Origin of the sequence: Ruegeria sp. HKCCD6119 (genome assembly GCF_013110585.1) — a bacterium.
GTDB lineage: Bacteria > Pseudomonadota > Alphaproteobacteria > Rhodobacterales > Rhodobacteraceae > Ruegeria.
Window position 1 is genome coordinate 57,672 of record NZ_WVQV01000003.1, and the last position, 112,327, is coordinate 169,998.

111 protein-coding genes, 1 tRNA gene, 1 pseudogene and 1 riboswitch (2 of these 114 only partly in view) are annotated in these 112,327 nt (G+C 58.3%); of the genes and pseudogenes, 67 read left to right on the forward strand and 46 right to left on the reverse strand.

Annotation, left to right across the window (positions count from 1 at the left end; translation table 11 throughout):
- The 4 genes from addA to GS611_RS10245 form a co-directional block, all read left to right on the forward strand.
- On the forward strand, positions 1 to 2,248 hold the 3' portion of the coding sequence (addA, locus tag GS611_RS10230) for a double-strand break repair helicase AddA (RefSeq protein WP_171635328.1). It extends 1,109 nt beyond the left edge of the window; only the last 2,248 of its 3,357 coding nucleotides appear in the window; its start codon lies off the left edge, out of view; the stop codon is at positions 2,246 to 2,248.
- Positions 2,249 to 2,257: 9 nt separating this feature from the next.
- Entirely contained in the window at positions 2,258 to 2,629 is a 372-nt protein-coding gene (gene trxA, locus GS611_RS10235) for a thioredoxin (RefSeq protein WP_371732244.1), read from the forward strand.
- 74 nt (positions 2,630 to 2,703) lie between these two features.
- Entirely contained in the window at positions 2,704 to 3,054 is a 351-nt protein-coding gene (locus tag GS611_RS10240; protein WP_171635330.1) for a Lin0512 family protein, read from the forward strand.
- Positions 3,051 to 3,413, forward strand: a complete 363-nt coding sequence (locus GS611_RS10245) for a Lin0512 family protein (RefSeq protein WP_171635333.1) — start codon at positions 3,051 to 3,053, stop codon at positions 3,411 to 3,413. Before GS611_RS10240 ends, GS611_RS10245 begins: the two co-directional genes overlap by 4 nt.
- 61 nt (positions 3,414 to 3,474) lie before the next feature.
- Here GS611_RS10245 and GS611_RS10250 read toward each other — a convergent pair whose 3' ends face one another.
- A complete protein-coding gene (locus GS611_RS10250) occupies positions 3,475 to 3,669 on the reverse strand; it encodes a DUF1127 domain-containing protein (RefSeq protein ID WP_171635335.1) in 195 nt (64 codons plus the stop codon).
- Between the two features lie 197 nt (positions 3,670 to 3,866).
- Here GS611_RS10250 and hslV point away from each other — a divergent pair, with 197 nt between their 5' ends.
- On the forward strand, positions 3,867 to 4,424 hold the full coding sequence (gene hslV, locus GS611_RS10255) for an ATP-dependent protease subunit HslV (RefSeq protein ID WP_171635337.1): 558 nt from the start codon (positions 3,867 to 3,869) through the stop codon (positions 4,422 to 4,424).
- On the opposite strand, the gene GS611_RS10260 is transcribed toward hslV, so the two are convergent.
- Positions 4,416 to 5,657: an MFS transporter gene (locus tag GS611_RS10260; protein WP_171635340.1), complete on the reverse strand. Its 1,242-nt coding sequence runs from the start codon at positions 5,655 to 5,657 to the stop codon at positions 4,416 to 4,418. The two genes, hslV and GS611_RS10260, sit on opposite strands and share 9 nt — an antisense overlap.
- A gap of 106 nt (positions 5,658 to 5,763) precedes the next feature.
- A complete protein-coding gene (locus GS611_RS10265) occupies positions 5,764 to 6,165 on the reverse strand; it encodes a DM13 domain-containing protein (protein ID WP_171635342.1) in 402 nt (133 codons plus the stop codon).
- A 199-nt stretch (positions 6,166 to 6,364) separates the two neighbouring features.
- Between GS611_RS10265 and hslU the strand changes: the two genes are divergently transcribed.
- From hslU to GS611_RS10280, 3 genes are all read left to right on the forward strand, one after another.
- Positions 6,365 to 7,672: an ATP-dependent protease ATPase subunit HslU gene (hslU, locus tag GS611_RS10270; protein ID WP_171635345.1), complete on the forward strand. Its 1,308-nt coding sequence runs from the start codon at positions 6,365 to 6,367 to the stop codon at positions 7,670 to 7,672.
- A 98-nt stretch (positions 7,673 to 7,770) separates the two neighbouring features.
- Positions 7,771 to 8,871: an alpha/beta fold hydrolase gene (locus tag GS611_RS10275; protein ID WP_171635347.1), complete on the forward strand. Its 1,101-nt coding sequence runs from the start codon at positions 7,771 to 7,773 to the stop codon at positions 8,869 to 8,871.
- Positions 8,868 to 10,088 (forward strand): MFS transporter, encoded by a 1,221-nt coding sequence (locus GS611_RS10280; protein WP_171635349.1) that lies wholly within the window; start codon positions 8,868 to 8,870, stop codon positions 10,086 to 10,088. The genes GS611_RS10275 and GS611_RS10280 overlap by 4 nt, the downstream gene beginning before the upstream one ends.
- Here the strand turns inward: GS611_RS10280 and GS611_RS10285 are convergent.
- The 3 genes from GS611_RS10285 to GS611_RS10295 are packed head-to-tail and all read right to left on the reverse strand — an operon-like array spanning position 10,085 to position 12,368.
- Positions 10,085 to 10,672, reverse strand: a complete 588-nt coding sequence (locus GS611_RS10285; protein ID WP_171635352.1) for a Smr/MutS family protein — start codon at positions 10,670 to 10,672, stop codon at positions 10,085 to 10,087. The two genes, GS611_RS10280 and GS611_RS10285, sit on opposite strands and share 4 nt — an antisense overlap.
- A complete protein-coding gene (locus GS611_RS10290) occupies positions 10,672 to 11,712 on the reverse strand; it encodes a murein transglycosylase A (protein WP_170345863.1) in 1,041 nt (346 codons plus the stop codon). The genes GS611_RS10285 and GS611_RS10290 overlap by 1 nt, the downstream gene beginning before the upstream one ends.
- Entirely contained in the window at positions 11,709 to 12,368 is a 660-nt protein-coding gene (locus tag GS611_RS10295; RefSeq protein ID WP_170345861.1) for a Tim44/TimA family putative adaptor protein, read from the reverse strand. The genes GS611_RS10290 and GS611_RS10295 overlap by 4 nt, the downstream gene beginning before the upstream one ends.
- Positions 12,369 to 12,476: 108 nt before the next feature.
- On the opposite strand from GS611_RS10295, the gene GS611_RS10300 reads away from it, so the two are divergent.
- Together GS611_RS10300 and secB are read left to right on the forward strand one after the other, a co-directional pair.
- Positions 12,477 to 12,977, forward strand: a complete 501-nt coding sequence (locus GS611_RS10300) for an FxsA family protein (RefSeq protein ID WP_170345859.1) — start codon at positions 12,477 to 12,479, stop codon at positions 12,975 to 12,977.
- A 54-nt stretch (positions 12,978 to 13,031) separates the two neighbouring features.
- A complete protein-coding gene (secB, locus tag GS611_RS10305; RefSeq protein ID WP_171230153.1) occupies positions 13,032 to 13,532 on the forward strand; it encodes a protein-export chaperone SecB in 501 nt (166 codons plus the stop codon).
- Between the two features lie 24 nt (positions 13,533 to 13,556).
- Here secB and dnaQ read toward each other — a convergent pair whose 3' ends face one another.
- Genes dnaQ through GS611_RS10325 form a run of 4 tightly spaced genes read right to left on the reverse strand, consistent with a single transcriptional unit; the run spans position 13,557 to position 16,291 of the window.
- The gene (gene dnaQ, locus GS611_RS10310) at positions 13,557 to 14,279 is read right to left on the reverse strand and encodes a DNA polymerase III subunit epsilon (RefSeq protein ID WP_171635354.1); all 723 of its coding nucleotides are present in this window, start codon (positions 14,277 to 14,279) and stop codon (positions 13,557 to 13,559) included.
- A complete protein-coding gene (gene coaE / locus GS611_RS10315; protein WP_171635357.1) occupies positions 14,272 to 14,865 on the reverse strand; it encodes a dephospho-CoA kinase in 594 nt (197 codons plus the stop codon). The genes dnaQ and coaE overlap by 8 nt, the downstream gene beginning before the upstream one ends.
- Complete coding sequence (locus GS611_RS10320) at positions 14,862 to 15,695, reverse strand: shikimate dehydrogenase (RefSeq protein WP_171635358.1); 834 nt, start codon at positions 15,693 to 15,695, stop codon at positions 14,862 to 14,864. The genes coaE and GS611_RS10320 overlap by 4 nt, the downstream gene beginning before the upstream one ends.
- Positions 15,692 to 16,291, reverse strand: coding sequence for a nucleoside triphosphate pyrophosphatase (locus tag GS611_RS10325; RefSeq protein WP_152459616.1), 600 nt, complete (start codon positions 16,289 to 16,291; stop codon positions 15,692 to 15,694). The genes GS611_RS10320 and GS611_RS10325 overlap by 4 nt, the downstream gene beginning before the upstream one ends.
- Positions 16,292 to 16,695: 404 nt before the next feature.
- On the opposite strand from GS611_RS10325, the gene GS611_RS10330 reads away from it, so the two are divergent.
- The 7 genes from GS611_RS10330 (at position 16,696) to GS611_RS10360 (ending at position 24,068) form a co-directional block, all read left to right on the forward strand.
- Positions 16,696 to 17,145: a CopD family protein gene (locus tag GS611_RS10330; RefSeq protein ID WP_171171524.1), complete on the forward strand. Its 450-nt coding sequence runs from the start codon at positions 16,696 to 16,698 to the stop codon at positions 17,143 to 17,145.
- A gap of 122 nt (positions 17,146 to 17,267) precedes the next feature.
- Positions 17,268 to 18,539 (forward strand): transcription termination factor Rho, encoded by a 1,272-nt coding sequence (gene rho, locus GS611_RS10335; protein WP_171635359.1) that lies wholly within the window; start codon positions 17,268 to 17,270, stop codon positions 18,537 to 18,539.
- A gap of 31 nt (positions 18,540 to 18,570) precedes the next feature.
- Positions 18,571 to 19,857: a tRNA uridine-5-carboxymethylaminomethyl(34) synthesis GTPase MnmE gene (gene mnmE / locus GS611_RS10340; RefSeq protein WP_171635360.1), complete on the forward strand. Its 1,287-nt coding sequence runs from the start codon at positions 18,571 to 18,573 to the stop codon at positions 19,855 to 19,857.
- Between the two features lie 12 nt (positions 19,858 to 19,869).
- Entirely contained in the window at positions 19,870 to 21,738 is a 1,869-nt protein-coding gene (gene mnmG / locus GS611_RS10345; protein WP_171635361.1) for a tRNA uridine-5-carboxymethylaminomethyl(34) synthesis enzyme MnmG, read from the forward strand.
- The gene (gene rsmG / locus GS611_RS10350) at positions 21,738 to 22,355 is read left to right on the forward strand and encodes a 16S rRNA (guanine(527)-N(7))-methyltransferase RsmG (RefSeq protein ID WP_371732249.1); all 618 of its coding nucleotides are present in this window, start codon (positions 21,738 to 21,740) and stop codon (positions 22,353 to 22,355) included. Before mnmG ends, rsmG begins: the two co-directional genes overlap by 1 nt.
- Entirely contained in the window at positions 22,348 to 23,151 is an 804-nt protein-coding gene (locus GS611_RS10355) for a ParA family protein (protein ID WP_152459610.1), read from the forward strand. Before rsmG ends, GS611_RS10355 begins: the two co-directional genes overlap by 8 nt.
- 20 nt (positions 23,152 to 23,171) lie before the next feature.
- Positions 23,172 to 24,068: a ParB/RepB/Spo0J family partition protein gene (locus GS611_RS10360; protein ID WP_171635364.1), complete on the forward strand. Its 897-nt coding sequence runs from the start codon at positions 23,172 to 23,174 to the stop codon at positions 24,066 to 24,068.
- Here GS611_RS10360 and GS611_RS10365 read toward each other — a convergent pair.
- The 4 genes from GS611_RS10365 to rph are packed head-to-tail and all read right to left on the reverse strand — an operon-like array spanning position 24,058 to position 26,882.
- On the reverse strand, positions 24,058 to 24,411 hold the full coding sequence (locus GS611_RS10365; protein ID WP_152459608.1) for a YbaN family protein: 354 nt from the start codon (positions 24,409 to 24,411) through the stop codon (positions 24,058 to 24,060). The genes GS611_RS10360 and GS611_RS10365 overlap by 11 nt on opposite strands.
- A gap of 2 nt (positions 24,412 to 24,413) precedes the next feature.
- Positions 24,414 to 25,568: a radical SAM family heme chaperone HemW gene (gene hemW, locus GS611_RS10370; RefSeq protein ID WP_171635365.1), complete on the reverse strand. Its 1,155-nt coding sequence runs from the start codon at positions 25,566 to 25,568 to the stop codon at positions 24,414 to 24,416.
- Positions 25,558 to 26,172: an RdgB/HAM1 family non-canonical purine NTP pyrophosphatase gene (gene rdgB, locus GS611_RS10375; RefSeq protein ID WP_171635366.1), complete on the reverse strand. Its 615-nt coding sequence runs from the start codon at positions 26,170 to 26,172 to the stop codon at positions 25,558 to 25,560. The genes hemW and rdgB overlap by 11 nt, the downstream gene beginning before the upstream one ends.
- Positions 26,169 to 26,882: a ribonuclease PH gene (gene rph / locus GS611_RS10380; RefSeq protein WP_171635367.1), complete on the reverse strand. Its 714-nt coding sequence runs from the start codon at positions 26,880 to 26,882 to the stop codon at positions 26,169 to 26,171. The genes rdgB and rph overlap by 4 nt, the downstream gene beginning before the upstream one ends.
- A gap of 112 nt (positions 26,883 to 26,994) precedes the next feature.
- Here rph and hrcA point away from each other — a divergent pair, with 112 nt between their 5' ends.
- Together hrcA and GS611_RS10390 are read left to right on the forward strand one after the other, a co-directional pair.
- On the forward strand, positions 26,995 to 28,059 hold the full coding sequence (gene hrcA, locus GS611_RS10385) for a heat-inducible transcriptional repressor HrcA (RefSeq protein WP_152459604.1): 1,065 nt from the start codon (positions 26,995 to 26,997) through the stop codon (positions 28,057 to 28,059).
- A 10-nt stretch (positions 28,060 to 28,069) separates the two neighbouring features.
- A complete protein-coding gene (locus tag GS611_RS10390; RefSeq protein ID WP_171116719.1) occupies positions 28,070 to 28,633 on the forward strand; it encodes a nucleotide exchange factor GrpE in 564 nt (187 codons plus the stop codon).
- Between the two features lie 58 nt (positions 28,634 to 28,691).
- Here GS611_RS10390 and mutS read toward each other — a convergent pair whose 3' ends face one another.
- The gene (gene mutS / locus GS611_RS10395; RefSeq protein WP_171635780.1) at positions 28,692 to 31,307 is read right to left on the reverse strand and encodes a DNA mismatch repair protein MutS; all 2,616 of its coding nucleotides are present in this window, start codon (positions 31,305 to 31,307) and stop codon (positions 28,692 to 28,694) included.
- Positions 31,308 to 31,468: 161 nt separating this feature from the next.
- On the opposite strand from mutS, the gene GS611_RS10400 reads away from it, so the two are divergent.
- Positions 31,469 to 33,724: an NADP-dependent malic enzyme gene (locus GS611_RS10400; RefSeq protein WP_171635369.1), complete on the forward strand. Its 2,256-nt coding sequence runs from the start codon at positions 31,469 to 31,471 to the stop codon at positions 33,722 to 33,724.
- A 3-nt stretch (positions 33,725 to 33,727) separates the two neighbouring features.
- On the forward strand, positions 33,728 to 34,600 hold the full coding sequence (locus GS611_RS10405) for a ribokinase (protein ID WP_171635370.1): 873 nt from the start codon (positions 33,728 to 33,730) through the stop codon (positions 34,598 to 34,600).
- Here GS611_RS10405 and msrA read toward each other — a convergent pair.
- The 4 genes from msrA to GS611_RS10425 form a co-directional block, all read right to left on the reverse strand.
- The gene (gene msrA, locus GS611_RS10410) at positions 34,597 to 35,199 is read right to left on the reverse strand and encodes a peptide-methionine (S)-S-oxide reductase MsrA (RefSeq protein WP_371732250.1); all 603 of its coding nucleotides are present in this window, start codon (positions 35,197 to 35,199) and stop codon (positions 34,597 to 34,599) included. The genes GS611_RS10405 and msrA overlap by 4 nt on opposite strands.
- Before the next feature lie 259 nt (positions 35,200 to 35,458).
- Positions 35,459 to 35,740: an SCP2 sterol-binding domain-containing protein gene (locus GS611_RS10415; protein ID WP_171635375.1), complete on the reverse strand. Its 282-nt coding sequence runs from the start codon at positions 35,738 to 35,740 to the stop codon at positions 35,459 to 35,461.
- A 79-nt stretch (positions 35,741 to 35,819) separates the two neighbouring features.
- The gene (locus GS611_RS10420) at positions 35,820 to 36,224 is read right to left on the reverse strand and encodes a DUF1810 domain-containing protein (protein WP_171635781.1); all 405 of its coding nucleotides are present in this window, start codon (positions 36,222 to 36,224) and stop codon (positions 35,820 to 35,822) included.
- 32 nt (positions 36,225 to 36,256) lie between these two features.
- On the reverse strand, positions 36,257 to 37,483 hold the full coding sequence (locus GS611_RS10425; protein WP_152459598.1) for an argininosuccinate synthase: 1,227 nt from the start codon (positions 37,481 to 37,483) through the stop codon (positions 36,257 to 36,259).
- A 141-nt stretch (positions 37,484 to 37,624) separates the two neighbouring features.
- Between GS611_RS10425 and GS611_RS10430 the strand changes: the two genes are divergently transcribed.
- Entirely contained in the window at positions 37,625 to 38,392 is a 768-nt protein-coding gene (locus GS611_RS10430) for a hypothetical protein (RefSeq protein ID WP_171635377.1), read from the forward strand.
- 58 nt (positions 38,393 to 38,450) lie between these two features.
- The gene (gene ilvA, locus GS611_RS10435; RefSeq protein ID WP_171635380.1) at positions 38,451 to 39,677 is read left to right on the forward strand and encodes a threonine ammonia-lyase IlvA; all 1,227 of its coding nucleotides are present in this window, start codon (positions 38,451 to 38,453) and stop codon (positions 39,675 to 39,677) included.
- On the opposite strand, the gene GS611_RS10440 is transcribed toward ilvA, so the two are convergent.
- Positions 39,674 to 40,003: an Hpt domain-containing protein gene (locus GS611_RS10440; RefSeq protein WP_170345824.1), complete on the reverse strand. Its 330-nt coding sequence runs from the start codon at positions 40,001 to 40,003 to the stop codon at positions 39,674 to 39,676. The genes ilvA and GS611_RS10440 overlap by 4 nt on opposite strands.
- A gap of 163 nt (positions 40,004 to 40,166) precedes the next feature.
- On the opposite strand from GS611_RS10440, the gene GS611_RS10445 reads away from it, so the two are divergent.
- Positions 40,167 to 41,441, forward strand: a complete 1,275-nt coding sequence (locus GS611_RS10445) for a PP2C family protein-serine/threonine phosphatase (protein ID WP_171635382.1) — start codon at positions 40,167 to 40,169, stop codon at positions 41,439 to 41,441.
- Here the strand turns inward: GS611_RS10445 and GS611_RS10450 are convergent.
- Positions 41,438 to 41,881 carry an NUDIX hydrolase gene (locus tag GS611_RS10450; protein ID WP_171635384.1) on the reverse strand — a complete coding sequence of 148 codons (444 nt, stop codon included), beginning with the start codon at positions 41,879 to 41,881 and terminating at the stop codon, positions 41,438 to 41,440. The genes GS611_RS10445 and GS611_RS10450 overlap by 4 nt on opposite strands.
- 76 nt (positions 41,882 to 41,957) lie before the next feature.
- Between GS611_RS10450 and GS611_RS10455 the strand changes: the two genes are divergently transcribed.
- From GS611_RS10455 to GS611_RS10490, 8 genes are all read left to right on the forward strand, one after another.
- Entirely contained in the window at positions 41,958 to 42,944 is a 987-nt protein-coding gene (locus tag GS611_RS10455; RefSeq protein ID WP_171635385.1) for an Hsp33 family molecular chaperone HslO, read from the forward strand.
- Positions 42,919 to 43,533: a CoA pyrophosphatase gene (locus GS611_RS10460; protein ID WP_171635386.1), complete on the forward strand. Its 615-nt coding sequence runs from the start codon at positions 42,919 to 42,921 to the stop codon at positions 43,531 to 43,533. The genes GS611_RS10455 and GS611_RS10460 overlap by 26 nt, the downstream gene beginning before the upstream one ends.
- Complete coding sequence (locus GS611_RS10465) at positions 43,530 to 44,684, forward strand: CCA tRNA nucleotidyltransferase (protein WP_171635387.1); 1,155 nt, start codon at positions 43,530 to 43,532, stop codon at positions 44,682 to 44,684. Before GS611_RS10460 ends, GS611_RS10465 begins: the two co-directional genes overlap by 4 nt.
- 191 nt (positions 44,685 to 44,875) lie before the next feature.
- On the forward strand, positions 44,876 to 46,714 hold the full coding sequence (locus GS611_RS10470) for an ABC transporter ATP-binding protein (protein ID WP_171635388.1): 1,839 nt from the start codon (positions 44,876 to 44,878) through the stop codon (positions 46,712 to 46,714).
- Positions 46,711 to 48,543: an ABC transporter ATP-binding protein gene (locus tag GS611_RS10475; RefSeq protein ID WP_171635389.1), complete on the forward strand. Its 1,833-nt coding sequence runs from the start codon at positions 46,711 to 46,713 to the stop codon at positions 48,541 to 48,543. The genes GS611_RS10470 and GS611_RS10475 overlap by 4 nt, the downstream gene beginning before the upstream one ends.
- 39 nt (positions 48,544 to 48,582) lie before the next feature.
- Complete coding sequence (locus tag GS611_RS10480; protein ID WP_171635391.1) at positions 48,583 to 49,812, forward strand: class I SAM-dependent RNA methyltransferase; 1,230 nt, start codon at positions 48,583 to 48,585, stop codon at positions 49,810 to 49,812.
- Between the two features lie 21 nt (positions 49,813 to 49,833).
- Positions 49,834 to 50,619, forward strand: coding sequence for an ion transporter (locus GS611_RS10485; protein ID WP_171635393.1), 786 nt, complete (start codon positions 49,834 to 49,836; stop codon positions 50,617 to 50,619).
- A 59-nt stretch (positions 50,620 to 50,678) separates the two neighbouring features.
- Positions 50,679 to 51,197 (forward strand): murein L,D-transpeptidase family protein, encoded by a 519-nt coding sequence (locus tag GS611_RS10490; RefSeq protein ID WP_171230125.1) that lies wholly within the window; start codon positions 50,679 to 50,681, stop codon positions 51,195 to 51,197.
- On the opposite strand, the gene GS611_RS10495 is transcribed toward GS611_RS10490, so the two are convergent.
- The 7 genes from GS611_RS10495 to cysQ form a co-directional block, all read right to left on the reverse strand.
- Positions 51,194 to 52,633: a nodulation protein NodH gene (locus GS611_RS10495; RefSeq protein ID WP_171635402.1), complete on the reverse strand. Its 1,440-nt coding sequence runs from the start codon at positions 52,631 to 52,633 to the stop codon at positions 51,194 to 51,196. The two genes, GS611_RS10490 and GS611_RS10495, sit on opposite strands and share 4 nt — an antisense overlap.
- A 6-nt stretch (positions 52,634 to 52,639) precedes the next feature.
- Positions 52,640 to 54,340: a beta-1,6-N-acetylglucosaminyltransferase gene (locus tag GS611_RS10500; RefSeq protein WP_171635405.1), complete on the reverse strand. Its 1,701-nt coding sequence runs from the start codon at positions 54,338 to 54,340 to the stop codon at positions 52,640 to 52,642.
- Positions 54,337 to 55,323 carry a glycosyltransferase family 2 protein gene (locus GS611_RS10505; RefSeq protein ID WP_171635782.1) on the reverse strand — a complete coding sequence of 329 codons (987 nt, stop codon included), beginning with the start codon at positions 55,321 to 55,323 and terminating at the stop codon, positions 54,337 to 54,339. The genes GS611_RS10500 and GS611_RS10505 overlap by 4 nt, the downstream gene beginning before the upstream one ends.
- Before the next feature lie 184 nt (positions 55,324 to 55,507).
- Positions 55,508 to 56,551, reverse strand: coding sequence for a glycosyltransferase family 2 protein (locus GS611_RS10510; RefSeq protein WP_171635408.1), 1,044 nt, complete (start codon positions 56,549 to 56,551; stop codon positions 55,508 to 55,510).
- 7 nt (positions 56,552 to 56,558) lie between these two features.
- On the reverse strand, positions 56,559 to 57,542 hold the full coding sequence (galE, locus tag GS611_RS10515) for a UDP-glucose 4-epimerase GalE (protein ID WP_171635411.1): 984 nt from the start codon (positions 57,540 to 57,542) through the stop codon (positions 56,559 to 56,561).
- A gap of 70 nt (positions 57,543 to 57,612) precedes the next feature.
- Positions 57,613 to 58,413, reverse strand: coding sequence for a manno-octulosonate cytidylyltransferase (locus GS611_RS10520; RefSeq protein ID WP_171635413.1), 801 nt, complete (start codon positions 58,411 to 58,413; stop codon positions 57,613 to 57,615).
- Positions 58,413 to 59,210, reverse strand: coding sequence for a 3'(2'),5'-bisphosphate nucleotidase CysQ (gene cysQ / locus GS611_RS10525; RefSeq protein WP_171635414.1), 798 nt, complete (start codon positions 59,208 to 59,210; stop codon positions 58,413 to 58,415). The genes GS611_RS10520 and cysQ overlap by 1 nt, the downstream gene beginning before the upstream one ends.
- Positions 59,211 to 59,332: 122 nt before the next feature.
- On the opposite strand from cysQ, the gene GS611_RS10530 reads away from it, so the two are divergent.
- Entirely contained in the window at positions 59,333 to 60,157 is an 825-nt protein-coding gene (locus GS611_RS10530) for an ABC transporter permease (protein ID WP_171616598.1), read from the forward strand.
- Here GS611_RS10530 and GS611_RS10535 read toward each other — a convergent pair.
- Positions 60,154 to 60,756, reverse strand: coding sequence for an alpha-ketoglutarate-dependent dioxygenase AlkB (locus GS611_RS10535; protein WP_171635415.1), 603 nt, complete (start codon positions 60,754 to 60,756; stop codon positions 60,154 to 60,156). The two genes, GS611_RS10530 and GS611_RS10535, sit on opposite strands and share 4 nt — an antisense overlap.
- A 212-nt stretch (positions 60,757 to 60,968) precedes the next feature.
- On the opposite strand from GS611_RS10535, the gene dnaK reads away from it, so the two are divergent.
- From dnaK to radC, 13 genes are all read left to right on the forward strand, one after another.
- Complete coding sequence (dnaK, locus tag GS611_RS10540; protein WP_171635416.1) at positions 60,969 to 62,876, forward strand: molecular chaperone DnaK; 1,908 nt, start codon at positions 60,969 to 60,971, stop codon at positions 62,874 to 62,876.
- 74 nt (positions 62,877 to 62,950) lie between these two features.
- Positions 62,951 to 64,099, forward strand: a complete 1,149-nt coding sequence (gene dnaJ / locus GS611_RS10545; protein ID WP_171635418.1) for a molecular chaperone DnaJ — start codon at positions 62,951 to 62,953, stop codon at positions 64,097 to 64,099.
- Positions 64,100 to 64,337: 238 nt separating this feature from the next.
- A riboswitch (TPP riboswitch) is annotated at positions 64,338 to 64,443 on the forward strand.
- Positions 64,444 to 64,487: 44 nt separating this feature from the next.
- Positions 64,488 to 65,291: a bifunctional hydroxymethylpyrimidine kinase/phosphomethylpyrimidine kinase gene (thiD, locus tag GS611_RS10550; RefSeq protein WP_171635419.1), complete on the forward strand. Its 804-nt coding sequence runs from the start codon at positions 64,488 to 64,490 to the stop codon at positions 65,289 to 65,291.
- Positions 65,288 to 66,265 (forward strand): glycine oxidase ThiO, encoded by a 978-nt coding sequence (gene thiO, locus GS611_RS10555; protein WP_171635422.1) that lies wholly within the window; start codon positions 65,288 to 65,290, stop codon positions 66,263 to 66,265. The genes thiD and thiO overlap by 4 nt, the downstream gene beginning before the upstream one ends.
- Positions 66,249 to 66,443 (forward strand): sulfur carrier protein ThiS, encoded by a 195-nt coding sequence (gene thiS, locus GS611_RS10560; RefSeq protein WP_171635425.1) that lies wholly within the window; start codon positions 66,249 to 66,251, stop codon positions 66,441 to 66,443. Before thiO ends, thiS begins: the two co-directional genes overlap by 17 nt.
- Before the next feature lie 2 nt (positions 66,444 to 66,445).
- Positions 66,446 to 67,210, forward strand: a complete 765-nt coding sequence (locus GS611_RS10565) for a thiazole synthase (RefSeq protein ID WP_171635428.1) — start codon at positions 66,446 to 66,448, stop codon at positions 67,208 to 67,210.
- Entirely contained in the window at positions 67,207 to 67,803 is a 597-nt protein-coding gene (locus tag GS611_RS10570; protein ID WP_171635430.1) for a thiamine phosphate synthase, read from the forward strand. The genes GS611_RS10565 and GS611_RS10570 overlap by 4 nt, the downstream gene beginning before the upstream one ends.
- Entirely contained in the window at positions 67,800 to 68,765 is a 966-nt protein-coding gene (locus GS611_RS10575; protein ID WP_171635432.1) for a HesA/MoeB/ThiF family protein, read from the forward strand. Before GS611_RS10570 ends, GS611_RS10575 begins: the two co-directional genes overlap by 4 nt.
- 20 nt (positions 68,766 to 68,785) lie before the next feature.
- The gene (locus GS611_RS10580) at positions 68,786 to 69,721 is read left to right on the forward strand and encodes an ABC transporter substrate-binding protein (RefSeq protein ID WP_171635434.1); all 936 of its coding nucleotides are present in this window, start codon (positions 68,786 to 68,788) and stop codon (positions 69,719 to 69,721) included.
- Positions 69,718 to 70,392: a thiaminase II gene (gene tenA / locus GS611_RS10585; protein ID WP_171635437.1), complete on the forward strand. Its 675-nt coding sequence runs from the start codon at positions 69,718 to 69,720 to the stop codon at positions 70,390 to 70,392. Before GS611_RS10580 ends, tenA begins: the two co-directional genes overlap by 4 nt.
- Positions 70,389 to 71,117, forward strand: a complete 729-nt coding sequence (locus GS611_RS10590) for an ABC transporter ATP-binding protein (RefSeq protein WP_171635439.1) — start codon at positions 70,389 to 70,391, stop codon at positions 71,115 to 71,117. The genes tenA and GS611_RS10590 overlap by 4 nt, the downstream gene beginning before the upstream one ends.
- A complete protein-coding gene (locus tag GS611_RS10595) occupies positions 71,114 to 71,848 on the forward strand; it encodes an ABC transporter permease (RefSeq protein ID WP_171635442.1) in 735 nt (244 codons plus the stop codon). The genes GS611_RS10590 and GS611_RS10595 overlap by 4 nt, the downstream gene beginning before the upstream one ends.
- A 35-nt stretch (positions 71,849 to 71,883) precedes the next feature.
- Complete coding sequence (gene radC / locus GS611_RS10600) at positions 71,884 to 72,639, forward strand: DNA repair protein RadC (RefSeq protein ID WP_171635444.1); 756 nt, start codon at positions 71,884 to 71,886, stop codon at positions 72,637 to 72,639.
- A gap of 3 nt (positions 72,640 to 72,642) precedes the next feature.
- Here the strand turns inward: radC and GS611_RS10605 are convergent, their stop codons facing one another.
- The 3 genes from GS611_RS10605 to secA all read right to left on the reverse strand — a co-directional run bounded on the left by GS611_RS10605 (position 72,643) and on the right by secA (position 77,958).
- A complete protein-coding gene (locus GS611_RS10605; RefSeq protein WP_171635446.1) occupies positions 72,643 to 74,199 on the reverse strand; it encodes a phosphate ABC transporter substrate-binding/OmpA family protein in 1,557 nt (518 codons plus the stop codon).
- Positions 74,200 to 74,223: 24 nt separating this feature from the next.
- Positions 74,224 to 75,141, reverse strand: a complete 918-nt coding sequence (locus tag GS611_RS10610) for a hypothetical protein (RefSeq protein ID WP_171635448.1) — start codon at positions 75,139 to 75,141, stop codon at positions 74,224 to 74,226.
- A 99-nt stretch (positions 75,142 to 75,240) separates the two neighbouring features.
- Entirely contained in the window at positions 75,241 to 77,958 is a 2,718-nt protein-coding gene (secA, locus tag GS611_RS10615) for a preprotein translocase subunit SecA (protein WP_171635451.1), read from the reverse strand.
- Positions 77,959 to 78,134: 176 nt separating this feature from the next.
- Between secA and GS611_RS10620 the strand changes: the two genes are divergently transcribed.
- From GS611_RS10620 to GS611_RS10680, 13 genes are all read left to right on the forward strand, one after another.
- Positions 78,135 to 78,983: a peptidylprolyl isomerase gene (locus tag GS611_RS10620; RefSeq protein WP_171635453.1), complete on the forward strand. Its 849-nt coding sequence runs from the start codon at positions 78,135 to 78,137 to the stop codon at positions 78,981 to 78,983.
- Positions 78,984 to 78,989: 6 nt separating this feature from the next.
- A complete protein-coding gene (gene argJ / locus GS611_RS10625) occupies positions 78,990 to 80,216 on the forward strand; it encodes a bifunctional glutamate N-acetyltransferase/amino-acid acetyltransferase ArgJ (RefSeq protein WP_171635454.1) in 1,227 nt (408 codons plus the stop codon).
- Positions 80,213 to 80,611, forward strand: a complete 399-nt coding sequence (locus tag GS611_RS10630) for a (deoxy)nucleoside triphosphate pyrophosphohydrolase (protein WP_171635455.1) — start codon at positions 80,213 to 80,215, stop codon at positions 80,609 to 80,611. The genes argJ and GS611_RS10630 overlap by 4 nt, the downstream gene beginning before the upstream one ends.
- A gap of 173 nt (positions 80,612 to 80,784) precedes the next feature.
- A complete protein-coding gene (locus GS611_RS10635) occupies positions 80,785 to 82,728 on the forward strand; it encodes an AMP-binding protein (protein WP_171635784.1) in 1,944 nt (647 codons plus the stop codon).
- Between the two features lie 78 nt (positions 82,729 to 82,806).
- Positions 82,807 to 83,625, forward strand: a complete 819-nt coding sequence (locus GS611_RS10640; protein WP_171635456.1) for an ABC transporter ATP-binding protein — start codon at positions 82,807 to 82,809, stop codon at positions 83,623 to 83,625.
- A gap of 29 nt (positions 83,626 to 83,654) precedes the next feature.
- Positions 83,655 to 84,641, forward strand: a complete 987-nt coding sequence (locus GS611_RS10645) for a branched-chain amino acid ABC transporter permease (RefSeq protein ID WP_171635458.1) — start codon at positions 83,655 to 83,657, stop codon at positions 84,639 to 84,641.
- A gap of 3 nt (positions 84,642 to 84,644) precedes the next feature.
- Positions 84,645 to 84,902 (forward strand): hypothetical protein, encoded by a 258-nt coding sequence (locus GS611_RS10650; RefSeq protein WP_171635461.1) that lies wholly within the window; start codon positions 84,645 to 84,647, stop codon positions 84,900 to 84,902.
- Positions 84,903 to 84,905: 3 nt separating this feature from the next.
- Entirely contained in the window at positions 84,906 to 85,982 is a 1,077-nt protein-coding gene (locus GS611_RS10655; RefSeq protein ID WP_171635463.1) for a branched-chain amino acid ABC transporter permease, read from the forward strand.
- A 74-nt stretch (positions 85,983 to 86,056) separates the two neighbouring features.
- Positions 86,057 to 87,340 carry an ABC transporter substrate-binding protein gene (locus GS611_RS10660; protein ID WP_171635465.1) on the forward strand — a complete coding sequence of 428 codons (1,284 nt, stop codon included), beginning with the start codon at positions 86,057 to 86,059 and terminating at the stop codon, positions 87,338 to 87,340.
- A gap of 107 nt (positions 87,341 to 87,447) precedes the next feature.
- On the forward strand, positions 87,448 to 88,281 hold the full coding sequence (locus tag GS611_RS10665; protein ID WP_171635467.1) for an ABC transporter ATP-binding protein: 834 nt from the start codon (positions 87,448 to 87,450) through the stop codon (positions 88,279 to 88,281).
- A 19-nt stretch (positions 88,282 to 88,300) separates the two neighbouring features.
- On the forward strand, positions 88,301 to 89,518 hold the full coding sequence (locus GS611_RS10670; RefSeq protein WP_171635786.1) for a phenylacetate--CoA ligase family protein: 1,218 nt from the start codon (positions 88,301 to 88,303) through the stop codon (positions 89,516 to 89,518).
- 122 nt (positions 89,519 to 89,640) lie between these two features.
- Positions 89,641 to 91,305 carry an iron ABC transporter permease gene (locus GS611_RS10675; protein ID WP_171635788.1) on the forward strand — a complete coding sequence of 555 codons (1,665 nt, stop codon included), beginning with the start codon at positions 89,641 to 89,643 and terminating at the stop codon, positions 91,303 to 91,305.
- A 73-nt stretch (positions 91,306 to 91,378) separates the two neighbouring features.
- Entirely contained in the window at positions 91,379 to 91,729 is a 351-nt protein-coding gene (locus GS611_RS10680) for a DUF2794 domain-containing protein (protein WP_117871396.1), read from the forward strand.
- Here GS611_RS10680 and GS611_RS10685 read toward each other — a convergent pair.
- The 3 genes from GS611_RS10685 to GS611_RS10695 all read right to left on the reverse strand — a co-directional run bounded on the left by GS611_RS10685 (position 91,726) and on the right by GS611_RS10695 (position 94,295).
- Positions 91,726 to 92,463 (reverse strand): NlpC/P60 family protein, encoded by a 738-nt coding sequence (locus tag GS611_RS10685; RefSeq protein WP_171635469.1) that lies wholly within the window; start codon positions 92,461 to 92,463, stop codon positions 91,726 to 91,728. The genes GS611_RS10680 and GS611_RS10685 overlap by 4 nt on opposite strands.
- Positions 92,460 to 93,842, reverse strand: coding sequence for a M17 family metallopeptidase (locus GS611_RS10690; RefSeq protein WP_171635471.1), 1,383 nt, complete (start codon positions 93,840 to 93,842; stop codon positions 92,460 to 92,462). Before GS611_RS10690 ends, GS611_RS10685 begins: the two co-directional genes overlap by 4 nt.
- A gap of 63 nt (positions 93,843 to 93,905) precedes the next feature.
- Positions 93,906 to 94,295, reverse strand: a complete 390-nt coding sequence (locus tag GS611_RS10695) for a hypothetical protein (RefSeq protein WP_170345768.1) — start codon at positions 94,293 to 94,295, stop codon at positions 93,906 to 93,908.
- A gap of 144 nt (positions 94,296 to 94,439) precedes the next feature.
- Between GS611_RS10695 and GS611_RS10700 the strand changes: the two genes are divergently transcribed.
- On the forward strand, positions 94,440 to 95,090 hold the full coding sequence (locus GS611_RS10700; protein WP_152459543.1) for a carbonic anhydrase: 651 nt from the start codon (positions 94,440 to 94,442) through the stop codon (positions 95,088 to 95,090).
- 98 nt (positions 95,091 to 95,188) lie between these two features.
- Positions 95,189 to 95,725 (forward strand): SRPBCC family protein, encoded by a 537-nt coding sequence (locus GS611_RS10705; RefSeq protein ID WP_171635473.1) that lies wholly within the window; start codon positions 95,189 to 95,191, stop codon positions 95,723 to 95,725.
- Between the two features lie 47 nt (positions 95,726 to 95,772).
- On the opposite strand, the gene GS611_RS10710 is transcribed toward GS611_RS10705, so the two are convergent.
- From GS611_RS10710 to GS611_RS10730, 5 genes are all read right to left on the reverse strand, one after another.
- Positions 95,773 to 96,690 (reverse strand): endonuclease/exonuclease/phosphatase family protein, encoded by a 918-nt coding sequence (locus GS611_RS10710; protein ID WP_171635475.1) that lies wholly within the window; start codon positions 96,688 to 96,690, stop codon positions 95,773 to 95,775.
- 265 nt (positions 96,691 to 96,955) lie between these two features.
- The gene (locus GS611_RS10715) at positions 96,956 to 97,882 is read right to left on the reverse strand and encodes a DMT family transporter (protein ID WP_171635477.1); all 927 of its coding nucleotides are present in this window, start codon (positions 97,880 to 97,882) and stop codon (positions 96,956 to 96,958) included.
- Between the two features lie 150 nt (positions 97,883 to 98,032).
- The gene (locus GS611_RS10720; protein WP_171635479.1) at positions 98,033 to 99,055 is read right to left on the reverse strand and encodes an aspartate-semialdehyde dehydrogenase; all 1,023 of its coding nucleotides are present in this window, start codon (positions 99,053 to 99,055) and stop codon (positions 98,033 to 98,035) included.
- 95 nt (positions 99,056 to 99,150) lie between these two features.
- The gene (locus GS611_RS10725) at positions 99,151 to 100,236 is read right to left on the reverse strand and encodes a glycosyltransferase family 4 protein (protein ID WP_216598246.1); all 1,086 of its coding nucleotides are present in this window, start codon (positions 100,234 to 100,236) and stop codon (positions 99,151 to 99,153) included.
- The gene (locus GS611_RS10730) at positions 100,226 to 101,398 is read right to left on the reverse strand and encodes an MFS transporter (RefSeq protein ID WP_171635481.1); all 1,173 of its coding nucleotides are present in this window, start codon (positions 101,396 to 101,398) and stop codon (positions 100,226 to 100,228) included. Before GS611_RS10730 ends, GS611_RS10725 begins: the two co-directional genes overlap by 11 nt.
- Positions 101,399 to 101,539: 141 nt before the next feature.
- Here GS611_RS10730 and GS611_RS10735 point away from each other — a divergent pair, with 141 nt between their 5' ends.
- The gene (locus tag GS611_RS10735) at positions 101,540 to 102,682 is read left to right on the forward strand and encodes a DUF3095 domain-containing protein (protein WP_171635484.1); all 1,143 of its coding nucleotides are present in this window, start codon (positions 101,540 to 101,542) and stop codon (positions 102,680 to 102,682) included.
- A 4-nt stretch (positions 102,683 to 102,686) separates the two neighbouring features.
- On the opposite strand, the gene GS611_RS10740 is transcribed toward GS611_RS10735, so the two are convergent.
- Positions 102,687 to 103,457, reverse strand: a complete 771-nt coding sequence (locus GS611_RS10740; protein ID WP_171635486.1) for an aldolase/citrate lyase family protein — start codon at positions 103,455 to 103,457, stop codon at positions 102,687 to 102,689.
- 232 nt (positions 103,458 to 103,689) lie between these two features.
- Between GS611_RS10740 and hpaR the strand changes: the two genes are divergently transcribed.
- Both hpaR and GS611_RS10750 read left to right on the forward strand, forming a co-directional pair.
- Positions 103,690 to 104,124, forward strand: coding sequence for a homoprotocatechuate degradation operon regulator HpaR (hpaR, locus tag GS611_RS10745; RefSeq protein ID WP_171206457.1), 435 nt, complete (start codon positions 103,690 to 103,692; stop codon positions 104,122 to 104,124).
- Between the two features lie 607 nt (positions 104,125 to 104,731).
- The gene (locus GS611_RS10750) at positions 104,732 to 105,430 is read left to right on the forward strand and encodes a fumarylacetoacetate hydrolase family protein (protein ID WP_171635793.1); all 699 of its coding nucleotides are present in this window, start codon (positions 104,732 to 104,734) and stop codon (positions 105,428 to 105,430) included.
- A 3-nt stretch (positions 105,431 to 105,433) separates the two neighbouring features.
- On the opposite strand, the gene GS611_RS10755 is transcribed toward GS611_RS10750, so the two are convergent.
- Positions 105,434 to 106,654 carry a winged helix-turn-helix domain-containing protein gene (locus GS611_RS10755; protein ID WP_171635489.1) on the reverse strand — a complete coding sequence of 407 codons (1,221 nt, stop codon included), beginning with the start codon at positions 106,652 to 106,654 and terminating at the stop codon, positions 105,434 to 105,436.
- The gene (locus GS611_RS10760) at positions 106,651 to 107,676 is read right to left on the reverse strand and encodes a LacI family DNA-binding transcriptional regulator (RefSeq protein ID WP_171635491.1); all 1,026 of its coding nucleotides are present in this window, start codon (positions 107,674 to 107,676) and stop codon (positions 106,651 to 106,653) included. Before GS611_RS10760 ends, GS611_RS10755 begins: the two co-directional genes overlap by 4 nt.
- Positions 107,677 to 107,791: 115 nt before the next feature.
- On the opposite strand from GS611_RS10760, the gene GS611_RS10765 reads away from it, so the two are divergent.
- The 3 genes and pseudogenes from GS611_RS10765 to GS611_RS10775 form a co-directional block, all read left to right on the forward strand.
- Positions 107,792 to 107,868, forward strand: a tRNA-Arg gene (locus GS611_RS10765).
- Positions 107,869 to 108,175: 307 nt separating this feature from the next.
- Positions 108,176 to 109,246 carry an AAA family ATPase gene (locus GS611_RS10770; protein ID WP_171635493.1) on the forward strand — a complete coding sequence of 357 codons (1,071 nt, stop codon included), beginning with the start codon at positions 108,176 to 108,178 and terminating at the stop codon, positions 109,244 to 109,246.
- Positions 109,191 to 109,719 (forward strand): annotated as a pseudogene (locus tag GS611_RS10775) (integrase core domain-containing protein); the annotation flags it as partial. The gene GS611_RS10770 and the pseudogene GS611_RS10775, both read left to right, overlap by 56 nt.
- A 44-nt stretch (positions 109,720 to 109,763) precedes the next feature.
- Here the strand turns inward: GS611_RS10775 and GS611_RS10780 are convergent.
- The 3 genes from GS611_RS10780 to GS611_RS10790 all read right to left on the reverse strand — a co-directional run.
- A complete protein-coding gene (locus GS611_RS10780) occupies positions 109,764 to 110,138 on the reverse strand; it encodes a YidH family protein (RefSeq protein WP_171635494.1) in 375 nt (124 codons plus the stop codon).
- 124 nt (positions 110,139 to 110,262) lie between these two features.
- Positions 110,263 to 110,763, reverse strand: coding sequence for a Dps family protein (locus GS611_RS10785; RefSeq protein ID WP_171635495.1), 501 nt, complete (start codon positions 110,761 to 110,763; stop codon positions 110,263 to 110,265).
- 70 nt (positions 110,764 to 110,833) lie between these two features.
- Positions 110,834 to 112,327 carry the 3' portion of an acetolactate synthase large subunit gene (locus GS611_RS10790; protein ID WP_171635496.1) on the reverse strand. The gene runs 132 nt beyond the window's last position, so only the last 1,494 of its 1,626 coding nucleotides appear in the window; the start codon falls outside the window, past its right edge; the stop codon is at positions 110,834 to 110,836.

Below are 112,327 nucleotides of genomic sequence, written 5' to 3' on the forward strand. Positions count from 1 at the left end.
CGATCCGGCAGTGGCCGAATGGGTGCTGTACCGACTGGACGGTGGCATCGATCATATTCTTGTGGACGAAGCGCAGGACACCAGCCCCGATCAATGGGACGTGATCGAGAAACTGGCACAGGAATTCACCAGCGGGGAAGGGGCCCGATCCGGGGTCGAGCGCACGATCTTCGTCGTCGGCGACAAGAAACAATCGATCTATTCCTTTCAGGGCGCCGATCCACAGGCCTTTGACAGAATGCAGGAAGAGTTTGGCCGGAAACTGGCTGAATCAGGCTCTAAACTGTGGGATTCGACGTTGGAATACTCGTTCCGATCCTCCAGCGCGATCCTGACCGTGGTCGATATCCTGTTTGATAACCGCTCTGATGCGGGGTTTCACAAGGACAGTCAGCACCGTGCTTTCAAGGCCGATCTGCCGGGTCGTGTTGATCTTTGGCCCGTTGTCGAAAAAGTTGCGGATGCCGAAGACGGGGATTGGACCGATCCGGTCGATCGTCCGGGCGCACGGCATCACACCGTCATTCTGGCCGAGAAAGTTGCACAGTCGATCAAAGACATGATCGAACGGGGCGAGACGATCCCGGAAGATGGCAAATCCGGCCAATTCGTTCGTCGAAAAGTGCAGCCGGGGGATTTTCTGATCCTCGTGCAACGCCGCTCGGACCTGTTTGCTGAGATCATCCGTGCCTGCAAGGCGCTGCACCTGCCCATCGCCGGAGCAGATCGACTGAAAGTGGGCGCTGAACTGGCGGTCAAGGATCTTGCGGCCCTGCTCAGCTTTCTGGCCACGCCCGAAGACAGCCTGTCTCTGGCGACGGTTCTCAAGTCCCCCTTGTTCGGATGGTCCGAACAGCAGCTTTTCGATCTGGCGCACCGTCGGAAGGAACAGTTCCTTTGGGCCGCACTGCGCAACCGCGCGGAAGAGTTTCCGGAAACACTGTCTGTGCTGAATGATCTGCGCAGCCAGATCGACTTTCTGCGCCCCTATGATCTGATCGAACGTATCCTGACCCGCCATGACGGACGGCGCAAGCTGTTGGGGCGGTTGGGGGCGGAAGCCGAAGACGGTATCAACGCGCTGTTGTCGCAGGCGCTGGCCTATGAGCGAACGGATATCCCCAGCCTAACGGGATTTCTGGTCTGGATGCAGACCGACGATCTGGAGATCAAACGACAGATGAGCGGCGTCGGCAACAGAATCCGGGTGATGACCGTTCATGGTTCAAAAGGGTTGGAGGCGCCGATCGTCATCCTGCCGGATACCGGCAAGCGCCAGCCTCCGCGTGACGCAGAGATCATGCTGGCCGGCGGAACACCCTTGTGGAAAGTGTCGGCGGACGCATCACCAAACCTGATCTCGCAGGCGCGGGAAGAGGCGCGCAGCCGTGAGGAAAACGAACGGCTTCGGCTGCTATATGTGGCTCTGACACGGGCGGAAAAGTGGCTGATCGTGGCGGCGGCAGGTGATTTGGGGAAAGACGGAAACAGCTGGTATCAGATGGTCGAGGCGGCGATGGATCGGGCCGGGGCCGCTCAGGTGCCGGGTACCGATATCCGCCGCCTCTCCCACGGGGATTGGGACGCGCTGCCCTTGATCGATCAACCGAACACTGTCGTTCAGCAGGTCGAATTGCCGGACATGTTCCAACATCCGGCACCGGATCCGGTTGCGCCTGCCGGCACGCTCAGCCCTTCGGATCTGGGCGGCCCAAAGGCGTTGCCCGGCGATGCCGGCCTGGATGAAGATGCGGCCAAACTGCGCGGAACCCGCCTGCACCTGTTGCTGGAACACCTTCCCGTCGCCGAGAAAGACCTTTGGCCAGAGCTTTGCGCGCGGTTGCTGCCCGATATGCACGAAACGGACCGGCAAGAGATATTGAGCGAAGCCGTAACTGTGCTGATAGCGGAAGGTTTGCAGCCCGTCTTCGCGCCTGACACGTTGGCCGAAGTGCCCATTACAGCCGCTCTGAACGGGCAGCGGATGCATGGGGTTGTTGACCGTCTAATCCTATCGGAATCGGAAGTGCATGTGATTGATTTCAAATCAAATGCCACCGTTCCAGACCGCGCGGAAGACTGCCCCGAAGGCCTGTTGCGACAGATGGGGGCATACGCGCAGGCGCTGGCGCAGATCTATCCGGATCGCAGCATTCGTACCGCCATTCTGTGGACCCGCACGGCGCGGCTGATGTGGTTGCCACACGATCTTGTGACAGATGCTTTGGCCCGCACCCGGATATCTTGACCTTACCCGATGCGGCACATACGTTCTTTTCCCAAGTTTACCCCATTCAGGAGACAGAATATGTCGACCGTAGCCGTAACCGACGACACCTTTGACGCCGAAGTCAAGAATTCGACCGTTCCCGTGGTCGTGGATTTCTGGGCCGAATGGTGCGGCCCCTGCAAGCAAATCGGCCCTGCGCTGGAAGAGCTGGCGGCCGAGTATGGCGACAAGGTCAAAATCGCCAAGGTCGATGTGGACAGCAACCCGAACTCTGCCGCCGCCATGGGCGTGCGTGGCATCCCCGCGCTGTTCATCTTCAAGGACGGTCAGGTCGTTTCCAACCGCGCGGGCGCGGCGCCCAAAGCCGCCCTGCAAAGCTGGATCGACGAATCCATCTGATCTGGTCCTAACAGATTATCTCGAAGGCGCCTCTGATCGGGGCGCCTTTTCTATTGAAGACATCGGAGACACCAATGGCAAAAACGCGCGTCCTTGTGGAATTCGGGATGGGCACATCCCTGCGCCGGATGGACTATACCCAGGCGTCACTGCGGGCGATCAAGGATGCGCTTTGGCACAACTCGGTCAACATGGCGGAACTGTTCGGGTTTCCGAAAGAGGCGATGATCATTGATGCCGAAATTGGGGTTCAGCAGCCGGATCAGGTGGACACCGAAGCGTTGAAAGCTGTCTTTCCCTATGGTCATCCGAATATCACTGTCTCCCAAGGCGGGCTGGACATCGCAAAGCCCCACAGTGACGGGCACACGGTCATCGCCAACGCTGCCCTGATCGTTTCCTTCGACATAGAGCCCACACAATGAGTGAAAAACGCATCATTCTGGAGATGGGAACAGGTAACGACCTGTATGGCCGGGACTATACCAAGGCAGCCCGCCGCGCGGTGCAGGACGCTTTGCACCATTCATCTATCACGTTGTTTTCAAAACTGGGGATCGACCATTCCGAAATGCGCGTCAGCGTCACGATCGGCGTGCAGGATCCTGAACAGGTGGATTGCGATCTGGTTGCCTCGGATCTGCCGCGGGGCAGGGCCGAGGTTCGCGCAGTCAAAGGTGGGCTTGACGTTGTCGACGAAGAAGCGGGAACGCGGCACGTGGTAGCAACTGCGGCGATCGAGGCTTTTCTGCCTGATTTTTCCGGAAAATACGTTCAGGGCTAAAAAAAGAAAAAGCCGCTCGGAAATCCGTGCGGCTGTCATGAATTGGCGATCTGCGGGAACATCAGAAATCGGCGATGTCTGCGCGGCTCAGGCCGATATCGTCAAGCTGGGCGTCGCTGAGTTCCGACAGGAGTTTGCGGGTTTTACGGGATTCTTTCCATTCGACAACGGTGTTGACGACATTGGTGAACGCGTCCACTACGTGCAGGATGGTAGCTGCTCCGAGCGGCGCATGAATGTTAGCTGTGGTTGCCATGTGCGCGGTCCTTAGTGAAGAAACAGCCGACCCGTTGTCGGTTGTGAGCCTCATGTAGTCCTGCATGCCCGGACTCACAATTGCTGGTCCGGTAACCCCGGAATGCGTTTTTTGCATATCTTTTAAGCAACTGAAGAACGGGTTGCGCCAACCTGCGACCCAGCCCATATATACCGCCAGCGAAAACGGAGACGATCATGGCAGACAACGACTTTCCCGGTTGGCACGGCACAACGATCATTGGCGTCAAGAAAGACGGTCAGATCGTCATAGCCGGTGATGGGCAGGTCAGCCTTGGTCAAACCGTGATCAAGGGCACGGCCCGCAAGGTGCGTCGCCTGTCTCCCGGAGGGTCCGAAGTTGTCGCCGGCTTTGCCGGGTCGACGGCCGACGCCTTCACGTTGCTGGAACGGCTGGAGGCCAAGCTCGAGGCGACACCGGGCCAACTTGCCCGTGCTTCTGTGGAATTGGCCAAAGACTGGCGCACCGACAAATACCTGCAAAAGCTCGAAGCGATGCTGATCGTCACGGACGGCAAGGACATGTTCGTGATCACCGGGGCGGGTGACGTACTGGAACCTGAACACAACGTGGCTGCCATCGGATCCGGGGGCAATTTTGCCCTGGCCGCTGCCCGCGCGATGATGGACAGTGACAAGTCGGCGGAAGAGGTCGCGCGTCAGGCAATGGCCATCGCGGCCGATATCTGTGTCTATACCAATGGCAAGCTGACGGTTGAGACGATCTCAGGCTAACAGCGCCGAGATCTCCTTGCCTTTCCAGCGGCGATGCATGCCGATCAGGCCAATGATCGCTGCGATGATGACGATGTAATAGGGCACGCGGATATCGATGCTCATCAATCCGCCCCCGATCAGCGACATGATCCCGCCCGCAAGGCAGAACACGGCAGTGGTCACACCCATGACCCAGCCCTGATCCGCTTCGCTGACGCTGGAAGAGAACAGCCCAAGCATGGTGGGGTAGGCGATTCCGAACAGGAAATAGAAGAAAAAGACCGGCACATAACTGAACACGCCGCTTGGGCTGAAGGCGAACGCGAAGCCGCAAATCACCATGACGATGAGCGATGTGCGGATTATCGCATGTTTGCTGAATTTCTCCTGCGCGGGTTTCACCAAAAACGTGCTGGAGAAGGCCAGCGCCACACCGATGACGACCATCGCCACGCTGCCGCCGATGACTCCGTATCCGAAGGCGCTGGTCAGGAAATTGTCGACAAAGACGTAGAAGGTGACATTGGCGATCATGAAGAACGAATAGACCGGCAGGATCTTCAACACCATCGGATGACCACGCACCGCCATCAGGCTGTCTGTTATGTCACGGGGACGGAAAACAAAGGGCGCGCGATCCGTTCGGGTATCCTGGAAGAAAAACAGGACCAGAAAAATTGCAATCAGCACAAGGACAAATGCGCCGTAAAAGGGCGTTCTCAGCGTGGCGAAGCCGCCCAGCAGGGCGGCGTCAGACAAGACCGCGCCGATGATCGGCCCGCCCACAAGACCAAAGCTGACGCCCGTCACGATATAGCCCATGTTCCGGTCCCGGTCTGTCGCGTCGGTACTGCCGTCGATCATCGCCGCTTGCGCAATGGGTTGGTTGCCCGCAGTGAATCCGGTGATCGAACGCCCGACGATCAGCAGAAGAAGGTTGTTGAGATAAAGCGCGGCAATGGTCAGGGCATAGCCGGCCAGAGCACCGCCCAGGCACACCAGCAAAGCGTTCTTGCGCCCGATCGAATCCGATACTTTCGAGACATAGACAACGCCCAAAAACCACGACAGGAAAAAGCACCCGATCACGAGGCCGTAATAGAAATGCCTGCGCCCCTCGGGCGTGTTTTCGGGCAGAAACCCGGATTTCGTTTCCATGATCAGCGAGTTGATGATGGGAAAGACCAGCCCCTGTCCGATCAGATCCACAAACACCACAAACAGAAGGGTAATCTTGGCAATTTTCGTCATTAAATTCGTCCCCGGCTCCAATGCCTTGGGACAAGTGTAACAGACGACGACTTTGTTACCTAACGGTGCGTCAGCAACCGGAGGAGCCGGCCGCTGACCGAAAGAATTACTTCAGCGACGCAACACCCAGCGGCACACCCGCGACCTCGCACCAGATGTACACCTCATTGTAGCCAGAAACATCCATGGTCGGCGGAACGGCATAGGATTGGCTGCCGGTCAAGTTCAACAGCGCGCCCAGCTTGGTGTCGGGCGCATAGGTCCCATCTTTCCCAAAGGCCACCCGTGGGTCAGGGCCGCCGTCCAGCGAGAAATCATCGCCCAACTCGACGATGTAACGCCCGCCGTCCTTGACCAGCTTCACCGATCCGCTGGTGATGTGGTTCGACCTGCCTTCAAACGTGCCTTTCTTTTTGGCACCTCCGGCCAAAGCAGCCCGGGTGCCAACCAAAGCAAGAGCAGCGCCCGTGGCGGCAGCTTTCGCAAAAAGCGAACGACGAGTCATCATGATAAGGTATCTCCATATGAATGTCGCGGGCGACCTGCCCGTCACGCAAGACTATGGGGCACACACCGTCCCGTGACGATTCACATCGCCGCCAATTTCCGTGTGCTACGTGTGAGTTGGCGTGAGTTTTCCGTGATCAGCTTGTGTTTTCGTGTCTTATGATTAGGTTCCGTTGCGAAACAAACGGATAGAATTAAACATGACCGACCTGACCCCGCGCGAGATTGTCTCGGAACTGGATCGCTTCATCATCGGGCAGAAGGACGCCAAGCGTGCCGTGGCCGTCGCCCTGCGCAATCGCTGGCGCCGCAAGCAATTGCCGGACGACATCCGGGAGGAAGTCTATCCCAAGAACATCCTGATGATCGGCCCCACCGGCGTCGGCAAGACCGAAATCAGCCGCCGTCTGGCCAAACTGGCCCGCGCGCCGTTTATCAAGGTCGAGGCCACCAAGTTCACCGAAGTCGGATATGTCGGCCGAGACGTGGAACAGATCGTGCGCGATCTGGCGGATGCGGCCATCCTGCAAACCCGCGAGTTCATGCGCGAAGACGTCAAGGCCAAAGCGCATCAGGCCGCCGAAGACCGCGTGATCGAAGCCATTGCTGGCGCGGATGCGCGCGAAGGCACGCGCGAGATGTTCCGCAAAAAGCTGAAAGCCGGCGAACTGGACGACACGGTGATCGAGCTGGAACTGTCCGACACCTCGAACCCGATGCCGATGTTCGACATTCCGGGGCAGCCGGGTGGTCAGATGGGCATGATGAATCTGGGCGACATCTTCGGCAAGGCCTTTGGCGGTCGGACCGTCAAGAAACGCATGACCGTCGCCGAAAGCTATGATGCGCTGATCGGGGAAGAGGCCGACAAGCTGCTGGATGATGAAACCGTCACCCGCACCGCGCTGGACTCCGTCGAGCAGAACGGCATCGTATTTCTGGATGAGATCGACAAAGTCTGTGCCCGCTCTGACGCACGCGGCGGCGATGTCAGCCGCGAAGGCGTGCAGCGCGACCTTCTGCCCTTGATCGAGGGAACCACCGTCAGCACCAAACATGGCCCGGTCAAAACCGACCATATCCTGTTCATTGCCTCGGGTGCGTTTCACATCGCCAAACCGTCAGATCTGTTGCCGGAATTGCAGGGGCGCCTGCCGATCCGCGTCGAACTGCGCGCCCTGACCGAAGAAGACTTTGTGCGCATCCTGACCGAAACCGACAATGCCCTGACCTTGCAATACACGGCGTTGATGGGCACCGAAGACGTGACCGTCAGCTTTACCGAGGACGGCATCGCGGCATTGGCGAAGATTGCGGCTGACGTGAATCAGAGCATCGAAAACATCGGCGCGCGGCGGCTCTACACCGTCATGGAGCGGGTTTTCGAAGAACTGTCCTTCGTTGCACCGGACAAAGCCGGTTCGCAGATCACCGTTGATGCACAATTCGTCAGCGACAATCTTGGTGAATTGACCAAGTCCTCTGATCTGAGCCGTTACGTTTTGTAACACGTCCAGCCGGTTTCTGCCGTTGTTTAAATCTTGCCATGCTGGACGTCGGGCAAGAATAGGATAGCGTGTGCACGAGTCACCCCGAGGTCTGGCCCGTGCTGCGATATTTCGTCATTCTGTTCATATCCCTTTCGATCGGCGCCTGTGTCGACCGGACGGTGTCCGAGGTCGTGCCCGGTGCCGTGAACATCGGAACACCTGAAACCATCTTCGCAAGCACGACCCGCGCGCGTGAGGCTGATGGATCTTATGGATTCCAACGCGGTGAAACGCTCAGGTTCCTGGAAACGACGGTTTCGATTCCACCGACGCATACTCCGGGTACGCTCCGCTTCTCCTACGCGAACCCGAATCCGCGGAAAGAATTCGTTTTGGCGGACGTGACCGAGCTGGATGGACCGCAGGGGCTGCGCAAACACCTGCGAGGACAGGATGACGTCACGATCTTTGTGCACGGCTACAATTCGACCCAGACCGAAACGATCTTCCGCGCGGCGCAGCTGACACATGACATTGGCCTCCCCGGATCGACGCTGGTGTATTCGTGGCCAAGCCGTGCAACGGGCTATGGATACGCCTATGATCTGGACAGTATGCTGTTTGCCCGCGACGGGTTGGAACAGACCATCCGCGAACTGAAAGCCATGGGTGTCAAACGCGTTGTTCTGGTCGCGCATTCCATGGGCGGTGCGTTGACGATGGAGATGATGCGGCAAACCGAACTGCAAGAACCCGGCTGGGCCAAGCGAAACATCGAAGGGGTCGTGCTGATTTCGCCTGATCTTGATCTTGATCTGTTTCGCTCGCAGATGAAACGTATCGACAACCCACCCGACCCGTTCATCGTAATGGTGTCCCAAAAGGACAAGATCCTGAACATCTCGGGCCGCTTGCGTGGCACGGATGAGGGCCAGCGGTTGGGGAACATCAGTTCGGTTGACTCGCTCGAGGAATTCCCGATCAGCGTGATCGACACGACCGCTTTCAACAGTGACGCGGCATCCTCGCATTTCGTTGCCGCGACCTCTCCGGCTTTGTTGTCGATCCTCAGCTCGTTGCGGCGTGTCAACAATACCTTCGGGCGGGAAGACCGACCGGCCATTGATATTCTGGTGCCACCCGGCGCGCGCAATCCAGACGGGGCCACTGGAATTGTTCTGACGGAAACCGGGCAGGCACAGGTCAGCTCTCCGTGACGCGGTTCAAGCTGCGCCGGTATCTTCTGGACAATGCCACCTGGCTTGGCGCAGGCGTTCTTCTGACGTTTTTATCCAGCTTCGGGCAAACATTCTTCATCTCAATCTTTGCCGGTGAAATCCGCGCGGAATTCGGCCTCGGCCATGGTGCGTGGGGTGGGCTGTACACATTGGGCACAACCCTGTCGGCCATCGTGATGATCTGGGCCGGAGGGCTGACGGACATCTTTCGCGTCCGGATGCTGGGTCCGGTGGTTCTGACCGGGTTGTCCCTGGCCGCCCTTGCCATGGCGCTGAATACCTGGCTGCTACTGTTGCCAGTGGTGATTTTTCTGCTGCGCCTGCTCGGTCAGGGGATGAGCACGCATCTGGCCGCGGTCGCCATGGCGCGGTGGTTCACGGTCACGCGGGGCAAGGCGCTTTCCATTGCATCCATCGGCTATGCCATCGGTGAGGCCTTGCTGCCCCTGATCTTTGTTGCGGCCATGGTTTACATGGACTGGCGTTGGCTGTGGGTCGTCGCGGCGGGGATGACCGCCTTGGGAATTCCCGTGTTGATGCGACTGTTGCGCGAGGAACGAACACCGCAAAGCCTTGCCAGCAAATCCTCTGCCATTGGGATGCAGGGTCGCCACTGGAGCCGTCGCGACGCGCTGTTTGACCCCTTGTTCTGGTTCATGGTGCCCGCCGTGCTTGCGCCATCGGCATTCATTACAGCGTTTTTCTTCCATCAGGTCTATTTCGCTGAGGTCAAAGGCTGGCAGCATATTCAACTGGTCGCTCTGTTCCCGATCTTTACCGGAGTATCGCTGCTGTCGATGTTTGCTGCGGGCTGGGCATTGGACAAATGGGGCACTGCGCGCATCATGCCATACTATCAACTTCCGATGGCGGTTGGGTTCGTGGTTTTGGGCATGACTGAATCAATCAGCGGCGCGACGGTTGGGTTGGTGTTTCTTGGCCTGACGGTCGGAGCAAACAGCACTTTGCCCAGCGCGTTCTGGGCAGAATTCTATGGGACCCGGCATATCGGCGCCATAAAGGCGTTGGCTGCGGCTGTCATGGTACTGGGGTCAGCCATCGGCCCTGGTTTGACCGGCGTTCTGATTGACCTTGGTTTCTCGCTGAGCATTCAGTTTTTCTGGATAGGCCTGTTTTTCGTGCTGGTATGCGCCTTGGTTTGGGTCGGTGTTTCCCGCGCCCGCCGCGACCTTTAGCGCGCGCGCCTGAGATATACGTAATACGCCCCGTCTCCGCCGTGGCTTATATGAGCCGGCGTGACCTGCAACACCGCCTGCGCCAGCGGTGGGATCGACAACCAGTGAGGAACCTGATTTCGCAGAACACCGCGCGGCGTCGGAATCGGACCGGGCTCGTCCCGATCCTTGCCTTTGCCGGTCACGACCAAAACCAGACGCTTTCCCTGTGCCTGCGCGCTCAGGATAAATCGGATCAGCGCCGGATGGGCCGAAGCGACCCGCATACCGTGCAGATCCAGCTTGCCTTCGGGTTTCAGCTTGCCGCGCTTCATCCGGCCAAAGGCCTTGTTGTCCATCTGAACCGGTGCATTGCGCAGCGCATCCGTAACCGAAGGTTTCAGATCATTCGGTTTCGGATTCGACTGAAAGGTCTGTCCAAGTTCGAATGCCTGAAAACGCGGTTTCGGGGTTTTCTTGGGCTTGGGTTTCGGCAAAGAGGTCGGATGGACCGTCTGCGGGATTTCCGGGTGCAGCCTCTCGGCCTGTTTGGCGACCTTGCGCCACAGCTCGATCTCTTCGTTTGTCAGTTTGCGCCGGGTCATCAGAATTCATCCGGCAGCAGGGCATAGGCACGCTGGATGGGCAGCAACAGCACCATCCGGCCCGGATCCTTCAGCTTGCCCGCGGCCTGACCGGCTTCGTCCCCCGTTCCGAAAAAGATATCAGCCCGTTGCGCGCCTTTGATGGCCGCACCTGTATCCTGCGCGATCATCAGGCGGCGGATCGATTCCTTGCCGTCCTTTTCCACCCAAACCGGCGCACCCAGCGGGGTATAGGCCGGATCGACCGCGATGCTGCGCATGGTCGTTATGGATCGGTTCATGGCACCCAGCGGTCCAAGCTCGGGCGCGACACGCGAAACTTCGCGGAAAAACACGTATGATGGGTTGTGGAGAAGCAATTCCGCACCGGCCTCGGGGTTCTTGCGCACCCAGGCGCGGATCATCTGCGCGCTGACCTCATGCGCGCCAAGAATACCGCGCCGCACCAGTTCCACGCCAATTGACCTGTAGGGATGCCCGTTCGCACCACCATACCCGACGCGCAAAGCCCCCCCATCCGGCAATCGAACACGACCCGAACCCTGGATTTGCAAGAAAAACAACTCTACGGGGTCATCGACCCAGGCAATCTCAAGCCCGCGGCCCTGCATGACATCACTGGTCAGGATTTCTCGCCGGCTCAGCCAGGCCCCCTCAGCGCGGGCCTCGGGCGGCATTTTGTAGATGGGGTACCTGAAACGATCCGTCCGGGTACGCGCACCATCAAGTTCGGGTTCGAAATACCCCGTGAACAGGGCATCCTCACCATCCTCGACCAGAACAGGGCGAAAAAAGAGCTCAAAGAACGACCGTGCCGCTTCGGCATCGTAGGTTCTTGCCACACCGCACAGGGCCCGCCAATCGGGATCTTTCAGATCACCGCAGGTGTTCAGAAAAACCGAAAGGGCTGCACCGTGGTCATCCTCGGCCCAGCCATGCAGATCATCGAACGACAGAATGGATCGCGTTGCCTCGGCTCCGGCAGCGCTGGCAGCGGTCATTGCACCCACCAGTAAAAGCGACCGGAGCGTGGCAATCATGCGTCCGTGGCAACAAGCAGCCAGTTCGGATCGTCCTTGCCCATCACACGGGCAAAGGTCCAGCTGTCCTTTTGGCGTTTCACGGTATTGGGGCTGCCTTCGACGATATCGCCACCGCGATCCCGCACGACCGATGTCAGTTCACCCACGAATTTCATGGTGATTTCGGCCTGATTGGTATCCTTGTCGAACTTCACATCCGTCAGGGTCGTCTCTCGGACACCGATAAACTCGGCCTCGATCGTCAGGCCCTGATCTTCTCGTGCGGCGACGCCCGCAACGAAGGATTCAAAAACTTCTTCCGACAGGAACGGTTGGATCTCGTCCAGGTTTCCCTTTTCATACCCCATCAGGATCATTTCATAGGCACCGCGCGCACCCTGAACAAACTCGGTGACGGAAAAACTGGGTTCAACCCGTTTCATCGCCGCCAGCGTCTGTGCCAGCTCGCTGTCTTCCGGGACATGGTCTGTGATGTCATGATCCGGGCCGCCTTCGATCACTTCGAAATCGCGGCGCGACTTATGCGCTTCGGGCTGCTGCTGCACAGGCGGTTTTTCAAAACCTTCACGCGTGCCCAACACGCTCTTGAGGCGCAGGATCAGGAAAACGGCAATTCCGGCCAGGACCAGCAACTGGATCATGGGTTCGTTCATTTCATCCTCTTTTCAGAACCGCGGCTTTGTATACGCGGCCTCATGCCACTATGTAGGTGACCGTAGGTGGCAAGTCCACAGCCCGGCCTAAGGGAAAGGATAACGCAAATGTATCTGTTCTTGGCATTTTTGTTGGTGCCCATCATCGAGATTGCGCTGTTTATTCAGGTTGGCGGGTTGATCGGCTTGTGGCCAACCCTTGCCATCGTAGTACTGACGGCGGTTTTGGGCACTGTTTTGGTGCGGACACAAGGTCGCATGGCGTTGGGAAACCTGCAACGGTCGTTTGCCGAACTGGACGACCCGACCGAGCCGCTGGCGCATGGTGCGATGATCCTGTTGTCGGGTGCTTTGTTGCTTACACCGGGATTTTTCACTGATGCCATTGGATTTGCGTTGCTTGTTCCGGGCGTACGGGTTGCGGTTTTCAGATACCTCAGATCGAAAGTCACCGTTACCCAGTTTCAGATGGGTCAGGGCCCCGGTTTTCGGTCACGGGAAAATCCGTTCGATCAGGGTGACATCATAGACGGCGACTTTACCGAGGTCCGCCCGAAAAATGATCCGTCAAAGCCGTCTAAATGGGTGGAAGGCCCCCACCGGCATTGAGGTGCCGCGCCCAACTTGATAAGCAGTGGCGAATTTCATTTTTGGAGTAGATCCATGGCCGAAGAAAAAGCTGCAGAAAACACTGCGGCCAAAGCCGCCCCGCAAGTTCAGATGCGTGTTCTGGGGCAGTTCATCCGCGACATGTCCTTTGAAAACGTGATGGCCCAGAAGGGTGTTTCCGGTGACGTACAGCCCGAAATCGCGGTTCAGGTGAATCTGGACGCCAAGAAACGCCCGACAGACCACCAGTTCGAAGTGTCGATCAAGCTGAACCTGACATCCAAAGCCAAAGGTTTGGAAGACGTTCTGTTCCTGTGTGAGCTGGACTATTGCGGCCTGTTCCATGTGGAAGGTGTGCCGGAAGACCAGCTGCACCCGTTCCTGATGATCGAATGCCCGCGGATGCTGTTCCCGTTCCTGCGCCGCATCGTCAGCGACATCACCCGTGACGGCGGTTTCCCACCGGTGAATCTGGACAATATCGATTTCGTCGCCCTGTATCGCAACGAATTGATGCGTCGTCAGGCCGAACAGTCCCAAAAGACAGACGCCTGAGGTTTTGGCCCGTACCTGACGGGATCAGGTGCGGGTCCACAGGGCATTGTCGCCAAGTTTTTCGATGAACGCGTCATGTGCCGCGCGTTCATCCTCGGTAATACGAGACGGCAGCGGCGTGGCTCGTGGTGCCGGTCGCCAATCATCGCCGCCGCCTGCCACGGATGATGCAGATGTTGACAGTCCAAAATCGGGCTGTCGTCCTCCGATCAGCTCAAGATAAACTTCGGCCAGGATTTCAGAGTCGAGCAACGCGCCGTGCAGTACACGGTTCGAGTTGTCGATATTGAAGCGACGGCAAAGCGCATCCAGCGAGGCCGGAGAGCCGGGAAACCGTTTGCGCGCAATTGCCAGCGTATCCAGCGCCTGTTCCATCGGGATGAGCGGGGCACCCACCCATTTCAGTTCGGCATTCAGGAACTTCATGTCGAAAGATGCATTGTGGATCACCAGCCGCGCATCGCCGACGAATTCGCGAAAAGCGTGACCGATCTTGGCAAAAACCGGTTTGTCTTTCAGCGTCACTTCACCCTTTTCGGGCGGGCGTGGGTTTTCCAACAGGTCCGGGCCGATGCCATGCACGCCAAATGCCTCTTCCGGCATCGAACGTTCGGGGTTGATGTAGACGTGATACGTCTCACCCGTTGCGACGTGGTTCCACAGTTCAACGGCGCCGATTTCCACGATCCGATCACCGCTTTCGGGATCGAAACCCGTGGTTTCGGTGTCGAGTACAATTTCACGCATCTGCCATCCCCGCCCGTATCTGCCTGACCACATCCTGCACCTGCGCGCGGGCGTGGTCCAGCGTGTCGGTCACGATGACGTAATCCGACCGCGCGCATTTTTCTTCATTCGGCATCTGCTTGGCGCGGATTTGCTCGAACTGCGCCTCGGTCATTGTGCCCCGTTCCATGACACGCCGTTTTTGCTCGTCGGCCGGGATCGAAACACAAGCCACCGCGTCCATCGCCGCGTCACCGCCCGTTTCAAACAAAAGCGGAATGTCGAACACCAAGATGTCGTTTGTCGCGGCTTCACGAAATGCTGCGCGGTCAGCAGCGACCAGAGGGTGGACGATGGCTTCGATGGCCTTCAGCGCAGCAGGATCGGCGGCAATTATCTGTTTCAGAGCCTCCCGGTTGACCGCACCGTCCTGAATGGCCGACGGAAACAATCGTTCCATGGGGCCAACGGCCGCGCCCCCCCTGGAATACAGGCGATGCACCGCCGCATCCGCATCCCACAAGGCACAACCTTCTTCGACGAACATCTGCGCCGTTGTGCTTTTCCCCATGCCAATGGAACCGGTCAGGCCAAGCGCGAAACTCATGCCAAGGCCGCCGCACGCGCATCAGCATCAACTTCGGGGCGCACGCCGAACCAGCGTTCGAAACCGGGCACTGCCTGATGCAGCAACATGCCCAGCCCATCGACTGCGGTGCATCCTGCCTGTTCAGCGGTTTGCAACAGGCGGGTTTTCAATGGCGCATAAACCAGATCCGTCACCACGGCACCGGGCTGCAACCCATCAAGCGGAACCCGCAATTCCGGTTGGCCCTGCATGCCCAACGAGGTGGTGTTCACCACGAGTTCTGCGTTTTCGATGACATTTCCGGCCTGAACCCAATCCACCACGCGGATACGTTGACCGAATTCCTCTTTCAGATGATCCGCACGGGCGCGGGTTCGGTTGGTCAGCAGGATTTCCGGAACACCCGCGTCAGATAATGCCTGCAACACGGCGCGCGCGGCCCCTCCGGCCCCGAAGACAACAGCCGGTCCGTCCTTTGCATTCCAGTCCGGAGCACCAGTGCGAAGATTCTCCATGAACCCGTACCCGTCAGTGTTATCCGCGTGGATCGAGCCATCTTCACGAAACACCAGAGTGTTCGCCGCACCTATCACTGTTGCGCGGTCAGACGCATGATCCGCGATCTTCAAGGCGGCTTCCTTGTGGGGAACGGTCACATTGGCGCCGACAAAACCCGCCCTGGGCAGGGTGCGCAGCACAGTTTCCAGGTCGGCGGGTGCCACATCCATCGGGATGTAATGACCGGCAAGACCGTATGTCTTAAGCCAATGACCATGCAGTTTGGGGGATCGTGAGTGACCAATGGGATGTCCAATCACACCGGCCAAAGGAACCCGATAGTCCGTCATTGATCGATTACCCCTTTGACAGCCAGAAAGTTGAGCAGCTCCAACAGGGGCATACCCAAAACGTTAAAATAGTCGCCGTCAATGGTGGCGAACAGGCGGACACCTTCTTCCTCCAGCTTGTAAGCTCCGACGGCGTGGCGGATACTGTCCCAGTTTCGCGCGACGTAATCTTTCAGATAGGCGTCGGAACTGGCCCGCATCCGCAATCGTACCTGCCCCACATGCCGCCAGACCGGCTGAGCATTCTGATAGATCACCGCTGCGGACAAAAGCATGTGACGCTTGCCTCGCATGGCTTTCAGCTGGGCCAACGCCTGTTCGGGGGTTTCCGGCTTTGACATCAGTTGACCGTCAAAATCCAGAACCTGATCACATCCCAGAACCATGGCACCGGGATTTTTGTCACTGACCTTCCGCGCCTTCATTTCTGCGAGTGTATCGGCAATGTCCCGTGGTGATGCGTTTTCAGCCAGCAGGGCGCGTTTGGCCGTCTCTTCATCCACGCGCGCGGTTTGAACCACAAACGGTACGCCTGCATTTTCAAGCAGCTGCGCGCGAATGGCGGACCCGGAAGCAAGAAGAATGGGGACAGACATGTGGAAAACCCCGTGCGCAAATCATTGAGAGTTCAGGGGTGCTTTGTATGGTTTTCCGGTTGACACGCAACCCCGGGGATTTCACGCCAGAGATCCCAGAGTCGCTCAAATCTCATCCCGTCCGGACAAGGATAAGTCGGTTTCTCTGGAAAACCCCGATATCCCAAATTCTCCTACCAGTTATCCCCAAGCGGAACGAGGAATACTGTTATTAAACTATTGATTTTAAATGATAGAAATATCCACCAACAGAATCACCTGAAAAATTCCGTGCTCTGTCCACCTGGGGAAAACACTTGTGTAAAAAAGTAATCCACGGATTTTACTCACCCTACAAAACCATCATCCTTTTTCTTTTCTTATTTTTTTATTAGGGAGGGTCCCGAACAACGCCCGGAGCCGAAATGACCGATCTTCTGTTCACTTTGTACCCATGGGTGAAGTCACTCCATATCATGGCGGTGATTTCGTGGATGGCCGGCCTGTTCTACCTGCCCAGGTTGTTCGTCTATCACGTCGAAAAGGCTCAGGCCGTCGAAGGCGCACAGGACATTTTCTTTGAAATGGAAGAAAAGCTGCTGCGTGTGATCATGAGACCCGCGATGATCGTTGCGTGGGTTTGTGGTTTGATCATGGTGTTCACGCCGGGCATCGTGGGATGGGACTGGAGCTGGCCTTGGGTCAAGGGCGCTGCCGTGATCGGCATGACCTGGTTTCATCACTGGCTGATGGCGCGACGCAAGGATTTTCTGGAAGGGCGAAACACGCTCAGTGGGCGGCAGTTTCGCATGATGAACGAGGTCCCGACCGTTTTGATGGTTGCCATCGTTCTGGCGGTTGTTCTGAAGTTCTGAGGGCATGTTTGACTCCGCCCCGCACTGCGCTTATGTAGGGGTCAACACGCCCGTCCGGGCGGCGTATCTTCCATACTGAAATTCCACTTCGTGCCGCGCTGTCAGCGGTGAAGGTATATATCATGACAACCGAATCCCTGAATCTTGCTGACTTGAAAGCCAAAAGCCCCAAAGACCTTCTGGCGATGGCCGAAGAGCTGGAGATTGAAAACGCCTCGACCATGCGCAAGGGCGAGATGATGTTCCAGATCCTGCGTGAACGCGCCGATGAAGGCTGGACCGTTGGTGGCGATGGCGTGCTTGAAGTGCTTCAGGACGGTTTCGGCTTCCTGCGCTCGCCCGAGGCGAACTATCTGCCCGGCCCGGATGACATCTACGTCTCACCCGAGATGATCCGCCAGCACTCATTGCGGACAGGGGATACCGTGGAAGGCGAGATCAAAGCCCCGGATGAGAATGAGCGCTATTTCGCGCTGACAAAGGTGACCAAGATCAACTTCGAAGACCCGGAAAAGGCCAGGCACAAGATCCTGTTCGACAACCTGACGCCGCTTTATCCGGATGAGCGGCTGAAGATGGAGATCGAGGATCCGACCATCAAGGACAAGTCTGCACGAGTGATCGACCTGGTCGCGCCGATCGGCAAGGGCCAGCGGTCGTTGATCGTGGCGCCGCCGCGCACCGGTAAGACGGTGATCCTGCAAAACATCGCGCACTCGATCGAGCGCAACCACCCGGAATGCTACCTGATCGTCCTGCTGATCGACGAACGCCCCGAAGAAGTCACCGACATGCAGCGTTCAGTGAAGGGCGAGGTGGTATCCTCGACCTTTGATGAACCCGCGACGCGCCACGTGGCTGTGTCGGAAATGGTCATCGAAAAAGCCAAGCGTTTGGTCGAACATAAACGAGATGTTGTTATTCTTCTTGATTCGATCACAAGACTTGGTAGGGCCTTTAACACGGTGGTCCCATCCTCGGGTAAAGTTCTGACCGGTGGTGTGGATGCAAACGCCCTGCAACGGCCCAAGCGTTTTTTTGGCGCGGCGCGGAACATTGAAGAGGGTGGTTCGCTGACCATCATCGCAACTGCACTGATTGATACCGGCAGCCGGATGGACGAGGTCATCTTTGAAGAATTCAAAGGTACTGGTAACTCGGAAATCGTTCTGGATCGCAAGATCGCGGACAAGCGAGTGTTCCCGGCCATCGACATCCTCAAATCCGGCACGCGGAAAGAGGATCTTTTGGTCGACAAGGGCGATCTGGCCAAGACCTTCGTTCTGCGGCGTATCCTCAACCCGATGGGCACGACCGACGCAATCGAGTTCTTGTTGTCCAAGTTAAAGCAGACAAAGACAAACAGCGAATTCTTCGATTCCATGAACACCTGACACTGGTCTTTAACTCTAGCGAGGCCTTCGAATGGATACGATATTCGCCTTGGCCAGCGCGCAGGGCAAAGCCGGGGTGGCGGTCATCCGCCTCTCGGGTCCGGACTCTCATTCAGCTGCGGCGCGCCTGACGGGTGGTGCGCTGCCAAAGCGTGGCATGGTCCTGCGCACTCTGACCGATCATGGCGGAGCACGTTTGGACGACGGATTGGTCTTGACCTTCCAGGCCCCGGCCAGTTTTACCGGTGAGGACGTGGCCGAGCTTCAGATTCATGGAAGCACCGCCTCTGTTAACGCCGTTCTGCGTTGCCTGTCGGATACGGACGGATTGCGCATCGCTGAACCGGGTGAGTTCACACGACGGGCGCTGGAAAACGGCAAGATGGACCTGACTCAGGTCGAAGGCCTGGCCGATCTAATCGATGCAGAAACGGAAGCACAACGTAAGCAGGCTCAGACCATTCTGGCGGGCGAGCTGGGCACGTTGGCTGAACGGTGGCGTCGGGATTTGATACGGGCTGCGTCCCTGTTGGAGGCTGTCATCGATTTTGCTGATGAAGAAGTTCCAACCGATGTGACGCCGGAAGTGCGCGAGCTGATCCAAGGCGTCATGTCGGACCTTCATCGCGAAGCAGATGGCGTCAAGATTGCCGAGCGAATTCGTACAGGGTTCGAGGTTGCGATCGTCGGCCTTCCAAATGCGGGAAAATCCACTCTTTTGAATGCTTTGGCAGGCCGTGAGGCGGCCATTACTTCGGAATATGCCGGGACCACGCGCGATGTGATCGAAGTTCGAATGGATCTGGCTGGTTTACCGGTGACCTTGCTGGATACGGCAGGCCTGCGAGAGACCGAAGATCATGTCGAAAACCTGGGTATCGAGCTTGCGCGCAGCAGAGCAGAGGCCGCCGACCTTCGCGTTTTCCTGTCTGAAACACCGAAGGACCTGGGGGTGGAGATGCGGGAAGATGATATACATGTTTTGCCCAAAGCAGATCTTAGAGGGATCGGGGAAAAGGGTGTTTCAGGGAAATCTGGCCAGGGAATAGATGCGTTAGTAGACCAGATATCGTGTGTTTTGCGCCAGCGAACCACTACCCATGGTATTGCAACTCGGGAACGTCACCGCATTGCAATCACCAGAGCATTGGACTCACTCACATCTGCAATCTCGGTTCTGGAATCAGGCCCAGACCTGTATGATATAGTGGCAGAGGAGCTGAGAACCGCCATACGCGCCCTTGAATCCTTGGTGGGCAGAATTGACGTGGAAACTCTGCTGGATGAAATCTTCTCCAGCTTCTGTTTGGGAAAATAAGGAGTGTTTCACGTGAAACATTCGAAGTTTGATGTCATCGTCATCGGCGCAGGTCACGCCGGAACCGAAGCCGCTCATGCATCAGCCAGAATGGGTGCTACAACTGCGCTGGTGACGCTGTCCGCAACGGACATTGGCGTCATGTCCTGCAATCCAGCGATTGGCGGTTTGGGGAAAGGCCATCTTGTGCGTGAGATTGACGCTTTGGATGGCGTCATGGGTCGGGTGGCGGATCAGGCGGGCATTCAGTTTCGATTATTGAACCGTCGAAAGGGGCCCGCCGTTCAGGGGCCGAGAGCGCAGGCGGATCGCGCCCTTTATCGTCTTGCCATGCAACAGGTAACGGAGAAGCAGGATAACCTGTCCGTCGTTGTCGGCGAGGTTGTCGATTTCCTGATGAACGGCGAAAAGGTTGCAGGTGTTGTTCTTTCCGATGGATCAGAACTTTCCGCGCGCGCCGTTATTTTGACGTCCGGTACGTTTCTAAGGGGCGTCATCCATATCGGTGACGTGTCTCGCCCAGGCGGGAGAATGGGGGATCGGCCTTCCATCAAACTGGCTGAGCGGTTGGATAGATACGATCTTCCCATGGGGCGATTGAAAACCGGAACACCACCGCGTCTGGACGGGCGGAGCATTGATTGGTCCGATCTTGAAAGGCAGGACGGCGACGATGAACCAACCCTGTTTTCTTTCATGTCGAAATCCGTTGTCGCGCCCCAGATTTCTTGTGGAATTACGCATACAAATGCGCGAACTCATGAGATCATTGCGTCGAATCTTTCGAAATCTGCCATGTATGGCGGTCACATCGATGGGGTAGGCCCGCGTTACTGCCCTTCGATCGAAGACAAGATCGTACGCTTCGCCGACAAGGAATCGCATCAAATCTTCCTTGAACCCGAAGGGGTCAACGACCACACAATCTATCCGAACGGCATATCGACATCTCTGCCCCAGGATGTTCAGCTGGACTATGTGCGGTCGATCAAAGGCTTGGAAAATGCAGAGATTCTGCAACCGGGATATGCAATCGAATACGACTATGTTGATCCGCGCGTCCTGAGTGCTTCTTTATCCTTGCCGGCTGTTCCCGGACTATATCTAGCGGGCCAGATAAATGGGACCACAGGATATGAGGAAGCTGCGGCTCAGGGCATGGTGGCCGGACTCAACGCGGCGTTAGAGACCCAAGGGCGGGAGCCTATCCATTTTACACGATCCGACAGTTATATTGGCGTAATGATTGACGATTTAACAACTCGAGGAGTTGCCGAACCTTACCGCATGTTCACGTCACGCGCGGAGTTCCGGCTATCTCTGCGTGCCGACAATGCTGATCAACGGCTGACTCCGCTTGGTTTGGAATTGGGGTGCGTCGGAGAAGGGCGCAAGGTTCAGTTCGAAGATAAAATGGACCAACTTGAGAGTGTGAAGTCAAAGCTGACGGAACGCACTTATACGCCCAAGGAAGTTCTCGCTGCCGGTATAAACGTTAATCAGGACGGAAACCGAAGGGATGGGATGGCAATTCTGGCGTTTCCCGATACCTCATTTGAAGATTTGTTGCCTCTCGTTCCTGATCTGCAGGACGTTGACCCAAAGATCAGGCTTCAGATCGAGAGGGACGCCTTGTATGCCAACTACATTGCCAGACAAAAGCGGGATGTCGAAGCAATGAAGCGGGATGAATCCTATGTTATCCCGAATGAGTTCGACTATTTTGCCTTGGACGGCCTGTCTTCGGAGATGAAACAGAAGCTGTCGCAGGCGAAACCCGCCAATATCGCTCAGGCAAGCCGTGTCGAGGGCGTTACTCCGGCAGCGCTGACGCTCGTTCTGGCAAAACTGCGCCGGGATCAAAGGGCTCGTCAGGCATGATGGTTGATTATTCGAAGTTTGAAGACCTGAATGTTTCACGTGAAACATTCGATCGCCTCGTGACCTATGTTGATCTGGTGAAGCGTTGGAATCCTAAGATCAACCTCGTGTCTAAGAACAGTTTGGAGCATATCTGGGATCGGCATATACTTGATTCGGTGCAAGTCTATCGGTGCGCTGACAGGTTTGACACTTGGGCAGACCTGGGAACCGGAGGCGGATTCCCTGGTATGGTCTGCGCCATCATCGCTGCGGAAGAAAACCCAGGCGCTGCATTCAATATGATCGAGAGCGACCAGCGGAAATCAGCTTTCTTGCGCAGTGTTGCCCGGGAATGCGGCATAAAATGCACGGTGATCTCAAAAAGGATTGAATCGGTTGATCCTTTGGCTGCAAGCATAATTTCTGCTCGAGCACTGGCTGACTTGCGCACCCTGTTGTCCTTTTGTGACAGGCATTTACACACCAACGGGACAGCGTTGTTGCCCAAAGGCGCAAATTGGAAAAAAGAGCTGGAAGACGCACGTGAGGAATGGAATTTCGAGGCTGAGGCGATTACAAGTTTAACTGAACCTCAAGCCGTTATCCTTAAGATAAATGGAGTATCACGTGGTTGATTTGTCTCGACCTTCAGGGCCTCGGATAATTGCTGTTGCCAATCAGAAGGGCGGGGTCGGAAAAACAACCACAGCGATCAACCTTGCAGCAGGATTGGCCGAATCCGGGTGTCGGGTGCTGGTGGTTGACCTTGACCCGCAGGGGAACGCTTCGACAGGTTTGGGTGTCGAAGATCGAGACTGGACAACTTATGATTTGATCCTCGACGACGCGCCATTGGAAGCCGTCGTTCAGGAGACTGAAATCGAAGGTCTTTTCGTTGTTCCGGCGACCGTTGATCTGAGTTCCGCCGATATTGAACTGATCTCCAACGAAAAACGCAGCTATCTTTTGCATGATGCTTTGAGGCAGCCAGCCATAGATGCGTTTGAACTGGATTTCGTGCTTATTGACTGCCCGCCATCCTTAAACTTGTTGACCGTGAATGCAATGGTTGCTTCGCATTCGGTGCTTGTTCCGCTGCAGAGCGAGTTCTTTGCTCTTGAAGGGCTTTCACAGCTGATGCTGACGATTCGAGAGGTCCGCCAAACGGCGAATCCAGATCTGAGAATCGAAGGTATTGTGTTGACCATGTATGACAACCGCAACAACTTGTCCCGTCAGGTTGAAAAGGACGCGCGTGACAATCTGGGTGAGATGGTCTTTAAAACGAAGATACCCAGAAATGTGCGGGTCAGCGAAGCGCCGTCATATGCGCTGCCTGTTTTGCAATATGACTCGGGATCGCTTGGGGCCATGGCCTATCGGCATCTTGCTCGTGAGATCTTGCACAAGAACAATAAGACCGCTGCCTGAGCGGGAACGAGGAGGGCGACATGAGCGCCAAGAAAGCAAAGTCCAGAGGTTTGGGGCGGGGGTTGTCTGCCCTTATGGCGGATGTGAATCCTGAATCAGAAGGCCGGATTTCAACGGATGCACGCAGACCGGATCTGAAAGTCCCGATTGAAAAGCTGAAAGCCAACCCCAACCAGCCGCGCCGGACATTCATGCCCGAGCAGTTGGACGAGCTGGCAGCGTCGGTTAAGGAAAAAGGTATTATTCAGCCGTTGATCGTTCGCTCGACGGGGTCCGATGAATACGAAATCGTCGCGGGGGAACGCCGTTGGCGCGCGGCACAGATGGCGCAGCTGCATGATATCCCGGTGATTGTGCGTGAATTCGATGATACGGAAGTGTTGGAAGTTGCGATTATCGAAAACATCCAACGCGCGGATCTGAACGCGGTGGAAGAGGCCGCCGGCTACAAGCAGTTGATGGACCGGTTTGGTCACACACAGGAAAAGCTCGCCGAGGCCCTGGGTAAAAGCCGCAGCCACATCGCAAATCTTTTGCGGCTTCTGTCCTTGCCGTTGGATGTTCAAACCCTTGTTATTGAAGGAAAATTATCTGCGGGCCACGCCAGGGCGCTGATTACGGCGGAAAATCCGTCGGAACTTGCGAAACAGATCGTCAAGGATGGCTTGTCGGTGCGCGCAACCGAGGCTCTGGTCAAAAAACAGCAGCAAGGCACTGCCGAGCGTTCTGCGCCGCGCTCCAGAAATCTGGATGCTGGAAAGGATGCAGACACACGTGCGTTGGAAAAAGACCTGTCCGCGATCCTGGCGATGAAAGTTTCAATCAATCACAAGGCCGGAACGGAAACGGGACAAGTTGTTCTGACCTACGAAAACCTGGATCAGCTGGACGACTTGTGCGCCAAGCTCAGCCGTTAGGCCGTGACCAGATAAAGATCATGACACCGCCCAGCACAACCGCCTGAATGATCAACACGAAAAGCGGTGCTGACAACAAAACAGAGAGTCCAAAAACGGCGGCGATCGAGACGGTTGCCGCCTTTTTTGCGGCTGGTCGAATGGCACCGGAACTTTGCCAATCAAGAATCAGTGGCCCAAAAAGGTTATGGGTCACAAGCCAATTGTGCAGCCGCGAGGATGAGCGGGCGAAGAAAAACGCGGCAAGCAGAAGAAAAGGCACCGTTGGAAGAAGGGGCAGAACAACCCCAACAGCCGCCATGGCAACACATAGCAATCCCAGTCCGGCCCAAAGATACTGCATGCTCAGTCCAACAGCTCCCGGATGACTGCGTTCAATACGGCGCGACCGTCTGATGTGGCGATGAGGCGCCCGTTGCTGCGCTGTACCATGTTGATGTCGGTCAGATGATCTATGGCTTCAGAAGGAAGAGAGCGGCCAGACAAGGCTTGCCACCTGTCCATATCTAGTCCCTCAGAAATTCTCATACCCATCATAAGGTATTCATTTGCCTGATCTTCAAGGGGCAATGCGCTGCGGTTCTTTTCACCATTGCCTTGATTCGCGGCATCAAGCCAACGCTGGGGGTTCAGATAGGTTTCGGTCGCGTATTTCCGACCATTCAGGGTAATCCTCCCATGGGCGCCGGGGCCGATTCCCACATAGTCGCCATACCGCCAGTAAATCAGGTTGTGCTGCGATTCTGCGCCCGGTCGGGCATGGTTCGAAACTTCATAGGCCGGCAAGCCATGTGCTTCGCAGATTTCCTGTGTGGCCAGATACATGTCGGCGGCACTGTCATCTTCGGGCAAGCCGCGTAACTTACCGACGGCGTATCGATCGCCAAAGGCCGTCCCGTCTTCGATCGTCAATTGATAGAGCGACAGGTGGTCGATGGCCATCGATAGCGCTTGGGTCAGTTCCTCTTGCCAGGCGTCCAGTGTCTGGTGTTGGCGCGCATAGATCAGGTCAAAGCTGACCCGGTTGAAACAGTTGCGGGCGATGTCAAAGGCGGCGCGGGCCTCTGCCGCGGTGTGGATGCGACCCAGCCGCCTCAGGTCTTCGTCATTCATTGCCTGAATGCCCATCGAAACCCGGTTCACGCCCGCATCGCGATAGGCGGCGAACCGCCCGGCCTCGACCGAACCGGGATTGGCCTCGAGCGTGATTTCCATGTCATTGGCGGGCCGCCACAGGGCGCGGGCGGTGTCGATCACGGCGGCCACGGTCTCGGGCGCCATCAGTGACGGGGTGCCGCCGCCAAAGAAGATCGTGTTCAGAACCCGGTCGGGCGTTTCGGCAGCAGATCGCTTGAGTTCGGACAGGTATGCTCTAAGCCATTGTTTTTGGTCGATATTTTTTGAAACGTGGCTATTGAAGTCGCAATAGGGGCATTTGGCCTCGCAAAAGGGCCAATGCACATACAGGCCAAAGCCCCCGTTGCGCCAATCATCCGCCAAAGCAGCCTTTCACGAACATTTCCACCGCGCGACCGCGATGGCTGATCTTGTTCTTTTCCCAGCGATCCATCTCAGCAAAGGTAATGTCGTAGCCGTCGGGGACAAACATCGGGTCATAGCCGAACCCATCCTTGCCGCGGATCGGCCAGACCAGATGACCGGGCGCGACGCCTTCGAACACTTCGTCGTGCCCGTCGGGCCAGGCCAGAACCAGAGTGCAGCGGAATTGGGCCGTGCGAGGGTGCGGCGCGTTTTTTGCTTCGAGCTCATCATGGGCGCGAGTCATGGCCATCAGAAAATCGCGGCCATTTCCGGTTTCGGCCCAGTCGGCCGTGTATACACCCGGCGCGCCGTTCAGCGCGTCGATCGTGATACCGGAATCGTCCGACAGGGCGGGAAGTCCGGTGGCCTGTGCGGCGGCGTGGGCCTTGATCCGGGCGTTGCCGACAAATGTGTCTTCAGTCTCTTCCGGCTCAGGCAGGTCCATCTCGGCGGCGCCCACGACCGTCACGCCAAAGGGCTCGAGCAGATGGGTCATCTCCTCAAGCTTGCCTTTGTTGTGGGTGGCGACCAGCAATCTGTCGCCGTCGAACTTGCGGGTCATGCGGTGGCGGCCTTTTGCGCGGCCGCCAGTTCGGAAACGCCTTTTTCCGCCAGATCCATCAGTTGATCCATTTGGGTGCGGCTGAAGACCGAGCCTTCGGCGCTCATCTGCACTTCGATCAGTTTGCCGGATCCGGTCATGATGAAGTTGCCGTCGACGCCGGCTTCGCTGTCTTCCGGGTAATCCAGATCCAGAACCGGTTGACCGGCGTAAATTCCGCAGGACACAGCTGCTACAGGGTCCACTAGGGGGTCCGAGATTACATCGCCCGCTTTCATCAGCTTGTTCACCGCCAGACGCAGCGCAACCCAACCGCCGGTGATCGAGGCGCAGCGAGTGCCGCCATCGGCCTGAATCACATCGCAGTCCACGGTGATCTGACGTTCGCCCAATGCAACTCGATCCACACCGGCGCGCAGGGCGCGGCCGATCAGGCGTTGGATTTCGACCGTGCGGCCCCCTTGTTTGCCCGCGGCCGCCTCGCGCCGCATCCGCGTATTGGTGGCACGGGGTAGCATGCCGTATTCGGCTGTGACCCATCCCAGGCCCGAGCCCTTGATAAACGGCGGCACGCGATCTTCGATCGTAGCGGTGCACAGAACATGGGTGTCGCCCATTTTGATCAGGCAGGAACCTTCGGCATGTTTCGTGACTCCCGTCTCGATTGAAACGGCGCGCATTTCACTTAAATCTCTTCCAGAGGGTCGCATCGGAATTCCTTTGTTTGCTGGGTTGGGGATAACGCCCCGCAGCGTTACGATGCAACCCCGATTGACCTTTCATTTGCCTGCTATTTAATGACGAACGAGCAGGGGAACACGGATGAGCGAAGCGAGCAAGATTCTGGACGAGATGAACGACCGGTCACGCGAAGTGTTCCGGCTGATTGTCGAGAGCTATCTGGAAAGCGGAGAGCCCGTCGGCAGCCGTACTTTGACGCGTACGTTGTCAGAAAAAGTCAGCGCTGCAACTGTCCGCAATGTGATGCAGGATCTGGAGTTTCTGGGCCTTCTGGATAGCCCCCATGTCAGCGCGGGCCGAATCCCGACGCAGCAAGGCCTGCGAATGTTTGTAGACGGATTGCTTGAGGTTGGCGACCTGGGTGCCGATGACCGGCAGAAACTGGAGCAGACATTAGGCTCTAACACGGGTGATGTTGGTGGAATGCTGGACCGTGTCGGCTCTGCCTTGTCAAACGTGACACAAGGGGCCTCGCTGGTTCTGACGCCCAAGCATGAATCGGAAATCAAACATATCGAATTTGTTTCTCTGGGCCATGATCGGGCTTTGGTGGTTTTGGTTTTCTCGGACGGACATGTGGAAAACCGGCTGTTCACGCCGCCGCCTGGGCAAACACCCAGTTCCATGCGCGAGGCCGCGAACTTCCTGAACGCACTTATCGAGGGACGGACACTCAGCGAAGTGCGGCGGCAAATGCAGACGCAGATCGATGCGCGCAAGCAGGAAATCGACACTCTGGCCCGTGAGATGGTCGAAAGCGGAATGGCCGTTTGGGACGGAGACGGAAGCGACTCGGCCCGTTTGATCGTGCGCGGGCGCGCGAATCTTTTGAACGAACCCGGTCAGGCCGAGGAACTTGACCGCATCCGCACCCTGTTCGATGACCTTGAGCGCAAGCGAGACATCGCCGAATTCCTTGAATTGACCGAGGAAGGCGAGGGTGTGCGCATTTTTATCGGGTCTGAGAACAAACTTTTCTCACTTTCGGGTTCCTCTTTGGTGGTGTCTCCTTATATGAACGCTGATCGAAAGATAATCGGTGCGGTGGGGGTCATCGGACCCACACGTCTGAATTATGGGCGGATCGTACCGATCGTGGATTATACGGCGCAACTGGTCGGCAAGCTGATATCCGACCGGAGCTAGAGGGTAAAAGATGGCAGAGCCGAAGAATGAAGATTTTCTGGACGATATCGCAACCGCCGAGGCCGAAGAGCTGGCCGAAGAGCTGATGGATATCAGCGAAGAAGAACTGGAACTGGACGCGCTGCGGGCCGAACGGGATGACTATAAAGACAAGTTCATGCGCGCGCTGGCGGATGCCGAAAACATGCGCAAGCGCAGCGACAAGGCGCGCCGAGATGCGGAACAGTATGGCGGATCCAAGCTGGCCCGCGATATGCTGCCCGTCTATGACAACATGAAGCGCGCCCTGGAAGCTGCGACGGATGAGCAGAAAGAAGTGGCTGCTGGTCTGCTGGAAGGCGTCGAATTGACCATGCGCGCTTTGAAGGACGTGTTCCAGAAGCACGGAATCGAAGTGATCACACCCGAAGTGGGCGACCGGTTTGATCCGAACGTGCATGAGGCCATGTTCGAGGCGCCTGTCCCCGGAACCAAGGCAGGAGACATCATTCAGGTGTCCGCCGAAGGGTTCATGTTGCACGATCGTCTGCTGCGCCCGGCACAGGTGGGCGTGTCGTCAACCCCGGCAAGCTGAAACGCGCCCAAGGGCGCGTGCCTTCGGCGAGAGTATTTGGGAAAAGATGAAGGGGCGGTCAGGATCTGGCCGCCTCTTTCAGTTTGTAGATCAGATCGAGGGCTTCGCGCGGGGTCAGTTCGTCCGGCAGGATCTGGTCCAGCATATCGGTGACTGGCGACGCTTTCGGGACCGGCTGCGGCGGGGGCGGTGCGGCGGAAAACAGCGGCAGATCGTCGATCAGCGCCTTCTGCTTGCCGCCCTCGCGTTCCGTTTTCTCCAACTGGTCCAGAACCACGCGGGCGCGTTCGACCACGGATGCGGGAAGCCCGGCCAATTGCGCGACCTGCACGCCATAGGAGCGGTCGGCGGCGCCCTTGTGGACCTCGTGCAGGAATATCACCTCGCCGTCCCATTCCTTGACCGCGACGGTGGCGTTTTCGACGCCTTCCAGTTTACCGGCCAGCGCGGTCAGCTCGTGGTAATGCGTGGCGAAAAGCGCGCGGCAGCGGTTGGCAGCGTGCAGATGTTCCAGCGTGGCCCAGGCGATGGACAGGCCGTCATAGGTGGCGGTGCCACGCCCGATTTCGTCCAGGATCACCAGCGCCCGGTCATCAGCCTGGTTGAGGATGGCGGCGGTTTCCACCATCTCGACCATGAAGGTCGACCGGCCCCGCGCCAGATCGTCGGACGCGCCCACGCGGCTGAAAAGCTGGCTGACCACGCCGATATGCGCCTGCTCGGCCGGGACGTAGCTGCCCATCTGGGCCAACAGGGCGATCAGCGCATTCTGGCGCAGAAAGGTCGACTTACCGGCCATGTTCGGACCGGTAAGTAACCAGATGGCGGCGCCGTCCTCGGCGCTGAGGTCGCAGTCATTGGCGATGAAGGCATCGCCCGATTGCTGGCGCAGCGCGTGCTCGACCACAGGGTGGCGGCCCGCGACGATGTCGAAGGCGCGCGATCCGTCCACCTGCGGGCGGCACCAGTTCTCGCCCCGCGCCAGATCGGCCAGCGCGGTGGTTAGGTCCAGCTCGGCCAGCCCGCGCGCGGCCTGATTGACGCGGGCAGCCTGCGCCAAAATCTTGTCAGAAAGCCTTTGATAGAGCCGCTTTTCGATCTCCAATGCCAAATTGCCGGCGTTCAGGATGCGGGTTTCGATCTCGCTGAGTTCAACCGTGGTGAACCGCACCTGGTTGGCGGTGGTCTGACGATGGATATAGGTCTCGGAAAATGGCGGGTTCAGCATCTTCTCGGCATGGGTGGCCGTGGTTTCGATGAAATAGCCCAGCACGTTGTTGTGCTTGATCTTCAACGAGGCGATGCCGGTATGTTCGGCATATTTCCGCTGAAACCCGGCAATGACCGAGCGGCCTTCGTCCCGCAGGGTGCGGGCCTCGTCCAGTTCGGGGTCGAAACCCGGCGCGATGAAGCCGCCATCGCGCGCCAGCAGCGGCGGGTCGGCGACCAGCGCCTGATCCAGCAGGTCGAGCAGATCGTCAAAGCCCACAAGGTTCTGCACCGCAGTCGCCAGCAGCACCGGCAGGTCCTGACCTTCGCAGATTTCGGAAATTGCCTGCGCCTGCGCCAGCCCGTTGCGGATGGCGGCCAAGTCGCGCGGGCCGCCTCGGTCCAGCGACAGGCGCGACAGGGCGCGGTCCAGATCGGGAGTTTTGCGCAGAGCCTCGCGCAGGTCCGATGCGATCAGGCTGTCTTCAGCGGCAAAACTGACCGCGTCCAACCGTCCGTGAATAACATCGAGGGTACGCGAAGGGCTGGACAGGCGCTGCTCCAGCAACCGTGCGCCGCCGGGCGTGACCGTACGATCCACCACGGATAACAGCGATCCGGCGCGCCCGCCGGACAGGGATCGAGTCAGTTCCAGATTGCGACGCGTGGCGGCGTCGATTTGAACAACACGGTCCTCGGATTCCTTGAGTGGTGTTTGCAGCAGGGGCAGTTTGCCTTTTTGAGTAATCTCCAAATAGTCAATCAAGGCACCCATCGCCGATACTTCTGCGCGCCCGAAGGACCCGAACGCGTCCAGAGCATTCACATGAAACAATCCGCAGATGCGTTTTTCCGCCGCAGTGCTGTCGAAGCTGGCTCGTCCAATTGGTGTCAGCGAAATTCCCAGATCTCGTACCGTTTCCTGCAAAGGCTGTTCCATTCCGTCGGCCACGATCAGCTCGGATGGGGCCAGCCGGGCCAGCTCGGGGCTCAGCCGGACCGAGGTCAATGGCATCACGTGAAACGCCCCGGTTGAGATATCTGCCCAAGCCAGCGCGGCCTCGTCGCGCACCTCGGAATAGGTAGCCAGAAAATTGTGACGGCGGGCTTCCAGCAGGGCATCCTCGGTCAGCGTACCGGGTGTCACCAGTCGCACGACATCGCGCTTTACGACTGATTTAGAGCCTCTTTTCTTCGCTTCAGCGGGGCTTTCCATCTGTTCGCAGACAGCGACGCGGAACCCTTTGCGTATCAGTGTCAGCAAATACCCTTCGGCGGCGTGAACCGGCACGCCACACATTGGAATGTCAGTTCCGTTGTGTTTGCCGCGTTTGGTCAGGGCGATGTCCAGCGCCTCGGCGGCGTTCACGGCATCCTCAAAGAACATCTCGTAGAAATCGCCCATGCGATAGAACAGCAGGGCATCCGCGTGGGCCTCTTTGATTTCCAGGTATTGCGCCATCATCGGCGTGACGTTGGACAAGGCTGCTCCCCTCTGGCGTATTCCGGCGCGACCTTACAAACCCGGCCCCTGCGACGAAAGGTGAAAACGTATTGTCGTTGAGACGCGCCTTTGCCTGCGCTATGAGGCAAAAGCCCAACAGATGTAAAGAAACGACATATCCGATGCCCAAAGCGAAGATCACCAAAGAAGAGGCGCTGGCCTTTCACCTCGACCCGACCCCCGGCAAGTGGGAGGTGCAGGCCACCGTCCCGATGACCACGCAGCGGGATCTGTCATTGGCCTACAGCCCCGGTGTGGCTGTCCCATGTGAAGCCATCGCCGAGGCGCCGGAAACCGCGTATGACTATACCAACAAGGGCAATCTGGTCGCTGTGATCTCGAACGGGACGGCGGTGCTGGGTCTTGGCAACCTTGGTGCACTGGGCTCGAAACCGGTGATGGAGGGGAAATCCGTTTTGTTCAAACGGTTCGCCGACGTGAACTCGATCGATATCGAGCTGGACACCGAAGACCCGGATGAGTTCTGCCGCGCGGTTCGACTGATGGGGCCGACCTTCGGCGGCATCAACCTGGAAGACATCAAGGCGCCCGAATGTTTTATCATCGAACAGCGCCTGAAGGAAGAGATGGACATCCCGGTCTTCCATGATGACCAGCATGGAACAGCGGTGATCTGCGCGGCGGGTCTGCTGAACGCTCTGCATATCTCGGGCAAGAAGATCGAGGATGTGAAGATCGTTTTGAACGGGGCCGGGGCGGCAGGAATCGCCTGTATCGAATTGCTCAAGGCGATGGGCGCCCGCCATGAAAACTGCATCGTCTGCGACACCAAGGGCGTGATCTATCAGGGCCGGACTGAGGGCATGAACCAGTGGAAGTCGGCGCATGCGATCACAACCGACCTGCGCACATTGGAAGACGCGATGAAGGGCGCGGATGTGTTCCTGGGCGTATCGGTCAAGGGCGCGGTCACGCAGGAGATGGTCGCAAGCATGGCTGACAATCCTGTCATCTTTGCGATGGCCAATCCCGATCCGGAAATCACCCCGGAAGAAGCGCACGAGGTCCGTGTGGACGCCATCGTGGCGACCGGGCGCAGCGACTATCCAAACCAGGTGAATAATGTTCTGGGCTTCCCCTACCTGTTCCGCGGTGCGTTGGACATTCATGCCCGCGCCATCAATGATGAGATGAAGATCGCCTGTGCCCACGCACTTGCAAATCTGGCGCGCGAGGATGTGCCGGATGAGGTCGCCATGGCCTATGGCAAGTCGCTGACCTTTGGGCGGGACTATATCATCCCCACGCCGTTTGACCCGCGCCTGATCCACCGTATCCCGCCCGCTGTTGCCAGGGCGGGGATGGACACCGGTGCCGCGCGCCGTCCGATCATCGACATGGACGCGTATGAGCTGAGTCTGAAATCCCGGATGGACCCGACCGCCAGCATCCTGCGCGGGCTGAACGCCCGGGCGCGACAGGCGCAAAGCCGCATGATTTTTGCTGAGGGCGATGATCCCCGCGTGCTGCGTGCAGCGGTCATGTATCAGCGGTCTGGTTTCGGCAAGGCGCTTGTGGTTGGTCGGCCAGAGGATGTTAAGACCAAACTGGAAGCCACGGGCCTGGGCGACGCTGTGCGTGAAATCGAGGTCGTGAATGCGGCCAACACCGCGCATCTCGAGACCTATTCGAATTTCCTTTATGAGCGTTTGCAGCGTAAGGGCTTCGACCGTAAAGATATTCACCGTCTGGCCGCACGGGACCGGCACGTGTTTTCCTCGCTGATGCTGGCCCATGGGCATGGTGATGGTCTGGTCACCGGCGCAACCCGCAAGTCCGCGCATGTGCTCGACCGGATCAACCATGTGTTTGATGCCGATGCCGCCAACGGTGCCGCCGGTGTGACAGCTTTGCTGCATAAAGGTCGGATTGTCCTGATTGGCGACACTTTGGTACATGAATGGCCCGACGAAAACGATCTGGCGAATATTGCCGAACGTTCGGCCGCAGTTGCCCGGCATATGGGGCTGGAGCCGCGCGTGGCTTTTGTCAGCTTCTCAACCTTTGGCTATCCGGTGTCAGAACGTGCTGAAAAGATGCACCGCGCCCCGGCTGTTCTGGATCAGCGCGGCGTCGACTTTGAATACGAGGGTGAAATGACGGTGGATGTCGCCCTGAACGTCGAACAGCAAGCGGCCTATCCGTTCTCGCGTCTGACCGGTCCGGCGAATATCCTGATCGTTCCCGCACGGCACTCGGCCAGCATCTCGACCAAGCTGATGCAGGAAATGGGCGGTGCCACCGTGATCGGGCCGATCCTGTCGGGCGTCGACAAGCCGATTCAGATTTGCTCGACCGTCTCGACCGCGAACGATATTCTGAACATGGCCATTCTGGCCTCGTGCGACATCGGGTAACCCATGACAATCTGGAACCTCGGCTCGATCAACGCGGATATGGTCTATGACTTGCCGCATCTGCCTGCGCCAGGGGAAACTCTGGCCGCCCACGGGCTGGACCGGTTTCTTGGCGGGAAAGGTGCCAATATGTCAGTGGCGGCTGCGCGGGCCGGATCACGCGTCAGCCATATCGGTGCCGTCGGGCATGATGGGCGCTGGGCGAAGGATCGACTGACGGAATATGGTGTGGACACACGCTATATCTCTGAGGTGGATCTGCCGACCGGGCACGCGATCATTGCGGTGGACGCCGAGGGTGAGAACCTGATCATCCTCTATCCGGGGGCCAACCATGCTTTGGATATCAGCCATCTGGGGCAGGCGCTGTCATCGGCAAGCACCGGTGATCTGCTGATCTTGCAGAATGAAACCAACGCACAGGTCGAAGCTGCGCAATTCGGGCGCAAACTTGGATTGACCGTGTGTTATGCCGCTGCACCGTTTCAGGCACAGGCGGTTCAGGCGGTTCTGCCCTATCTGGATTTCCTGATCCTGAACGAGATCGAGGCCGAACAATTGCGGCAGGAAACCGGGATGGGTGCGGCTGACCTGCCCGTGCGGCATGTCATTGTCACGCTGGGCTCAAAAGGTGCCCGGTATTTGCAGCAGGGCAATGACCCGGTGGAATTTTCGGCCCACAAGGTGCAGGCCGTGGATACCACCGGGGCAGGTGATACTTTTACCGGCTACGTGCTGGCTGGAATGGATCGGGGAATGCCGATGGAACAGGCCATTCTGCAAGCGAACCGCGCCGCTGCCCTGATGGTCACGCGGCACGGGACTGCGGATGTCATTCCCGATCTGAAAGAAGTGCGCGACGCGTCCTTCGATTAAGAGCCGGCGAAAGGCGCATCTGAACCCCAAAGCTGTTTGACACGCGCGTCACGGCCACAGGCTTTGCGATATGCTTTATAGGCGTTTTGCTGACGTTTCGGCCCAAAGCGGGTAAAGATCAGCTTGTTCCCTTTGTAGTAATCCTGATGATAGGCCTCGGCAGGGTAAAACGTGCCCGCGTTCAGGATCGGGGTGACCACCTTTTGGCCCAATGCCCGCTCTGCGTCTTTCTTCGCCTGTTCCGCCAACGCCTTTTCGCCCGGGTTAGAGACGAAAATTGCGGTTCGATAGCTGTCGCCCCGGTCGCAGAACTGACCACCGGCATCCGTTGGGTCAACCGAGCGGAAGAACATGTTCAGCAGCGTTTCACGTGACACCCGGGCCGGATCGAAAGTGATCTGAACCGCTTCATAATGGCCAGTGCCACCTTTGGAGACCTGATCATAGGTGGGGTTGGCCGAATTGCCGCCGGTATAGCCCGACACAGCCCCGACAACGCCCGGTACCGATTCAAAATCGGACTCAACACACCAGAAACAGCCCCCTGCAACTGTCAGCGTTTCGGCCCCTGCCGCGGGGGCGGGCAGAGCGCGCAACATTGCAGCCAACGTGATCAGGGTGAAAAGAATGGCCGGTTTGAAGGCTTCCAGAAAAGCAGTTCGTGACATGTCGGGTCTCCTTTCGGCACCAAGGTGACCCGAACCCGAATGACATTCAATTGCCTGACATCTGATGTCACGGTCTGGTGAGGCAAGTTTATCGGCGGCGGATGTCAGTGGAACAGCTTGCGCAGGCCGTCTTGGCGGAGGGACAGGGCGCCCCGGCGAGGTGGAATTCCGCGGTGAACCTGCCTTCGGCTTAACCCAGCAGCTGCCCCAGTTTCATCGCAACGCCCATATTGCCCGAGATTTTGAGCTTGCCCAAAGCGACACCTGTCATCGGGTTCAGTTTTCCGGTCAGAAGCTTGATCAGGTTGTCCTGCGAGATGCGGATCGTGCAATCCGTTTCCTGGTCTCGTGTCGATGCCTGACTGTCGGCCAGAACAATCACGCCGTCCTCGCCACAATCGAATTTCAATGAGCCGTCAAAGGTTTTGCCGTTCAGGCCTTTTTGAATTTCGTCGGCGATATGCTGAAGCATCCGGGTTCCTTTCGCAGTTTCCGAATGCGTAAAACGTCAGGTATCGAACAGGCAAGGCTGACCCGACTGGAACTTCCGATCACGATGCGCCAAGGCTCTGAACGGTTCGCGCGCACGGCTCGCCATCGTAGAAAGCGTCAAGAACGGCCTGGAACTCGGCCGGAGCATCTACCACCGAGGAAAACAATGTCATCGAAGAGCGAAGCTTTTTCGCGTCAACCCCGCCCAGAATGTCGCTGGCGTCGCGCCCCTGATGCAGCAACATCAACGAGGCCGCTTGCGTCAGACGGTGGCGCAGTACCGGGTGGTTCAGATAGCGCTTGGCTTCATCCAGATCTTCGATGCCGTAAAGCTGCGCCATATGCGATTGGCCCAGCTCGGCCAGTTGCGGAAAAACGAACCACATCCAATGGCTGGTCTTCTGCCCCCGTTCCAGTTCGCGCAGGACATCGGCCCAGACCGTATCCTGCGCTTCGATGAACATTTCCAGTTCGTCGTTCAGACCGTCATCTTCGGTCACTTGGACAACCGCTTGTCGCGCGCGGCCAGCAGTTTCAACCGCAGCGCGTTCAGTTGGATGAAGCCCGCGGCGTCTTTCTGATCATAGGCACCCGCGTCTTCTTCGAAGGTCACATGCGCCTCGGAATACAGCGAGTGATCCGACCAGCGGCCCACGGTCGAGGCCAGACCCTTGTACAGCTTCACGCGGACGGTGCCGGTGACGTGTTCCTGGCTCTTGTCGATGGCGGCTTGCAGCATTTCACGTTCAGGCGAGTACCAGAAGCCGTTGTAGATCAGTTCCGCATATTGCGGCATCAACTGATCCTTCAGATGCATCGCGCCCCGGTCCATGGTGATGGATTCGATGCCGCGATGCGCCTCAAGCAGGATGGTGCCGCCGGGTGTTTCATAGATGCCGCGCGACTTCATGCCAACAAAGCGACCTTCAACAAGGTCCAGTCGGCCAATGCCGTGCTTGCCGCCATATTCGTTCAGCTTGGTCAGGATGGTCGCGGGGCTCATCGCCTCGCCATTGATACTGACCGCGTCGCCTTTTTCAAAGCCGATCTCGATGAATTCCGGCTGATCGGGCGCGTCCTCGGGGTGGACGGTGCGCTGATAGACATAGTCGGGCGCCATATCGGCTGGGTCTTCCAGAACCTTTCCTTCGGACGAGGTGTGCAGCAGGTTGGCATCGACCGAGAAGGGGGCCTCGCCGCGCTTGTCCTTGGCGATCGGGATCTGGTTCTGTTCCGCAAATTCCAGCAACTTGGTGCGGCTGGTCAGGTCCCACTCGCGCCACGGCGCGATCACTTTGATATCGGGGTTCAGCGCATAGGCCGCCAGTTCGAACCGTACCTGGTCATTGCCCTTGCCGGTGGCACCGTGGGCGACCGCATCGGCACCCGTCGCTTCGGCGATCTCAACCAGACGCTTCGAGATCAGCGGCCGCGCGATGGACGTGCCCAGCAGGTACAGACCTTCGTACTGCGCATTGGCGCGGAACATCGGGAAGACGAAGTCGCGCACGAATTCCTCGCGGATATCCTCGATATAGATGTTCTCGGGCTTGATCCCGAGCAGCTCGGCCTTTTTGCGAGCGGGCTCCAGCTCTTCGCCCTGACCCAGATCGGCGGTGAAGGTGACGACCTCACAGCCATATTCGGTCTGCAACCATTTCAGGATGATCGAGGTATCAAGGCCACCGGAATAGGCCAGAACAACTTTCTTGGGCGCGGACATCTGACTTCCCCTTATGCGTAAGACGATTGGCCCCTAGCGGGTTTTCGACGTGGGGGCAAGTTGTGAGGATTGACGCAGTACCTGAATTGAGGTGAAACGGGTGCAGAGAATAACAAGCATTGGTTGAAGGGGCGGTTTCAAATGTTGGGATGGCAAATATTTGTGCATTCGGTGCGGATGGTATTTGGAAACATCAAGCAGGTGCTGCAGATTACGGTTGGCCCTGCCCTGATTGCGACAATCATCATCGTGGGCGTGTTCATGGCGCTTGGTATTCCGCTTGAGGCGCTGGATGAAAACGCAGTCGATCTGCCACCGGGTGTAACCGCAGGTTCAGCCTTTGTTTTTGTGGTCGTTTTGCTGGCGGTAATGTTCGTCACCATGTTCTGGATCGCGGTGTCATGGCACCGCTTCATCCTGATGGAAGAGTACCCCACGGGAATACTTCCGACATTCCGTTTCGACAGGATTCTTGCCTATTTCGGTCGCTTCCTGATGTTGGGGATTTTGATGGTGATCGCTTATATCCCCATGGGTCTGGTCGCTGTTGCATTAGGCGAAGGTTTTGCAGGGCTTTCGATCATTCTGATGATTGCATACTCCGTTTTTCTGGTCGTATGCTTCTATCGCCTGTCAATTATTCTGCCCGCGGCGGCGATAGGAAATCCCATATCGCTCGGTGAGGCATGGAACAACACATCCGGGGTCAGTGGTGCAATCTTGTTGCTGCTCCTCGTTGCATTCCTGTTCCAGGTGTTGGTGCAGCTGGCTTTCGCCGCCTTGGCAATAATACCGGTGCTGGGCGTTTTACTGACCGTGTTCTTCGGCACGCTCATCCTTCCGATGATCAACGTCAGTATCTTTACCACAATGTACGGCGTCTTCATCGAAAAGCGCGAACTGTCCTGAGCGGCGTACACATATGTATTCCTTGCCCTTATCGCGATGATGGGGCAGGGAAACGGGCATGACTGATTTCATGACCCGCGCCCGCGCAGCCGAACAGGCGATGCGCTCTGTGTTTCCGGCGACGCCATTGCAGCGGAATGCCCATCTGTCTGACCGCTACGGCGCCGATATCTGGCTCAAGCGTGAGGACCTCAGCCCGGTGCGGTCTTACAAGATCCGTGGTGCGTTCAATGCCATGCGCAAGCAGCAGGGGCAGGACCTGTTTGTCTGTGCCAGTGCTGGCAACCACGCGCAGGGCGTGGCGTTCATGTGTAAGCATCTGGACGTGCGCGGCGTGATCTTCATGCCGGTAACGACGCCGCAGCAGAAAATTCAAAAGACCCGCATTTTCGGCGGCGACAATATCGAGATCCATCTGACCGGCGACTATTTCGATGATACTCTGGCGGCCGCTCAAGCCTGGTGCACGCAACAGGGCGGATATTTCCTGTCTCCTTTTGACGACGCTGATGTCATCGAAGGCCAGGCCTCACTGGCGGTCGAGATCGAAGAGCAATTGGGCGGTGTGCCGGATCATATCGTTCTGCCGGTTGGCGGCGGTGGCATGTCCTCTGGCGTGGCCACATGGTTCGGGGATCGCAGCCATTGTCTGTTTGTCGAACCGGCCGGAGGTGCCTGTTTGCGCGCTGCTTTGGCTGCAGGGCACCCTGTTTCGCTGGATCATGTGGATACCTTTGTCGATGGCGCTGCGGTCGGCCGAATTGGCGAGAAACCGTTCGAATTGTTGAAATCACGCCATCTGTCGGATGTGCTGGTTCTGTCCGAGGACCGAATCTGCACCACCATGATCGAGATGCTGAATGTCGAAGGCATTGTTCTGGAGCCCGCCGGCGCGCTGGCGATCGAAGCGGTGGGCGATATTCAAAGCTTTGTACGGGGCAAGACCGTGGTCTGCGTGACATCCGGAGGCAATTTCGATTTCGAACGCCTGCCCGAGGTCAAAGAACGCGCCCAACGCTATTCCGGGGTGAAGAAGTATTTCATCCTGCGCCTGCCGCAGCGCCCCGGCGCGTTGAAGGAGTTTCTGGGTATTCTCGGCCCCGAGGACGATATCGCCCGCTTTGAATACATGAAAAAATCGGCGCGCAATTTCGGTTCGGTTTTGATCGGGATTGAAACCCGCAGGCCTGAAAACTTCATGCGTCTGTTCGCGCATCTGGATGAGGCAGGGTTCACCTACACGGATATAACCGAAGACGAAACGCTGGCGCAGTTCGTGATTTAATCCAGATTCTGGCGCAGCTCAGCCTCGAATTTCTGTTTCGAGCTGTCAAATACGGCCAGAATAGCGGGCAGATCGACATCCTCGCCCTGACCCGCGGCCGCCTGCCGTTCGCCGTCCTGACAGAGTTTCGAGAACTGGTCGAATCCAAGACTGAGCGCGCTGCCCTTCAGGAAATGCAGGTTCTGTTCCAGCTCGGACCGGCTTGTATCCTGATGCAGGCGGGCGATGACCTCCTGCACTTCCTCCAGAAAGATGTCGACCACCTCATCAAACTCATCCGGGCCAACCTCGTCCCGCAATTGTCGGACTCTGCCCCAGTGGATCATACTGCGTCACCTGCCGTTGAACATGCGGTTTCAGGAATAGGCAACACCAGTAAAAACCGGGTTAACAGCCAAGCGGGATTGCGGCCTTCGGTCTTCACCGGATGTTAAAACCGTCGCCACTAGGATCGCCCTGTGTGAATGAACGCATCAGGTCAGAGGGTAAATGGTGCCAAGGGCGAGTCTTGAGGAAACCAGATCAGATCTGGATTTCGGCGCGATCCGTAAGGTGCTGGTTGTTGATGACAGCCGTTTGCAGCGGCGCATCCTGGTCGCATCGCTCAGAAAGTGGGGCTTTGAGGTGGTCGAGGCCGATACGGGCGATGCGGCCCTGGCGCATTGTCTGGACGATCCGCCTGATCTTGTTCTCAGCGATTGGGTCATGCCGGGGATGAGCGGGCTTGAGTTCTGCAATGCGTTTCGCGCCCTGGATACCGATCAATATTGTTATTTCATCCTTCTGACTTCCAAAAGTGAAAAGCAGGAGGTTGCGCGCGGACTGGATGCCGGGGCAGACGATTTTCTGATCAAACCCCTGGAGGCGGATGAGTTGCGGGCGCGCATATCCGCAGGCGCGCGCATTCTGGACATGCAGCGCGAGCTTTCACAGAAAAACCGCCTGATCGAATCCGCGCTGGAAGAACTCAGGCTGGCGCATGACGCGATCGACAAGGACCTCATGCAGGCCCGAAAAATCCAGGAATCGCTGGTTCCGGAATTTACGCGGAGCTTTGGAAAATCCCGGGTCAGCCTGTTGTTGAAACCCTGCGGCCATATCGGAGGAGACCTTGTTGGCATGTTCTCGCCCGGGGTCAATCGGCTGGGGTTCTACAGCATAGATGTATCCGGGCATGGCATCACCTCGGCCATGATGACGGCGCGTCTGGGCGGTTATCTTTCCAGCAAGCATTTCGATCAAAATGTCGCAATGGAAAAGAGGTTCAACAAATTCTATGCACTGCTGCCTCCGGAAGACGTCGCAAGCATGCTCAATTCCCGATTGATGGCGGATGAGGGGATCGAGGAATATTTTACTATGGTCTACGCCATTGTGGATCTTCGAAACGGGCATCTCAAGATGGTGCAGGCCGGGCATCCGCATCCGCTTCTGCTGCGGCAGGATGGCAGCACTGAATTTCTGGGTGATGGCGGGTTGCCGATCGGGCTGATCGAAGATGCGAGTTTTCAGCAAATCGAGATTCACATGAAACCCGGCGACAAACTGTTGGTGTATTCAGACGGGTTTACCGAATGTCAGCTTGCCGAAGGCGGTTTGCTAGAGGAAGACGGTTTGCGACAGATGGCCCAGCAGTGCATTTCTGAAAAGGGCGGGTCGGAGTTTCTGGACGACATGTTCTGGCGATTGACCCAGGAGATTTCGCCCAAAGATGGCATTGGGGATGACGTATCCGCCGTTTTCTTTGAATATAACGGGCCTTAAAGCGAACTGAGATGCATTTCCGCAAAGTGCCGGTCACCGTCATTGCCCAGCAATTCAATGGCATCGGCGGCTTCCATCCACAGTGCTTCGTGGAATGCCTCGCTCGGCGGGCCCTTGCGGCGTACGGGACGGGCGCGGTAGATCAGGCAGACCTTTTCGGCCCACAGATCGTATTCGGGCATATAGGTGAACCGACGAAAAGCGCCGATGCGACGCGGGTTGGCAACGTGCCACCCGGTTTCTTCATAGACTTCGCGATGCAAGGCCGAAATCGGTGATTCGCCCGGATCGATGCCTCCACCCGGCAATTGCAGATCCGGGCCCGGTTCGGTCTGACAGGTCAACAGCAATTGGCCGCCACGTGGCAAAAGGGCATATACGCCAACCCTTCGGGTGTATTTCCGCCCCGTCTCGGGGGTTTCACCGAACCGCCTGATCATGTATGGCCCCTTTCAACCCGATCTGTACGACCTATATGGTGCCGGTATGCCAACCCGTGGCGTGTAAGGAAACCCCATGTCTCTTGGAACAAAAATCGCGTGGGACGATACTGTCCTGCCCTTTCAACTTGATGCATCCGACATGCGCGGCCGCGTGGCCCGTCTGGATGGCGTGCTGGAAGGTATCCTGAAACAGCATGACTATCCCGAGCAGGTCGAGGCGCTTGTGGCCGAGATGGCCTTGCTGACCGCGTTGATCGGCCAAACGGTTGCGTTGCGCTGGAAACTGTCGTTGCAGGTACAGTCCAAAGGGGCGGTGCGCATGATCGCAACCGACTATTATGCGCCGCAGAAAGAGGGCCAGCCCGCCCAGATTCGGGCTTATGCCAGTTTTGACCGGGACCGGCTTTCCAATTCCGCACCGTTCGATCAGGTGGGCGAAGGGTATTTTGCCATCATGATCGATCAGGGTGAGGGCACGCAGCCGTATCAGGGCATTACCCCGCTGGCCGGTGGATCACTGAGTGCGTGCGCCGAGGCGTATTTTGCACAATCCGAACAGCTGCCGACGCGGTTTTCGCTGAGCTTCGGCAAATCGACCGAGCCGGGCGTGGGCGAGCATTGGCGTGCAGGCGGCATCATGCTGCAACACATGCCCAAAGCGTCGCCCTTTGCCGCGTCGGGCGAAGGAACCGGTGACATTCTGACCGCTGCCGATCTGGTCGACGGCGAAGAAGGTGAAAACTGGGGTCGCGTCAATATCCTGCTGGATACCGTCGAGGAATTGGAGATGATCGGCCCCTCTGTTGCGCCGACCGACCTTCTGGTTCGCCTGTTTCACGAGGAACAGCCGCGTGTCTATGATGCGCAGTCCGTGCAATTTGGCTGCACCTGTTCCGAGGATCGTGTGCGACAGAGCCTGTCGATCTATTCGGCCAAGGATATCGAAAAGATGACCACGCCCGAGGGCGAAGTCACCGCGGATTGTCAGTTCTGCGGGGCTCATTACGTGTTGGACCCGGCAACTGTCGGGTTCGATGCCGAAGACCCCAAAGGTGCATGACCCGGTTGAAAAGATCCGGGCGGCCCTGCGCCGCCCCGGTCACGGGTCCAGCGACTTTGACCTGAACCCGGATACCGTTCTGCCGCCCGGACGACGGTTGCGACCCGCCGGTGTTCTGGTGGCCATTTCGCTGGCTGATGACACACCGCAGGTCATCCTGACCAAACGCTCATCCGCGTTGAAGCATCACCCGGGCCAGATCGCCTTTCCCGGTGGCAAACAGGACGAAACCGATGCTGATGTTACGGCTGCGGCGCTGCGGGAAGCTGAGGAAGAGATCGGCCTGCCCCCGGAAATGCCCGAGATCCTGGGATTTCTGTCGACGCATGAGACCGTGACCTCGTTCACTGTGACACCGGTTGTCGCAGTTTTGCGGGACAGGTTCCAACCCGTGCCTGAACCCGGAGAAGTGGACGAAGTTTTCTCGACCCCCCTTGCCCATCTTTTGAATCCTGAGAATTATCTGGTCGAGTCGCGCCGATGGCGCGGCCAAAGACGCAGATACTACGCAGTTCCGTACGGCCCCTATTACATCTGGGGCGCGACCGCCCGCATATTGCGCGGGCTTGCTGCACGGGTGAATGAATGATGCTGATTGACGAAGCCTGGATCAGTGAACCAGCGACCCAAAAGGTCTGTTCGGCGCTGACCTCATCCGGGGCTCAGGCGCTTTTCGTGGGTGGATGCGTGCGCAACGCGCTGCTTGGCGCACCAGTGTCGGATATCGACATTGCCACCGATGCAAAGCCCGGGCAGATCGTCGAACTGGCGCAGGCTGCCGGGCTCAGGGCCATTCCGACCGGCATCGAGCATGGTACGATCACAGTGGTCAGCGCGGGTATCCCGCACGAGGTCACCACCTTCCGCCGTGACGTGGAAACCGATGGCCGCCGCGCGGTCGTGGCTTTTTCCGATCATGTCGAAGAAGACGCGGCGCGACGGGATTTCACTATGAACGCGCTCTACGCCCAACCTGATGGCACCGTGCTGGACCCTCTAGGTGGTCTTCCCGACCTCGAGGCCCGGTTGGTGCGGTTCATTGGAACCGCCGAGAACCGCATTCGCGAAGACTATCTCCGCTCGCTTCGCTACTTCCGTTTTCACGCCTGGTACGGGGATCCGGATGGCGGTTTCGACCCCGGTGCCCTGGCCGCCATCGGCGCCAATCTTGACGGGCTGGAGTCATTGTCGCGCGAGCGGATCGGGGCAGAGCTGCTGAAATTGCTGGCGTCGCCTGATCCGGCCCCCGCCGTTGCAACCATGCGCAGTACCGGTGTTTTAGCCCGTGTGCTGCCGGGGGCGGACGATCGGTCTTTGGCCCCTTTGATCGCGCTGGAACAGGCGGCTGGTGCCGATCCCGATCCGGTGCGTCGTCTGGCAGCCATTGCCTCGCCCGATGATGCCGCGACATTGCGGTTGAGCCGTTCGCAGTTGCAACGCCTGATCAGGATGCGTGAAGAGGCACAGTCCACAACCAGTATTGCTGAACTGGGATACCGCTATGGCGATGAAGGGGGATTGCACGAGACGCTTTTGCGCTGCGCCTTTCTGGAACAACCCTGGTCCGAAGATTTGCGTCGCGATCTGCATGCAGGCGCAGCAGCGCGTTTTCCTGTTCAGGCCAGGGATCTGATCCCCAACTTCACCGGCCCGGCGCTGGGCAAGAAGCTGGCCGAGCTGGAAAAACGCTGGATCGCATCCGGTTTTGCGCTGTCACGCGAAGAGTTGCTGGCACATTAGCGCGAAGTCTCAAAAGGGGATGACATCTCGGATCCTTTGTGCTTAGGTGCGCCTGTCACATGGATGGAGGAATGCGAATGTATTACGGGATCTGGTTCGGCTAAAGCCGGGACACCTGCCCCGTAAAGGGTGGTGTTCAGGCGCCATCTTTCTTCGCACGTCTATTTTCCTGCTCAATCGGAGCACTATCCATGTTTCGCTATTTCGAAAACCTCGTTGACCCTTTTGTTGCCTACCGTGAGGCTGACACTCCGCCGACGCGGTTGTGGCCCTTCATGCTGGATTATTCGCGGCCCTTTATTCGGGTATTTTTCTGGGCGGCGCTGGTTTCCATAATCGTCGCGGGTGTTGAAATCGGGCTGATCTACTACATGGGTCGCGTCGTGGATCTGTTGGGCGGCACGCCGGCAGAGGTCTGGCAAAATCACGGAACGGAATTGCTGCTGATGGCAGCCTTTGTGTTGCTGTTGCGTCCGCTTCTGCATTTGGTCGACGTACTTCTGCTGAACAATACGATTTTGCCGAACTTCGGTACGCTGATCCGTTGGCGTGCGCACAAACACGTGTTGCGTCAGTCGGTTGGCTGGTTCGAAAACGACTTTGCCGGGCGGATTGCAAACCGGATCATGCAGACACCTCCGGCGGCGGGTGAAGTGGTCTTTCAGGTTTTTGACGCGATTTCCTTTTCGCTGGCCTATTTGATCGGTGCGGCGATCCTGCTGTATGCGGCGGATCCGCGTTTGTTGATCCCGCTGCTGATCTGGCTCGGATTCTACGCCATGCTGGTGCGCTGGACCGTTCAGCGTGTTGGTCCGGCGTCAAAAGCGGCCTCGGATGCGCGTTCGACGGTCACGGGGCGGGTGGTGGACAGCTATACCAACATCCATTCGGTCAAAATGTTTGCCCATGGCCCGCAAGAGCTGGACTATGCCCGCGAGGCGATCGAGGAAACCCGTCGGACATTTCAGATTGAAATGCGGATTTTCACTATTATGGATGCCGTTCTGGTCACTTTGAACGGTATGCTGATCGTGGGTGTTGTGGGCTGGGCGATTGCCTTGTGGATGCAAGGCAGCGCTTCGGTCGGTGTTGTTGCGGCGGCTACGGCCTTGACCCTGCGCCTGAATGCCATGACCGGATGGATCATGTGGGCCCTGACCAGCTTTTTCCGCCAACTTGGTATCGTGTCCGAGGGGATGGAGACCATTGCCCAGCCCATCGATTTGCTTGATGCACCGACTGCGAAGCCACTGCAACTCAGCAAGGGTGAGATCCAGATCCGCGACCTCTCGCATCACTATGGTCGCGAGGCCGGCGGTTTGGACCATATCGACCTGACTGTCCGGCCCGGCGAAAAGATTGGTTTGATCGGGCGGTCTGGCGCGGGAAAATCGACCCTAGTAAAGCTGCTTTTGCGATTCTACGACGTTGAGCGTGGCGCAATTCTGATTGACGATCAAAACATTGCGGATGTCACGCAGGACAGTCTGCGGAGCCATATCGGCATGGTTCAGCAAGATAGCGCGTTGCTGCACCGGTCGGTGCGCGACAACATCCTCTATGGCCGTCCGGATGCGTCCGAGGCACAGATGATCGCCGCCGCCAAACAGGCCGAAGCACATGAGTTCATCCTCGATTTGCAGGATCCGCAGGGTCGCACCGGGTACGACGCGCATGTCGGTGAACGGGGGGTGAAGCTGTCAGGTGGCCAGCGGCAGCGTGTGACGCTGGCGCGGGTGATCCTGAAGGATGCACCGATCTTGTTGTTGGATGAGGCGACATCCGCCCTAGATTCCGAGGTCGAAGCGTCAATTCAGGAAACTCTCTACGGCATGATGCAAGGAAAAACCGTGATCGCCATTGCCCACAGGCTTAGTACCATCGCGCAGATGGATCGCATTCTGGTGATGGATGCAGGCCGTATCGTCGAGGAAGGCACGCATTCTGATCTTCTGGCGCAAGGTGGCCTTTACGCCCAATTCTGGGCGCGGCAATCTGGTGGCTTCATGAACCCGGAGGCCGCTGAATGAGGATTGCCGACCTCATCTATCCGTTCAGGAACACCGAAACGCCCCCACCGCAGACGTTGGGGGCGTTCATCCGCTGGAGCCTTTCCGGGGCGTGGCCGATGCTGTTTGTTGCGGCGTTCTTCTCGGCCATTGCAGGCGCGATGGAGGCGGTCACGGCATGGATACTGGGCCGCGTGATTGATGTGGCGACCGCCAGCGGACCCGAGAATTTTCTGACCGCTGCTAATATGTGGATGATCCTCGGTGCGGTCGCCTTCTTCATGTTGCTTCGCCCGATCCTGTTTGGCCTGTCATCCTTGTCGAACAATTATATTGTCATGCCAAACATCACACCTTTGGTTCTGGCCAAGTTGAACCGTTGGACCTTGGGTCAGTCGGTGACCTATTTCGACGATGATTTTGCCGGTCGGATCGCGCAAAAGCAGATGCAGACATCGAACGCCATGGCTTCGGTCGTGTCGGAAACGATCAGCGCGATTGTGTTTGCCCTGGCGTCTCTGGTGGGGTCTTTGCTTTTGTTAGGGTCTATTCATCCTTTGGTGATGCTGCCCTTCGCGGCATGGCTGGCTGTGTATTTCATGCTGGTGCGCTGGTATCTGCCGCGCATCCGCAAACGTTCCGCCGCGCGGGCCGGGGCGCGGGCGATGGTGTCCGGGCAGGTGGTCGATACGATCACCAACATCAAAACCGTGAAGCTGTTCGCCCACTCGGAATTCGAAGATCAGGCGGCGCGTGAATCGATGGTGGATCTGCGTGAAAAATCGCTGGATTTCGGCAAGTTGTCGGCGAGTTTCCGGTTCATCCTCATGACACTGGCCGGTGTCCTGCCTGTCTTGCTGCTGGGCGCGACCTTGTGGCTGTGGCAGGGCGGTATGGCGACCGCCGGGGATATCGTGGCTGCCGGGGCGGTTTCGATCCGTATTGCTCAGATGACCGGTTGGGTCAGTTTCACCTTGATGGGGCTGTATGCCAATGTCGGTGAAATCGAAAACGGGATGAAAACGCTGGCCAAGCGTGACCGGGTCGAAGATATGTGCGGGGCGAAGGACCTAGACGTGACCGAAGGGTCGATTTCCTTCGAAGGCGTCAGCTTTGCTTACGGGCGCGATATCGGTGGCGTCACGGATTTGAGCCTGACCGTCAACCCGAGCGAAAAGCTGGGCATTGTCGGTGCATCGGGGGCGGGGAAATCCACGCTCGTCTCACTGTTGCTCAGGCTCTATGACAGGGAAAGTGGCGCCATTCGTATCGACGGCCAGGACGTGTCACAGGTGACGCAGGACAGCCTGCGCCGACAGATAGGTATGGTCACGCAGGAAACGGCGATGTTCAACCGGTCTGCTCGTGAGAACATTCTGTATGGTCGGCCGGACGCCTCAGAGGCCGAGATGATTGAGGCCGCAAAAAAGGCCGAAGCGCATGATTTCATCCTGAGTCTTGAAGATGCTCATGGTCGAAAAGGCTATGATGCTCATCTGGGTGAACGGGGCGTGAAACTCAGCGGCGGGCAGCGACAACGGATCGCTCTGGCGCGCGCCATTCTGAAAGATGCTCCAATTCTGGTTCTCGACGAGGCGACATCGGCGCTGGATTCCGAGGTTGAAGCTTCGATTCAGACCGCGCTGCATCGGGTGATGCAGGGTAAAACGGTGCTGGCCATTGCGCACCGGCTGTCGACACTCAGCGAAATGGACCGGATTGTTGTTTTGGACGAGGGCAGGATCGCCGAAACCGGAACGCATGAGGCGCTGCTGGACCTGGGTGGGCTGTATGCGCGGTTCTGGCACCGCCAGTCGGGCGGGTTCATTCAGGCAGAAGCTGCGGAATAAGGGTTTTTTTGCTGCGAAAGCCCGGCTATCAGGCCTCTTATGACGCAGCAATTCATAATCACACGGCTTGGACATCAGGGCGACGGTATTGCCGATGGCCCTGTTTACGCCCCTCGTACCCTTCCCGGCGAGATCGTCAGCGGCACCCTTGTTGGCCAGCAATTGACCGATATCCGGGTCGAGACACCGTCCGAACACCGTGTCAAAGCCCCTTGCCGCCACTACAAAGCGTGTGGTGGCTGCCAGTTGCAGCACGCATCCGATGCATTTGTGGCCGACTGGAAACTGCAAGTCGTCCGCAAGGCGCTGACGGCGCAGGATCTCGAAGCACCCCTGCGCCCGATACACACATCGCCCGAACGGTCACGTCGGCGGGCTACGATTGCCGTAAGGCGCACGAAAAAGGGCACATTGGCGGGGTTTAACGGTCGTGCATCCGGCACGATCACCGAGATACCCGATTGCCGCTTGCTTGACCCGGCCTTGATCGTGGCCATTCCCGTGGCCGAGGCGCTGGCCACCCTGGGCGCAAGCCGCAAGGGCGTTCTGGCTGTCACGCTCACACTGTCCGAAGCTGGTCTGGATGTGGCCGTAACAGGTGGCAAGCCGCTGGACGGCCCCTTGGAACTGGCGTTGGCGCAGGCGACCGAGAAACATGGGCTGGCCCGGCTCAGTTGGGATGATGAGGTTATTGCCATGCGGCATGCGCCGGTTCAGCGCTTTGGAGCAGCCGGAGTCACGCCACCCCCCGGAGCTTTCTTGCAAGCAACAAAGGACGGAGAAAAGGCTCTGTCAAAGGCAGTTTCCGAGGCTACACGGGGTGCGAAACGTATCGCTGACCTGTTTGCAGGCAGCGGAACGTTCTCTTTGCCGTTGGCGGAAAGCGCCGAAGTTCACGCGGTTGAAGGCGAGGCCGCCATGATCGAGGCGTTGGATCAGGGCTGGCGCAGGGCACAGGGGCTGAAACGCGTCACGACCGAGGCCCGCGACCTGTTTCGCCGCCCGCTGATGCCGGACGAGCTGAAATCTTTCGACGCCATTGTTCTGGACCCGCCTCGCGCCGGTGCCGAAGCGCAGGTAAACGAGATAGCACAGGCGCAACGCCCGGTGATCGCTTATGTCTCGTGCAATCCCGTCACCTTTGCGCGCGATGCAAAAACGCTGGTTAACGCGGGTTACACCCTTGAATGGGTACAGGTCGTTGACCAATTTCGGTGGTCGTCACATACGGAACTCGCTGCGCGGTTTGTTCTGAACGCCGCATCTTGATCTTACTGGGGAAGCTGACACATGGGGTCCAAACAGCGTTTGCTGAATATTATCGAAGCGCCCGTTTTCGGGCGGTTCATAACGGCCGTGATCATTTTCAATGCCATTCTTTTGGGGATGGAGACATCGCCGACCCTGATGGAACTGGCAGGTCCTTTGATCGTGGCGCTGGACAGGCTTTGCCTGGCGATCTTTGTGGCTGAAATTTCCATGAAGCTGATTGCCACCGGGCGCAGGTTCTTCACAAATGGCTGGAACATATTCGATTTCCTGATCGTTGGAATTGCCCTGGTTCCCAGCGCCGGGGGGCTGTCGGTGCTGCGCGCCCTGCGAATTCTGCGGGTGTTGCGCGTGATTTCCGTGGCGCCTCGTCTGCGTCGCGTGGTCGAAGGGTTCATCTCGGCCCTTCCGGGCATGGCCAGCGTGTTTCTGCTGATGGCAATTCTGTTTTATATCGGTTCGGTAATCTCGACCAAGCTGTTTTCGGAATCGTTCCCGGATTGGTTCGGCGATCTGGGCCTGTCTGCTTATACGCTGTTCCAGATCATGACGTTGGAAAGCTGGTCGATGGGCATCGTGCGCCCGGTGATGGAGGTCTATCCCTATGCCTGGGTCTTCTTTGTTCCCTTCATCATGGTCACGACCTTTGCGGTGGTGAACCTGTTGGTGGGTCTGATCGTCAATTCGATGCAGGATGCCCATCATGCCGAGGATGAGGTTAAAACCGATGCCTATCGCGACGAGGTTCTGGAACGGCTGGAAAGCATTGAACGTAGACTGGCCGAGCAGTCGAACATCAAAATGTGATTTCAGTTTTTCCAATTTTTGGCATAATGATCGAAAAAAAGCAGAGCAGGCAGTGAAACATGGATCGTCGAGTATTCGGTTTAGGCGCGTTGGCAACGCTGAGCCTTTCGGCTTGTGCCTCTAGCGGCCCAAGATTTCTGACTTACAACGGACCCGAGGTGACCTCTTTGGTGGTCAACAAGGGCACGCGCAAACTTTACTTGTTGCACAACGAAAAGATCCTTAAGGAATATGACGTCGATTTGGGGTTTGCCCCGAATGGAACGAAGAACCAGCGCGGTGACGGTAGAACGCCCGAGGGCACCTATCTGATCGACCGTCGCAACCCCAGAAGCCGGTACCACCTATCGCTGGGCATTTCTTATCCAAACTCGCAGGATGTCGCCAAAGCCAAGGCTGCGGGCGTTGATCCGGGTGGGGATATCTTCATCCACGGTGAACCCAATCTGCGTTCTGAGCGGAGACGCGCAAAAAAGAAGCGGGATTGGACAGCTGGATGCATCGCGGTCAAGAATGACGAAATCGAAGAGATTTACGCGATGGTTAACAAAGGTACGCTGATAACCCTGCGCCCTTAGGCCGTTTTTGGCGCCCAGTCACTGAACCCGAATGCCTCATAGTCGCGCTGATAGGCGTCAACCGCCAGCGCTTCGAGGTTTTCGTCGTAGATCTGGTTCAAAGCGTACGGTTCATCCGGTGCGCAGGAGCCAGGCTGAGGCGGGTATGAATGCCCCATGCTGCGCGCCAGATTCGGCAGATCGGTCATCAGATCCTCCTCTCTCAGAATCAGATCCGGCAGGGTGAAGGATGCGATTCCTTCCAACGTCCTGGACTGGCTGCACCACGTGCCGTCCACACGGACCGGTGTCTGCCCGTTGAGGTTGAGGCGCAGAAAGTCCAGAAAGCCCGAAAACGCTTCGCGGTGCTGTTCGACAGAATAATTGTTGTCCCTCACTTGCCCCGGGATCGGCAGCTTGAGCCGGTTGCGAAGATAATTCCGCACCATCTTATAGCTGCCCGGCCCCGTGTTCAGAATATGACTGCAAAACGCCGTATGTGCCCGGGCCAGAGGGTGACGCAGGACGGTAAATTGCCGATGACCGGGATGGCCCTGCTTCCATGACCGGACCTGTTTGCGATTTCGATCCGTGATCAGCTTGTCGGTCTGACATCCGTCCAGATCAGCCAGCCATTGCACGATAAGAGGCTCTATCCCGCCCCGAATGGGCAAATACATCAAAGGAGACCTTGCAGCGGCAACATAAAGCGGTACAGCCGCGCCGCGCTGCGGCTCAAAGCTTGTTGACCGATGCAATCCGAACCGATCCTGATCGCACAGGGCTTGTTTCATTTCATCAGGATTGGTGACCTTCGACAAAGCCGGCGCCGGGTTTTGCGGTTTCAGGGTATCATCCAGTCGGGTCAGCCGCCCCTCAACCCCCAGCCATGCAGCCAGCCCGTTTATGACCTCCAGCTCGGTCAGGTCGTCATAGTGAATGAAGAACCCGGTTTGGCCTGTCTTTTGCAGGTGCCGTTGCACCATAAGCTGATGGTCTTGCAGCTGGTTCAGGTAATCTGAAAATTCGTCGGCGTCGAAGTCAACCTGCGCGTCGACGCGGCGTTTCACATTCTTCAGCAGCCACTGCTGCGTTTTCTGTGCTATTTTCAGCGACAGGTAGCTGTCCAATGGGTTGCGGGTCAGAATGATCTTGGCACAGCGCGGATCGTTCAGCATGGGTTTCAGGATACGTGGGTCATGGTCTTCGAAATATCGAAAGCCATTGATGTCACCCGGTGCTGATTTGATCGCCTTGAGCATTCGTACGGGGTCCGCATCCCGGTCTTCCAGCGAAAGGCCAAGCAGACGATCGGATTTCAGGCTGCCCGCAAAATGCGGATTGAACGCCTCTCCGTGACAGGTGACCCCTTCCAGCGCGTTCAGGTTGGCCTCAAGCAGGTTCGAACCTGTGCGCATGGCGGCCAGAATCACGAAGTATTCAAAATGGGCTGACATGGGCAATCACTGCACCAGATACGGTTTTCGGTATGGCTTTTCCTGGCGACCGAACACATCGTCCGCCGGGAAATCACCCATCAGATATGGGTGCATTCCCTGATTCTTGAGGTTTTGCAGGAACTTCCCGAATCCGGACAGTTCGACCATGGTTGGCACTTCGGTCAGATGGCTGGTCTGCTGCATGCCGATTTCTTCTAGAATGCCCTGCAAGGCATCCATCGGAGATTCAATGAAGTCGGCCAGCGTCCAACTGCGCATCCGCGCCTTGGTCCAGACCGATGTCAGCACCTCCAGCTGCTTGGTTTCAATTTGTTGCAGGCGCGCCGCCTCACTTCGGATTTCCGAGAAATTCATATTGGACCGGAACAATGGGATCGCCCAAGCGCCGGTGATGACCGAAATCTGAGCGTTCTTGTCCCGTGCCAGAAACCAGTTGATTTCCTGTGTGTCCCGCGGGCTGAACTGGAAACACTGGCGTTCACCGCGCGTATTCCAGATCAGGTTCGACAAAAAGGCGGTCGGGTTATAGTCCCGCAGCGCCGCACTGTCGCTGAGGGCGCCATTTGTTATGGCTTCTCCTTGCGAAAATTCGGCGCGTTCCGGCCCGAATAGATGCCCGTGGACTCTGGCCCCGGTGGTTGCGGCCAACCAAGGTTCGAAATCCTCAAACAGTTCCGAAAAGCCTTGGAATACGGAATATTGTGACGATGTCAGACCGTTTTCACTGCCATGGCGGGGAAACCGGCTTTGCATATACAGCCCGTCGCGCCCACGGGTTCGCCGTTCCACCGCTTTGGAAAACACGCGATCGATCTTGCCCGGATTGGGCTCTGCCGGTTTCATCGCCCCGGCCTGATCTGTCAGGAATGCCTGGTACAATCGCTCTGCGCGGGGCCAGATTTTACGGGCGACAAAACAATCCGATCGGCGCAGCAATTGCAGATGATCGTCATAGAAGATGTGCGGGCGGCCCTGGTAATCGAATTTGGACAGCGTCAGGGACCTGCTTTCAATATGCGTGGAATACAAGCGCGCCAGCGTCTGGAAATAGCTTTCATCCGGAATCCAGACATGACGGAAATACTTGTCATACAGCTTGCGCCTGGGGTCTTGAAGGATTGCCGACAGCGTTTGGCGAGTCAGGCACCACCACTGGCTTCCCATATGCGGAACCAGTCCGTCGGGGATTTTCCTGCGAAAGCCCGTCAGACGCTGAAGTTTTACATGTGCGTCGAATAGTTTGCGATGCTTGCGCCACGAAAACGGAAACCGCAGGGTGAACCGTTCATGATCCAGCCCGCCGATGGTCCAGCTGACATCGGATGTCGTCGCGCTTTCGATGAAATCGACACGCGGCCGGTCTGACAGGTAATCGATCAGTTCCTGAACCGGTCGCAAGGGCAGGCAGGCCCCCGAGGCAAGAAATACATGCCGAACTTCGGGGAAACGCTCCAGCATCAACTCGGACGCGCTTTGCGAGGCGGCAACGATACCCCAGCCACCCCAATCGCAGCGATGTCGGTCAGAAAACACGATCGATGGATTGTTCGAACAGGACGCAACAAACCGGGAAAAAACAGTGTCTGGCACCTTGCGATCCAAATGGATGACCACCGGGCACCCTGCTGCTGTCCAGTGGCGTGCGACCTGCTCGGCGCGGTCCAGCGAAGTATGAACCAACATGACAATACCCAGACCGCTCATGCCCAGTTTCCTTTCGACATGAGGCCCAGGATCTCAAGCTGTCGCCAGTTGATGTAGGCCTCGGACCATTCGCACCAGAAAACAGGCTTGTCCTCAAGCCGGGTTGCATATGCCTTGTATTCGCCCGAGCCCCGGTAATGCTGGCCACGCTGCAATTCTTCGCGGGCTTTTTCCCCAAGAGTATTGATCAACTTGGCATGAAGCAGTGACCCGCTGGCCTTTTCGCCGCCCCATTCGTCGTAAACCTGGTTGAGCCCGCGCGGCAAAAGCGAATGGGTCGAGCTGACATAAACATAGCGCCGGTTCCATTTTACCAGCGGAATCTTGTTCAGCGCCGGTGCTTTGGAGGGGTTGTCCTGAAAGAACACGCGCGCCCGTGGACCCCCTTGAATCCAAAGGTTCTTGTATTCGGGGTTCTTGGTGATCATGTAATTCCCGGGATCGAACCAGCGCGCGATTTCGAACGGGTTCTGACCTTCGGCATAGGGGTCGGCGTCCACCGGACCTTCGGGGTACATGTCGATCAGCATCGTGCCAAAACTGCGCACGGCACTGCCATCCAGCCAGTCCGTCAAGGCTCGGATTGGACGGGTGTCGCAGAACGGATAGATGAAGAATTCGTCCGGATCGACGCTCAGCACCCAGTGATCGTGCGCGTATTTGCGCAGCAGATAGTTCGACCAGTCCAGACCATAGCTTGCCCGTTTGTAGCTGGTCGTCGTCCGCCAGACCGAAACGTCAGCCTGTTCTTTCAAAAATTCAAAACTGCCATCATCGCTGTTGTTGTCGACAAACAGAAAATGGTTGATGCCCAATTTGCGATAATATTCAAGAAAGAAGGGCAGGCGAATTTTCTCGTTCCGCACAACGCTCATCAGCAGGATATCATCACGCCGTATGGCCTGTGTGTTGTTGCTGACTGGCTTGAGCTCGCGGCGTCGTTTGAGGCAGCGCAGAATACGGCGCTTGCGCCGCAATCTCATTTTGTAGGACTCAAACAGGCTCACGTGACTGCCCAACCTTTTTATAACGCGAGCTTTCCCCGAACCAGCCGTGACAGTTGGCACGACATGGCATTACCGGTTTATGCCATCTTTGCATCTTCTGACGCAACGTCTTTAAAACCCGCAAACTGTAAACGTGCGGTTGATGCCCTTGTTTTCGTTTTCAATCCCAGCCTCCGCCGTTCATCAGACCCAACTGTTCCAGCTGGCTCCACCCGGTGTAGCGCACCGATTGTGGGGTCCACATGTCCGGCTGGTTGATTATCCCATCGTAGTATGGCCCGAATTGGTCCGGATCATGAAAATGTTGCCGTCGCTGCTTTTCGGTATTGGATTTCTCGATAACGTCCGGCAGGAACTTCGTGTGCAGCAACAAGCCCGACGGGGTATCGCCGCCCGGGCCATCATAGGTTTCGTTCAGGCGGCGCGGCAGGGCAGAATGGCATGAGTTCACATAGGCATAGCGCCGGGACCAGCGCATCAGCGGGATCTTGTTCAGCGTGGGTGATCTTTGCCGGGTTTGCGAAAAGAAAATACGTTCCCGCGCGCCACCCTGCACCCACAGATTGCCCATCGGACTTTGCCGCTGCGCGCGATACGGTCCTGCATCGAACCAGCACAGCAGATTTGTGGGGTCGGTGTCCGGGTCATAAGCCGCATCACCCAAGGGGCCCTTGGGATAGAGGTCCAGCATCAGCGTCCCGAACCCGATCTTCCCGTGCAGGTCCAGCCAGGTTGTCAGGTCATGCAGGGACCGGGTGTCGCAGTGGGCATAGACCAGCAGTTCATCCGCATCCACCATCAGGCACCAGTGGCGGTGGCCATAGCGCATCTGCAACCAGGTCAGCCAGTCCAGGCCAAACCGCGATCCACGATAGCTGGAATAGGTTCTCCACACCGAGACATCCGGTTGATCTTGCAGATACTCGGATGATCCATCGTCGCTGCCGTTGTCGACGATCAGAAAATGATCGACGCCCAAGGCGCGATAGTGACGAAAGAACCAGGGCAGGCGGATGATTTCATTGCGCAAGGTGACAAAGGCCAATATGTCACCCCGCTGGATTCGGGATGTCTGATCCTTCTGGCGGGTCAACTGATGTCGGCTGCGCAGCGACCTCCAGAGCAGCCGCCGGCGTTTCCAGCGCAACCTGTACTTCCGTGCCCATCCGATCCGGGGAAGTGTCAAAGCAAAGCTGGATGTCACCGGGTCCTCATTTTTCGTAGTGGCCGATCTGGTGCCAGCGCCAGGCGTCTGCGATCATCGTCTCTAACGTAGATCTTTTTGGCTTCCATCCCAGTTCATTTTCAGCCCGCACAGAACCAGATACCAGCTTGGTGCAATCTCCTGCCCGACGAGGGCCCACTGTATACGGCACGGGACGGTTGGTGACGGACCTGGATTGCTCGATCACCTCAAGAACGGAAAACCCGGACCCGGTGCCCAGATTGAAGACACGGCTGCCTTTGCCCTGTTCCAGCCAGCCCAGCCCCAGAATATGCGCATCTACCAGATCGCAAACATGTACATAATCGCGGATACAGGTGCCGTCGGGCGTATCATAATCTGTGCCAAAGACGGTCAGACCGTCCCGCTTGCCGTCAATCGCGTCCAACATCAGCGGGATCAGATGGGTTTCGGGGCGGTGAAACTCGCCCACGTCTCCTTCGGGGTCTGCACCTGCAACGTTGAAATACCGGAAGATGACATGGCGCAGCCCATGAGCCGCCTCGAAATCCTTGAGGATATCTTCGATCGCGCGTTTTGATGCCCCGTAGGCGTTCAGAGGATACTGCGCCGTGGATTCATCAAGAACCACATTGTCGTGCTCGCCATACGTTGCACATGTGGACGAAAATACGAAATCCAGACAGCCGGCCTCGACGGCTGCTTCAATCAGAGTCAGCGAGCCCGTGACATTGTTCGACCAATACACGCCGGGCTGGCGCATGGCATCGCCAACCTGGCTGAGCGCCGCGAAATGCATCACCGCATCTGGCTTGTGTTTCGCGAACACCTCATCCAGGCGGTCCCGGTCCAAAAGGTCGCCCTGTTCAAAAGGGCCAAATTGCACCGCATCCTGCCAACCCGTGATCAGGTTGTCGTAGGTCACAGGAAGGTAACCTGCCTGCGCAAGCGCCTTGCAGGCATGTGAGCCGATATACCCGGCACCACCGGTGACAAGAATTGTCTTCATGGCATATCCATTGGGGCTGGTTGAGGCACAGTTTCTACAGGGGCGCCGTCAGAGTCATGGGGAAAAGACGTCACTCCAGCCCCATGGCTGCCATCATCTCTTCGATCTTGGGCACGTCCTGCGGGTTGTTCAGCTCCCAGAACTGACGGCCCCTTGCCTCGACCTCGACGCACAGAACCTTGCGCCCGTTTTCCATGAACCTGAGCTGTTCCAGGCCTTCCAGCTGTTCCAGAGGCCCGGCTGGCCAGCCCGGATACGCCGCAAGAGCGTCGGGCCGATAGGCGTAAACGCCGACATGGTGAAACACGGGTGTCGCTTCATCGCCGGCGTATGTCTGCGACGTGAAGGGAACAACCTCTTTCGAGAAGTACATCGCACTGTGATCGCGTCCGAACACTGCCGTCGTGCCACCTACACGGCCATGCTTGCGGTCGTTCAGCAGACTGTTCAACGCACTGCCGTCACAGCGCAGGACAGGGGTCGCAACACCGGCATTCGGGGCGGCGCGCAGGCCGGAAACCAGATCTTCGACAAACCAATGCGGGGTCAGCGGAGCGTCGCCTTGCAGGTTGACGATGATTTCATACCCGCCACCCAGAACCTCATGCGCCTCGGCGCATCGTTCGGTGCCGTTCTGACAGTTTTCCGAGGTCATCACGACCTCGGCCCCAAAGCCCTCGGACACGTCGCGAATGCGCTCATCATCCGTCGCAACAACAACGCGATCGACACCCGAGACTGACATGGCTGCACGCCAGGACCGTTCGATCAGTGTCATGGATGCGCCTTTTGCGCCGGTCAGGGGAACCAGTGGCTTGCCGGGATAGCGGGTCGAGGCGTAACGGGCGGGAATGGCAATCAGAACGGACATCAGGCTTCCTTCAGTTCAACACCCGGAGCGTAAGCAATAAAGAACGGATTTGCATAGCCATCCTTGCCATAAACCAACGGAGTATGGTCGTCAAAACGCACAACCTGGCCACCGGCTCCGGCCAGTACCGCGTGGCCTGCCGCCGTATCCCATTCCATCGTGCGCCCGACGCGCGGATAGATATCCGCTTCGCCCGTGGCAACCAGACAGAACTTGAGCGACGAACCCGCGCTTTTGCTGTCCTTCACATGATATTTGTTGATGTAGTCCTCGGTGGCCTGATCCCTGTGGGACTTCGACGCCACGACCAAAAGCCCGGAATTATCCGGTTCAGAGACTGATATGGGCGTCAAAGGACCGGTCTCGCTTTTGTCGAAAGCGCCCGTTTCCTCGACCGCGCGGCCATCAGCCAGCGTGAAGAACATACGACCCCGCGCCGGGGCATAGACCACTCCCCGGGTTGGCACTCCGTTTTCGACAAGCGCGATGTTGACGGTAAAGTCGCCGCGACGGTTGATGAATTCCTTGGTGCCGTCCAGCGGATCAACAATGAGGAAAGTATCGCCTTTTTCCGAATGCGAAGCGGCCTGTTCTTCGGTGATCAGAAGAATATCCGGGAATGCCGCACGCAAGCCTGCCGAAATCAATGCGTCAGCGGCTTCGTCTGCCTCGGTCACAGGGCTGGAGTCGGATTTGACTTTGACATCGAAATCATCCGCCTCGTAGATTTCCATGATCTTGTCGCCTGCCTCCAGAGCCAGTCGCCGGATGACGGGAATAAGCGCATCGTAGGTCACAAAAAAGCTCCGTTCCTGTGGTTTGTTGATCCAAAATCGCGATCGACTTATGATGCGGCGGTTACGGAACGGCAAGATATTCATGCCAGTTTAGAGGCGACGAAGCAGAAAAGACCCTTTGAATGTTCTATTTCAAGCGCAACCAAACGCTGCTGGGCGGCGCTTTCACGACGGCTGAGCTGGTATTCCATGCCACCGTGCGAAAGGTGCGCTCGCAACATCCGAATGCAATAGTCGCCATCCTGATCAATGTTTTGCAGCTTGTGGTGATGGGAACCACTTTCTACCTGCTCATGTCACTGATGGGCCGAGGCGGAATTCCAAAGATCAGGGGCGAGTTTCTGCTGTATGTTCTGTCCGGCGTGTTCCCCTTCATGCTGCACATCCAGTCAATAGGCGCGATTTCAGGGGTTGGGTCCGCGAACAATCCGATGATGCTCCATTCGCCGATGAATGTGATGGTGACGATCCTGTCTGCGGCGCTCGGTATTCTTTACAAGCAACTGCTGGCTATGTTCGTGATCCTGTTCATCTACAGCGTCGCGGTCGCCCCGATCGAGGTGCAGGATCCCGGCGGTGCTTTCGCGATGCTGATATTGGCCTGGTTTACCGGATGCGCCGTGGGTTTGGTGTTCATGGCGATGAAACCCTGGTTTCCGACGACTGTGGGAATGCTCACCAATATCTACCGTCGCCTGAACATGGTGTTTTCGGGAAAGATGTTCGTCGCAAACACGCTGGGCGGCGGATTGCTGATGATGTTCGCCTGGAACCCGCTGTTTCATATTATCGACCAGTGCCGGGGCTTCATCTTCCGAAACTACTTTCCGCGAAACACAAGTTGGGAATACGCGCTATGGGTCGGGATAGCTTTGTTGATGATCGGTTTGATGGCTGAGTTTTTCACGCGCCAGCATGTTTCACAAAGCTGGAACGCGCGCCGCTAACATGCGACCCGCAGCGTCAAGTTGATCCGTCCGCCTTTTGGCAACAGCCGGGATGATCCGTATCTGATCCGGTCGACTCCGTGATAGGCCAATCGTGCCGGGCCGCCCATCACTACCACGTCGCCCGAGCCGAGCCAGATCGACTCGGTCTTGCCGCCACGGGTCGTGTTCCCAATCCGGAACAGGGCGTCATCGCCCAGGGAAACCGACAGAACGGGCCAGGAAAAATCTGCCTCGTCCTTGTCCTGATGCAGGCCCATTTTGGCGCCTTCCCCGTAGTAGTTGATCAAACAGCAATCCGGTGCGCGCTCGGTGCTGACCAGATCGTGCCAGATATCAAGAATGTTCGTGGGGATTTCAGGCCAGACCCCGCCTTTCGGGTGCTTGTCCTGATAGCGATAGCCTGCCTTGTCGGTCACCCATCCCAGATCCCCGGCCGAGGTCATTCTTACCGACATCTCTTTGCCCGAAGGCGTGACGGGTCGAAATAAGGGTGCCGCTTTCAGAATCGGTCGAAGAGCCGCGATCAGCCGTGCCTGGGCAGCAGGGTCAATATAGCCTTTCCTGATTTCGAACCCTCGCAAGACAACTCGCGTCATTCCGGAAACCCCAAACCTTTCCAATTTCTTGCCAAAAAAGACCTCAAATTCCCGAAAACCTGCACTCTACGGTGCTTGCAGGCCTCTTGCCTCGCCCTTATATACGCCGGGACGCGCGATGGTAGTGCTGTCGCGCACATCAGATCGGGGGTGGGATGCCATAAAGGGTCCGACCCTCGGGACATCGCCTTGAAGAGAAAGGGATTGCAAAAATGGGAAAAGTAATCGGGATTGACCTGGGAACCACGAACTCCTGCGTGGCCATCATGGAAGGCTCGCAGCCGAAGGTCATCGAAAACGCCGAAGGGGCGCGGACCACGCCTTCGATCGTCGCCTTCACCGAAGATGAGCGACTGGTCGGTCAGCCTGCAAAACGTCAGGCGGTCACCAACCCCGACAACACGATTTTTGGCGTCAAACGTCTGATCGGTCGTCGCGTGGATGATGCAGAAGTCGAAAAAGACAAGAAAATGGTGCCGTATTCCATCGTGAATGGCGGCAATGGTGATGCGTGGGTTGAAGCCCGCGGTGAAAAGTATTCCCCGAGCCAGATCTCGGCCTTCACTCTGGGCAAGATGAAGGAAACCGCCGAAAGCTATCTGGGCGAAGATGTCACGCAGGCGGTTATCACCGTTCCGGCATATTTCAACGACGCCCAGCGTCAGGCCACCAAAGACGCCGGTAAAATCGCCGGTCTGGAAGTGCTGCGGATCATCAACGAACCGACAGCGGCTGCGCTGGCCTATGGTCTGGACAAGGAAGAAACCCAAACCATCGCGGTTTATGACCTGGGTGGTGGTACCTTCGACGTGACCATTTTGGAAATCGACGACGGCCTGTTCGAGGTTAAGTCGACCAACGGCGACACCTTCCTGGGTGGTGAAGACTTTGACATGCGCATCGTCAACTACTTGGCGGATGAGTTCAAAAAGGAACACGGTGTCGATCTGTCTGCCGACAAGATGGCCCTGCAGCGTCTGAAAGAAGCCGCTGAAAAAGCCAAGATCGAACTGTCCTCGACCTCGCAGACCGAGATCAACCAGCCCTTCATCTCGATGGGCGCCAACGGTCAGCCGTTGCACATGGTCATGAAACTGACCCGTGCCAAGCTGGAATCGCTGGTGTCGGACCTGATCAAGAAGTCGCTGAAACCGTGCCAGGCCGCTCTGAAAGACGCGGGTCTGTCGGCTGCTGACGTGGACGAAGTTGTTCTGGTCGGTGGTATGACCCGGATGCCGAAAGTGATCGAAGAGGTCACCAAATTCTTCGGCAAAGAGCCGCACAAGGGCGTGAACCCGGACGAAGTGGTTGCCATGGGCGCCGCCATTCAGGCCGGTGTTCTTCAGGGCGACGTCAAAGACGTGGTTCTGCTGGACGTGACCCCGCTGTCGCTGGGTATCGAAACGCTGGGTGGCGTGTTCACCCGCCTGATCGACCGCAACACCACGATCCCGACCAAGAAGTCTCAGGTCTTCTCGACCGCCGAGGACAACCAGAACGCCGTGACCATCCGCGTGTTCCAGGGTGAGCGTGAAATGGCTGCGGACAACAAGATCCTCGGTCAGTTCAACCTTGAAGACATCCCGCCGGCACCGCGCGGCATGCCTCAGATCGAGGTGACTTTTGACATCGACGCCAACGGCATCGTCTCGGTTTCGGCCAAAGACAAAGGCACTGGCAAAGAACAGAAGATCACCATCCAGGCATCGGGCGGGCTGTCCGATGAGGATATCGAAAAGATGGTCAAGGACGCCGAAGAGAACGCGGAAGCCGATAAGGAACGCCGCGAGCTGATCGAGGCGAAGAACCAGGCGGAAAGCCTCATTCATTCGACCGAAAAGTCGATGGAAGAGCATTCCGACAAGGTCGACCCGACCACGATCGAAGCCATCGAGTTGGCGATCGCCGCGCTGAAGGACGAGCTGGAAACCGAAAATGCCGACAAGATCAAGTCGGGCATCCAGAACGTCACCGAAGCCGCGATGAAGTTGGGCGAAGCCATCTATAAGGCGCAAGCCGAAGAAGGCGAAGAGGAACCTGCTGCCGCAGACGCTGCACCAGGCGACGATGACATCGTTGACGCCGAGTTCGAAGACCTCGACGACGACAAGCGTAAGTAACGGGTAACCGGGCCAGTATGGGCCGGTCCGGATGCCGGGCCGGCCTATTTACGTTGAGGCGGAAGGAAACACTGATGTCAAAACGCGACTATTACGAAGTGCTCGGCGTGTCCAAGGGCGCTTCGGCGGATGAGATCAAGAAGGGTTTTCGTAGGAAAGCCAAAGAGCTGCACCCAGACCGCAACAAGGACAACCCGGATGCCGAGGCGCAGTTCAAGGAAGCCAACGAGGCTTACGACGTGCTGCGCGATGCCGAAAAGAAGGCGGCTTACGATCGCTTTGGCCATGCTGCATTTGAAAACGGCATGGGCGGCGGTGGCCGCCCCGGTGGCGGCTTTGGCGGTCAAGGCGACTTCTCCAGTGCATTTTCGGATGTATTTGACGACCTGTTCGGTGATTTCATGGGTGGTCAAAGGGGCGGCGGCGGACGTCGCGCCGCGCGCGGCTCGGACCTGCGCTACAACCTGCGTGTGACGCTGGAACAAGCCTACTCGGGCCTGCAAAAAACCATCAACGTGCCAACGGCCGTGGCGTGTTCGTCCTGCGAAGGTACCGGGGCTGAAGGTGGCGTTGAACCCACATCCTGCCCCACCTGTTCGGGCATGGGGAAAGTGCGGGCACAACAGGGCTTCTTTACGGTGGAACGGACTTGCCCCACTTGTTCGGGACTGGGTCAGATCATCAAGAACCCCTGTAAATCCTGTCAGGGGGCCGGCAGGGTCGAAAAAGACCGCGCTTTGTCGGTGAACATTCCTGCCGGTGTCGAAACCGGAACGCGAATACGTCTGGCAGGCGAAGGTGAGGCCGGAATGCGCGGCGGCCCTCCGGGCGATCTGTATATTTTCGTCGAAGTGGCCGAGCACAAATTGTTCGAACGCGACAGCGTGAACCTCTACTGCCGCGTGCCGGTCAGCATGGCCAAGGCGGCGCTGGGCGGATCGATCGAGGTTCCGACCATCGATGGCGGTCGCGGCCGTGTTCAGATTCCGGCCGGAAGCCAGTCGGGTCGGCAAATGCGCCTGCGCGGCAAAGGCATGCCTGCGTTGCGCGGCGGTGGCGTGGGTGACATGTTCATTGAATTGGCCGTAGAAACCCCGGTCAACCTGACCAGCCGCCAGAAAGAACTTCTGCGCGAGTTTGATGATCTGGGTGAAGACAACCATCCGGAATCAAAAAGCTTTTTTTCGTCCGTCAAGTCTTTCTGGGATGGCATGAAAGGCTGAACGACCAGAAACGGGGGCTCTGCCCCCGCCGCCCTTTGGGCGACTCCCCCGGGATATTTTCAGCCAGATGAAGCAAGGGACCCTGTATTCATCTGGCGAAAAATATCCCGGAGCGCGAGGCAGAGCCTCGCATGTCACTGTCCTAAACATGCAGTTTTGGCCTTAGCAGAAAGCTGAAAGTGGCAATACATCTGGAAAATTGAGTCTTGATTCCGGCCCTCGACCCTGAGATTGTCCGCTTCAACCGTTGGGGTGCCCTTTGACAGGGCTGAGAGACGCAACCGCGTTAACCCATCGAACCTGATCCGGGCAATTCCGGCGTAGGGAACGGTCTCTTGAACACAGACGTTTTCTCTACTCCGTTGCCCATAGAAGATGGAGCAACGACATGGTGGCAATTGCCCTGACCATAGCAGGATCCGACAGTGGCGGCGGCGCGGGCATTCAGGCTGACCTGAAGGCAATGTCGGCGCTGGGTGTTTTTGGCGCAAGTGTCATCACCGCCGTTACCGCGCAGAACACGCAAGCTGTCACCGCTGTGCATGGAATTCCGCTGGATGTGATTTCCGCCCAAATCGACGCGGTTCTGAACGATCTTGACGTCAGGGCCGTTAAAATCGGCATGCTTGGGACACCTGAGATCATTCATACGGTCGCCAGGGGCCTGGCGGCGTTCGACGGTCCCGTGGTTCTTGATCCGGTTATGATTGCAAAATCCGGCGACGCTCTGTTGGAGCAAGAGGCGGTCCGGACGCTGCGCGATGTGTTGTTGCCAACGGCGACTGTTCTTACGCCGAATCTGCCTGAGGCGGCGTGCCTGCTGAACATGCCAGCGGCAGAAACGCGTGAGCTGATGGCAGAACAGGGCCGGGCATTGTGCGCCTTGGGTGCGGGTGCAGTCGTGATGAAAGGCGGACACGGGTCAGGTGATATCTGCCACGATTTGCTGATCGATCCGTCGGGTGTCATGGCCGAGTTTCAGGCCCCACGTCAGGATACGAAAAACACCCATGGAACAGGATGCACCCTGTCGTCATCCATCACCGCCGGTTTGGCCAGGGGACTGACCCTGAAGGACGCAGTTGCGCAGGCGCATGACTATCTGCAAGGGGCCATCGCGCGCGCGGATGAGTTGAATGTCGGCGCTGGGCACGGGCCGGTGCATCATTTCCACCGGGTTTGGCCCTCGTGACGCTTTGGTCTGTCATAGGGGCAGGGGTTGCCGGTCTTGCCGTTGCCAGCGAACTGGTGTCGCGCGGTGCAAAAGTGCAGATATTCGACCCCGGCGGGCCACCGGGCCCGCATGGGTGTTCATGGTGGGCCGGAGGAATGCTGGCACCTTGGTGCGAATATGAAAACGCGGAAGAACCGGTGTTGCGTCTGGGGCAGTCCGCGATGGAATGGTGGGCCCAACGCACCAAAGTGACCCAGCGGGGAACGCTTGTTGTCGCAAGTGCCCGTGATGTGCCGGACCTGCGCCGATTTGCGCGTCGAACAAAAGAGTTCACCAAGGTCGAACGGGCAGAAATATCTGAATTAGAGCCTGATCTGACGGGGTTTGGCCAAGGCCTGTTCTTCGAACGCGAAGCCCATGTTGATCCGCGTCAGGCGCTGCAAGATCTGTATCGTCAACTGCAAAGCCAGGGCGTCGTGTTCCACCGGAAGCTGGCGCCCGCCCAGTTGGAGAATGCAATTGACTGCCGTGGCCTTCACGCCCGCGAATACCTTGATGATCTGCGCGGCGTGAAGGGTGAGATGCTGGTCATACGATGCCCTGACGTGGAGCTGACGCGCCCGGTTCGTTTGCTGCACCCGCGAATGCCGCTTTATATCGTTCCGCGCGGCGGCGGCGTCTACATGCTGGGTGCGACCATGATCGAATCCGAGGATAGCAGCCGCATTACCGCCCGTTCGATGCTGGAATTGCTCAGCGCGGCCTATGCCGTGAACCCGGCTTTTGGTGAAGCCGAAGTGTTGGAGATAGGCGTCGATCTGCGCCCCGCCTTTCCCGACAACTTACCGCGCATCCGGCGTTTGGGCCGCACGATCTATGCCAACGGGCTTTATCGCCACGGATATCTGTTGGCACCGGCGCTGGCGCGGGGTGTTGCGGATCTGGCGCTGAACAACACACATTCGGAGATGGTAGATGAAGATCGTGCTTAACGGCGAGACGCGCGAGGTGCGCGCCGAAACCCTGTCGGAATTGTTGGACGAATGCGGTTTCTCGGGCCGTGTGGCCACCGCCGTGAACGAAGAATTCGTACCCTCAAGCCTGCGCGTCGCTCACAAGCTGGCCGAAGGTGACCGGGTCGAGGTCGTCGCACCGATGCAGGGGGGCTGAAGATGAAAACGTTTTACGGCACTGAACTGCCCAACTCACTGATGCTGGGCACGGCGCAATATCCAAGCCCGGCCATTCTGGAACAGGCGTTTCGCGAAAGCGGTGCAGGCGTTGCCACTGTATCCTTGCGGCGTGAAGCGGGTGCAGGCCAGACCTTTTGGAACATGATCCGCGAATTGGGAGTTCTGATCCTGCCCAATACGGCCGGTTGCCATACGGTGAAAGAGGCCGTGACGACCGCCCATATGGCCCGCGAAGTGTTCGAGACCCGATGGATCAAGCTGGAACTCATCGGACATACGGACAGTCTGCAACCGGACGTTTTCCAACTGGTAGAAGCCGCCCGCATTCTGACCGAGGATGGGTTCGAGGTGTTTCCCTACACCACCGATGACCTGATCGTGGGCGAACGCCTGTTGGAAGCAGGATGCGAGGTGCTGATGCCCTGGGGCGCACCGATCGGGTCAGGACGCGGGCTGAACAACGAATACGCCCTGCGTGCGATGCGGGCCGAATTTCCTGATATTCCCCTGGTGGTGGACGCCGGTATCGGCTTGCCCAGCCACGCGGCCCGCGCGATGGAGCTGGGCTTTGACGCGGTTCTGCTGAACACCGCTGTGGCCCGTGCCGGAGATCCGGTTCTGATGGCCAAGGCGATGGCGCAGGCTACCCTTGCCGGGCAATTGGCCCATCAGGCCGACCCGATCGAGCCGCGCGATATGGCGGAACCCTCTACTCCTGTTGTTGGAAAGGCCTTCCTGTCATGACGCTGGACCGTTTCTATCCGATCTTTGATCACTCGGACTGGCTGCGGCGGATGTTGCCGCTGGGCGTCAAGCTGGTGCAGCTGCGCATAAAGGATCAGCCAGACGATGCGGTGCGCGACCAGATCGCAGTCTCACGCGAATTGTGCCGCGACCATGGGGCGGTTCTGGTGATCAATGACTATTGGCAACACGCGATCGATCTGGGCTGCGACTGGATCCATCTGGGGCAGGAAGATCTGGACGACGCCGACCTAAAAGCCATCCGAAAAGCGGGTCTGAAACTGGGCGTTTCCACCCATGACGACGATGAGCTTGAGCGTGTGCTGGCCATGGATCCCGATTACGTGGCACTGGGCCCGGTCTACCCCACCATCCTGAAAAAGATGAAATGGCACCAGCAGGGCCTGCCCCGCGTAACGGAATGGAAGGCGCGGGTTGGTGATATTCCCTTGGTCGGTATTGGCGGCATGAGTGTCGAGCGCGCAGCCGGTGTGCTGAAGGCCGGGGCGGACATTGTCTCGGCAGTCACGGATATCACCCTGAACCCCGACCCCGAAGAACGGGTGCGCGCGTGGATCGAGGTCACACGATGAGTCGATATGCCCGCCAGACGCTTTTGCCCGAAGTCGGGGCACAGGGGCAGGCACGCTTGTCAGCGGCCCGTGTTCTGGTCGTTGGTGCGGGCGGTCTGGCTGCACCGGTTCTGCCACTTTTGACAGGGGCCGGGGTGGGGCGGATCACGGTCATGGACGGGGATACCGTCGATCTGTCGAACCTGCACCGTCAAACGTTTTTCTCCGAGGCCGATTGCGGGCAACCCAAGGCGGAAACCGCCGCCGCCCGTTGCCGCGCGCTGAATGATGACACCGATGTCATCGGTCTGAATCAGGCTCTGACCAGTGAAAATGCGCCCGGTTCGGTGTCGCAAGCCGATATCATTCTGGATTGTGCCGACAGCTACGCGGCCAGCTACATCCTGTCGGACACGTGTCTGGCGCAGGGCAAACCTTTGATCAGCGCCTCGGTGCTGGGGCTTTCGGGTTATGTGGGCGGTTTCTGCGGCGGGGGCCCATCGCTGCGCGCTGTATTTCCCGATGCACCGGACAGTGGCGCCAGCTGCGCCACTGCGGGGGTTCTGGGCCCCGTGGTTGGCGTGATCGGGGCGATGCAGGCGCAGATGGCGCTCAGCTTGATCCTTGGACTTGATCCCTCACCCCTTGGGCAGTTGGTTCAATATGACGCAAGAACCCTGCGCAGCACCGGGTTTCGCTTTGATGACGCACCCGAGCCCGGCAACTGCTTTCGCTTTCTGTCCGCAAGCCAGCTGAAGGGCACGGATCAGATCATCGAGCTGCGCAGTTCGCAGGAAGCCCCTGTTCCCATCCATTCGAACGCGACGCGCATTTCGCCGGATAATTTGCGCGAAATAGACCCTAATGGAGGAAAAAGGCTGGCTCTGTGCTGTGCCACCGGTTTGCGGGCATGGCGTGCCGCAGAACAAATTCAACCAGATTGGCCGGGCGAGATTGTCCTCGTCGCGGCCTCAACCTCGTGAAGAAAAGGGAAACGCGAGATATGAAAAAGCTGATGACAGCCATCGCCCTTCTGGCCGCCGCGCCGGCATGGGCCGAAGACAAAATGACCGTCCTGCTGGACTGGTTCATCAACCCTGACCATGGTCCTATCATCGTGGCGCAGGAAAACGGCTATTTTGCTGAACAAGGGCTTGAGGTCGAGATCGTTCCGCCCGCCGACCCGTCCGCCCCGCCCCGTTTGGTGGCTGCCGGCCAAGCCGACCTGGCGGTGTCTTACCAGCCGCAATTGCACTTGCAGATTCACGAGGGCCTGCCTCTGAAGCGTGTCGGCACATTGGTTGCAACGCCGCTGAACTGTCTTCTGGTGCTGGAAGACGGGCCGATCAAGTCGCCTGCTGACCTCAAGGGTAAAAAAATCGGCTTCTCGGTCGCGGGGGTCGAAGAAGCCATCCTTGGCACCGTTCTGGGCAAATACGATGTTGCGCTGGGCGATGTCGAGCTGATCAATGTCAACTTTTCCCTCTCGCCGTCGCTGATGACCGGTCAGGTGGACGCGGTGATTGGCGCTTATCGCAACTTCGAACTGAACCAGATGGATATCGAAGGTCGTCCCGGCACCTGCTTCTATATCGAGGAAGAGGGCGTTCCGTCTTATGATGAACTGATCTATGTCGCCAATCCGGAAACGATGGACAAGGACAAGATCGCCCGGTTCCTCGCCGCGACTGAAAAAGCGACCCAATTTATCGTCAATAATCCGGAAAAAAGCTGGGAAATCTTCGCGGCGACCTCGCCTGAACTTCAGGACGAGCTGAATGCCCGCGCCTGGGTCGATACACTGCCGCGCTTTGCGCTGCGTCCGGCAGGTTTTGATGCCGGTCGTTATGCCCGGTTCGAAACCTTCCTGAACGAAAGCGGGATGATCGACAGCGTCCTTCCGGTCAGTGACATCACCATCGACGTGACCGCGCAATGAGCAATTATGGCAAAGCCTTTGCGCTGATGCGCGATGCTGCGGCGGATCCGTGGCGGGATTACACCCGCCACGCCTTCGTAGAGGGCATGAAAGACGGAACGCTGCCACGCGAGGCGTTTCTGCACTATCTGCGGCAGGATTATGTGTTTCTGATCCACTTCTCACGTGCCTGGGCGCTGGCCGTGGTGAAATCAGAAACGCATGAAGAAATGCTTGCCGCATCGCGAACTGTGAACGGTTTGATCAGCGAAGAGATGAAACTGCATATCGGTATCTGCGCGGCGGAAGGTATCTCGCAGGCAGAGTTGTTTGCCACGCCAGAGCGACACGAGAATCTGGCCTATACCCGGTTTGTCCTGGAAGCAGGCTACAGCGGAGATCTTCTGGACCTGCTGGCGGCCCTTGTTCCTTGCGTCATGGGGTATGGTGAGATCGGTACGCGCCTGTCCGCCGAGGCAACGTCCGAGACATATCGCGGCTGGATCGACACTTATGCCGGCGAAGATTACCAAGCCGCATGTGTGGCGGTTGGCGAGTTGCTGGATCAGGCTCTAACAAGACGTATTGGGGCTGATTTTCAGGGTTCGCCACGCTGGGATCGACTGTGCCAGACCTTCCGCAAGGCGACAGAGCTTGAAGTCGACTTCTGGCAGATGGGTTTGACGCCATGACACCTGCGCCCGAACTGACCATCAACGGCACTGCCACGATCGACGGCGCGACCCTGTTTGCGCCGTTGTCCCTGACCCTAGGGGCCGGGGCGTGGACATGCCTGCTGGGCGGTTCGGGCGTGGGAAAAACCACGGTTCTGAGGTTGATTGCGGGGCTCGAGACCGGGGCTGTCTTCGCTGGACGGATCACGGCCAGTGATGGCTTGCCTGTGGCTGAGCGTGTCGCATACATGGCGCAGGATGATCTTCTTTTGCCTTGGGCAACCGTCGCGCAGAATGTCTCGCTGGGTGCGCGTCTGCGCGGGGAAAACGTTGATCTTGATCGACGTGACCGCCTGATCGAGCGTATGCGGTTGCAGGATCACATGAACAAGAAGCCCAATGCGTTGTCCGGCGGGCAACGTCAGCGTGTCGCCCTGGCCCGGACACTGATGGAAGATCGCCCCGTTGTTTTGCTGGACGAGCCCTTTTCGGCCCTTGATGCGCGCACCCGCGCTGACATGCAGGATCTGGCCGCTGAAGCATTGCACGGTCGCACCGTCCTTCTTGTGACCCATGATCCCGCAGAGGCCGCGCGTCTGGGGCAATCCATCGTGGTGATGACCGAACACGGATTGACGCAGTGCGAACCGCCCCGGGCCCAGGCCCCGCGCCGCGTGGATGATTTGGAGACATTGGAAACCCAGGGTGCCTTGCTGCGTCTTCTCCGCGAGGGCGTGGCATGAAGTATTTTTCTGCACTGGCCGCAACTTTGTTTGCCTTGCTGATCTGGCAGGGCATCGTGACCCTGACCGGGTTGCCGAAGTTCATCCTGCCCGGACCCGCCGTCGTGGCCGAAACCTGGTGGCAGAACCGCTGGGTGATCGCCGAGCATACCTGGATCACAGCGACCGAAGTGGTGATCGGTCTGGCATGCGGAACGCTGCTGGGTGTCGTCACTGCGTTGCAACTGGCGAATTCGCGGGCGGCGCGGGTCCTGGTGCAGCCGATGCTCGTGTTCACGCAGGCTCTGCCGGTATTCGCATTGGCGCCGTTGCTGACGCTATGGCTGGGCTATGGGCTGTGGTCCAAGGTCGCCATGGCGGTGTTGATCATCTATTTCCCGATCACCTCATCCTTTTTTGACGGGCTTATGCGCACCCCGTCGGGGTATCTGGATCTGGCCCGAACGATGCAGGCCAGCAAGCGCGCCGTATTGTGGCATATCCGTATTCCGGCCGCTCTGCCGTCGCTGGCGTCGGGGATGCGGCTGGCGGCGGTCTATGCCCCGATCGGAGCGGTGATCGGCGAATGGGTCGGCTCGTCGCAGGGGCTGGGCTATCTGATGCTGCTGGCCAATGGACGTGCCAAGACCGATCTCATGTTTGCCGCGATGCTGACCCTGGGCGTATTCTCGATCCTTCTGCACATGATTGTCCGCCGGGCCACGGCACGCATGGCGGGTGAGGTGCGTTAACCAATCAGAAACCGATTCTGGGTCAGGGTGCGCCCATGACACAGGACGCCTTTGCCGAAGCCCCGATGCTGTTTGATACGGACGAAGCGCCGGCGCAGCCGCTGCCCTCTGGCCGGTTACCCTCCTACATAAAAGACCACCGCAAGCGGCTGCGCGAACGGTTCAGGACCGGCGGATCGGCGGCGATGCCGGATTACGAACTGCTTGAACTGGTCCTGTTCCGATCCATTCCCCGGCAGGATGTAAAGCCACTGGCGCGGGCGCTGATGGACACTTTTGGTGATTTCAATCGTGTCCTGACCGCGCCCGAGGAACGGCTGCGCCAGATCAAGGGCGTTGGCGATACCGTGGTTACCGACCTGAAAATTCTTGAGGCCTGCGCCCACAGGATGGCCCGCGCCCGGGTGATGCAGCGGCATGTGATCTCGGGATGGGATGCGCTACTGGATTATTGCCACACCACCATGGCGCATCGTGAGATCGAACAGTTTCGCGTGTTCTATCTGGATCGCAAGAACGTAATGATCGCGGATGAGGAACAGGCCAAAGGCACCGTGGATCACGTGCCGGTTTACCCGCGCGAGGTTGCCAAACGAGCGCTGGAACTGAATGCCTCGGCCCTGATTCTGGTGCACAATCACCCGTCGGGTGATCCGACGCCCTCGCAGTCGGATATCGACATGACCAACCGTATTCAGGATGCCTGTTCGGCCTTGGGCCTGACCCTGCACGACCACCTGATCATTGGAAAATCGACCGAGTTGAGCTTTCGGTCCGAAGGGTATCTGTGAGCTTCACTGCACCCAGATTTCAACCCGGCGGTTGACCTTGCGGCCCCATTCGGTGTCGTCACAGGCCATCGGCATTGCTTCGCCAAACCCTTCCGCGACCACCTCGATACTGTCTGATATCGATGTCTCGGCTGCGGCCAGAACCGCGTTTCGTACCGTCTGTGCACGTCGCAGGGCAATGCGGGCGTTGGCGGCGGCCCCGCCATCCCCGTCGCTGAAACCGGCAAACACCAGCTTGCGCGCCTTCAATGTGCCGGCGTCAAGCATATGTGCCAGTTGCTGAATATTGGAACGTGACTGCGCATCCGGACGGGATGATCCGGGCTCGAACCGAACCGACAGGGACAGGCGCGACAGCGGGCGCAGCGTTTCGATCATGCGCTGAAGCTCGTCTAGCCCAACTTCGGGCCCTCCGGTGGCGATGGCATTGGCAAGCCGGTCGCCCTGTACGCCAACCGGCAAGGTTTCAGGCGATTGATCCACATAACCTGCGTCACGAATGGCCATCTGGGCCCCGGGGCTTAGGCTAAAGGCCAGAAATTGCCGTGCAATCCGCGGCAGGCGGCGTTCGGGCAGATACAGAAACATCGGCAGGTTCAACGGATAATCTTCGGTCTTGATCGATTGACGGGTGGCGGCCAGCGGATGCCCACACCCTCCGGTCAACGGCAGGGCTCGGGTATTGTCGGCTGTCGCTTTGCTGGCGATTCCGATGGAAAACGGGTCCTTTGCCACGGCCTTGGCCAGATCGCTCGTTCGAATATGACGGATTGCGGTATCGGTCAGTTCCACGCCAGCGGTCTTCAATACCTGATCCTCGACAGCCTGCGCCAGCCCCGATCCCGGATCCGGCACATGCAATGCGATCGGAGCATCCGGCCCGCCCAGGTCCACCCAGTTCTTCACTTCACCTGACAGAATGCGGGCCAAGTCGGCCAGCGAAATCTGACGCATCACACTATCGGATGCCACCACCGGAACCATTGCGTCCAATGCAACAACCCTGGATCGCCGGGCCCGTTTCAAATCACCCAGCCCCGCGGCATCGGCTGCATCCCGCTCTGCCTCGCGTACTTCGCGCAGGGCCATCACGATATCTGTCTGATTCCCGATCAACTTGGCGAAGCCGCGATCCGTGGTCCCGACGTCAAAGTAGAACCGCGCCAACGGGGCGTCACGGCCTGACTGAAAAAGCTCATAGACGAAGGTGTCAGAATCCACGCGGGCAGGCGTTGCGGTCAAGCCTTCCTGCTGCGCAAACCCGATGATCAGGGCGGGCAGGACCGTTTCGGCCATGACAGACGATCCGGAAAACCGCAACTCGGCTACGAAATCCGTCAGGCTGGGGCACGCAGGTCCGTCGCAGGTGACGCCCGAGCCATCAACGGTCAACTCACCGAACTGCGTATCAACGCGGTAAAATTCGCCGTCGAAGCCCAGCAGGTTGCCTGTTACTTCGACCTTGCCGTCATGAGACGTCAGTGTGATGTCTTGCGCCATTGCACAGGTCGCACCTGCAACGGTAAACAGCGCGGTCACAGCCGCACGAAAGAAAGTCATAAGAGAGTCGAGCCTGCCTGCGGATTACTTTGCCGCGATTGTCAGGTCTGAGAGCAGATTATTCAACACCAGAAACTCACCGGCCTGTGAACAATCCGGCAGGGTCAGGGACATGTCGCGCGACCGCAGGCGGCTATCTGACAGAAGTTCCAGCGCCTGCACATTCAGCGTTTGCCCGCAGTTGGATTCGGTCACTTCGGCTTCGACCGTCAGGTCGATGCTGCCGGACCGATCCGACGCGCCCGTCGGAAAGGAATATACTTCGATATTCTTGGCACGACCCAGACCCGTCTGGCCCAGGCGCAGAACCTCTCCTGCGCCATTTGCCGAGGAATCATTCCACACATGGCCGCTGTTGCCATAGCTTGCCCCGAATTCCAGCGCGTGAATCTGCAACTCGGTATCACCCTGCCATTGCAGGACGACGCGGTCATATTCGGCAATGTCGGTCACGTGAGTGGTGGCGACCGTGCCTGTTTCATCTTCGAATGAAATCAGGAAAATCGCGTATTCCGACAGTGCCGGGATGGACATGTTCAAGGCACCGGAATCGTCGGTGTTCTGGCTGACCGTCAGGCCGCTGTGATGAATTTCAACGCGTTCGTTTCGGTGGCAGGGTGCCCGCAGCGACAGGTGTGCCATGGCGCCGGGGACGGCGACGGCGCGCGCGCTGATGTTGCAATCCGTTGTTTTTGGTGCTGACGGAACTGCGCGAGGTTCGGGCGCTGCCGCCCCGAAATCTGCGTCAGGCGCCGGAGCCGAAGTCAGTACGATAGCATCCAACCCCGACAGAACCGAGGATTGCTGAGATGCCGAGGCAACATCAACACTACCCCCCGCGTTCGCAGGCTGCGCGGTTGGTCCGTTCTGCATCAGGTAGCCTATGCCCAAAGCACAAGCGACCGTGCCGCACATGGTCACGTAGTTTCGAACTACAAACAAGACACCCTCCCCAGTTGAAGGAGCAAATCGCACATTCGCCACGAATCGCGGCCAATTTGTGGCCGCAAGACGAACACATTGTGGATTCGGCGGGTAACGTTAGGTCAGTCGGCCATGGCAGTGTTTGAACTTCTTGCCCGAGCCACACGGGCACGGATCATTTCGCGACGGGTTGCCCCAGGTCGATGGATCGATTTCGTCGAACCCCGGAAGCGCATCACCCGAGGCCGCAGCCTCGGCCTTGGCTTCGGCCTGTTTCGCGGCCTTGTCCACGGCCTCCTGTGCCTGAGCCTGCTGCCCGGCCATCTGCGCCAGCATTTCTTTCTGTTCTTCTTCGGTCAGCGGACGTACGCGCGACAATTGCTGTGTCACGGTCTCGCGCAGCGAATCCAGCATGCTTTCGAACAGCTGGAAGCTTTCGTTCTTGTATTCGTTCAGAGGATCGCGCTGGGCATAACCGCGGAACCCAACGACCGAGCGCAGGTGTTCCAGGGTCAGCAGATGCTCGCGCCATTTGCTGTCAATGGTCTGAAGCAGAACCTGTTTTTCGATGTTGCGCATGTTTTCAGGGCCAAAGGCGACGGCCTTCTGGGCCATCATCTCATCCGCGGCCTTGATCAGACGTTCGCGCACCTGCTCGTCATCCACGCCTTCTTCGGCGGCCCAGTCCTGAACCGGGACGTCCATGTTCAACTTGTCCTTTATCGCCTCGTGCAGACCCTCAGTATCCCACTGATCAGCATAGGATTTCGGCGGCATGTATTCGTCAATCAGGTCGTCAATCACCTGTTCGCGCATATCCGAGACGATCTCGGACAGGTCGTTTGCAGACATGATTTCGCGGCGCTGGCTGAAGATCACCTTCCGCTGGTCATTCATCACGTCGTCGAACTTCAGAACGTTCTTGCGCATGTCAAAGTTGCGGCCTTCGACCTTGGACTGCGCGCGTTCCAGCGACTTGTTCACCCAGGGGTGAATGATCGCCTCGCCTTCTTTCATGCCCAGCGTGGTCAATACCTTGTCCAGCCGTTCCGAGCCGAAGATGCGCATCAGGTCATCCTCGAGGCTCAGGTAAAATACCGTTCGGCCCGGGTCGCCCTGACGACCGGAACGACCGCGCAGCTGGTTGTCGATGCGGCGGCTTTCGTGGCGTTCCGATGCCATAACGTAAAGGCCGCCAGCAGCCAGAACCTTGTCTTTTTCTTCGGCGTGGCGTGCTTCTTCGGCGGCCCGCAGCTCGGACGGATCCGCGTCTGGATTCTCGGCAATCGCTTTCAGGACCTTCATCTCGACATTGCCGCCAAGCTGAATGTCGGTGCCGCGACCGGCCATGTTGGTGGCGATGGTTACCGCACCCAGACGACCGGCATCGGCAACGATCTGTGCCTCTTGCTCGTGCTGGCGGGCGTTCAGAACGTTGTGCTTGATGCCTTCCTTGGTCAGCATCTGGCTGAGCAGTTCGGATTTTTCGATCGACGTGGTCCCCAGCAGAACCGGCTGGCCCTTTTCCTGCGCCTTTTTCGTCTCGGCGATCATCGCATCGTATTTTTCGGCGGCCGTACGATAGACCTGATCATCTTCGTCGATACGGGCAATCGGCAGGTTGGTCGGAACTTCGACCACGCCCAGACCGTAGATCTCGGCAAATTCTTCGGCCTCGGTCAACGCGGTGCCGGTCATGCCGCTCAGTTTGTCGTACAGGCGAAAATAGTTCTGGAATGTCACGCTGGCCAATGTGACGTTTTCCGGCTGGATCTGAACCTTTTCCTTGGCTTCGATCGCCTGATGCAGACCTTCGGACAGGCGACGGCCCGGCATCATGCGGCCGGTGAACTCATCGATCAGAACGACATCGCCGTCGCGCACGATGTAATCCTTGTCGCGCTGGAACAGCTTGTGTGCACGCAGCGCCTGGTTGACGTGATGCACAACGGTGGTGCTTTCCGGATCATACAGGGAATGGCCTTCGGGAATCAGGCCGGCCTGAAGCAGCTGTGCCTCAAGAAATTCGTTGCCTTCATCGGTAAAGGTCACATTGCGCGATTTTTCATCCAGGGTGTAATGATCGTCGCTCAGCGTCGGGATCAGGCCATCAATGGCGGTGTACAGATCCGACCGGTCCTGCGCGGGACCCGAGATGATCAGCGGTGTCCGCGCTTCATCGATCAGGATCGAGTCGACCTCGTCCACAATCGCAAAGTTGTGGTGTTTCTGGTAAACCTGCTCTAGATCCGCCTTCATGTTGTCGCGCAGATAGTCAAAACCCAGCTCGTTGTTGGTGGCATACGTGATGTCACAGGAATACGCGGCCAGTTTTTCCGCGTCGGGCTGGCCGGACCAGATCACACCAGTTGTCATGCCTACGGCCGCAAACACCTTACCCATCCATTCCGCGTCACGTTTGGCCAGGTATTCGTTCACCGTGACAACATGCACGCCCTTGCCGGTCAGCGCGTTCAAATAGGCCGGGAAGGTGGCGACCAGAGTCTTGCCTTCGCCCGTCTTCATTTCCGAGATGTTGCCCTGATGCAGGAAAATGCCGCCCATCAGCTGCACGTCAAAGGCCCGCAGGCCAAGTGCGCGCTTGGCGCCCTCGCGTACGTTGGCAAAGGCCTCGGGCAGCAGGTCGTCCAGGCTTTCGCCATCCAGTGCGCGCTTGCGCAGGTCTTCGGTCTTGTCGATCAGACCTTGATCTGAAAGCGTTTCAAACTCTGGTTCCAGCGCATTGATCTTTTCGACCAGAGGGCGGGTCGCCTTGATCTTGCGGTCGTTCGGTGTTCCGAACACCTTTTTGGCGAGCGTTCCGAGTCCCAGCATGTTCACTCCAGAGGATCTGTTCTTTTCGTGGTTGCGACAGGCTTGCCCACCTTGCGCGCAACCCATAGATACGGGGGGTGAAAGGCGGCCCTGTCCAAGGCTTCAAAGCGATGTAAGCGGCAGGTTCCAGAGTGTCAACGCCGCGCCCTGTCGCGGCAAGAAAATAGGATGATTCAATGCCCAAAGGTCTCACTTTTCTGCCATCGCTGGCCCTGGCCGCCGTGATGGCCCTGCCGCTGGCCGCCGAAACCCAGCCGGATGCGTCGACCGTGGTCGCTCGGGTAAACGGGGATGAGATCACATTGGGTCACGTGATCGCCACCGTCGCTTCTCTGCCACCGCAATATCAGCAGGCGGAAGACGACGTGCTGTTCGATTTCATTCTGGAACAGCTGATCCAGCAGCAATTGCTGGGACAGCAACAGGATGGCCTGAACATGCGGAACGCGCTGACACTCGACAATGAAAAGCGGTCGCTTCAGGCGGTTCAGACGGTCGCGGCTCTGACCAACGATCTCGTCACAGAGGAAGCCATTCAGGCCGCTTACGATGCGCGTTTCAATGATTTTGCGGGTGAAGACGAATTCGACGCCAGCCATATTCTGGTGGAATCGGAAGAAGAAGCCAAAGCGCTCAAGACTCAGCTTGATGATGGTGCAGATTTTGCGGAACTTGCCCGCGAGAACTCGACCGGTCCGTCCGGTCCGAATGGTGGCGCGTTGGGATGGTTCGGAAAAGGCCAGATGGTACCTGAATTCGAGGCAGCCGTGATCGCGCTGGAAAAAGGGCAGGTGTCGGATCCGGTGCAAACTCAGTTTGGCTGGCATCTGGTCAAGCTGAACGACAAGCGCAAAACCGAAGCCCCCGAACTGGACGCGGTGCGCGATGAGCTGGCCCAAACGATCCAGCAAGATGCCATTCAGGCGCGGATCGACGAGTTGACGCAGCAGGCACAGATCGAACGCCCCGCGCTGGAAGGCGCAGGCCCCGAGATCATGCGCCAGCTGGACCTGATTCAGGAGTAAAGACCAGTGGCCACGATCACGAAGGTATCGCCGCTGGCGCCGGCGTCTTTCCCTGAACTGCCTGCGATTGACGGTGTGCGTTTTGCCACCGTCGAAGCGGGTGTGCGCTATCAGGGTCGCACGGATGTCATGCTGGCTGTTCTTGATCCGGGCACGTCGGTGGCGGGTGTCTTCACCCGCTCGGCCACCCGCGCGGCACCGGTTCTGAATTGTCAGAAGAAAATAGGAGGCCCCAGTGATGGACCTGCGGCGATCCTTGTGAACTCGGGCAATGCGAACGCGTTCACCGGCCACTATGGCCAGACATCGGTTGCCGAGGTGACACAGGCCGTTTCCAAAGCGACCGGCGTCCCCGTCGAACGGGTCTTTACGTCATCCACCGGTGTCATCGGTGAACCGCTGCCACATGATCGCATCATATCGCAGCTTGAAGCGTTGAAATCCGGCCTCAGCCGCCATGCCATCGAAGATGCCGCGCGAGCGATCATGACGACGGACACGTTTCCCAAAGGGGCGAGCGCACAGGTCGAAATCGGTGGCAAAACAGTCTCTATTGCAGGGATTGCGAAGGGTTCTGGAATGATCGCGCCAGACATGGCGACGATGCTGGTCTATATCTTCACCGACGCACAGGTTGAGCAATCGGCGTTGCAGGAAATGCTGAGCGCCCAGACAGATCGCACCTTCAACTGCATTACTGTGGACAGCGACACCTCGACCTCGGACAGTCTGCTGCTGTGTGCGACCGGATCTTCGGGCGTTGATGCCACCGGCGATGCCGCTTTTGCACGGGCTTTGGAAACAGTGATGCTGGACCTCGCGCAACAAGTGGTGCGTGACGGGGAAGGCGCCACGAAATTCGTGGAAATCCGCGTGACCGGAGCCGCCTCGGACGCTGACGCCAAGACCCACGGTCTGGCCATCGCCAACTCCCCTCTGGTGAAAACCGCCATCGCCGGTGAAGACCCGAACTGGGGCCGCATCGTCATGGCCATCGGCAAGTCGGGCGCGGCGGCGGATCGCGACAAGCTCAGCATTTCCTTCGGTGATATTCTTGTGGCCGAGAACGGCTGGGTCAGCCCGGATTATCGCGAAGACGCCACCGCCGCCTATATGAAAGGTCAGGACCTCGTGATTGCGGTCGATCTGGGGCTGGGCGAAGGGAAATCCACCGTCTGGACCTGTGATCTGACCCACGGCTATATCGAGATCAACGCGGATTATCGCTCGTGAAAACCGTGTTAGTCTCTGCTGTTGCCCTGATCGACATCGAGGGCCGCGTGCTGCTGGCCCAACGTCCCGAAGGCAAATCCATGGCCGGACTGTGGGAATTCCCCGGCGGCAAGATCGAGCCCGGCGAAACCCCCGAGGCCGCCCTGATCCGGGAATTGCACGAGGAACTGGGCATCGACACCTGGGCCTCGTGCCTTGCACCGCTGACCTTTGCCAGCCACAGCTATGATGATTTCCACCTGCTGATGCCGCTGTTCGCCTGCCGCAAATGGGAGGGTATTCCGCAGTCGAAAGAGGGCCAGGCGCTGAAATGGGTGCGCGCGAATGACCTGCGGAACTTTCCGATGCCGGCGGCGGATGTGCCGCTGATTCCGATTTTGCGGGATTGGCTGTAACAATTCGTAAGAATTGAGAAAACATCACGAAAAAGTTGACGCTGATCGTCCTCCTTGTCCTTAATCGGGGCAGCAGCGTTCCGGTCTGACCCGGCGACGCCGTTCCGGCCCGACCCGGGGCCGGATGGGGAGGAGAGATAGAATTGGCTCAGACGCAGTCGGGCGCCGAAGGGATGCACTCCCTTCCGGCGCTGCTACATCGCAATGCGACGCAGTTCGGGGATGCCCCGGCTTACCGCGAAAAGGAATTCGGGATCTGGCAATGCTGGACCTGGGCGGAAACGGCCGCCGAAATCCGCGCGCTGGCGCTTGGATTTCTTGAACTTGGCGTTGAAAAAGGTGACCACATCGCCGTAATCGGGCGCAACCGTCCGGCACATTACTGGTCAATGGTTGCGGCGCAGATGGTCGGTGCCATTCCGGTCCCTCTCTATCAAGACGCGGTTGCCGAAGAGATGGCCTATGTGCTGGAGCATTGCGGAGCGAAATATGTCGTCTGCGGCGATCAGGAGCAGGTCGACAAGGTCATCGAGATTCAGGAAAACCTGCATCAGGTCAAACACATCCTCTATACCGACAAGCGCGGTATGCGGAAATACGACCACAGCCAGATGAATGCCCTTGACGACATCAAGGCCGAGGGCAGCGCTGGTCATGCGCGTTTCGACGCCGAACTGGACAGGCGCATCGGCGAGATCACCTATGACGACACCTGCGTGATGCTCTATACTTCGGGTACCACGGGCAAGCCCAAGGGCGTGGTGCTGTCGAACCGCAACGTGATCGAAAGTGCAAAGAACTCAGCCGAATTCGACCACCTGACCCGCAACGAAGACATCCTGTCCTATCTGCCGATGGCCTGGGTGGGGGATTTCATCTTTTCCATTGGTCAGGCCTACTGGTGCGGGTTCTGCGTGAACTGCCCCGAAAGCGCCGACACGATGATGACCGACCTGCGCGAGATCGGGCCGACCTATTTCTTCGCGCCGCCGCGCGTATTTGAAAGCCAGCTGACCAATGTGATGATCCGAATGGAGGATGCCAGCAAGCTCAAGCAGCGCATGTTCCACTACTTCATGGCGCATGCCAAGAAGGTCGGCGGTCGGTTGCTGGATGGCAAGCCGGTGAGCTTGGGTGACAAGGTGAAATATGCGCTGGGCAATCTGTTGGTTTACGGGCCGCTCAAAGACACGCTGGGATATGGGCGCTTTCGGGTGGGCTATACGGCGGGTGAGGCGATCGGGCCGGAGATCTTTGATTTCTATCGCTCTTTAGGCATCAACCTAAAACAGTTGTACGGCCAAACCGAGGCGACCGTGTTCATCACCGTCCAGCCCGACGGCGAGGTGCGCGCCGACACCGTTGGCGTCCCGGCCCCCGATGTCGAGATCAGGATCGACGACAAGGGCGAGATACACTACCGCTCGCCCGGCGTTTTCGTCGAATATTTCAAGAACCCGGACTCGACCGCATCGACCAAGGACCCTGAAGGCTGGGTGGCCACGGGCGACGCGGGGTTCATCGAGGAAAGCTCGGGTCATCTGCGGATCATCGACCGCGCCAAGGACGTGGGCAAGATGGCCGACGGGTCGATGTTCGCGCCGAAATTTGTCGAGAACAAGCTGAAGTTCTATCCCGATATTCTGGAGGCGGTGCTGTTCGGCAATGGCAAGGATCGCTGCGTCGCCTTCATCAATATCGATCTGACCGCGGTCGGCAACTGGGCCGAGCGCAACAACGTGGCCTATGCCTCGTATCAGGAACTGGCGGGACATCCGCGTGTGTTAGAGACGATCAAGGCCCATGTGGAAGAGGTGAACAAGTCGGTCGCCGCTGACGAGATGCTGTCGGGCTGCCAGGTGCACCGCTTTGTGGTGCTGCACAAGGAACTGGATGCCGATGATGGCGAGATGACCCGGACCCGCAAGGTGCGGCGCGGGTTTGTCGAGGACAAGTTCAGCGACATCATTGCCGCGCTTTATGACGGGTCCAAGACGGTTTCGACCACGACCGAGGTGACCTATGAGGATGGTCGCAAAGGATCGATTTCGGCGACGCTGGAAATTGTCGATGCGCCGGTTGTTCCCGTCGCCCAACACAAGGTTGCCGCAGAATGAGTGCCGTACGAGCGCCGCTCGACCTGCGGTCATCGCCCCGCCCGCCGTCCCGTTTTCGCGCAAGTCAGGGAGTGACCGATGCTGGATAATTCCGAAGGATATGTCACCGAAGACGGTCGCAAGATCGGCGGTGTGGTGATGGAAATGAAGAACATCACCCTGCGCTTTGGTGGTGTGGTGGCGATCAAGGATATCTCGTTCGATATCCGCGAGGGTGAGATTCGTGCGATCATCGGGCCCAATGGCGCCGGTAAATCCTCGATGCTGAACGTGATCTCGGGCTTCTATGTTCCGCAGGAAGGCGAGGTCTGGTTTCATGGGTCAAAACGCCCGCCGATGCGGCCCTTTGAGGTGGCGCAGCAGGGCATTGCCCGGACGTTCCAGAATATTGCTTTGTTCGAAGGGATGAGCGTTCTGGACAACGTTATGACCGGGCGGCTGGGGTACATGAAGACCAATATCCTTCAGCAGGCACTGTGGAAGGGCAAGGCCGAGAAGGAAGAGACAGAAAACCGTGAAGCTGTCGAGAAGATCATCGACTTCCTTGAAATTCAGCACATCCGCAAGACGCCGGTGTCGCGCTTGCCCTACGGTCTGAAGAAACGCGTCGAACTGGCCCGCGCGCTGGCGGCAGAGCCCAAGCTGCTGCTGCTGGACGAGCCGATGGCGGGCATGAACGTCGAAGAGAAAGAGGACATGAGCCGCTTTATCCTCGACGTGAATGACGAATTCGGCACCACCATCGCCCTGATCGAGCACGATATGGGCGTTGTGATGGATCTGAGCGACCGGGTGGTCGTGATGGATTACGGCAAAAAGATCGGTGACGGCACACCCGACGAAGTGCGCAACAACCAGGAAGTCATCGACGCCTATCTGGGGGTCAGCCATGATTAAGCTCTGGGCAGAATTGGGGAGGGGCTGGCATGCCTGAACAACTTATCTTCGCGATGGAGGTCATCCTCAACGGTCTGATGGCCGGGGTGCTTTATGCGCTGGTCGCGCTGGGCTTTGTGCTGATCTACAAGGCGTCCGGTATTTTCAACTATGCCCAAGGGGTTATGGCCCTGTTCGCGGCGATGACGCTGGTCGGGATCATGAATGGGCAGGTGCCGTTTGCCCATCTGATCAACGCGACTTTCGGCACCCATATCCATTATTTCGGGTGGAATGTGCCCGCGCTGTTCGCCATCATTCTGACGATGGGTGTGATGGTATTGCTGGCCTGGGCCGTGCAGCGGTTCGTCATGCGCCATCTGGTGGGGCAGGAACCGATCATTCTGTTCATGGCGACCATCGGTCTGGCGTACTTCCTTGAAGGCGTGGCCGACCTGATGTGGGGGTCTGAAATCAAGACGCTGGATGTGGGTCTGCCGCAGGGTATCAATCTGTGGATTGACGAGACCACCTATAACATCTTCGACTACGGCTTCTTCATCGACAATCTGGACATCGTGGCGACGGTCATCGCGGCGCTGTTGGTAGCCGCTCTGGTGGCGTTCAGCCAGTACACCAAGCAGGGCCGGGCCATGCGCGCAGTGGCGGATGACCATCAGGCGGCGCTTTCGGTGGGCATATCGCTGAACTTCATCTGGGTCATGGTCTGGTCGGTGGCCGGGTTTGTCGCTCTGGTCGCGGGCATCATGTGGGGCACCAAATCAGGCGTCCAGTTCTCACTGTCGCTGATCGCGCTCAAGGCGTTGCCGGTGCTGATGCTGGGCGGGTTCACCTCGATCCCAGGCGCCATCGTGGGCGGTCTGATCATCGGCGTGGGTGAAAAGCTGTTCGAATTCGCAATCGGACCGATGGTCGGTGGCGCAACCGAGAACTGGTTTGCCTATGTGCTGGCGCTGATCTTCCTAGTGTTCAGGCCGCAAGGCCTGTTCGGAGAGAAGATCATCGAGAGGGTATAGGGCATGACCAAGCTGATCGCCATCATCAACGTGGTCGCATGGGCGGGGTTCTGGGCTTTTGGCTACATCGCCCTCACATCAGACGATCTGACCGAAGGCCAACTGACGATTGCAGCGATCCTGGCCTTTGCAGGGCTGATCATGGGGGTTCTGGCCTACTTGAAGCTGGTGCGCGCCTCGGAGGCGAGCGGATATGCCAAAGGGTCCAATCAACTGGACGCCGAAGCCCGGAATCGGGCGCAGGAAGAATGGGGAAAGTAAGACATGTTCTATCGTGAGGCCGGAGATTTCAAAACCTCCTACGTGGATGACAGCCAGACTTTCCCGATCAAGTTCGATCGGTATCGGTACTATGTGGTGCTGGCGGTGGCCTTCGGGATCATCCCGTTCATCATCAACGACTATTGGGCCAACGCACTTCTGCTGCCCTTCCTGATCTATGCGATCGCGGCCATTGGGCTGAACATTCTTGTGGGCTATTGCGGGCAGGTCAGCCTGGGTACCGGGGGTTTCATGGCCGTTGGGGCCTATGCCTGCTACAAGTTGATGACCGCCTTTCCAGACGTGTCGATGTTCATCCATGTGATCCTGGCTGGTGGCATCACCGCCATCGTGGGCGTGCTGTTCGGCTTGCCATCCTTGCGGATCAAGGGGTTTTATCTTGCGGTGGCGACGCTGGCGGCGCAGTTCTTTCTGGTCTGGCTGTTCAACCGGGTGCCGTGGTTCTACAATTACTCGGCTTCGGGGCAGATCAACGCGCCGGAACGGGATGTTTTCGGCATCATCATCACCGGTCCGAATGCATCGGCCTGGGCCACCTATCTGTTCTGTCTGATTTTCCTGACCGTCTGCGCCCTCGTTGCGCGCAACCTGACACGCGGTACGACAGGGCGGACATGGATGGCGATCCGCGATATGGACATCGCCGCCGAGATCATCGGGGTGAACCCGCTCAAGGCGAAACTGACCGCCTTTGCCGTAAGCTCGTTCTTCGTGGGTATCGCGGGCGCACTGTTCTTTGCGGTCTATCTGGGCGCGGTTGAGGTCGGTGAAGTCTTTGGCATCCAAAAATCGTTCCTGGTGCTGTTTATGGTCATTATCGGCGGGTTAGGCTCTATTTTCGGATCCTTTGCGGGCGCTGCATTCCTTGTGCTTTTGCCGGTGGTCCTGAAAGTGGTCGGCGTCGATGTGCTGGGCTGGCCCACAGATATCGTTGCCCATCTTCAGCTGGTGATTGTCGGCGCCCTGATCATCATGTTCCTGATCCTCGAACCCCATGGGCTGGCACAGCTGTGGCGCGTCGCGAAAGAGAAACTCAGACTCTGGCCGTTCCCGCACTAAGGGTAGGCCCAATCAAAAAGACGGGTGCGAAAACCCGAATACACCATCGGATCAATCAAGGGAGGATACACCCGATGAACAAGAAACTGGCAACCGTGGCGCTGAGCGCCCTTATGGCCGCTGGGCCAGCGATGGCGGATCTTGTGATCCCTGATCTCAGCTATCGCACCGGGCCATATGCTGCAGGCGGTATCCCGTTCTCGGACGGCTACAACGACTATTTCACTCTGCTCAATGAGCGGGATGGCGGTATCGGAGGAGAACCGATCCGGGTGGTTGAATGTGAAACCGGCTATAATACCGAAAAGGGTGTGGAATGCTATGAATCGACCAAAGGCGAAGGTGCATTGGTTTATCAGCCTTTGTCGACTGGTATCACCTATCAGTTGATCCCCAAAGTGACGGCAGACGGAATTCCGCTGCACACGATGGGGTATGGCCGCACTTCGGCTGCAAACGGGAAGGTGTTCAGCAACGTGTTCAACTATCCGGCCAACTATTGGAACGGAGCTTCGGGCGCGATCAACTATCTGCTGAGCGAAAACGATGGTGACCTGAACGGTAAAAAAATCGCGCTGGTCTATCACAACTCTGCCTATGGCAAGGAGCCGATCCGCACTTTGGAAATGCTGGCTGAAAAGCATGGGTATGAGCTGACGCTGCTGCCAGTGGACCACCCGGGTCAGGAGCAGAAGTCGCAGTGGTTGCAAATCCGTCGTGAAAAGCCGGATTACGTGGTCATGTGGGGCTGGGGCGTGATGAACCAGGTCGCAATTCAGGAAGCTGCGAACATCCGTTTCCCAATGGAAAACTTCATCGGTGTCTGGTGGTCGGGCGCAGAATTCGACGTTGAGCCTGCTGGTGATAAAGCAACCGGTTACAAGGCGCTTACATTCACCGGTCTGGGCGATGACTACCCGGTTTACGACGACCTAAAGAAATACGTCGTCGATTCGGGTAAAGCTGCGGGCGCCGGTGATCAACTGGGCGCGGTGCAATACAACCGTGGTCTCTATGCAGCGATGTTGGCGGCTGAAGCCATCAAGACCGCACAAGAAATCCATGGCGTGACCGATATCACCCCAGCGATGATGCGCGACGGTATGGAGGCGCTGGAGATCACCAATGCCAAGATGGAATCTCTGGGCATGAGTGGATTTGGTCCCGAATTCAGCGTGACTTGTGAAAACCATGGCGGCCCGGGTCTGGTGGGTGTTGTTCAATGGGATGCCTCGACCGGTACCTGGAACAAGCTTCAGGACTTTATGCCAACTGATCAGGAAGTGATCGGCCAGCTTATCGCGGAAGACTCGGCAGCGTACGCGGCCGAAAACAACATCGAACCGCGCTGCGAATAAAGTCGGTTTCTTCCCGGCTGAGGCCGGCTCTCAAAACTCCGGAGCGGCGGTTTGCCGCCGCTCCTCACGAACAGTCCCGAAGGGGACAGGCATGAGGACACGCGCTGATGCTTGATGCGGCACAAACCACTGACGTGCAGGCGGAAAACCTGCTTGAGGTCAACAATATCGAGGTGATCTACAACCACGTGATCCTCGTGCTGAAGGGCGTAAGCCTGACTGTGCCCAAGGGCGGAATTACGGCCTTGCTGGGGGGCAATGGCGCGGGCAAGACGACCACGCTCAAGGCAGTGTCGAACCTGCTGCATTCAGAACGCGGCGAAGTCACGAAAGGCACGATCAAGTATCGTGGCCAGAACGTACACGAAAGCGACCCCGCCCTATTGGTTGAAAAAGGCGTGATTCAGGTGATGGAAGGCCGTCACTGTTTCGAACACCTGACGGTTGAAGAAAACCTGCTGACGGGCGCGTATACCCGCAAGGACGGCAGCGCAGCGATCCAGCAGGATCTGGAGCTGGTCTACAATTATTTCCCCCGCCTGAAAGAGCGCCGCCGCTCGCAGGCAGGCTATACGTCGGGTGGTGAACAGCAGATGGTTGCCATGGGCCGGGCTTTGATGTCGCGCCCCGAGACGATCCTGCTGGACGAACCTTCGATGGGACTTGCGCCGCAGTTGGTCGAAGAGATTTTCGGCATCGTGAAGGATCTCAACGAGAAAGAGGGCGTTTCCTTCCTGTTGGCCGAGCAGAACACAAATGTTGCCCTTCGGTTCGCGCATTACGGATACATTCTGGAATCCGGGCGCGTAGTGATGGATGGCCCGGCCGCCGAACTGCGCGAGAACCCGGATGTCAAGGAATTCTACCTTGGCATGTCGGATGAAGGCCGCAAAAGTTTTCGCGATGTGCGGTCCTATCGTCGCCGCAAGAGGTGGCTGTGAGCGGATGGAGGATATGGCGATGATGTATTTCGACGCACTCGAAACACGCTCGGCGGACGAACGCGCTTCGGATCAGGCCGCAGCGCTGGTAGAGCAAATCAAACGTGCTGCATCTGCCCCCGGGTTTGCTGCACATTTTTCTGAATCAGACACTAACAAGGTGGTCTCGGCAGATGATTTGCCGATGTTGCCGGTGCTGCGCAAATCGGACCTGATCCGGGCGCAGGCGGAACGCCCCCCTTTTGGTGGGTTCACCGTGAAGCCCGCGCGCCACTTTCATCACGTGTTCCAGTCCCCCGGGCCGATCTATGAACCGGGCAGCACCGATCACGACTGGTGGCGCATGGGCCGGTTCCTGCATGCCGCTGGTGTTGCAGCTGGCGATATTGTTCAGAACTGCTTTGGCTATCACCTGACACCGGCTGGCATGATCTTTGAAAACGGCGCCCGCGCTGTTGGTGCTGCCGTTCTGCCGGCGGGAACCGGGCAGACCGAATTGCAGGTGACAGCCGCGCGTGACGTTGGCTGCACCGCTTATGCAGGCACGCCTGATTATCTGAAAGTCATCCTGGACAAGGCTGACGAGATGGGCGTTTCGCTGAATTTCTCCAAGGCCGCTGTTGGTGGTGGCGCGCTGTTCCCGTCTTTGCGTCAGGAATATGCGGATCGCGGTATTTCGTGCCTGCAATGCTATGCGACGGCGGATTTGGGTAACATCGCCTATGAAAGCGCCGCGATGGAAGGGATGATCATCGACGAACATGTGATCGTCGAAATCGTGACGCCCGGAACCGGAACCCCGGTAGAGCCGGGCGAGGTGGGCGAAGTTGTCGTGACCTCTCTCAACCCGGATTACCCGCTGATCCGCTTTGCGACCGGGGATCTTTCTGCCGTCATGCCGGGTGTTTCGCCCTGTGGCCGGACCAACACCCGGATCAAAGGCTGGATGGGTCGCGCCGATCAGACCACCAAGATCAAGGGTATGTTTGTACGCCCGGAACAGGTTGCGGCCCTGGTCGACAAGCATGAGGAAATTGTCAAAGCCCGCGTTATTGCAGCCCGCCAGGGTGAGATGGACACGATGACGGTCCGGATCGAAAGTCCGCGCGGTGACGACCCGGCATATGCCAAGTCAGTGGCCGAAGTGTTGAAACTGAAAGGTGCGATCGAGGTCGTGGCCCCCGGATCCCTTCCCAAGGACGGGGTGGTGATCGAGGATCAGCGCGTCTACGAATAGCGGTGTTTTTCAGATCTGCGGCAGTTTGTGCCGCAGATTTGTTGACCGATGCACTGGTGTTTCCGAGCTTTTTGGTCGATTAAAGGCGAACCCTTCGCCTTTGCCAATCACAAGCCGGGATGATGGCCGAAATCGAGTTTTCACAGAACGGATCGCGCAATCGCGGTGTACGCGGTACCCGACTGCTGGCGGGGATCGCCTATGTCGTGGCTGCCGCGTGCCTTTTGCCGATGATCGCCGTGGTCCTGGCGGCTGTAACCGGGGGAACGGACACGATCTCGCACCTGATGGAGACGGTGCTGCCCGGCTATATCGCGACGACCCTGATTCTTGTGGTCCTGGTTGCGGCCGGCACGTTCAGCATCGGCACCGGGGCGGCTTGGCTGGTAACGATGACCCGTTTTCCCGGCGTGCGGTTTCTGGAGATCGCACTGGTCCTTCCGCTGGCCTTTCCGGCGTATGTTCTGGCCTATGCCTACACCTTCATTCTGGATCACCCGGGCATCGTTCAAAGCACGCTGCGTGATGTAACGGGGTGGGGCCCGCGCGACTATTGGTTCCCGGAAATCCGCTCGACCGAGGGTGCGGCGGTCATGTTGATCCTTGTGCTTTACCCTTATGTCTATCTGCTTGCGCGGGCTGCGTTCCTGCAACAAAGCGCAACCGCGTTTCTGGCAGCGCGGGCGCTGGGCAACAATCCATGGCTGGCTTTTCGGCGCGTGTCACTGCCGATGGCGCGACCCGCCATTGCAGGCGGCGTTCTGCTGGCCGTCATGGAGACCATCGCAGATTTCGGAACCGTGTCGTATTTCGGCGTACAGACCTTTGCCACCGGGATCTACACAAGCTGGTTTTCCATGGCCGATCGTGCGGCAGCGGCGCAACTGGCCCTGTGCCTGCTGGTCTTTGCCTTGATCATGGCCGTGGCCGAGCGCACCCAGCGTGGCAAGGCAAAATACTATCAGGCGGGGAAACAGCATGTGGCGCAACCGGCGGCAAATCTGACGGGTCTGCGCGCCTGCGGGGCATTTCTGCTGTGTGCAATACCCGTTCTTTTCGGTTTTTTACTGCCCGTCATCATTCTGGTCGAGATGGGCTTGGACTCCGAACAGAACCTGCTGTCGCAGCGTTATATCAGTTTCATCCAGAATTCGTTGATACTTGCTGGTACGGCGGCGGTCATCACCGTCTTTGCGGCGATCAGTGTCGGGTTCTTTCAACGTCTGAGGCCCGGTCGCGCCTCGTCTGCGACCGCATATATGGCGCGTCTGGGATATGCCGTTCCCGGTGGCGTCATTGCGGTTGGATTGATCGTCCCCTTTGCGAGTTTTGACAACGCGCTGGACGTCTGGATGCGACAGACCTTCGACGTATCCACGGGGCTGTTGGTGACAGGTTCCATCTGGCTGCTGGTCGCTGCCTACATGGTGCGCTTCCTGGCTGCCGCGCTTAGCGCGTATGAGGGGGGCCAAAGCACTGTACATGCGAATATGGACGCCGCAGCCCGTTCACTGGGGCAGACGCCGTTGGGAACATTGCGACGGGTTCACCTGCCGATTCTGACCCCCTCGCTGCTGACGGCCCTGCTGATCGTGTTCGTGGACGTGATGAAAGAACTTCCCGCCACGCTGATCATGCGCCCGTTCAATTTCGACACATTGGCGGTGCAGGCGTATCGGCTGGCCTCGGATGAGAGGCTGGAGGGCGCCGCCGTGCCTTCGCTGGTCATTCTTGCGGTAGGTCTGTTGCCCGTAATCCTGATCTGCCGTCAGGTCGGTCGACGGTAACACTTGCGTCGTAATTGTCGGGCAACTGCGCATCAGGCTTGATTCAAACACGATTTCCGGCAAGGCTGGAGGTATGAATATGCAGCCTCCCAGCCGGTTCTCGGCAAGCGCAGCGCAGATGCCCGTAGCTTTCGACCGGCATGAGATGTCTCAAATCCTATCCGTTTATGGTCGGATGGTCGCCGCCGGAGAATGGCGTGACTACGGTATTTCCAACCTGCGCGACATGGCGGTGTTCTCGATCTTTCGGCGCACCGCGGAACATCCGATCTACCGCGTCGAAAAACACCCGCGCCTGAGGTCCCGGCAGGGAATGTATTCCGTCATAGGTATGGATGGCCGCATCCTGAAACGCGGCCACGATCTGCGGGCAGTACTGCGGGTGCTGGAACGCAAGCTGATCCGGGCCGTAAACCCGGATTAGAGCCTTTTGTGGGCCGTGACGGGCCCGTCACCCTGATCCATGATGCGGCGGATTGCTTGATCCATTGGTTCGAATACCACCGCCATATGGCTGGCGTTCGCATGCAAAAGCATGTTTTGGCCCGAAACCCAGGCCACGTGCCCTTTCCAGAACAACAGATCACCCCGTTGCGCAGGGCCCCCTTCGATCACGGTTTTGCCCAAAGCGCGTTCCTGATCGCCGCTGTCGCCGGGGCACGGCAGGCCACAAGCCAAAAGCGCCGCTTGAACCAACCCGGAACAATCGATGCCGAACCGGCTGTTGCCGCCCCACAAATAGGGTGTGCCCAGAAACAGCTGGGCCACTTCGACCGGGTCGTCAGGCTTCGCGGTCATCGGCGCCGTGTGTACCTTTGGGATATATCCCAGTTCGGTTTCAACAAACCGGTCCGTCTCGGTCCTGGCTTGGATTTTGCTTCCGAAACTCAGCGACACCAGATCGCGGCTTTTGAAATCCGCTTCCTGGTAGGCATGCGTTGCAGGCGCCGTGATCCAATGCGTCGCAGGCGCATCCGCCGTCAGCTGATCTGTTCGCAACCAGCCGGTATACCCATCTTTGTCTGCGATGACCCTGTTCCACCCGCTCTTTGTTTCCTCGATCTGAACCGTATCACCGAACAACAATTGCCGGTCGCGTGGCCCGTCTGGGCTGCGCAGCAAATCGACAACGGGTGCGGAAACTCGATGGCGTGTCACAGTCCCAATATCTCCGGCAACGCCGTCAGCACGGCACGAGGTCCCTGACCCAGACCGCCCTTGGTGCGCCCCGGCTCTTTGCTGGGCTGCCAGGAATAGATGTCGAAATGGATGTAGCGGCGTGCGCCCACGAACCTGCGCAGAAACAGAGCGGCTGTGATCGACCCTGCAAACCCGCCCGACGGCGCGTTGTCCAGATCGGCGATGCCGGGTTCAATCATCGCTTCATAGGGCGTGTGGAACGGCATGCGCCAGACCGGATCAGCCGAAGCCTCAGCGGCATGCGACAGGGCAGACGCGCAGCGCTGATCATCGGTATAGAAAGGTGCCAGATCGGGGCCCACAGCCACACGGGCGGCCCCGGTCAGCGTCGCCATCGAGATCACCAGATCGGGTTCACCTTCCTCAGCAAGCGCCAACGCGTCAGCAAGCACCAGACGCCCTTCGGCATCCGTATTGTTGATCTCGACCGTCAGTCCCTTGCGAGAGGTCAGGATGTCCCCTGGGCGGAAGGCATTTCCGGCAAGCGCGTTTTCGACTGCCGGTATCAAGACCCTCAATTGCAGGGGAAAACCCAGCTGCATGATCATCCGCGCCAACCCCAACACATTGGCCGCGCCACCCATGTCTTTCTTCATCAGACCCATGGATGCGCCCGGTTTCAGGTTCAATCCGCCCGTATCGAAACACACCCCCTTGCCGACCAGAGTCAGTTTGGGGCCGCTGCTGCCCCAATTCAGCTCGATCAACCGGGGGGCTTGTTCGGCGGCGCGCCCTACGGTGTGGATCATAGGAAAATTCTGTTCCAGCAAGGCCGCGCCGCTGATCACGCTGCACGCGGCACCGAATTCACCGGCCAGAGCCTCGGCCGCCTGCTGCAACTGCTCAGGACCCATATCCGAGGCTGGCGTATTCACCAGATCGCGGGTCAGAACTTCGGCATTGGCCATCGCTTCGATACGGTTGGCGTCGACACCTTCGGGCGCAACCAGCGCCGCGGTTCCAGCAGATTGAGACGCGTAGCGATCGAAGGTGTAACCTGTCATCAACCAGCCAAAGCACTCCATTTCCAGACGATCAGCGGGAATGCCGGACGCGATATGATAGGTTCCTTCGGGCAATGCCATGGCTGCGGCGGCCAATGGGAACCTTTTTCGCTCGCGCTTGTCTTCTGTTCCATACCCGGCCAGCACAAAATCAACCGCGCCATGCGCGCCTGGCACCAGCAGGGTCTGCCCCATCGCACCTGTAAACCCGCTTGCGGCAACCCAGGTCCGGACGGTATCCGGCTGGTCCTGCAACCAACTGTCCAAATCCGGCTGCGCAATCACATGAAGCGGTATGGACGGGTCAGAGGATGGGGCGAAGGACAGGGTCATGGGCGTCTCGGCTGATGGTTTCTGCGCACAGACTAGCCGCGCATGATCTGCCCGCAACCCCTGTCAGACGGAAAGGTCCTGCTGGTCCCAGACGGCGGTCAGCGATCGTTCGCCCACGCGGATCAAACGCCCAAGCGTCGCGCCCGCCGCAACGGCGTCACCGGCATCGACGGTGTGGGCCACGTCACCCGCCACCCGGGCCAGAGCCGTCATCCCGATCTGTTCGGATATAGCGACCAGTGACCTGGCGCATTTGCGCAGGTCCGCCCATTCGCGCTGACGCCAGTAGCGTTCGCAGTTTGACAGGCGCACGGCAAGCTCTTCGACCGTGCGACACAGAACATCCAGCGCATTCTTGTCGCCAAGTTGCCGGTACAGCCCGCTCAGTTGATCCGAGTCCAGACGGACGGATTCCTTATGTTCAAGCGTGATAATCTTTTCCACCACATTCACCCTAGTTCAAACGCCCCCACGGCGCGGTGTTGATCCTGGCAGAAAATTCCTTTGCAAAACCTTGCGGGGAAACTGGATAATGGCTCGAATTTTCGTTGAATTCGGTTTAGATCATCCTTCAGCGACAAGAACGGGGACATTGAAATGGAATTTGCCAAACCTCTGCCGAGCTACCTTGTAAAACGGTATCACGGTTGGAAGGCCACAACATATTCGGAAAACCAGGTCTGGTATCGCCGTCTCGCCGATGAAGGGCAACGCCCCCGCGCCATGGTCATATCCTGCTGCGACAGCCGGGTTCACGTCACGTCCATGTTCGGCGCTGACCAGGGCGATTTCTTTATTCACCGCAATATCGCCAACCTGGTGCCGCCCTATGCACCGGACGGGGACCACCACGGCACCAGCGCCGCGATCGAATACGCAGTAACGGCGCTCAAGGTCGCTCATTTGATCGTGCTGGGGCATTCGCAATGCGGCGGCGTGCAGGGCTGCATCGACATGTGCAAGGGGCAGGCGCCGCAACTGGATGCCAAGGACAGCTTTGTTGGCCGCTGGATGGATATTCTGAAGCCGAAATTCGAACTGGTCGCGGATATCGAGGACGGTGTCGAACAGGCCCGGCAGTTCGAACGTCAATCGGTTGTCGCTTCGCTGGAAAACTTGATGACCTTCCCCTTCGTCTCGTCAGCCGTTGATCAAGGCGCGCTGAGCTTGCACGGCTTGTGGACGGATATCGGCGCAGGCGGGCTTGAAAGCTATGACCCTTACCAAAAAAAGTTCGTCCCGGTCTGACAGTGACAGAGCTGGAAATCCGAAACAACAATGGCGGCTCTGATTCAGGGCCGTTTTTGGTATACTCCACCCATTACACCTGAAGATTGGAGCCTGCCATGAAAGTCATCAAGCGCATCTTCGCAGGATTGGTCGTTTGTATTCTGGTTCTGGTCGCGGTTTCCTATCTGTTGCCGGGAAAGGCGGAAGTTTCGCGTAGCATCGCGATCGACGCGCCGGCAAGCGCCATCTTTCCGTACGTGAATTCGATGCAGGAAACCGAAAAGTGGTCTCCGTGGCTGCACCGGGACCCCGAAACCAAACTGACCTATTCCGGCCCTGCCGCCGGAGTCGGGAACACTCTGAACTGGGCGTCGGATCACCCGCAGGTCGGTACGGGATCACAGGAAATCGTCGAAAGCTTGGAAAACCAACGGGTCAAAACGGCGCTGGATTTTGGCCCGATGGGTACTGCCACAGCGTCCTTCATCCTTGAGCCTGACGGGGCGGGAACCAGAGTGACCTGGGGGTTTGACTCGGATCTGGGTCTGAATCCCATGTCCCGCTGGATGGGTTTGATGATGGATACGTGGGTGGGCGAGGACTATGACCGTGGTCTGACCAATCTGAAAGCACTGGTTGAAAACCAAAGCTAGGCTGCTTGTTTGTGGGAAAGCATGCGGAGGTGTGCTTGACCGAAGCCCTAGCCCAGTCGAAACCGGGCAAGCTTTCCCAGGTGATCGGATCCCATGAAGGGGCGCAGCTCAACTGTTCCGGTTGTGCCTTTGGGGAACAACAGGTTGTCTATCGGCAATGGGATTTTCCAACTGCCGAGGTTGTGGGTGTTCAGAACGGTTCCAAAGCTTTGGTTGTTTGCGGCTGCTCCGATCCGTCTGACGCTTTCGCCCCAGGGCACCATATTGAAATCCCCGGCAATCAGAACCGGTCCTTCAAGTTGGCTGATGCGGTCGGCAATCACCTGGCTTTGCCTGGACTGGTCGTAAGGAAATGGCCAGTTCAGATGAACTGAAACAACCCAGACCAAGTCACCGCCGGGCGCTTTGACCTGTAACCCCACAAGCCCATAACCTTGCAGACAGAACTCGGAATTCTCGACAATCGGCAAGGTCGTCAGGATGGCGACGTTTTGTTCGGGGCGGAATTCACAGATCACCTGTTCGGGGTAATGCTCGAACAGGTTGCTCATGTACTTGCGGTTGTGGCTGGAGACTTCCTGCAAGGTCACGATCTGAGCGTCTGATTCAAGGATATCATCGGCCAGCGAATACCGGGGCCAGGCTTTGCTCATCAGGTTCTTCTGGTACAGCGTCAGGCAGGTGTCGTCACAATCGTACGAGGGCGCGGCAACGCTGGCCGCGATGGACCCGATGGCAATCCCGGAAAAGACCAAGGTGGCCAATGCAAGATATCTGGCGCGCATGAAAAGAAGAATTACCGCGCAGGGGAGAAGCAAAACACCAGCCTGAGGCCGGAGCAGAGCGATTGAATCTCCCACGGCAAAAACCTGCCCCGTAAAGCCAATGACGACCAGTATCATCAGAACGCATGTGCATCCGATGGTCAGGGTTCTGGCAATCCTGCGTCTGGTCGAAATGTGCATGCCCTGCCTCTTTTGCCTTGCGCCGGGCGGTTTTTCTCCGGACTTCCGACATCCGCCACGAACAAGGTTCAGTTTTAGGTGGCAAGCGTGTCTGGTTTTGTCAACAGGTTGGCGATTTTCACCGCGCGCAAGACTGTACCCTAACCGAGGTTCATAGCGCAGCCATGATGGATGCGGGTGATGGACCGGAAGGTGCCGATTTGGTGGAAGAGGTGATCCGAGCCGGTTCTGCTGAGCGCATTGACGGGCCACCTCGGGCGCGGACTCACCTGTGGCGTTGACTGCTGATCACGGTGGTAAAGGTTCGTGTTGCGCGACGTTGTGCAAGTGCAATGGCGCTCAAAACCAAGGCACAGGCCACTGCTTGCGCACCTGTGATTGTTTCACCGAAGGCAAAAACGCCCACGGCAAACATTGTCGGCAGTTCAATGCTGCCGATAACGGCCGTGCGCGATGCCCCGATGACAGGGGAACAGACGGTGTAAATCAGCTGGGGAACCAGTGCCGTCATAAGACCGATCCCGACGATCAGAAACCAGTCACTGCCGCCTGCTGGCAGGACTTCGCCAATTTCCGAAGAGATAATCAAAGGGGTTAGCCCGACGACCGACCCCAACGAAACCGACGCTATCCTGGCCAAAGGAGCAATTCGCGAAAGACGGTGTACAAGCACGCATATGCCGAAGCCAAATCCGAAAGGTGCAGCCAAAGAGACAAGCAGCGTTGGAATTTGGTCAATCGGTACGGATGCCGGAGACCCTGCAATGCCTGCCGCAAGAACAATCAAACCGGCCGCAACAAGGCTGCGCCGCGTCGGCGGATCGGCGAATATCGCCCAAGCGATAATGATCGTAAACACCGGGTAGGTCATGTAAAGAACACCCACCGTTGATGCCGGCACTGTTTCAAGTGCGGTAACATATCCGACCCACCCAAGCCCCATGACTGCCCCCGCAGCCATACCCCAGACTATTTCCCGCCGGTTTGAACGATGCTTCAGAAGGGTTGGCAACAATAGGATCGCCGTCAAGATGTACCGATAAAACGCAACTGCGTAGGGCGCGAGTCCCTGGTCAGTGAGACCCCGGCTGAAATAGGGTACAAAGCCAAAACAGATGGATGCAAAGAACACTCCCGCCCCGGCAAGGGCGTAGGGTATTGGATCGTGCTTGGTTGATGTTGGTCGGCCCATCTTTAACACCTACCATGCAGTATTTCCGTTGGCATCAGCAACCTGACCGAACCGTCACGTCGTCTGTAAACCAGCTATTGGGAAACGCAAAAAACCCGCCGAACAATCAGCGGGTTTCCTGGTTCTCAAGCTTTGACCAAAATCGGGATGTCAGCCCTTTTTCAGAACCTCGCGGCCCAGAAGCTCCGCGATCTGCACCGCGTTCAGGGCGGCGCCCTTGCGCAGGTTGTCGCTGACGCACCACAGGTTCAGACCGTTCTCGATGGTCGAGTCCTGGCGGATACGGCTGATGAACGTGGCGAAATCGCCTGCGCATTCGATGGGCGAGACGTAGCCACCGGCTTCGCGCTTGTCGATCACCATGATGCCCGGTGCTTCACGCAGGATGTCGCGGGCTTCGTCTTCGTCCAGGAATTCCTCGAACTCGATGTTCACGGCCTCAGAATGGCCGACAAACACGGGAACGCGCACGCAGGTGGCTGTGACCTTGATCGACGGATCGACGATCTTCTTGGTCTCGACAACCATCTTCCATTCTTCCTTGGTCGAGCCGTCTTCCATGAAGACGTCGATCTGCGGGATGACGTTGAAGGCGATCTGCTTCTGGAATTTCTTCGGCTCAACTTCGGTAGTCGGGTTGTAGATGGCCTTGGTCTGATCCCAAAGCTCATCCATGCCTTCTTTGCCCGCGCCCGACACCGACTGATAGGTCGACACCACGACGCGCTTGATCCTGGCACGGTCATGCAGCGGCTTGAGCGCGACAACCATCTGCGCGGTCGAACAGTTCGGGTTGGCGATGATGTTCTTGTTCTTGTAGTCGTGGATCGCCTGCGGGTTACATTCCGGCACGATCAGAGGGATCTCGGGGTCATAGCGATACAGCGACGAGTTGTCGATCACCACACAGCCAGCCGCAGCCGCTTTGGGGGCATAGGTCTTGGTTGCGTCCGAGCCGATGGCGAACAGGGCCATGTCCCAGCCGGTGAAATCGAAGGTGTCGATGTCCTGGGTGGTCAGTGTCTTGTCGCCAAAGCTTACTTCCGTACCCAGCGAACGACGGCTTGCCAGCACGGCAAGTTCATCGACTGGGAACTGGCGTTCCGCCAGAATGTTCAGCATTTCGCGGCCCACGTTACCCGTGGCGCCGGCGACAACGACGCGATAGCCCATTTCATGTCTCCAAAGTTAAGGACGCGCGTTCATAGCCGCGTTGCAGCAAAGAAAAAAGGGCTATCACGGGTGAATTGGCCGAATTGACGTCGATTTTAACCCGAATGCGCTTTTTCACCCGTGTTCAGCAAAGACCGATACACCCGCACGATGGCCTCGGCCTCACCTTCGATTCGAAAATGCTGCTCGACACGCTGTCTTGCGGCCTGACCGGATTGCACCAGCTTGTCCGGATCGCTCAACATCTGTTCCAGTGCTTCAGCCAGCGCCCCGGCGTTGTCCTTTTCGATCAAGCGGCCGGTTTTCCCGTCCTCGATCTGGGCGCTGAACGCTCCGACCCCGTGGCAGGCGATTGCAGGCACGCCGGAGGCCATCGCCTCAAGCGGTGTAAGGCCGAACCCTTCGTGACGGGCCGGGGCCACGAACAGGTCAAGGGCGCGGTAGGTTTCAACGATCTCCTCCCAAGGGCGCTCGCCCAGGAAGTGCACCCGTTCCGACAGCCCGGCAGCTTTGAGTTTGGCTTCCTGCTCCTGTTGGAACGCTTCAAATTCTTTGGTGGCGCGCCCGGTGAACACGATGCTGGCGTCGGGATGGTTCGGCAGAATCTCGATCGCCGCATCCACCAGCAGATCGACACCTTTCTGAGGTCGAATACGCCCGAAACACCCGATCAAGGTCCCTTCCGGCAGCCCCAGCTTCTGCCGCAGGGCGGTTTTGTCTTCGGCCGGGTGAAACAGTTCGGTGTTCACACCGTGCATGATGACGGTTGCGGGATGTTCCAGAAACGACGCCGCTTGCGGCGTTGTGGCGATCAGCGCATCCATCTTCGAAATCAGCCACTTGGTGAACCCCGAATGATTTCGTTGCGCAGCCGAGGTGAACAGAAGTTTCAGATTGCGTCGCAGCACATGTTTCAGAAACAAACCCATCAGCATTTCGGTGTTGCGCCGTGCATGCCACACCCGGAGCGTTCTGTTCGAAAGGAACGGAACTTTGATCAACCGGATATGGGGCAGATCACCCGGCAGGCCGGGTCCCGTGGCGACGATCCTGATCATATGCTTTTGAATCGGCAACAGGCGGATGACGGTTGTGGTGACGCCGGAGAGGCTGTGTTTCAGGTTCGGCGCTATAACCTCGATATCCTGCACGGCTTGCTCCGCAATTGCTTCAATCCACATTATCCTCGCTGAATAGATAAATCACGCAACCGATGGCAAGGGTTACCGCAAAAAACCCGAAAATCGCGGTGTAGGGCGCGGTCGTTCCGGCCTGGGCCGTGGCGGCATGAATGCGTCCGGTGACAAATTGGGCGATGCCGACCCCTCCGATTCCGAAAAGGTTCAACAGGGTTACGCCTCGGCCCACCAGATGGGCGGGAACGAAGGCCCGACCATGGGCCATGATGACCGGAAAACTGGCCCCGGTGAACCCTATGATGGCCAACAGCAGAACGGACAGCCATGTGGCATGGTCGATCCAAACGCAAAGCAGGGTCAGCGCCACGACACCCAGCGCGTTGCCCGTGAAGATAACCCACTTCCGAGTGCCGAAGACACGATCCAGCGGTCCGTAGACAAAGGTACCGGCGATCATCGCAGACCCCATGACCAGTGTCGCGGTGCCGATCTGGGTGGTGCTGAGCCCGAAGACATCGTTTAGATACGGCCCGGCCCATAGCCCGCGCAGCGCGGCAGAGGGCGCATAGGCCACCAGCATCAAGGGCATGATCAGCCACAGTGCAGGCTCTTTCAGCAGGTCCAGAAGTGAACCTTTGTGTTCCGTATCAACCTTCGCTGGATCGCGCAGGCTCAGCCAAATACCCAAAGCAATCGCAGCAGATATAACGGCCAGCCCAACCATGGTGGCGCGCCATCCCATCCATTCGACCGCCAGCGCAGTCGGATAGGAGGCCACGAGATTGCCCACCGAGCCAACACCCAGCATGACGGCGGCCAGTGTCGCGAATTTCGCAGGCGGGTATTCGCGGGCAAAGATGAAATAGGAAGCCATCAGAACCGGAGAGCACCCAACCCCGATCAGGCCCATGGCAACACTGACATGCAACGGTGAGGTCGCGACCGCAAAAATTGCGGATCCTCCTGCGCCGCCAACCAGAAGAAGCGCGGCTGCGGTCAGCCTGGGCCCAACCTTGTCCAGCGCCCAGCCGACCGGGATTTGCATTGCAGCGAACACCAGAAACCAAAGGCCGGATGCAAAGGCCAGATCTTCGGGTGTAGCGCCGATATCGCGTTCAAGATCCAGGCTGAGCACAGCCAGAAATGCACGGAAAAACTGGCTGAGCACATAGCCCAGGCACAAAACCACCAAACCCGCCTGCATATTCCGCCTCTTTTCCGCTTTTCCGCAAGGAATGCTTGGCACGCAATGATGCAACGCACAAGCATGTGTACTATGTTTCAAAACGAGGACTCGGGCCGCATTCCGGCTATCATTGCCAGAAGTTTGATTTCGAGGGGGAAAATGAAAGACCTCCATTCCGCATTTTACGAAAACCTGCCCCTGTTGAGGGATTTCACCCGTCTGGCGGATCCGGCGCAGTTTTCGCCGGTGCCCGACGACTGGTTTCTGGGGGTTGCCGACATCGTCGATTCAACCGGCGAGATCGCGCGGGGGCGATACAAAACCGTCAACACCGTGGGGGCTGCTGTTATCTCGGCGATGATAAACGCGATGGACGGCAAGTTGTTTCCCTATGTCTTTGGCGGCGACGGGGCGGCGTTTGCGATCCCCCCCAGCGAAATTGAAGCAGCGCGGGATACTCTGTCAGCCATGCGGCGCTGGGCGGAAGAAGAGTTTTCCATGCCGTTGCGTGCGGCGCTGGTGTCGGTGGCGGATATCCGAAAAGCAGGCAGGGACTTGCGCGTCGCTCGTTTTGCGCCCTCTTCCGGGGTGGATTATGCCATGTTCTCGGGCGGAGGCTTGGCCTGGGCCGAGGCAGAGATGAAAGCGGGCCATCACATGATCGCGCCTGCCGAACCGGGTGCGCAGCCGGACCTGACAGGCCTGTCATGCAGATGGTCAAACAGCCCGGCGCGGCACGGTCAGATCGTGTCACTGGTCGTTGAACCCACTGCGTCGGCAACTGAACGCGACTTTGCCGACCTTGCGCAATCGGTTCTGTCCGCGTCAGAAGAGCTGGAGCGCGCAGGTCATCCGGTGCCTGTAAATGGTCCGCCCATGACGTGGCCGCCCCCCGGCCTCGACATTGATGCGCATGTTTCGCGCAACGGGCGGAATTTGTTTCTGCACAAGCTCGTTCTTCTGTTTCAGAACCTGCTGATCGCGATATTGTTCAAAACACGCAAGAAGCTGGGACAGTTCGAACCCGAACACTACAGGACGATGGTCAGCAGCAATGCCGATTTCCGCAAGTTCGATGACGGCCTGAAGATGACGTTGGATTGTGACCCGGCCACTTTGCGACAGATCGAACACTTGCTGAAAGAAGCGCGCGGGCGCGGCAAAATCCGATACGGTCTGCACGTGCAGGACGAGGCGATGATGACCTGTTTCGTCCCGTCGGCCACACGGGACGATCATGTGCATTTCGTCGACGGTGCCTCGGGCGGATACGCCCAAGCCGCAGCGGCCATGGTCCGTTGAGCGGTTAGTCGGCTTTCCATCGTGCGGCGAGATCACGTGCCGTTTGCGTCAGCAGCATCACATCAATGCCAACCGCCAAAAACTGTGCGCCCATATCCAGATATGCCTGACGGGCCTCGTCATTTGTGGCCAGAATGCCCGGCGCTTTGCCTGCGGCCTTGATCCGCGTCAGTGCATCCCGGATAACCGCGCGCACCTCGGGTGCCGCGCTGTTGCCCTGATGGCCCATATCGGTCGACAGATCAGCAGGGCCTATGAATACGCCATCCACGCCTTCAACATCCAGGATGTTGTCCAGAGCAGCAATTCCGGCGCGGGTTTCCACCTGCAACAACAAACAAATCTCCTGATCTGCGGTCTGAATATAATCTCCGACCGATCCGTACATCGTCGCCCGCGATGCCATCGCGCCCACGCCACGGACACCGGCAGGGGGATAACGGCAGGCCCGAACCAGATCTTGCGCCTGCTCGGCACTTTCCACGATCGGAACCAGAATGGTCTGAGCACCCGCATCCAGAACCATCTTGATTAGCCAGGTCTCACCCACGGGAACCCGCACAACCGCATGAGAGTCGCTTGCCGCAAGTGCCAGAAGCTGGTCCCGGATCGACCGGATATCGTTAGGGGCATGCTCTCCATCGATTACCAGCCAATCAAAACCCGCGGTTCCCATCATCTCGGCCGCTGCGGGCTCGGCAAAGCTCATCCAGCACCCGATCTGCGTTTTTCCCTTTTTCAGAGCCTGTTTGAACGCGTTTTGCTGCGCAGCCATACTGTTTCCTTTGTTGCAAAATCTTCGGCGCGACGTGGTCGCGAAAGTGGCCGTTTCCACATCTTCTTCCGTGGCGCGAAATTGTCCAGTTTTAATGCAATTTGGCGTCATCGGATTGACGGCGGCAAAGGCGCGCCACGCAAGGGTGGCGGCGACCCTGCGGTTCTTGTGCTTAAAACCGAAAGCCGAGGGTTCCCTTGCGTAAATCACGGATTTCGGCGATAATTTTGGCATGACCGACGACCTCCCACTGACGTCGCGATCTTTGCCCATTGCGCTTTTGCGGGCGCGGGAAAAGGTTATGGGACCCATCCGAGCAATGCTGGCCGACGCCGGTGTCACCGAACAGCAGTGGCGCGTGTTGCGCGTATTGAACGAAGAAGGCCCGCAGGAACCGACGCATATTGCCGAACGCGCCTGTCTGTTGTTGCCAAGCCTGACACGGATATTGCAGAAACTGGAGCATCGCGGCCTGATCTCCCGACGATGCCATCCGGCGGACCGGCGTCGCCAGATTGTCGAGATCGGTGAGCGTGGCGTTCAGATCATTCATGCCAATCAGCCCGCCAGCATGGCACAGGCGAAACGCATTCGTTCCCTTCTGGGGCCGGAAAAACACGAATTGTTGCTGGATCTTCTGAACGAGTTGAACGACCTGGATACCTGATGCCGGTCGCAGAACATGGGTGTCATCTGCAAGGACCCCGCCGGAGATTTTAGGGGCGATCTCCGACGGGGTGGCCAGACTTGGATTTGGGTTAGGCCTGGCCTGAGGCCGGTTGCGTCACGCCTTGCCTGACGGTCCGGCCTGCGCATCGGAGTATTGAAGAGCCGGAAATGTGGCTCTGACTAGGGTCTTTCGGCCCTTGGGGGAAGGGCCATGCACCTATGCTCTCCGAAACAGACTTAGGCAATTTCCGATCGTTACGTGGGTCCGCAAGTGGTTTCCTCGCGTCACTTTGGTCGCTTATGGTGCCAAGGGCGCGGTGTTGCTGTCTTCGCATCTCATAAGATGGATGCGTCAAACCAGTCTTCCTCAGTACCTAGCCCGACTTTCGTCTGAGCCAAGTGTTAACCCGATTTGTTTGTACCTTGATGCGTCCATAAAGACGGATATGCACTTGTTTTGATACGGCGGTTTTCTTTCAGGTCAGAATTGAGCAGGTTCGCGCTGAAACAACTCTTGGATAGCGGCGAAATCCAGCGCGCTTTCCCGGCTTGCTGACTGTTCTGGCAGGCGTAAGATGACGGCAAAGCAATATTCAGGAACCAACATGTCGAACAGTGTGTTTTCCCTTCCCGATCCAATCACCATCCCCATTGTTGGCGAGACCGCAGGGTATCCCGTTGGGCGCATTTTCTGCGTCGGTCGAAACTACGCGGCCCATGCTGCCGAGATGGGGAATGAAGTGGATCGCGAAGCACCTTTCTATTTCACCAAATCTGCGCCAAACGCGATTCTGACTGGTTCGACCGTCCCGTATCCAGCCGGGACCGAGAATTACCATCATGAGATGGAATTGGCCTTGGCGATTGGAAAGCCTGTGTTTCGGACCACCCGTGCGCAGGCATGGGATGCTGTCTACGCCTATGGCTGTGCGCTTGATATGACCCGCCGCGACCTGCAAATCCGCGAGCGAAACAAGCAGCGACCCTGGGATCTGGGCAAAGACGTCGAAAACGGAGCGGTATTCGCACCGCTGACGCCCGCCGCTGCCTGGTCACCGGACGAAAACAAACACATCCGCCTCAGTGTAAACGGCGAACTGCGCCAGAACGCGACACTGGAAGAGCTGATTTGGAAGATAGACGAAATCGTTGTGCACTTGTCCGGTTTTTACCATCTGCGCCCCGGCGATCTGATCCTGACCGGCACGCCCGCTGGCGTGGGCCCGGTTGTAGCAGGAGATGTTCTGACTGGTGAAATCGATGGGCTGGAGCCGATTCAGCTCACGCTGTCTGACGTCGAATAGACCCTATTTAGGGTCTTTCAGCCAGTCAATTGCGAACTCTACATGCGTGACGCCTGCCAGCCTACGCACCCTGTCCAGCTCAGCGTTCAGGCGGCGGGTGCGGGCGTCAGACCAGCGCACTCCGCGTTCGGGCCAGAGCGCTTTGACATGCAGCAGGTCGCGATCGCGATGCGCCTTCATGTCGATCCGGCCGATCAATCGATCGCCTTCAAGCAAGGGGAAGACGTAATACCCATATGTGCGCCTGTCTTCGGGCACGAAAATTTCGATGCGATAGTGAAAGCCAAACAGCCGCTCGGCCCGGTTTCTGTCCCGAAGCATGGGGTCAAACGGGCTGAGCACTCGGATCCGACCGGGCGGTTGCGGCAAGTCGGTTGCCCGATCCATCAATTCAGGGCGGGCAAAGGTTTTGCGCAGGCGTCCATCGGCGCAAGTGACCTCGATCTCTTCGATATTGCCTTGAGCCAACGCCGTGGCACACCAGTCTTTGGCTTCGGCGGTGGTAACCGTGCCCCAGAACGCGGCCAGCTCGCCGGACGTGGCAAAGCCCAACCGGTCCAGCGCTGCGTTGCACAGCCAATCCACGGTCGCCGTCGCATCACAGGCCATGTTCCCGGGGCACAGGCGGGTTTCGATCACACGTTCAGTCAGATCATACCGTTTCTGAAACCCGTCGCGGCCCACAACGGTCAGGGCCCCGGAACGCCACAGAAACTCCAATGCGGTTTTTGACGGGTGCCAGTCCCACCAACCGCCCGAGCCTTTCTTTTCATCCTTGCCAACGTCTGACGAACACACGGGCCCGTGGTCGCGGATGTGTTGCAAGACAGTCTCGAACTGTTGCTCAAACCCATCCCGCCGCCAGTTTTTCCAGCGCGCCTTCAACAGATCCGCATCACGCTGAAAGCGCAGGTGCCAGTGCGGATAGAACGACATGGGGATTACGGCCGCATCATGTGTCCAGTGTTCGAACAGCGCTTTTTTCCTTTCATAGAGCCTTTTCAGGTTGGCGCTGCGATACGCAGGCCGTCGGGAAAACAGGATCATGTCATGAGCGCGGGCAACGGTGTTGATGCTGTCGAGCTGCACGAACCCCAACCGCTGGACAAGGTCAAGAAGCCCGGCGCCCTTGGCCGCGCCCGCAGGCTGTTCGGCCAAAGCATGGCGATCCAGGAAAACGGCGCGGGCCGTCCGGTTGTCGAGCCGCTTCAGGGGCGCATTCATCGTCGTTTCAGAGTGTCGCCATAGCTGATCTTGGGGGTCAGCGTGACCCGTGTCTCGATTTCGGCCTCCGGGTCCTTCAGGCGTTCAGCGATGATCTGCGCGGCCTGACGTCCTATGTCCAGACGACAGGCATCCATCGTCGCCAATTTGCGCGGAAGACCCTGCAAAAGTTCCACGTTGTTGAACCCCGCCAGACCGATCTGCCCCGGGATATCCACGCCTTGCTCCAGCAGGTACAACAGACCACCAGCTCCGATCATGTCGTTGGAATAATACAGGAAATCCAGATCGGGTGACCGATCAAGCATGGCCTGTGTCATCTCGCGCCCTTTGGCCAGGGCAGAGCCACCGGAATAGAACTCGCGATCTTCGATCTCGATCCCGTGTTTGCCCAGCACTTCCGTAAACCCTTCAAAGCGTTTTCGGGCGCGGTGATCCAGCGGCATCTTGGTGCCCATAAAGCCGATATGCTGATACCCGGCCTTCAGGATCGCCTGCGCCATTTCGCGCCCGGCGCGGCGATGCGAGATGCCGACCATCGCGTCGACAGGTTTGCCGTCGGTATCCATGATCTCGACCACCGGAATGCCAGCCGAATCCAGCATGGCGCGCGCCGCGTCGGTGTGTTCCAGCCCTGCAATGATCACGCCCGAGGGTCTCCACGAGAGCATCTCGTACAGCACTTTTTCCTCTTTTTCGGGCAGATAATCCGTCACGCCAACCACGGGTTGCAGTTCGGTATCTTCGAGCACCTGATTGATGCCGGTCATCACCTCGGGAAATACCATGTTCGAAAGTGAGGGGATGATCACCGCGACCAGGTTGACCCGGCTGGATGCCAGGGCGCCCGCGATCTTGTTGGGGACATATCCCAGCTCTTTGGCGGCGGCCAGAACGCGGGTGCGGGTGGCGTCGGACACATCCCCCCGGTTACGCAGAACCCGGCTCACCGTCATCTCTGAGACACCGGAAGCCTCGGACACATCACGAAGGGTAAGCGGGCGTTTGGTTTCACTGTTCACGGGAGGCACCTGCGTTGTTGTTTTGTCCGATGCTAGCGTGAACAGGTCGGTGTGTACAACAATTGTGCAAAGGCGATGACAACCCGGAAAATCCCGGTTACAGAAGGCAGGGCGCGGCCCCGTGGCTCAACTGGATAGAGCAGCCCCCTCCTAAGGGGCAGGTTGCAGGTTCGAATCCTGCCGGGGTCGCCAGTTTTCCCAGATTGACGTTTGACATCCAAAGTCCGTTTTTACGACAAAAAACGGTTTTTTTGAATTGCCCTCGAATCTACCTTCCTTTTAGCGCAGTTCTTTCAACAACTTGTGTGTCGTGGATCGGTTCGTTCATTCCGGCCGGGTTCGATGGCGCAACCAACCAGGATGCGTTGACACGCTGCACGTTAGTTGTTCCCTAATCGTTTCACAGGTTCCGGAACCTTTCACACCCATCAGTCCCGCCCGCCCCGGCGGTGTGGACAACGGCACGGCAAGCCCCGTCGCGCCTCGAAAGGATTCTGCGATGCCCCGTGCCACCACCACGAATCCATTTCATGCGCTGCGTTTCGAAGACGACCTGCCGACGCTGCACGAGGTCGAACGGCGCCTGAAAACATTCCTGCGCGGCCTCCGCAGGCAACGCCAGGCGGCGCAGACCGGTGACGATGAAGGCGCCCGCGACAAGATGGACCAGTTCTTCGACTATCTGAATGAGGCCGAGCGGCGGAAGATCCGGCGTCGCGCGCACCGCTACGTGCAACGGCTGGGCGCCCTGTCTGGTCTGTCTCACCTCAGCGAGGAGAACCGCGCGAAGCTGACGCCCATTCGTGGCGGACTGCCGGTCACCCGCATCACCACCGAACAAGAGGCGGACGAGATCGCGGCCGCCTTGCATGCTGAGATGCCCTGGATGGCGCCCGCCACCGAAGCCGTCTGGCACGGGTTGCGGGCCTCGACACGCGAGGGCCTGCCGGGTGTCCGTTTCGCCCTGCTGATCCTGAACGGCCCGCCCGGCATCGGCAAGAGCTTCTGGGCCCGGCGATTGGCCCACCATCTGGAGGTCCCTGCGACCAATATTGATGCAACGGGCAAGCAGGCGTCCTTCGCGCTCACCGGATCCCAGCGCGGCTGGGGTAGCGCCCATGCGGGCAAACTGGTCAACACGGTCCTGAACAACCGGCATGGCGGGCCGCTGGTCATCATCGACGAGATCGAAAAGGCCGACGAGGTCCACTCCAACAAAGGCACGTGGCACACGCTGACTGACGCCCTGCTGCCGCTGCTGGAGCGGATGACGGCGGCGACCTGGGAATGCCCGTTCTTCCAGGTCAAGATGGACGTGTCCTGGGTCAACTGGGTGATGACGGCGAACAGCCGGCAGGGCCTGCCAGAACCGTTTCAGAGCCGCTGCGTTGTGCTGGACCTGCCGGACCTGACCACGGGGCAGTTAAGGGACTTCGCCATAAACGAAGCGGCGCGGCGGGGACTCTGGCTGAACCCTCTCGGGACATTGCTGCGCAATGCCCTGCCGGGCAGCAGACGGGTCGTGCGTTCGGCTTCGGCCAGAGCGGCCCAACCACGTCTGGTCCTATGATTACGTCCAAGATCGAACCGCCGATGGGCGGGCCTACCGTACCCTGAACATCATCGACGAATACACCAGTGAGGCGCTGATGATCCGCGTTGATCGCAAGCTCAACTCGACCGACGTGCTGGATGCGCTGACGGACCTTTTCATTCTGCGGGGACCGCCGGAATACATCAGGTCCGACAACGGCCCCGAGTTCATTGCGCAGAAGGTGCAGGACTGGATCGCGGCCGTCGGCGCCAAAACGGCCTACATCGAGCCGGGGTCGCCTTGGGAAAACGGCTACTGCGAAAGCTTCATCGCACGGTTCCGCGATGAACTGCTCAACGGCGAGCTATTCTATAGCCTAAAGGAAGCCAGATTCCTGATCGAGCAATGGCGTGTCCACTACAATACCGTCAGGCCACAGTGCACTGGGCTACCGTCCGCCCGCGTCAGAATGCATCGTGCCGGTGGACCAGAGGCCGACGATGAACTAACAATCAGACCGGACCACCCGACGGGGGCACGCCAGGTGCCTTACTTAGACAAGCCACAACACAAGGCAACATGCGATTGATCCGAGGGACAGGCTTCCAACAACCAATTGCAAGTGGAAGCGAGATGCCGGTTGGGCGCTGTGCGCTTCCAATCGGGAATACACGCGGCGGGCGTTCATCCACGCTCCCCAATAGATCAGCAGCGAGATCAACCCAAAAAGAGTGGCTGCGGCTTTCGCCAACCACTCGGGCTCGACGGCGGAAAATACGGCCTTGAGGCCAAGGGCGATGGCCACGCATGCCATCCCGGTTCTCATCCAACCCGCAAACGTGCGCTCATTGGCCAAAATGGTGCGGTCTTCGGCCCAGTCGGTCCGCTCTTCGGCCAAGTTTTGGCTTTTCGTGTTTTTATCAGACATTGCCACCCTTTGGACTGGTCACCAGATCAGAATGTGCAGGCTAGCCTATTTTTCGGCAAGCCTGCACAAGACCTTAAGCGCGCGCAGTTGGATCTCGAAATGCCAAACGCGCCCGGACACCGCGTCAGCTTGATTTCGAGATCGCCCGCAGCATCCAAGCTGCTTGCTCATGAAATGCCGAACGTTCGGTCGCCAGATCTTCAGTCACGACGTCTTTGCGGCTGCCTGCAAGCTCGGTCAGGGCGTGCAGGCGGTGCGCCACCCGTTCGTGATCAGCAGCCAGATCTTCGATCATGTCGGCGGCGGTCAGGTCCCCTTCGCGGTCCTTGATGACCGAGAAATCCAGGATGTCGGACATGCGCGAGGGTGCCAGATGACCCAGCGCGCGGATGCGTTCCGCGATCTCATCAGCAGCGGCGAACATGTTTTCGTACTGTTCTTCGGTCAGCTTGTGGATCGAATAGAACAGCGGGCCTTCCACGTTCCAGTGATACGCATGTGTCTTGAAGGTCAGCCGGTAGGTGTCGGCCAGAACATCAGCCAGACCCTTGGCCAACGGCGCGGTGTCGCGCACGCCAGTGGAAACGGGGTTTTCGTTCGGGACAACGTTCAATGCGTCGGTCATGACAACTCCTTTTTTCTACTGGGGAAGAAACGCCCAAAGCCTGGCGTTGTTCCACTTTCGACGAAAAAAATCAGGTGACAGTGGGCATTCCGCCGTCAGCCGAATAGTCGACCGATACCCGCAGCAAAGTCGGAACGGCGACGTCGGCAGCCGCCTGCAGCGCAGGAGCAAGTTTGCTGTGGCTTTCGATGTCGTGATAGACCCAGCCAAAGGATCGGGCCAGTGACTCCCAATCGGGGTTGCGGAAGGAAAACTCGCGCGCACCTGGTTGTTTTTCGTCGATCAGACCATAGCCGTTGTCTTCCCAGACCAGAACAGTCACGGGCGCGCACAACCGGGCCGCCGTCTCCATCTCCTGAACGTTCATCAGGAAGTCCCCATCACCGCAAACGGCGATTACCCGACCCTCGTCCAACAGGCGGGCAGCCTCGATCGCTCCGGGCAGCGCAAGGCCCATACCGGCCAGGCCGTTCGGAATGATGATTTGCCCTGCCCGGCGCGCTTGAACCTTGCTGGCGACCCAAAGTTTGTGCAAGCCCACACCAGACAACAGAACGTCGCCTTCGCGAAGCGTTTCGGAAATCGCCTGACAAATGTCCGACGGCGCGACACAGGCGGCATCGGAAGCTGTTGCTCCACCTTCCAGCGAGGCGTCAATCCTCCGCTGGAGACTTTTGAACCAGCTTTGCGCGGGGCGTTCGGCGGTGGCCTTCACCAGAACGTCAATGCAGTGCGGAAGATCCCCAGTCAGAGCGGCCTTTACCGGCCAGTCCACATCAACCGCCGAGGCCACGTCCGAGATCTCGAGAACCGGCTTCTTACCGCCCATCGAGATGTTCGAGGTTGGATATTCAACCGGGTCAAACCCGATGGCAATGATCAGATCGCACAGGTCGAAGGCTTCAGACACCAATTCTTTGCCCGGTTGACCGATCGAATGCAGCGAGAGCGGGTGCCCCGGCGGCAAAACGCCTTTGGCCATGAATGTCGTGACGACCGGGGCAGAAAGGCTTTCTGAAAGTGCCCGCACGTCGCTTGCCGTGCCGGATCGGATCACCCCGTGTCCTGCAAGAATCAAGGGCTTTTTCGCCTCGGCCAGCAGGCGCGCTGCACGGATGACCGCATCGGTCGCCGGCCGCACCTCGGCTGTCGGCGGCGCCACGAAAGGTTCGGCCAGAATCGGGACCTCGGCCAGATCCTCGGGCAGGGAAAGATGGACGGCACCGGGCTTGTCGAGCTTGCTCAACCGCACGGCCTCGGCAACGACTTGGGGAATTTCATCCGCGACCATCAGCGTTCGGCTCAACTTGGTGACTGGCGCGAAGAGTGCTTCGAGATCGATGATCTGATGGCTTTCGCGGCCCAGCCTGGACCGCGCACCCTGTCCCGTGAGGGCGATCAGCGGCACATGGTCAAGCGTGGCGTCAGCCACACCGGTGACAAGGTTGGTCGCCCCAGGTCCAAGTGTCGAGAGGCATACCGCAGGGTTCCCCGTCAAACGCCCGTGAACCGATGCCATGAACGCCGCCGATTGCTCGTGCCGGCACAGGACGAAGTCGATGCT

Excerpts from the sequence above, each read along its gene's own strand:
- GS611_RS10480 (WP_171635391.1), top strand. The coding sequence starts at position 48,583 with ATGACGCAGCAATTCATAATCACACGGCTTGGACATCAGGGCGACGGT.
- GS611_RS10465 (WP_171635387.1), top strand. The coding sequence starts at position 43,530 with ATGATGCTGATTGACGAAGCCTGGATCAGTGAACCAGCGACCCAAAAG.
- secB (WP_171230153.1), top strand. The coding sequence starts at position 13,032 with ATGGCCGAAGAAAAAGCTGCAGAAAACACTGCGGCCAAAGCCGCCCCG.
- GS611_RS10495 (WP_171635402.1), bottom strand. The coding sequence starts at position 52,633 with ATGTCAGCCCATTTTGAATACTTCGTGATTCTGGCCGCCATGCGCACA.
- GS611_RS10455 (WP_171635385.1), top strand. The coding sequence starts at position 41,958 with ATGTCTCTTGGAACAAAAATCGCGTGGGACGATACTGTCCTGCCCTTT.
- GS611_RS10260 (WP_171635340.1), bottom strand. The coding sequence starts at position 5,657 with ATGACGAAAATTGCCAAGATTACCCTTCTGTTTGTGGTGTTTGTGGAT.
- GS611_RS10245 (WP_171635333.1), top strand. The coding sequence starts at position 3,051 with ATGAGTGAAAAACGCATCATTCTGGAGATGGGAACAGGTAACGACCTG.
- GS611_RS10320 (WP_171635358.1), bottom strand. The coding sequence starts at position 15,695 with ATGACGGACTATCGGGTTCCTTTGGCCGGTGTGATTGGACATCCCATT.
- GS611_RS10710 (WP_171635475.1), bottom strand. The coding sequence starts at position 96,690 with ATGCACATTTCGACCAGACGCAGGATTGCCAGAACCCTGACCATCGGA.
- GS611_RS10785 (WP_171635495.1), bottom strand. The coding sequence starts at position 110,763 with ATGACCGACGCATTGAACGTTGTCCCGAACGAAAACCCCGTTTCCACT.
- GS611_RS10475 (WP_171635389.1), top strand. The coding sequence starts at position 46,711 with ATGAGGATTGCCGACCTCATCTATCCGTTCAGGAACACCGAAACGCCC.
- GS611_RS10390 (WP_171116719.1), top strand. The coding sequence starts at position 28,070 with ATGGCAGAGCCGAAGAATGAAGATTTTCTGGACGATATCGCAACCGCC.
- GS611_RS10665 (WP_171635467.1), top strand. The coding sequence starts at position 87,448 with ATGCTTGATGCGGCACAAACCACTGACGTGCAGGCGGAAAACCTGCTT.
- GS611_RS10595 (WP_171635442.1), top strand. The coding sequence starts at position 71,114 with ATGAAGTATTTTTCTGCACTGGCCGCAACTTTGTTTGCCTTGCTGATC.
- GS611_RS10645 (WP_171635458.1), top strand. The coding sequence starts at position 83,655 with ATGCCTGAACAACTTATCTTCGCGATGGAGGTCATCCTCAACGGTCTG.
- GS611_RS10530 (WP_171616598.1), top strand. The coding sequence starts at position 59,333 with ATGTTCTATTTCAAGCGCAACCAAACGCTGCTGGGCGGCGCTTTCACG.
- GS611_RS10360 (WP_171635364.1), top strand. The coding sequence starts at position 23,172 with ATGAGCGCCAAGAAAGCAAAGTCCAGAGGTTTGGGGCGGGGGTTGTCT.
- GS611_RS10470 (WP_171635388.1), top strand. The coding sequence starts at position 44,876 with ATGTTTCGCTATTTCGAAAACCTCGTTGACCCTTTTGTTGCCTACCGT.
- rph (WP_171635367.1), bottom strand. The coding sequence starts at position 26,882 with ATGCGACCCTCTGGAAGAGATTTAAGTGAAATGCGCGCCGTTTCAATC.
- GS611_RS10535 (WP_171635415.1), bottom strand. The coding sequence starts at position 60,756 with ATGACGCGAGTTGTCTTGCGAGGGTTCGAAATCAGGAAAGGCTATATT.
- dnaK (WP_171635416.1), top strand. The coding sequence starts at position 60,969 with ATGGGAAAAGTAATCGGGATTGACCTGGGAACCACGAACTCCTGCGTG.
- mutS (WP_171635780.1), bottom strand. The coding sequence starts at position 31,307 with ATGATGGCGCAATACCTGGAAATCAAAGAGGCCCACGCGGATGCCCTG.
- radC (WP_171635444.1), top strand. The coding sequence starts at position 71,884 with ATGACACAGGACGCCTTTGCCGAAGCCCCGATGCTGTTTGATACGGAC.
- GS611_RS10485 (WP_171635393.1), top strand. The coding sequence starts at position 49,834 with ATGGGGTCCAAACAGCGTTTGCTGAATATTATCGAAGCGCCCGTTTTC.
- ilvA (WP_171635380.1), top strand. The coding sequence starts at position 38,451 with ATGACTGATTTCATGACCCGCGCCCGCGCAGCCGAACAGGCGATGCGC.
- GS611_RS10520 (WP_171635413.1), bottom strand. The coding sequence starts at position 58,413 with ATGTCCGTTCTGATTGCCATTCCCGCCCGTTACGCCTCGACCCGCTAT.
- galE (WP_171635411.1), bottom strand. The coding sequence starts at position 57,542 with ATGAAGACAATTCTTGTCACCGGTGGTGCCGGGTATATCGGCTCACAT.
- GS611_RS10450 (WP_171635384.1), bottom strand. The coding sequence starts at position 41,881 with ATGATCAGGCGGTTCGGTGAAACCCCCGAGACGGGGCGGAAATACACC.
- msrA (WP_371732250.1), bottom strand. The coding sequence starts at position 35,199 with ATGTTGCGCGCTCTGCCCGCCCCCGCGGCAGGGGCCGAAACGCTGACA.
- thiD (WP_171635419.1), top strand. The coding sequence starts at position 64,488 with ATGGTGGCAATTGCCCTGACCATAGCAGGATCCGACAGTGGCGGCGGC.
- GS611_RS10330 (WP_171171524.1), top strand. The coding sequence starts at position 16,696 with ATGACCGATCTTCTGTTCACTTTGTACCCATGGGTGAAGTCACTCCAT.
- GS611_RS10770 (WP_171635493.1), top strand. The coding sequence starts at position 108,176 with ATGCCCCGTGCCACCACCACGAATCCATTTCATGCGCTGCGTTTCGAA.
- GS611_RS10705 (WP_171635473.1), top strand. The coding sequence starts at position 95,189 with ATGAAAGTCATCAAGCGCATCTTCGCAGGATTGGTCGTTTGTATTCTG.
- GS611_RS10300 (WP_170345859.1), top strand. The coding sequence starts at position 12,477 with ATGTATCTGTTCTTGGCATTTTTGTTGGTGCCCATCATCGAGATTGCG.
- GS611_RS10500 (WP_171635405.1), bottom strand. The coding sequence starts at position 54,340 with ATGAGCGGTCTGGGTATTGTCATGTTGGTTCATACTTCGCTGGACCGC.
- GS611_RS10635 (WP_171635784.1), top strand. The coding sequence starts at position 80,785 with ATGCACTCCCTTCCGGCGCTGCTACATCGCAATGCGACGCAGTTCGGG.
- GS611_RS10730 (WP_171635481.1), bottom strand. The coding sequence starts at position 101,398 with ATGCAGGCGGGTTTGGTGGTTTTGTGCCTGGGCTATGTGCTCAGCCAG.
- rho (WP_171635359.1), top strand. The coding sequence starts at position 17,268 with ATGACAACCGAATCCCTGAATCTTGCTGACTTGAAAGCCAAAAGCCCC.
- GS611_RS10725 (WP_216598246.1), bottom strand. The coding sequence starts at position 100,236 with ATGTGGATTGAAGCAATTGCGGAGCAAGCCGTGCAGGATATCGAGGTT.
- GS611_RS10580 (WP_171635434.1), top strand. The coding sequence starts at position 68,786 with ATGAAAAAGCTGATGACAGCCATCGCCCTTCTGGCCGCCGCGCCGGCA.
- GS611_RS10715 (WP_171635477.1), bottom strand. The coding sequence starts at position 97,882 with ATGGGCCGACCAACATCAACCAAGCACGATCCAATACCCTACGCCCTT.
- GS611_RS10680 (WP_117871396.1), top strand. The coding sequence starts at position 91,379 with ATGAATATGCAGCCTCCCAGCCGGTTCTCGGCAAGCGCAGCGCAGATG.
- GS611_RS10565 (WP_171635428.1), top strand. The coding sequence starts at position 66,446 with ATGAAAACGTTTTACGGCACTGAACTGCCCAACTCACTGATGCTGGGC.
- GS611_RS10265 (WP_171635342.1), bottom strand. The coding sequence starts at position 6,165 with ATGATGACTCGTCGTTCGCTTTTTGCGAAAGCTGCCGCCACGGGCGCT.
- secA (WP_171635451.1), bottom strand. The coding sequence starts at position 77,958 with ATGCTGGGACTCGGAACGCTCGCCAAAAAGGTGTTCGGAACACCGAAC.
- GS611_RS10490 (WP_171230125.1), top strand. The coding sequence starts at position 50,679 with ATGGATCGTCGAGTATTCGGTTTAGGCGCGTTGGCAACGCTGAGCCTT.
- thiS (WP_171635425.1), top strand. The coding sequence starts at position 66,249 with ATGAAGATCGTGCTTAACGGCGAGACGCGCGAGGTGCGCGCCGAAACC.
- GS611_RS10650 (WP_171635461.1), top strand. The coding sequence starts at position 84,645 with ATGACCAAGCTGATCGCCATCATCAACGTGGTCGCATGGGCGGGGTTC.
- GS611_RS10655 (WP_171635463.1), top strand. The coding sequence starts at position 84,906 with ATGTTCTATCGTGAGGCCGGAGATTTCAAAACCTCCTACGTGGATGAC.
- GS611_RS10295 (WP_170345861.1), bottom strand. The coding sequence starts at position 12,368 with ATGAACGAACCCATGATCCAGTTGCTGGTCCTGGCCGGAATTGCCGTT.
- GS611_RS10720 (WP_171635479.1), bottom strand. The coding sequence starts at position 99,055 with ATGGGCTATCGCGTCGTTGTCGCCGGCGCCACGGGTAACGTGGGCCGC.
- GS611_RS10285 (WP_171635352.1), bottom strand. The coding sequence starts at position 10,672 with ATGACCCGGCGCAAACTGACAAACGAAGAGATCGAGCTGTGGCGCAAG.
- GS611_RS10460 (WP_171635386.1), top strand. The coding sequence starts at position 42,919 with ATGCCGAAGACCCCAAAGGTGCATGACCCGGTTGAAAAGATCCGGGCG.
- GS611_RS10240 (WP_171635330.1), top strand. The coding sequence starts at position 2,704 with ATGGCAAAAACGCGCGTCCTTGTGGAATTCGGGATGGGCACATCCCTG.
- GS611_RS10365 (WP_152459608.1), bottom strand. The coding sequence starts at position 24,411 with ATGCAGTATCTTTGGGCCGGACTGGGATTGCTATGTGTTGCCATGGCG.
- GS611_RS10290 (WP_170345863.1), bottom strand. The coding sequence starts at position 11,712 with ATGATTGCCACGCTCCGGTCGCTTTTACTGGTGGGTGCAATGACCGCT.
- GS611_RS10700 (WP_152459543.1), top strand. The coding sequence starts at position 94,440 with ATGGAATTTGCCAAACCTCTGCCGAGCTACCTTGTAAAACGGTATCAC.
- GS611_RS10620 (WP_171635453.1), top strand. The coding sequence starts at position 78,135 with ATGCCCAAAGGTCTCACTTTTCTGCCATCGCTGGCCCTGGCCGCCGTG.
- GS611_RS10640 (WP_171635456.1), top strand. The coding sequence starts at position 82,807 with ATGCTGGATAATTCCGAAGGATATGTCACCGAAGACGGTCGCAAGATC.
- GS611_RS10675 (WP_171635788.1), top strand. The coding sequence starts at position 89,641 with ATGGCCGAAATCGAGTTTTCACAGAACGGATCGCGCAATCGCGGTGTA.
- GS611_RS10660 (WP_171635465.1), top strand. The coding sequence starts at position 86,057 with ATGAACAAGAAACTGGCAACCGTGGCGCTGAGCGCCCTTATGGCCGCT.
- GS611_RS10670 (WP_171635786.1), top strand. The coding sequence starts at position 88,301 with ATGATGTATTTCGACGCACTCGAAACACGCTCGGCGGACGAACGCGCT.
- GS611_RS10405 (WP_171635370.1), top strand. The coding sequence starts at position 33,728 with ATGACAATCTGGAACCTCGGCTCGATCAACGCGGATATGGTCTATGAC.
- GS611_RS10690 (WP_171635471.1), bottom strand. The coding sequence starts at position 93,842 with ATGACCCTGTCCTTCGCCCCATCCTCTGACCCGTCCATACCGCTTCAT.
- GS611_RS10780 (WP_171635494.1), bottom strand. The coding sequence starts at position 110,138 with ATGTCTGATAAAAACACGAAAAGCCAAAACTTGGCCGAAGAGCGGACC.
- GS611_RS10505 (WP_171635782.1), bottom strand. The coding sequence starts at position 55,323 with ATGAGATTGCGGCGCAAGCGCCGTATTCTGCGCTGCCTCAAACGACGC.
- hrcA (WP_152459604.1), top strand. The coding sequence starts at position 26,995 with ATGAGCGAAGCGAGCAAGATTCTGGACGAGATGAACGACCGGTCACGC.
- coaE (WP_171635357.1), bottom strand. The coding sequence starts at position 14,865 with ATGAGTTTCGCGCTTGGCCTGACCGGTTCCATTGGCATGGGGAAAAGC.
- rdgB (WP_171635366.1), bottom strand. The coding sequence starts at position 26,172 with ATGACCCGCAAGTTCGACGGCGACAGATTGCTGGTCGCCACCCACAAC.
- GS611_RS10415 (WP_171635375.1), bottom strand. The coding sequence starts at position 35,740 with ATGCTTCAGCATATCGCCGACGAAATTCAAAAAGGCCTGAACGGCAAA.
- GS611_RS10750 (WP_171635793.1), top strand. The coding sequence starts at position 104,732 with ATGTCGAACAGTGTGTTTTCCCTTCCCGATCCAATCACCATCCCCATT.
- GS611_RS10575 (WP_171635432.1), top strand. The coding sequence starts at position 67,800 with ATGAGTCGATATGCCCGCCAGACGCTTTTGCCCGAAGTCGGGGCACAG.
- GS611_RS10740 (WP_171635486.1), bottom strand. The coding sequence starts at position 103,457 with ATGGCTGCGCAGCAAAACGCGTTCAAACAGGCTCTGAAAAAGGGAAAA.
- rsmG (WP_371732249.1), top strand. The coding sequence starts at position 21,738 with ATGGTTGATTATTCGAAGTTTGAAGACCTGAATGTTTCACGTGAAACA.
- dnaJ (WP_171635418.1), top strand. The coding sequence starts at position 62,951 with ATGTCAAAACGCGACTATTACGAAGTGCTCGGCGTGTCCAAGGGCGCT.
- GS611_RS10400 (WP_171635369.1), top strand. The coding sequence starts at position 31,469 with ATGCCCAAAGCGAAGATCACCAAAGAAGAGGCGCTGGCCTTTCACCTC.
- GS611_RS10250 (WP_171635335.1), bottom strand. The coding sequence starts at position 3,669 with ATGGCAACCACAGCTAACATTCATGCGCCGCTCGGAGCAGCTACCATC.
- GS611_RS10570 (WP_171635430.1), top strand. The coding sequence starts at position 67,207 with ATGACGCTGGACCGTTTCTATCCGATCTTTGATCACTCGGACTGGCTG.
- mnmE (WP_171635360.1), top strand. The coding sequence starts at position 18,571 with ATGGATACGATATTCGCCTTGGCCAGCGCGCAGGGCAAAGCCGGGGTG.
- GS611_RS10425 (WP_152459598.1), bottom strand. The coding sequence starts at position 37,483 with ATGTCCGCGCCCAAGAAAGTTGTTCTGGCCTATTCCGGTGGCCTTGAT.
- GS611_RS10590 (WP_171635439.1), top strand. The coding sequence starts at position 70,389 with ATGACACCTGCGCCCGAACTGACCATCAACGGCACTGCCACGATCGAC.
- hpaR (WP_171206457.1), top strand. The coding sequence starts at position 103,690 with ATGACCGACGACCTCCCACTGACGTCGCGATCTTTGCCCATTGCGCTT.
- trxA (WP_371732244.1), top strand. The coding sequence starts at position 2,258 with ATGCGGCACATACGTTCTTTTCCCAAGTTTACCCCATTCAGGAGACAG.
- hslV (WP_171635337.1), top strand. The coding sequence starts at position 3,867 with ATGGCAGACAACGACTTTCCCGGTTGGCACGGCACAACGATCATTGGC.
- GS611_RS10325 (WP_152459616.1), bottom strand. The coding sequence starts at position 16,291 with ATGTCTGTCCCCATTCTTCTTGCTTCCGGGTCCGCCATTCGCGCGCAG.
- GS611_RS10605 (WP_171635446.1), bottom strand. The coding sequence starts at position 74,199 with ATGACTTTCTTTCGTGCGGCTGTGACCGCGCTGTTTACCGTTGCAGGT.
- GS611_RS10430 (WP_171635377.1), top strand. The coding sequence starts at position 37,625 with ATGTTGGGATGGCAAATATTTGTGCATTCGGTGCGGATGGTATTTGGA.
- hslU (WP_171635345.1), top strand. The coding sequence starts at position 6,365 with ATGACCGACCTGACCCCGCGCGAGATTGTCTCGGAACTGGATCGCTTC.
- GS611_RS10445 (WP_171635382.1), top strand. The coding sequence starts at position 40,167 with ATGGTGCCAAGGGCGAGTCTTGAGGAAACCAGATCAGATCTGGATTTC.
- dnaQ (WP_171635354.1), bottom strand. The coding sequence starts at position 14,279 with ATGCGTGAAATTGTACTCGACACCGAAACCACGGGTTTCGATCCCGAA.
- tenA (WP_171635437.1), top strand. The coding sequence starts at position 69,718 with ATGAGCAATTATGGCAAAGCCTTTGCGCTGATGCGCGATGCTGCGGCG.
- GS611_RS10735 (WP_171635484.1), top strand. The coding sequence starts at position 101,540 with ATGAAAGACCTCCATTCCGCATTTTACGAAAACCTGCCCCTGTTGAGG.
- GS611_RS10755 (WP_171635489.1), bottom strand. The coding sequence starts at position 106,654 with ATGAATGCGCCCCTGAAGCGGCTCGACAACCGGACGGCCCGCGCCGTT.
- GS611_RS10440 (WP_170345824.1), bottom strand. The coding sequence starts at position 40,003 with ATGATCCACTGGGGCAGAGTCCGACAATTGCGGGACGAGGTTGGCCCG.
- GS611_RS10420 (WP_171635781.1), bottom strand. The coding sequence starts at position 36,224 with ATGTTCATCGAAGCGCAGGATACGGTCTGGGCCGATGTCCTGCGCGAA.